The organism is Bradyrhizobium sp. NBAIM08 (assembly GCF_020193935.1).
Taxonomy (GTDB): domain Bacteria; phylum Pseudomonadota; class Alphaproteobacteria; order Rhizobiales; family Xanthobacteraceae; genus Bradyrhizobium; species Bradyrhizobium yuanmingense.
Genome location: NZ_JADYVR010000004.1, coordinates 55,704 through 168,466, shown reverse-complemented (window position 1 = coordinate 168,466; position 112,763 = coordinate 55,704). Strand labels below are relative to the sequence as shown.

Sequence of the window (112,763 nt, the reverse complement as noted above, 5' to 3'; positions counted from 1 at the left end):
GGTGAGATCCCCGATCTGTCGAAGGTCGATCCCAAGAGCGACGTCGTCTTCACCTGGAACGGCACCACGTCGGGCGTGCGCGTTCCGAACGCGGACTGGATCAGCGCGAGCCGCGAAGGCCTGACCATCTGCGATGCGACCTCCGCCGCATTTGCGCAGCCGCTCGACTGGGCCAAGCTCGACGTCGTCACCTTCTCCTGGCAGAAGGCGCTCGGCGGCGAGGCCGCGCATGGCATGCTGATCCTGTCGCCCCGCGCGGTGGAGCGGCTCGAGACCTACAAGCCGGCCTGGCCGCTGCCGAAGATCTTCCGCATGACCAAGGGCGGCAAGCTCAACGAAGGCATCTTCGTCGGCGAGACCATCAACACGCCGTCGATGCTCTGCGTCGAGGATTATCTCGATGCGCTGAACTGGGCCAAGTCGATCGGCGGTCTCAAGGCGCTGATCGCGCGCGCCGATGCCAACACCAAGGTGCTGGCGGACTGGAAGGCGAAGACGCCCTGGATCGACTTCCTCGCCAAGGACGCTTCGATCCGCTCCAACACCTCGGTGTGCCTGAAGTTCACCGATCCCGCGATCACCTCGCTCTCCGAGGACGCGCAGGCGGAGTTCAGCAAGAAGCTGGTGGCCCTCGTCGAGAAGGAAGGCGCGGGCTACGACTTCGCCTATTACCGCGACGCGCCGGCCGGCCTGCGCATCTGGTGCGGCGCCACGGTGGAAGCAAAGGACGTCGAGCTGCTGACGCAGTGGATCGACTGGGCCTTCGCCGAGACCAAGGCCACGCTCGCGAAGGCGGCGTAAGCAAACCTAATCCTCGTCATGGCCGGGCTTGACCCGGCCGTCCATCAATCAAGAGAGATGGATCCGCGGGTCAAGACCGCGGATGACGTGCCGTAAATGCAGCACGCACAACGGATCATCCCCATGACCAAACCCAAAGTTCTCATTTCCGACGCGCTCTCGCCCGCTGCCGTGCAGATCTTCAGGGATCGCGGCGTCGAGGTCGACTTCCAGCCCAATCTCGGCAAGGACAAGGACAAGCTGGCCGAGATCATCGGCAATTACGACGGCCTTGCGATCCGCTCCGCGACCAAGGCGACCGCCAAGATCCTCGAGAAGGCGGCCAGGCTGAAGGTGATCGGCCGCGCCGGCATCGGCGTCGACAATGTCGAGATCCCGGCCGCGACGGCCAAGGGCATCATCGTGATGAACACACCGTTCGGCAATTCGATCACGACCGCCGAGCACGCCATCACCCTGATGCTCGCGCTCGCCCGCGAGATCCCGCAGGCCGATGCCTCGACGCAGGCCGGCAAGTGGGAGAAGAACCGCTTCATGGGCGTGGAGATCACCGGCAAGGTGCTGGGCGTCGTCGGCTGCGGCAATATCGGCTCGATCGTCGCCGACCGCGCGCTCGGCCTGCGCATGAAGGTGATCGCGTTCGACCCGTTCCTGTCGCCGGAGCGCGCCAAGGACATCGGCGTCGAGAAGGTCGATCTCGACGATCTGCTCAGGCGCGCCGACTTCATCACGCTGCACACGCCGCTGACCGAGAAGACCAAGAACATCATCGACGCGGCCGCGATCGCCAAGATGAAGAAGGGCGTGCGCCTGATCAATTGCGCCCGCGGCGGTCTCGTCGACGAGCAGGCGGTGGTCGATGCGCTCAACGCCAAGCACATTGCCGGCGCCGCCTTCGACGTCTTCGTCGAGGAGCCCGCGACCAAGAGCGTGCTGTTCGGCCATCCCAACGTGATCTGCACGCCGCATCTCGGCGCCTCCACCACCGAGGCTCAGGAGAACGTCGCGCTGCAGGTTGCCGAGCAGATGTCGGATTACCTGCTCACCGGCGCGATCTCGAACGCGGTCAACTTCCCCTCGATCACGGCGGAAGAAGCGCCGAAGCTGAAACCGTTCATCGCGCTCGCCGAGAAGCTCGGCTCGTTCGCCGGCCAGCTCACCGAGAGCGGCATCCTCAAGGTCGAGATCACCTATGAGGGCCACGTCGCCGAGATGAAGATCAAGGCGATCACCTCCGCGGTGCTGTCGGGCCTGCTGCGGCCCATGCTGGGCGAGGTCAACGTCGTGTCCGCGCCGGTCGTCGCCAAGGAGCGCGGCATGGTGGTGGACGAGATCGTCCGCGCCGCGCAGAGCGATTATGAGAGCCTGATCACCGTCACGGTCACCACCGAGCGGCAGGAGCGGTCGGTCTCGGGCACCGTCTATGCAGACGGCAAGCCGCGCCTCGTCGACATCAAGGGCATCCGCGTCGACGCCGAGTTCGGCAAGTCGATGATCTACGTCACCAACGAGGACAAGCCGGGCTTCATCGGCAAGTTCGCGGGGCTTCTGGGCGACGCCAAGATCAACATCGCGACCTTCCATCTCGGCCGGGTCGCTCCGGGCAGCGATGCCATTGCGCTGGTCGAGGTCGACGGTGTGGTGCCGGCCGACGTGCTCGCCAAGGTGCAGGCCCTGCCGCAGGTCAAGCAGGCCAAGGCGCTGACGTTCTGAGCGGCTCCCACCGGCGTCATGGCCGGGCATAGCAGTCCGAAGGACGGCGTCGCTTCCGCTCGCCTATGTCCCGGCCATCCACGTCTTGCCGCTCGGCGCGAAGAACGTGGATGCCCGGGCCTTCGCCGCGCCGAAGCGGCTTCGGCCGCGCAGGCGGGACAAGCCCGGGCATGACGTGTGGATAGAGCGGGCGCGCACGCCCCGGAATGACGATCATCATATCATATATTCCGACACGCGGAACAACGCCGTCTCCATCGCCGGAGGCGGCGTTTTCATTTTCCCCACCCCCAATCTTTGTGTACCAATGGCGTCAGGACGCTCCGTTCCAAATCGTTCGACAAGGGAGAAAACAATGCGTGAAGCCGTCATCGTTTCCTATGCGCGCACGGGCCTGGCGAAATCCGGCCGCGGCGGGTTCAACATCACGCCGCCGATGTCGCTCGCGGCCCACGCCATTCATCACGCGGTGGACCGCGCCGGCGTCGAGAAGGACTATGTCGAGGACTGCTATCTCGGCAATTGCGCCCATGGCGCGCCGAACATCGGCCGCCAGGCCGCGCTGCTCGCGGGGCTGCCGAAGACCACCGCCGGCGTGTCGGTGAACCGCTTCTGCTCGTCGGGCCTGCAGACCATCGCGATGGCCGCCAACTCGATCCGCTCCGACGGCGCCGATTGCATCGTCGCCGGCGGCGTCGAGAGCATCTCGATTCCCGGCGGCGGCACGCCGAAGGAATCGGTCGATCCGGAACTGCTCAAGGTCGCCCCCGACATCTTCATGGCGATGATCGACACCGCCGACATCGTCGCCGAGCGCTACAAGCTCAGCCGTGAATATCAGGACGAGTTCTCGCTGGAATCGCAGCGCCGCATGGCCGCGGCCCAGCAGGCGAACAAGTTCAAGGACGAGATCGTCCCGATGAAGACCAAGATGAAGGTCGTCGACAAGCAGACCAAGGCCGAGTCGATCGTGGACTACACCGTCGATCGCGACGAATGCAATCGCCCCGAAACGACGATGGAAGGATTGGCAAAGCTCGAGCCGGTGAAGGGCCCGGGCAAGTTCGTCACCGCCGGCAATGCCAGCCAGCTCTCCGACGGCGCCGCCGCGGTGGTGCTGATGGAAGCCAAGGACGCCGAGAAGCGTGGCCTCAAACCGCTCGGCCGCTTCGTCGCCTGGGCCACCGCCGGCTGCGAGCCGGACGAGATGGGCATCGGCCCGGTGTTCGCGATTCCGAAGCTCCTCAAGCGCACCGGCCTCAAGATCGACGACATCGATCTGTGGGAGCTCAACGAGGCCTTCGCCAGCCAGTGCCTGTATTGCCGCGACCAGCTCGGCATCGATCCCGCCAAGTACAACGTCAACGGCGGCTCGATCGCGATCGGCCATCCCTTCGGCATGACCGGCGCCCGTCTCACCGGCCATCTCTTGCAGGAAGGCGCCCGCCGCAAGGCCAAGTGGGGCGTGGTGACGATGTGCATCGGCGGCGGCCAGGGCGGCGCCGGCCTGTTCGAGATCTATCACTAAAGGCCCAAGTCTCGCGCAGACAAGGAAGCACGGCGCTGGTGAAGCGCCGTGCTTCTTTTTTGGAACTGTGCCTGTGCACGTCACCGTGCACAACGGCGAGCATTGTAGTGAAATACACGTATTAATACGTGCCCGCAAATTAACGGAAGCTTTCACTGAATATCGCTTCATCAATGGCATCGCTCACCACCAGCTTGGTTCACGATGCGGCTCCTCTCCCTGCGACTCACTCACAAGATCACCGCGATCGGCGTCATTGGCGTCATCGGCGTCGTCCTGATCGGCGGCATTCACCTCTACGGCGAGCGGAGGATGGGCGTCTATCGCGACGCGGCCGAGGATGCGCGCACCGTGTTCGAGCTGAACAACAGGATCGCGGTCGAGCTGCTCGAGGCGCGCCGCGCCGAGAAGGATTTTCTGCTGCGCAGCGATCCGGCCAGGGCGCAGCGACAGGTCGAGATCGGCCGGCAGGTGGCGCTCGACATCGAGACGCTCCGCGGCAAGATCGCAGCGCTCGGCCAGCCCGAGCTGGCGCAGAAGATCGACGCGATGAATGCGTCGCTGAAGACCTATCAGGCCCGCTTCGCCGCGGTGGTGGAGGAACGGCAGCGGCTTGGCCTCGACGAGAAGTCCGGGCTCGAAGGCCGCCTGCGCGCTTCCGTCCACGGTATCGAGAGCCAGGTCGACCAGTTCCAGAATTCCGAGCTCAAGGTCATCATGCTGATGATGCGCCGGCATGAGAAGGATTTCATGCTGCGCCGGAACGCCAGATATGGCGAGGAGATGAAGAAGCGCGCGTCGGAGTTTGCCGCCGGGCTCGATGCGGCAGCCATTGCCGACGGCGCCAAGGCCGAGCTGCGCCAGAAGCTCGCCGACTATCAGCGCGACTTCTCCGCCTGGATGGAGACCGCGCTGAAGCTGGCGGCCGAATCGAAGGCGATGTCCGAGGCCTTCGCGTCGGTCGAGCCCGTGATCGAGCAGGTCTCGACATCGGTCGACCGCATCCGCGCCGATGCCGACCGTCTCAACGAGGCCGAGCGCACCAGCATCCAGTTCTGGATTGCGGTGGCGATCGCGCTGATTGCGACGAGCGTGCTCGGCCTCGGCATCTTCATCGGACGTTCGGTCTCGAGGCCTTTGACCGCGATGCGCGCGGCGATGATCGAGCTTGCCAACGGCAATTTCGCTATCGTTCTTCCCGGCCTCGGCCGGCCCGACGAGATCGGCGAGATCGCGCAAGCCGTCGAGACTTTCAAGATCAACGCCGAGCGGAAGGCGCAGGAGGAGGCCGAAGAGAAGATCAGGCAGGACAAGCTCGCCGCCGAGCGCCGCCGCGCCGACATGATCAGGATGGCCGACGATTTCGAAGGCGCGATCGGCGAGATCGTCGAGACCGTGTCGTCGGCGGCCAACGAGCTCGAGGCGTCGGCGACGTCGCTGACCACGACCGCCAGCCGCTCGACCGAGCTTGCCACGCTGGTCGAGGCGGCGTCCGAGGAAGCGGCGACCAACGTGCAGTCGGTGGCGTCCGCCGCCGAGGAGCTGACCGCCTCCGTCAACGAGATCAGCCGCCAGGTGCAGGCCTCCGCGCGCATGGCGGGCGAGGCCGTCACCCAGGCCGGGCAGACCAACGATCGCGTCAGCGAATTGTCCAAGGCGGCCGCGCGCATCGGCGACGTGGTCGAGCTCATCAACGCCATCGCCGGCCAGACCAATCTCTTGGCGCTGAACGCCACCATCGAGGCCGCGCGCGCGGGCGAAGCCGGACGCGGCTTTGCCGTGGTGGCCTCGGAAGTGAAGGCCCTGGCCGAGCAGACCGCGAAGGCGACCGGTGACATCGGTCAGCAGATCTCGAGCATCCAGGTCGCGACGCAAGATTCCGTCGGTGCGATCAAGACCATCGGCGGCACCATCGAGCGCCTGTCCGAAATCTCCTCCACCATCGCGGCTGCGGTGGAAGAGCAGGGCGCCGCGACGAGCGAGATCTCGCGCAACGTCCAAAGCGCCGCCGCCGGCACCACGCAGGTCAGCGCCAACATCTCCAGCGTGCGCCAGGGCGCGACCGAGACGGGATCCGCCTCCTCGCAGGTGCTGTCCGCGGCGCAATCGCTGTCGAACGACAGCAGCCGGCTGAAGATCGAGGTGAGCAGGTTTTTGGAGACGGTGCGGGCGGCGTGAGCCCCCGCCGTCATTCCGGGGCGTCGCGAAGCGACGAGCCCGGAATCCATTGCACCACCATTGATGCGGATCGATGGATTCCGGGCTCGCGCCAAGAGGCGCGCCCCGGAATGACGGCTTGAGCGTGGCGACGCCTACGCCCCCGCCAGCGCTGGCGCGAGCACCACCTCGATCAGCGTGCCGTGGCCGGCGCTCTTGATGTTGAACCGGGCGCGGTTGGCTTCGACCAGCGCTTTCGTCAGCGACAGGCTCAGCGCCGAGCTGTCGGCGGCATCGCCCGGCGGCGGCGTGCGGAACGGCTCCATCGCGGCGGCGACTTCGCGCTCGGAAAGGCCATGGCCGGTGTCGCGGATGCGCAGCGCGATCTCGCCGCGATCGGTCAGCGCGGTCGAGACGATGACCTGGCCGCCGGCGCTGGCGAGCCGGATCGAGTTCGAGATCAGGTTCATGGTGATCTGCCGCATCGCGCGCGCATCGACGCTCACCTGCGGCAGCGCATGGGCGAGCGAGGTGCGGATGATGATGCGCTCGCGGTTGGCCTGCGGCTGCATCACCGTCACGCAGGCCTCGACCAAATCGTTCAGGTTCAAATTCGCGAAATTCAGATCGAGCTTGCCGGTCTCGATCCGCGACAGCTCCAGGAGGTCGTCGATGATGGCGATGACGCGCTCGCCGGAAGCGCGGATGTCCTTCATGTATTCGCCGTAGCGCTCGTTGCCGAGCGCGCCGAAGCGCTCGGAGATCATCACCTCGGCAAAGCCGATGATGGCGTTGAGCGGCGTGCGGATCTCGTGGCTGATCCGCGCCAGCATGTCGGCCTTGGCGTTGGCCGCGCCGTCGACGAGGCGGCGGGCCTTCGTCAATTCGCTCTCGCCCTTCTTCGCGTGCGAGAGATCGCGGAACACGGCGAAGAAGTTCGGCCCGTCGGGGCGGGTGCGGCCCATGATCATCGCGAGCGGAATGACGCCGCCCTTCTTCTCGCGGCCCAGCACCTCGCGGCCGTGATCGAGCAGGCTCGCGATGTCCTGGCTCTTCAGGCTTTCCAGATAATCCGCGACGATCTGCTGGCTCTCGGGGGCGAACAGCGTCAGCAAATTCTGCTGCAGCAGCGCCTCGCCGTCATAGCCGAACAGCGCCTCCGCGCTGCGGTTGCAGGCGTGGATGTTGCCTTCGGCATCGAACATCACGATGCCCTCGGCTGTGGTGTCGAGGATGGCGGCGAGATCCTCGGCATCGGCATCGCCGGCCGCGGGCTCCGCGTCCGCGGCGTCAGGCTCTGCGGCCACCACGGTCTCTGCGACGGCAGCCGCCGCGATCGGCGCCGCCGGCGGCAGCGCGCAGATCAGCGCATGCGCGCTGTCGCCGTCCCACTCGATCGTGTGCAGATGCGCTTCCGTCGCGGGCGGCGGCGTTTCGCCGTTCGCGATTGTCGCGCTGATCGTCACAGGCGTGCCGCCTTGCGTGGTGCTGCTGGCCGCCGACACGCCCGGCTCGACATAGAGCGCATCCAGCCCGCCGGCATGCTCCAGCGCGTTCAGGCCGTCATAGCCGATGCGCGCGAGGAAGGCGGGATTGGCGTAGAGCAGGCGGTCGAGCCGGTAGATCAGGATGCCCGTCGGCAACAGGTCGAGCAGCGTGCGGTCGCGCGCGCTCATCCCGCGCGGCGGCGGTGCGGGCTCGGTCAGCCATTCGGCTGCGGCCTGCGGCGGCTCCGGCTCCGGTGCTTCGGCGCTGACCTCCGCCACTGGTCCGGCCGCGTCGGTCGTGATGGTCTCGCGCTCGCGTTCGAGCCGCTCGGACAATTGCCGCGCGAGCTCGTTGAACGCGCTGTTCTCGACCGGCGTCAACGTCGGCGGCCGCGTATCGCCGGCGACGCGGAACGGCACGACATTGGGAGGCGTTTCCACGGGCGTGTCCAGTTCGGTTGGGTGTGAAGTCTCGCTTGTGGGCTCTGGCAGGTCGGGTTCGGCTTGCGGTTCAGGCTCGGCTTGCGGCTCAGGCTCGGATGGCGCGATCGGCGGTGCCTCTGCTTCGCCCTCCGCCTCAGCTTCCGCCGCCGCTTCAGGCTCGGGCTCCGCATCGAACGCGACGGCCTCAGTGGAGCGATCCTGTGCCGGCGGCTCGACCAGCAGCTCGAAGCGCCTGAGCGCCTCGAGCCGGTTGAGCGCGTCGAGATCGCGGCAGACGCCGAAGCCGCGGAAGCCGGCGAATTCACGGTTGCGGTCGTAGACCGGCAGGCCCGCGAGCTCGACCGGAATGTGCTCGCCGCCGTCGGCCGGCCAGTTCACTGTGATGCCGGCCCAGGTATCCTTGCTTTCGAGCGCCTTCGCCACGCGCCCCTCGGGATCGAGCGAGAATTCCTCGGCGATCTCGCGCCAGGGGCGGCCGAAGCCGGCGGCCGTATGCGTGCCCATCAGGCGGATGAATTCATCGGAGCCGAGCACAAAGCGGCCCTCTTCATCCATCTGCCAGAGGAAGCGCAGCGGATGCTGACGCGGTGCGGGCGGCTCTTGGTGGCTAGAAGAGTCCTGGCCCGAAGTCGGCTCGACCATGCCTGCATTGATCGGCGCGGGCTGCGGCGACACAATGGCTTGCGGCTGGTTTTCAACCGGAGTTTTGGCCGCCGCGGGGACGACCGGCTCCGGCGTCGGCGCAATCGTCTCGGTGGGCGGTTCGGCCGGCTCAGTGAATGCGTCGAACAGCGCAATCGCAGACGGTGCCTCGTCTGGCGCAGGCTGTGCGTCCTCCGGCACCGCGGCCGGAGGCTGCGCGGGCGTGACGTCGGGCGCGGCCTCGTGCGCCGCCGTGGAGGCGGCCGGCTCGATCAGCGCGACCAAGCCGATATCGGCGCCGCTGCCGACCCGCTGCAGAACCATCTGGCCGATGCCGATCGGCGTCGCAGCGCGGCCGGTTGCCAGCGCATCGCTGCGGGCGCGGTCGAGCCCGGCCTCGAGCAGATCGCGGAAGCCGAGCAGGGGGCGCGCGGCCTCGCTCGCGCCGACGAACAGCCCGTCCGGCGCGAACGCCGCCATCGGCACCTTCGCGCCGGCGACCAGCCGATGCAGCCGCTCGACCAGCGGCATGGTGCGCAGCGTCGGGTCCATCGCGATGACCAGCACCGCATGGCCGCCGTCGGCAAAGTCGAGCCGCGCGCAAGCACAGGTCATCAGCGCCCCTAACCGGGCGCCGAAGCCGCGCAGCCGCTGCAGCCGCATTGCGCCGTTCGCCGGCAGCTGGGGGGCGAGCCTGACGATTTGGCGGCGATGGCTGTCGGCGGGGCCGAACACCTTGTCCGCAAGGCCGGCGCTGTTGGCCGCGCCGAACAGTTTTGCGCCGACCGGATTGGCCCACAGCACGCGCGCGCCGTCGGTCGACCATAGCCAGGCCGGCAGGGCAGAGGTCGCATGCACGGCCAGCCGCGGATCGCCCACCCCTCGCAACTGGAAATCCGAACGCGTCATCAGGCCGGCTGCATCTCACGCTTCACGAGTGGCGGCTGCCGGGAATGACAGCCTTAAGAAAGGGTTAGTATCGCCCGGAAGGCGCGACCAGGTCCACGGCCCAAAGCCCGCGATGGATCCCCAAGCGGCGATAACCTTAATCCCGTCAACCCCGCAAGCCGAGCCGACGTTGCATCCAAGGGATTCAAGGGGTGGGGCGCTTGCGAAGAGACGCACCCGCGCGGCATCTCAGGTGCCCATCCTCCCCTAGAGGGGTCCGGGACGAGCGAAGCTCGCCCGTAGATCGGTTCGCACGCAGCGAAGCGGAGAGCGAACCGAGGTGGGGTGACAGTCTCTCCCCACAGGCGGTCCCCGAGCGGAGAGATCACCCCACCCCGGCTCGCATCGCTGACGCGTTGCGAGCCGACCCTCCCCATCCAGGGGGAGGGTAAGAGCGCGTGTGTTGCCGGGCGCATCCCACTACCTCAACCCCCGGTTCCCCCATACCGGAACCTCATCCTCCCCGAGATTAAATTTCGCATCGCACCCCTCTGCCGCGTTGCGATGCACAATGTTGACATGATAGGCAGCCATAATTCTGGCGCTGGGCGAGCCATCACCTTTGTTTCGCGTTTCCAGTCTTCGTACCCGCTCAATGCGCAGGGCCCATGGTCGGGGCCGGCGGGCGCGCCAGAAAGGCTCACTCCATTTTTTCAATTAGCGTGAGGGACCAACATGACAGGTGCGACTGATCCGTTTTCTGCCTCGATCATCCCGTTCGAGGTTCCCGAGCAGATGCGTGCGTTCGCCGAGAAGGGCGCGGCGCAGGCCCGCGAGAGCTACGCCAAGTTCAAGGACGCCGCCGAGACCCACAACGGCACCGTCGAGGCCGTGTTCACCTCGGCCTCCAAGGGCGCAAGCGAGTACACCGCCAAGCTGGTCGAGTTCATGAAGGCCAATTCGAACGCCCAGCTCGACTTCGCCCAGCAGCTGTTCGGCGCCAAGTCGCCGACCGAAGCGATGGAGCTGTGGACCGGCCACGCCCGCAAGCAGCTCGAGACCTACCAGGCCCAGGCCAAGGAGCTGGTCGAGCTCACCCAGCGCGTCGCCAACGAGACCGCCGAGCCGATCAAGGCCAGCGCCTCCAAGTACTACCCTTCCGCCGCCTGAGTGGTGAGTTTGGTGTGACATGCGAAACCCGGGCCCGAAAGGCCCGGGTTTTTCTTTTGGAAATGGGTTCGCCCGGCTCGCGCCCAGCACTCCGTCCACCTCTCCCAAAGGGAGAGGTCGGACCGCCCCCGGCGATGCGAAGCATCGTCCGGCGCGGGCCGGGTGAGGGGCTCAGGTCTCACTGCCCGCCGCGGCCCCTCACCCGGATCGCTCCGGCGCGCATTCGCGCACCAAAGCAATCCGACCTCTCCCCGCCGGCTAGAGGTGATCCCGCCCGACCGATCGACCGGTTTTCCTCGTGCTGAAGAGGGGAAATATCGGGTTCTGCGGCCTTGCCAAACCGGGCCGTTGCACCTAGTTTCCGCCCCGTCCAGCCCCCTCAGGCATCAAGCCTTTTCAGGCAGCCCAAGGCGCGGCTCGCAAGGATGCAGTTGTAGCTCAGTTGGTTAGAGCGCCTGTCTGTGGAACAGGAGGTCGGTGGTTCGAGCCCACCCAACTGTACCAACGATCGCAGTGATTGGCGCGCGATGCAGCATTGCTCCGACCGCTGAATTTCGACGCATCGTTAGACCAGCCAAAATGTTGGCGGGGCATTGCTCACCGCTACTTGGTGATCGCCCGCGGATTGCGGTTTGAGCCCAAGTGCGACGACGCTTGAATCCATCACTGCATGTGCTTAGATGCCAATTGGCAAGATTATTTTGGCATTTGGCAAGAGGCTGCCGAGGCAGAAACTATGGGTAAGAACGAGCGTAGTGGCAAAGGCGTTGCTCGAGATTCTTCGCGGGGCGTTCGCGCCCCCGGCTCCCAGACTAGCAAGCAGATCAAGGCGATTGCAGCGTCGGCCCTTACTCAGCGGCCTGACCATAAGAGGGGGTCTCGTAAATCTCCTTCGGCAGGGCTTGAACGCCTCTCCGCCGCTGAGCCGGACCAGACCTATCAACCGCAACCCGGCGCTGTTGTCGTGCGAGGGCATTTCGATGCGGTCACGGGGCTCTCGACGATCACCGATGCGCCGTCGCTCGGGCTCGGCAGAACCGCGGATGAAGCGCACTCCTCGGCCGAGCTGTTCGACGTCGTGATCGACGGCAACAGATTGTTTCGCATCGAGCCCGCTGCGCTCAAACGCCTTGCCAATTACAGCGATGACGAAATCCACGCGCTCGTCGTGCCCAAGCGCACGCTCGCGCGGCGGCTGTCGGACGGCGAGCCGCTGACGGTCGAGGAGACCGACAAGGCCGTTCGGCTGGCGCGGGTCGACCGGCTCGCCGCAAATGTCTTCGGCGATGCGGCAAAGGCGCACCGCTGGCTGCGCAAGCCGAAGAAGGCGCTGGGCGGAGAGACGCCGCTCGCATACCTCGCGACGGAGGCTGGAGCGCGCGTGGTTGAGGAGATGTTGCATCGGATCGATCACGGCATCCTCGCTTGAGGATTCGGCGTGCGGATCTGGCGGATCTCCAATTTCGACGATCTTTCCGGTATCGGCGGCCTGAAGGCCGACGGCCGCTGGCACGATCGCGGCCGGCACGTGGTCTACGCCGCGGATCATCCGGCTTCGGCGCTGCTCGAAGTGATGGTGCATCTGGAAATTGATGTGGAGGACTTGCCGACCAGCTACCAACTGCTTCGTATTGACGTGCCTGATAACCTGGCTGTCGAAAAGGTGAGCTTGAGCGATATTGAGAGAGTATCGCCGAATTGGGCCGGGAATCCCAGGGTGACACGTGATGTGTTGAGGCCGTGGTTCGACGAGATGCGCACGGCCGTGGTGTCGGTGCCGTCGGTCATCGTACCGTTTGCGCAGAACTATCTCATCAATCCGAGACACGTGGGTGCGGCGCGCATCCGCGTGTCTCATGTCGGGCGCTATCCTCACGACGAGCGGCTGTTTGGGCTGCGAACGGGCAAAGTCTGAGGTTGATGGTTTCCTGCTTTGCGCACGTCTGGGGCAACGTCCCGAGATCAGCCAACATCGACAACCTTGGAGCCCTGAGAAAATGATCTCAGCCGAATACTGCCGCCTTATGGCCCGCTACAACACTTGGCAGAACGCCTCTTTGGTAGCTGCCGCCGACCGGCTGACCCACGAGGATCGCTGGAAGGATCGGGGGGCGTTCTTCCAGTCGATTGCAGCTACGTTGAACCATCTCTATTGGGCTGATGCCTTGATACTGGAGCGGCTGAAAGGGAACGCGCGTCCGGAGGAAACCATCAAGCACTCCCTCGCAAATCCCTCGGATTGGGAGGCCTTCAAGGCGCTCCGCTTGCAACGGAACGAGGAAATCGAAGCGTGGTCAGCGCGATTGCGCGACGCAGACCTGAACGGGATGCTTGTTTGGTATCCAGGAGACGGTTCAACTCGGATCGAGAAGCCAAAGACGCTGGTTGCTGTTCAACTCTTCAATCACCAAACCCACCACCGAGGTCAGGTCCACGCGATGTTGACGGCAGCGGGCGCAGACCCGGAGCCGACTGACATTCATCTTCTGGCCTAGCGCGAGGGCGCTTCAATCCATCTCAGCGTCCGTCAGGAAATCATCGCCTTGACCTGCGCCGTATCCGCGAACTCGATCAACTCGACGATCTTGCCGTCCTGAAATCTGAACAGGTCCAGGATCTCGGTGCTGACCGCCTTTCCGGTCGGACGATATCGAACGTCGACGCGGGAATGGATGGCGATCCTATCTCCGTCAACCAGCTCAGCCAGGATCTCGCGGCCTTCGAAACCGAAGTCTTCGATCAATTTGCTGAAGGCACCACGCAGGCTTGGGTGTCCCTCCACGCTTCCCGTCAATTCGAGTGCATTCTTGTCCCCCATCAAGGTGAACAGACCCTTGGGATCAAAAGCGGCGACCAGACCCTCGGCATCATCATTGTCGCGTGCGGCATAGGCGCGCCGGACCACTGCGAGCATTTCTTCGCGTTGTGCCATATTCCCCTCCCTGAACGTATCAGGAGAGACTAGCGACCTTCGCGTGCAAAGGCAAAATCATCTGGAAGTGGCACGCCCCCCGGCGCGGCGGAGCAGATGGTACATTTTCGTTCCCCGCGTCTGACAGGAAATGGCGAGATGTACCGGCGAACCTTTCAGGCTCCCGCCTGTTTGTAGCAGCGGCAGGACAGACAACGCTGAGGAGCTGAGCCATGAACGGTATCATCTATATCATCGGGCTGGTCGTCGTGATTGGTGCGGTGCTCTCGTTCCTGGGTCTGCGCTGATCGAGGCAATGCTATCCGAGGCCGCGCGGCGTCGCCCGCTTGCCTTGGTCGTGGCTTGGACGCGACCGCGCGAGAACCAGCAACGCCACCACGAGCGCCACCGCCGCGCGCGGCGTGCCCAGCGCCTCGCCCTTCGAGACGACAGCGGAGCCTGTCATCGGGCCACGCTTCGCGCGGACCCGGTGGCGGTCTCCTCAGGGTGAGGATCAGCGGCAGCGGTGCCCGCGAAACTGCTGCCACGCAGTCCGTCCTCATCCTGAGGGCCCGCGAAGCGGGCGTCTCGAAGGATGCGCCGCAGTCATCTCAGCCTCCGAGCGCTACGACCCCAACCCAATGATCCTCCGCGCCATGCGCACATTGGCATAGTCGATCATCTTGCCGTCCAGCGTCACCGCGCCCTGGCCCTGCGCTTCGGCCTGCTCCATGGCCTCGACCACCCGCCGCGCCTGGGCCAGCTCCTCGGCCGACGGCGTGAACGCCCGCAGCGTCGGCTCGATCTGGTCGGGGTGGATCACCTGCTTGCCGTCAAAGCCCATCGCCGCGGCCTTTTGCGCGCTGGCCTCGGTCAGCCCAGCATCGCGGAACGCGCCGCAGGGGCCGTCGATCGCGCGCAGGCCGCAGGCGCGGGCGGCGACCAGCAGGCGCATCATCGGATAGGCGAACAGGTCGAGCGGCGCTGAGGCGTAGCCGCTTTGCGCGGAGCCGACGTGGCGGTAGCCATCCGGCGAGATGCCGATGTCGGAGGTACGGGCGCCGAGCGAGGCCGCGAGGTCGCCGACGCCGAGATGCAGTGCGGCCACGCTGTCGTGGCAGGCGGCGAGGGCGTCGACATTGACGAGGCCGAGCGCGGTCTCGATCAGCAGCTCGAGCGCAACAGGCGCGGCGCGATCCGGCGCGGCTGCGCGGAAGCGATCGGCGATGGCAACGATGTCACTCACCCGCTCCGCCTTCGGAACGATCAAAGCATCCAGCCGGGGCAGGGCCGCCAGGCAGCGGATCTCCTCTGCGATGAACGGGCTGTCGACCGCATTGAGCCTGACCGCGACGTGCTTGCTGCCCCAGTCGAGCGAGGACAGCGCGCGGGCGGCTTCCGTCAGCGCAACGCCCTTCTCGGCGGGCGGCACGGCGTCTTCGAGATCCATGAACACCGCGTCCGCCGATGATGCCGCCGCCTTGGCGACGACACGAGCGCGATGCGCGGGAACGGCGAGATAGGCCCGCGTCGGGCGCTGCGAGGCCATTCTCACGTTCCCTTAACGAGGCCGAGTTCGCCGAGGATCTTCTCGTTGTGCTCGCCGACATCAGGCACCGGATCCATCCGCGGCGTCACGCCGGGAATGGTGAGCGCGGGCAGGAAGCTCATCACCGGCCCGCACGGCGATCCCACGCTTCTCACCCGCGCGCGGGCATGCAGCTGCTCATGAGCTAAGAAAGCCTCGACCGAGTTCAGGTGCGCGTTGGCAATCGCGGCTTCGTCCAGCAGCCGCAGCACTTCCTCGCTGGTCATCGATGCAAAGCGCTGCTCGATATGCGCCTGCAGCTCGTCACGGTTCTGCATGCGCAGCGGATTGGTGCGGAAGGGCGGGTCGTCGGCGAAGTCGGCATCATCAAGCACGATGCGGCACAGCGAGCGCCATTCCCGATCGTTCTGGATGCCGAGAAAGATCGTGTTGCCGTCGCCGACGCGGAACGGGCCGTAAGGCGCGATCGTCGCATGCTTGGCACCGGTGCGCGGCAGCGGCCGGCCCGTACTCTCGGTGTAGAAGGCGGGATAGCTCATCCAGTCCGTGATGGAATCGAATAGTGAGGCCTGGAACGCCGTGCCCTTGCCGGTGCGTTCGCGGCGATACAGTGCCATCAGCACCCCGTTCAGAATGTACATGCCAGTGGCGATATCGACGACTGATAGCCCGACCTTGGCCGGCTCCGCCTCGGTGCCGTTGATGGCGAGCACGCCGGCCTCGCACTGCACCAAGAGATCATAGGCCTTCTTGTCGCTGTAGGGGCCATCAGTGCCATAGCCGGAGACGTCGCAGGCGATCAGGCGCGGATATTTGCGCGTGAGCGATGCGGCATCGAGGCCGAGCCGCTCGGCCGCGCCGGGCGCGAGGTTCTGGATGAACACATCGGTGCGCGGCAGCAGGGCCTCGAGCACCTTGCGGCCCTCGGGGCTCTTGATGTCGATGGCAAGGCTCTCCTTGGAGCGGTTGGTCCAGACGAACTGGCTCGACATGCCGTTCATGACGTGATCGTAGTCGCGGCAGAAATCGCCGCTGCCCGGCCGCTCGATCTTGATCACCCGCGCGCCCCAATCGGCGAGGTGCCGGCTCGCCAGCGGCGCCGCGATCGCCTGCTCCAGCGAAACCACCGTCACTCCCGACAGCGGCAGCTCCGCTTCATTTCCCGTCATGTGATTGTCCTCCTCGTGTGCGCTTTTCCGACCAGCGCAGGAGACAGGCCGGCCACCCCACGCGCATCTTTTTGAGGGTGACATGATGCCCCTGTTTTGCCCGACAAGTCAAATTTGGCTTCGAAAAATCCTAAAATTCGGCGACGTGAGCGTTTGCAATGACTTGGCTACTGTGCATGGGGTTGTTTTCTCACTTTTGTGTTTTGGGGCCGACAGCGGCGCCTTCGTTTCCTTTCCCGGAACTGCCGAGGCCCCTGACCTGTTGCCGAGAGCGCACACGTGCCGGCTTTCGCACTTGCCCTCGGTTGCCAACGAACAGCCGTTCACCCACTATTCGCGCTGACTCGTGATGTGGGGGGATCGATGCCGGCGTTTCGCTTCAAGTCCTTTGCAAAGCCCTTGGCCGTTGCAAGCCTCGCGCTTGCCCTGGCCATCCTGGCGCTGCCGCGCGCCGGCTTCGCCTACACCCAGGAGGAGCAGCAGGCCTGCACGCCGGACGCGATGCGGCTGTGCGGCGAGTTCGTCCCGAACGTCGATGCCATCACCGCCTGCATGATCAAGAAGAAGGCGCAGCTCTCGCCGCAATGCGCGGTGTTCTTCCGCCGCGGACCGGCGCCGCGCGAGCAGCGCGCCGGCAAGCCGACCCAGATCGCGCCCAAGGCTGCGAAGAAGACCGCCAAGCCGGCGCCGAAGAAGAAATCCAGCCAAGGCTGAGCGCCCAGCGGCCAAAGGCTGAGCGCCCAGCGACCAAGGCTGAGCGCCCAGCAGCGCGTTCCGGTTTGAAACTCCGCCGAAGGCGCGCAATCGCGCGCTTTCCTCGTTCCGGCCCTGACATCGGCTTCGCGACAGATTGCGGACTCGTTTTGTTCGCACGACGCCGGAAGGCTTGCATCGATTGACGGGCGTGCGCCCCTGAAAAGAAAGCGCGCGGCAGGTTTGCGCGGCAAGGTTGCATTCCGCTTTTGTCCCGCGCATTGCTCAAAAAACGCACAGACGCCCCGCACGGGCGGCATTTCGATGCGGCCCGTGTCCGCCTCCTGCGAAGCAGTGTGACTCAAAAGCCAACACGTCTTGTTATTTCGTGGCTGTCGCGCAGCTCCCGACAAATTTTTCTTTCACGAATCAGCGCGCTGATTCATTTTCGCGGCCTGGGGTCAATCTGGAGGCGGAAGGTATGAACGTTATTGTTTTCGCATCACGTAAAGGCGGTTCGGGCAAGAGTACCCTCGCCGCGCATCTCGCCGCGCAGATCAAGGCGAGCAAGCAGGTCATGCTGGTTGACGCCGATCCGCAGGGCTCCCTGACGCTGTGGCACAAGCTCCGCGGCACCAACGAGCCCCCGATCAAGGCTGCCGTCAACTCCGTCAGCGGCATCGTCTCCGCGGCCAAGCGCGACGGTTATGAATGGGTGTTGATCGACACGCCGCCGAACCTGTCGGCCGTCGTCGACGACGCGATCAAGAACGCCACCATGGTGGTCATCCCGGCGCGTCCCGGCGTGTTCGACGTCAACGCCGTGCAGGAAACCATCCAGATGTGCCGCGCCGCGCGCAAGCCCTATGCGGTCGTGCTCAACGGTGCCCCGGCCAAGCGCGACGAAGCCGAAAGCCCGATCGTCACCATCGCCCGCGAAGCACTGGCGAAATTCCGCGCTCCGGTGTGGGGCGGCCAGATCACCAATCGTTCGGATTTGTTGATGGCGCTCAGCCACGGCGAAGGCGCGCGCGAATATCAGGCCGAGAGCCGTGCGGCTCAGGAAATCGCCAGGCTCTGGGCGGCGATCGAGCGTTCGGTCAAGGCTATCCGCGGCACCGCGTCGGCCTCCGGCGCAATGCACAAGCAGGCAGCTTAATTTTCATTGATCATGTCGAACGGCGAAAAACGCGCGGAAGTCCGCGCGTTTTGCGTTTCTGATTTCGCTCACGCCACCATCAGCATGTAGAACACGATGACCGGCGACAGAGTCAGGATCACCGACCAGATGCCGACGGCCCAGAGAATGTCCTCGGTGCTGAAGCCCTGCTGTTCGGCGTCGAAATGCGACGCCATTTCATTCTGACTATTCACAAACGCCCCCGCGATTTCTTCGCTTATGGACGTCAGTGATAGCAGCGATGTTTTAAGATCCGGATCGCATCTGCCCGTGCATTTTGAACACAGGTGCTACCACGGATTAACCATCCCGCGCGCGCAGCTTCAGCCGACCAGCCAGACGCGAAACAGCAGCACCGGCATCAGGCCGAGCATCACGGCCCAGAACCCGAACGACGAGACGACGAGAATTCCCTTCAAGAGATCGGCGGGCGCGAACTGGCTCGCGGCGGTAGGCCGGGTGCGATACCCCATGGTCATTTCCCCTTCGGTAACTTTGGACAGAACGATAGGCGCAGTCACGTAAACGAGACGTGGATACGGATTGCGGCAGCTGCGAAGGCCGTTGGGGCGCGGTTAACCAAACGGGCACGCTTTCACCCTCTCCCCTTGTGGGAGAGGGTGGCTCGCCGCGGAGCGGCGAGACGGGTGAGGGGTCTGTCTCCACACAAACAGTCTTTTGCGCTTGGAGAAAACCCCTCATCCGGCGCTTCGCGCCACCTTCTCCCACAAGGGGAGAAGGAAGAGCAGCGTGCACGGAGAGAAAACTACGCCGCGATCGTCACCCGTCGCTCGATCTCGCGATCGATCGTTGCCGCGAGCTCGCTGCTCACTTCCACCATCGGCAGGCGCACCTCCGGGCTGTCGATCAGGCCGGATCGCCACAGCCAATACTTCGCCGGCGCGGGGCTCGGCTCGGCGAACAACAGCCGCGTCAGCTCGGCGACCTCGTGCCAGCGCGCCAGCGCTGCATCGTGGTTGCCGCGCTTGTGCTCGCTATAGATTGCCGCAAACGTTGCGGTCTCGACATGGGCTGAGAGCACGATGCCGCCGTCGGCGCCGTCACTGAGTGCCTCGAAGAAATTGGCGTCCTCGCCGGTGAGCACGCGAAAGCCCTTCGGCCGGTCGCGCAAGAGCGCGATCGATTGCTCCCGGCTCGCGCCGCAATCCTTCAGGCCGACGATGTTCTTGTGCTCGGCAAGGCGCAGCATGGTCTGGTTGGTGATGTTGACGGCGCAGCGATAGGGAATGTTGTAGAGCGCGATCGGCCATGCGGCGTGGTCGGCGAGCGTCTCGAAATGCGCCAGCAGGCCGCGCTGCGACGGCCGCACATAATAGGGACTGGCGATCAGGTAACCGTCGATCGGCCAGTCCGCGGTCTCGTCGAGGCGCTCTTGCAGACGCGAGGTGTCCGCACCGGACAGTCCGAGGCAGATCGGCAAGTTGCGGCCGGCGGTCGCCATCTCCTCGCGCACCACGGCGACGAGACGTTCGAGCTCGGCCGCGCGCAGTGTCATGCCTTCACCGGAGGTCGCGCCCAGGATGAGGCCGTCGATGCCGTGCGCGCAATAGTGCCGGGTCAGCCGCCGCAGCGACCTCTCGTCCAGCGCGCCGTCCTGGAACGGCGTCACCAGCGGCAGCCACAGCCCGTGCAAGTGATCTCGTAGTGCGGTCATGTTTCCATCTCCTTCTCGGGAAAAATGCCTGAGACGGAGGGCACATGAAAAAACCCCGTCCAGGCGGCGGGGTTTTCGGGATTGGCTCGCGATGACGAAGTCAGCTTAGCGCGCGCAATATTCCGAGGCCCCGGGATGGGGGCCTTTTTTCGAAACGATTGCGCACGACTTCGTGATCATGGGCGAATGATGCGGGGTATGCGCGGAACTGTCAACACACGCGGAGAGCGAAGCACATTTTGACGAAAAAAAGCCGGACCCGAGGGCCCGGCTTAGGTATTGGCCACGTGAGGCCGACACAATCACCTTCCAAGAGGGATTACTGAACTCCCGCGCCACTGGAGGAGGGGGACAAATGCGCAACGCGAAGGCTCAGCGTGCAAACATTATGGGCTTGCCGAGTGCCTTGCAGCAACAGCCGAGGCCGCATGTCAGTCATGCGGAAATCAGGACGGCCAGCGTTGCGCCTTGCTCACCACGAAGTCACGGAACACCTGCACGCGCGCGACCGTCTTCAACTCCTCGGGATAGACGAAGTAGGTGTCGAGCTGGATCGAGTCCGACTCGCCGAACAGCTGCACGAGCTTGCTCTGCTCCTCGACCAGGTAATCGGGCAGGGCGGCGATGCCGAGGCCCTGCGCGCAGGCGCGCACGAGACCGAGGATGTTGTTGACCTTGAAGTAGGCTTCGCGCGGACCCGAGCCGTTGCGCCCGGCTTCGATCAGCCAGTTGCGGTTCTGCAGGTGCGGCGCGAAGTTGCCGTCCGAGAGCGTGATGATGCGGTGGGAGTCGAGCTCCTCCAGCGTGCGCGGCGTGCCGAAGCGCTTGATGTATTCCGGCGAGCAATAGGCGTGGAAGCCCATCGCGAACAGCTTGCGCTGGATCAGATCCGGCTGCGTCGGCTTGCGGGTGCGGATCGCGACATCAGCCTCGCGCATCGACAGATCGAGCTCCTCGTCGGTGACGATCAGCGAGATGCGGATCTCCGGATAGAGCGCGGTGAATTCGCCGAGCCGCGGGATCAGCCAGTTGATGCCGACGCCGGGCGTGGTGGTGATCTTGAGATCGCCGCTCGGCCGCTCGCGGCTGTCGGTCAGCTTGGCGCGCGCCGCCTGCAGCTGCATGAAAACGTCATGCGCCGTGCGGAACAACAGGTCGCCCTGCTCGGTAAGGATCAGGCCGCGGGCGTGGCGGTGGAACAGCGAGACCGAGAGCTCCTGCTCCAGCGCCGAGACCTGGCGCGACACCGCCGATTGCGACAGGCCGAGCTGCTCGCCCGCATGCGTGAAGCTGCCCGCTTCCGCCGCGGCGTGAAACACCTTCAGCTTGTCCCAGTCCATATCCGTAAATCCGTCGCGTGTTCGGGGCATGATTCTATTCCGCTGCCGCGCGCTCGCTGGCGCGAAGGGCCAAGAAACGTTCGGCTTCGAGTGCGGCCATGCAGCCGAGGCCGGCGGCCGTCACGGCCTGGCGGTAGGTTTCGTCGGCGACGTCGCCGGCGGCGAACAGGCCGGGCACCGAGGTCGCGGTCGAGTTCGGGGCGACCTCGATATAGCCGGAGGGTTTCAGCTTGACCTGATCCTTGACCAGCTCGGTCGCGGGCGCATGCCCGATGGCGATGAAGATGCCGTCGGCCTTCACGTCCGTGAGCGCGCCGGTCTTGACGTTCTTGAGCCGGACATGGGTGACCTTGTTGGGGTTCTCGGTGCCGCAGATCTCGTCGACCGCGGCATCCCAGATCACCTTGATCTTCGGATGCTTGAACAGGCGCTCCTGCAGGATGCGCTCGGCCCGGAAATGATCGCGACGATGCACGATCGTGACCTGCGAGGCATGGTTGGTGAGGTACAGTGCTTCCTCGACCGCGGTGTTACCGCCGCCGACCACGATCACCTCCTTGCCACGGTAGAAGAAGCCGTCGCAGGTGGCGCAGGCCGACACGCCGCCGCCCTGGAACTTGGCTTCCGACGGCAGCCCGAGCCAGCGCGCCTGCGCGCCGGTGGCCAGGATCACGGTCTCGGCGAGATAGACGTCGCCAGAATCGCAGGTGAGGCGGAACGGCCGCTGCGCCGTCTCCAGCTTGGTCACCAGGTCGGAGACGATCTTGGTGCCGACATGGACCGCCTGCTTCTCCATCTGCTCCATCAGCCAGGGGCCCTGGATCACGTCGGCGAAGCCTGGATAGTTCTCGACGTCGGTCGTGATGGTGAGCTGGCCGCCGGGCTGGATGCCCTGGATCAGGATCGGCTCAAGCATCGCGCGCGCGGCGTAGATCGCGGCGGTGTAGCCAGCGGGGCCGGAGCCGATGATGACGACCTTTGCATGAACAGGAGCGGACATTTCGATGGACGCCTTTCACGGGGGATTTGCAGCGCGGGCGCGGAATGTGCCGGGAGGCCTAGCGGAGGCGCTGAAATATCAGAGCTAATCTAAGCAATCTGGCGAGCCATGCAAGAATTGCATTCCCTATCGGCGGATTTTTCCAACAGGGAACAAAAGTCGATTGCGCTGCACGCGCAATAAAATTGCGCCGGCGGTGCGGATTGGGCTATGAGGATTTCGACAAGTCCACCCAATACCGCCGCAAAGGCCAGGAGTTCCAATCACGTGTCGCGGAACCTAGACGAGATCGACCTGAAAATTCTCACCGAGATTCAGGCCGACGGTCGAATCACCAATGTCGAACTGGCCAAGCGCGTCGGCATCTCGCCGCCCCCCTGTCTGCGCCGCGTCCGGGCGCTGGAGGAGGAGGGTTACATCCACGGCTATCGCGGCCTCCTGGACGCACGCAAGCTGGGCTTCGACGTGACCGTTTTCGCCGCCGTGCACCTGTCCAGCCAGGCCGAAGCGGATTTGCGCGCGTTCGAGGAGTTCGTCCGCGCCGAGCCCCTGGTGCGGGAATGCTGGATGCTGTCCGGCGAGGTCGATTTCATCCTGAAATGCGTCGCACCCGACATGGCCACTTTCCAGGATTTCGTCACGCATCTGACGGCGGCACCGCATGTCCGCAACGTGCGCACGTCATTGGTGCTGCACAATTCGAAGTACGAGGCGGCCGTGCCGCTCGAGGTGAAGGGACGACGGTAGGGTCTTTTCCCTCTCCCCGTTCTTACGGGGAGAGGTGAAGACCAGTCCACGGTCCTCTCCGTCATTGCGAGCGGAGCGAAGCAATCCAGTGTCTTTCCGCAGAGGCAGTCTGGATTGCTTCGCTCCGCTCGCAATGACGTGTGGTGAGAACGTGTGTCCGCCACAACTCCAGCAACACGCCAAAAAGGCCGCGCACTGCGCGGCCTTTTCGAAACGTCAGCAGACGCAGCGGCAAGTCCTTACCGCCACTCCACCTTGGTGATCTCGTACGCCTTGGCGCCGCCCGGCGTGTTGACCTCGACCGTGGCGCCCTTCTTCTTGCCGATCAATGCGCGTGCGAGCGGCGAGGTGATCGAGATCCGGCCCTTCTTGGCGTCCGCCTCAACCTCGCCGACGATCTGCCACACCGTCTTCTTCTCGGTGTCCTCATCGACCAGCGTCACGGTGGCGCCAAACTTGATGGTGTCGCCGGAGAGCTTGGAGATGTCGATGATGTCGGCGCGCGCGAGCTTGTCCTCGAGCTCGGCGATGCGACCCTCATTGTGCGACTGCTCTTCCTTCGCGGCATGATATTCCGCGTTCTCCGACAGGTCTCCGTGCGAGCGCGCCTCCGCGATATGCTCGATGATCCGCGGACGGTCCACGGACTGGCGCTGCTTCAATTCTTCCCCGAGCGCGACAAAGCCGGCCTGGGTCATCGGAACCTTTTCCATCGTCTCTCTCGTCCTTCGATCGTGCGCCCCAGAATGCGGATGGGCGCCGCAACCTTGATTCGTCAGTCCTCCAGAGCCCAAAGAGGGGCTGCCGGACCTTGACAGATATGGGCTTTAGCGCCGGAACAGAACTGCCACCTGGCCGGATCGGTTCCTCCGGCCATTGTGGCTTCATTGCCAATCACTTAGCGGAAGCTTCGCTGCCGCTAGCGATCAGGTTTCCGAAAAGTAGCTCTGCAGGGTACGAACCTCAAGGTCCCCACCCAAATAGGCGCGGATGCCCTGCGCGGCCGCCACGGCCCCGGAAAGAGTGGTGTAATATGGCACTTTATGCAAGAGGGCCGCGCGCCGCAGCGAGCGGCTGTCGGCCAGCGCCTGCGGGCCTTCGGTGGTGTTGAAGACGAGCTGGACGTCGCCATTGGTGATGGCATCGACGATGTGCGGCCGCCCTTCCAGCACCTTGTTCACCTTCTCGGTCGGGATGCCCTGGTCGGTCAGGAAGCGCGCCGTGCCCGAGGTTGCCAGCACCTTGAAGCCGAGCGAATGCAATTCGCGCACGGCATCCGCGATGCGCGTCTTGTCGCTTTCGCGCACCGAGACGAACACAGTGCCCTTACGCGGCACCCGCGTGCCGCCGCCGAGCTGACTCTTGGCGAAGGCGACCGCAAACGAGCGGTCGATTCCCATGACCTCGCCGGTCGAGCGCATCTCGGGGCCGAGCACAGTGTCGACGCCGGGGAAGCGTGCGAACGGGAAGACCGATTCCTTGACGCCGACGTGCTTGAGCGCCGCCTTCTTCAGCTTGAAATCGGCAAGCTTCTCGCCGGCCATGATGCGCGCGGCGATCTTGGCGACCGGCGTGCCGACCACCTTGGCGACGAACGGCACGGTGCGCGAGGCACGCGGATTGACCTCGAGCACGTAGATCTCGCCGTCCTTGATGGCGTATTGCACGTTCATCAGGCCAATGACGTCGAGGCCGAGCGCGAGCTCGCGGGTCTGCCGCTCCAGCTCCTCGATCATTTCCGCATCGAGCGAGTGCGGCGGCAGCGAGCAGGCGCTGTCGCCGGAATGGATGCCGGCTTCCTCGATGTGCTCCATGATGCCGACGATGAAAGTGTCCTTGCCGTCGCACAGGCAGTCGACGTCGATTTCCGTGGCATCCGACAGATAGCGGTCGAACAGCAGCGGGTTCTTGCCGAGCACGGTGTTGATCTGGCCGGTCTTGTCGTTCGGATAGCGCGCCTTGACGTCGGCCGGCACCAGCTCCGGCAGCGTGCCGAGCAGATAATCATTGAGCTGGTTCTCCTCGCGGATGATCTGCATCGCGCGGCCGCCGAGCACGTAGGACGGGCGCACCACCAGCGGCAGGCCGAGATCGGCGGAGACGAGGCGGGCCTGCTCGACCGAATAGGCGATGCCGTTCTTCGGTTGCTTGAGGCGCAGCTTGTCGAGCACGCGCTTGAAGCGGTCGCGGTCCTCGGCGAGGTCGATGGCGTCGGGCGAGGTGCCGAGGATCGGCACTTCGGCGGCTTCCAGCGCGCGCGCCAGCTTCAGCGGCGTCTGGCCGCCGAACTGCACGATCACGCCGTGCAGCGTGCCGTTGCTGCGCTCCTTGGCGATGATCTCCAGCACGTCCTCGGCGGTGAGCGGCTCGAAATAGAGCCGGTCGGCTGTGTCGTAGTCGGTCGACACCGTCTCCGGATTGCAGTTGACCATGATGGATTCGTAGCCGGCGTCATGCAGCGCGAAGCAGGCGTGACAGCAGCAATAGTCGAACTCGATGCCCTGGCCGATGCGGTTGGGACCGCCGCCGAGAATGATGACCTTCTTCTTGTCGGACGGCGCGCTCTCGTCCGCGGGCAGGCCGGCGAACGGCGCCTCATAGGTCGAGTACATGTAGGCGGTCGGCGAGGCGAACTCGGCCGCGCAGGTGTCGATGCGCTTGTACACCGGGTGGACGCCGAGCGCGTGGCGCTTGGCCTTGACTTCGGCCTCCGTCGTCTCGGCCAGCACGGCGAGCCGCGCGTCGGAGAAGCCCATGGCCTTCAGCGTGCGCATGCCGAAGGCGTTGCCAGGCAGGCCGTTCTTCCTGACCTTCTCCTCCATCTCGACGATGCCGCGCATCTCGGCGAGGAACCACGGATCGATCTTGCAGGAGTTAAAGATGTCCTCGTTCGACCAGCCGAGCCGCATGGCCTGGGCGACCTGGAGGATGCGGTTCGGCGTCGGAGTGCCGAGCGCGGCGCGGATCGCGTTCTTGTCGTCGTCGCGGCCGAGGCCCTCGATCTCGATCTCGTCGAGGCCGGTCAATCCCGTCTCGAGCCCGCGCAGCGCCTTTTGCAGGCTTTCCTGGAAGGTGCGGCCGATCGCCATGACCTCGCCGACCGATTTCATCGAGGTGGTCAGCGTGGTCGAGGCGCCCGGGAATTTCTCGAAGGCAAAACGCGGCACCTTGGTGACGACGTAGTCGATGGTCGGCTCGAACGAGGCCGGCGTCGCGCCGCCGGTAATGTCGTTGGCGATCTCGTCGAGCGTGTAGCCGACCGCGAGCTTGGCGGCGACCTTGGCGATCGGAAAACCGGTGGCTTTCGAGGCCAGCGCGGAGGAGCGTGACACGCGCGGATTCATCTCGATGACGACCATGCGGCCGTCTTCGGGATTGACGCCGAACTGAACGTTGGAGCCGCCGGTCTCGACCCCGATCTCGCGCAGCACCGCCAGCGAGGCGTCGCGCATGATCTGATATTCCTTGTCGGTCAGCGTCAGCGCCGGCGCCACCGTGATGGAATCGCCGGTGTGCACGCCCATCGGATCGAGGTTCTCGATCGAGCAGACGATGATGCAATTGTCTTTCTTGTCGCGCACCACCTCCATCTCGTACTCTTTCCAGCCGAGCACGGATTCCTCGATCAGCACTTCGTTGGTGGGAGACGCGTCAAGGCCGCGCTCGATGATGTCGAGGAACTCTTCCTTGTTGTAGGCGATGCCGCCGCCCGTGCCGCCCATCGTGAAGGAGGGGCGGATGATCGCGGGCAGGCCGATCTCGGACAGCGCCATCATGGCCTGGCCGAAGGCGTATTCCTGGTAGCGCTTGCGACGCTCGCTCTCGCCGAGCGTCCACTGCCGGTCGAGCTCTTCGAGCGCGGCGCCCGACAGCTTTGCGCGTTCGGCCTGGTATTTCTCGCGGAACGACTTCTTCAGCTCGGAGGCGTTGGCGAGCCGAGACTTCGGCGTCTCGAGCCCGATCTTGGTCATGGCCTCGCGGAACAGCTGGCGGTCTTCGGCCTTGTCGATGGCGTCGGCGGTGGCGCCGATCATCTCGACGTCGAACTTCTCCAGCGTGCCCTGGCGGCGCAGCGACAGCGCGCAGTTCAGCGCGGTCTGGCCGCCCATGGTCGGCAGCAGCGCGAAGCCGCCGGGGACGACGTGACGTTCCTTCTCGATGATCTTGGCGACGATCTCGGGCGTGATCGGCTCGATATAGGTCGCATCGGCCAATTCCGGGTCGGTCATGATGGTGGCCGGGTTGGAATTGACGAGGACGATGCGATAGCCCTCTTCCTTCAGCGTCTTCACCGCCTGCGTGCCCGAATAGTCGAACTCGCAGGCCTGGCCGATCACGATGGGACCGGCGCCGATGATCAGGATGGTCGAGATGTCGGTTCGTTTGGGCATCACCGCTCACGGGCTGGGATCTGGGCACAAAAAAAGGGCGCGCTTGCCGCGCGTCCCCATTTGGCGAGAGCGCGGGGTCTCCCTCGCGCGCGGGTGGGTCTTAAACCAGTTTTTGGAGCGGCGAAACCCCGAAAAACGCCCATCAACCGCCAATTTTCAGGGGTTTGACGGTGCGTTGCCGGCATCGTCGGGGCGGGCGGGCAGTCCGTCTCCGCTTCCGCTATGCTCCAGCTACGCCGGACACGCTTCGCCCCTTCGGGTCTTGCGTGGCTGCGCCACGCGTAGCCCCGCAGGGGCGAAGCGTGGAGACCCGGCCTGGATTTGAACCAGGATGAAGAGCGATGCACCGCCCCCGCGTAGACATTTCCGCCACCGGGCCATCAGGATTATTCCCGATCGGCGTGCGCCAGGCCACCTCAGCTGATCGTTATGCTTAACGGACCAGAGGCGGCCTCGCGATGAAGGTCATGCGCCAGCGGTTGTGCCCGATATTGCTGTGGGCGCGCTGGACCGCGAAGCCCGCCGCCTTCAGCTTGGCCGTGATCTCGTCCTCGCTGTAGCGCTGCAGTCCGATCTTCGAGCGCAGCTGGCGATAATCCGACAGCGCGGTGCTGATCAGCCCGATCAGCGCGTCCTTCAGAAATCCGTGACGCAGGCCGAACCCGAGCAGCGCCATCACATCCCTGACCATGCCGACATTGGGCTGTAGAATGTCGCCCAGCACCAGCTTGCCGGAGGGTTTCAGGATGCGGCGGGTGTTCAATAGCGCCGCATCGAGCTCGTCCGGCGTCATGTATTGTGCGACCGAGTTCATCACGACGAGATCGATCGACTGATCCTGCATCTTGCGGACGTCCTCGAGCGAGCGGACGCGGATCTTGGTGTTTGGGGCAAACCGCGCGATCAGCCGGCCGCGCACGCCCGGCGCGGGCTCGGCCAGGATCAGCATGCCGCAGGCGGCCGCCACCTGGCTCGCCGACAGCGCTTCGCCGCAGGCATAGTCCAGCACCGTCGCATCGGGCGAGGGGATGTAGCCGATGATGTCCCGCGCAATGATCTGGAAGTGCAAGTCGCGATGCAGCTTGCTGACATAGATCGTATGCGTCGAGTCGTAATAATCGATCCAATCGTCCATTGGTATCCCGCCCAGGGGTTCCTATCTAGGAACCGCGCTGCCCACCTTGCGTTAGGGGTGCGGCGGCGCGCCGTCAATGTCCGCGTCCTAACAGGAAGGTCTCCCGTGAGCAAAACCAACAACAAGGTCTCGCCCGAACTCGATACCCCCACGGATCTGTCGCCCGACGGGGTCAAGAAAGTCTCTGAGGCGCTCAACGTGCTTCTGGCCGACGCGTTCGCGCTTTATCTGAAGACCAAGAATTTCCACTGGCACATCAGCGGGCGCCACTTCCGCGATTACCATCTGCTGCTCGACGAGCAGTCCGACCAGATCTTCGCCACCACCGACCAGCTCGCCGAGCGCGTCCGCAAGATCGGCGGCACCACGCTGAAGTCGATCGGCCAGGTCGCAAAGCTCCAGACCATCAAGGACAACAACGAGGACTACGTCCCGCCGCGCGAGATGCTGCGCGAGCTGATGCAGGACAACAAGCACGTCGCTGCCGCGATGCGCAAGGCGCACGACGTCTGCGACGAGGCCGGCGACGTCGCCAGCGCCAGCATTTTGGAGAACTTCATCGACGAGACCGAGCGCCGCACCTGGTTCCTGTTTGAAGCGACGAGGCAGGAGGGCGGCAACGAGGCGTAACGGGATGCGTAGGGTGGGTTAGCCTCGCAGAAGCGCGAAGCGCATCTGCAAGGCGTAACCCACCACTGTCTCTGTCCGCGGAAACAGAAGAGGTGGGTTACGCCTTTGGCTAACCCACCCTACTGCACCACGCGTGTGGCTACCGCCACAGCCGCATCAGCGCGCCGTCCTTCCCCGTTACGGGATCAGCGGGCGGCAACGCCACTTGTGGAATCGTCTTCAGCGCTTTCGCATGGTTCTCCGGCGTTGCGCGCGTGATCTCCATTTTTGCGCCTGGCGGATAGGCGCCGATCACGCAAAAATCATCGCTCGCCTTGATGCATTGATGTCCGGTGCCGGCGGGCAGGATCGCAACGTCGCCGGCCTTGATCTGAAGCTCCTGGCCGTGATCGCCGCCGAAACGCACGCGGGCGCTGCCGCGCGCGACGCCGAGCACCTCATGCACCGTCGCATGATAATGCAGATAATCGTAGACGCCGTTGCGCCACGTCCCGCCCCAGCCGTTCGCTTCGAACAGATTCTCGATGGTCTCTTCCGGGCGCTTTGGGTCGAGCTTCACCGCGCCCTGGTAGACCAGGAACGGAAGGATGTTGTTCGGCACGAGCCCGTCATCCTCGAAAACAATGGCGAGCGGCTCGGCCTTGTCGCGGACGACGGACATGACGGGCTCCTGCGCAAGAATAGCAGGGATCAACCAAACGCGTGCGGCGACGTTCCTCGTTCCACCGTCATTCCGGGGCGACGCGCAGCGTCGAGCTATGATGCGCAATTGCGCATCAGAGAATCCATGGCGCTGCAGAGTCTGTTGCCAGATGAATTTCCGGGCTCGCGCTACGCGCGCCCCGGAATGACGAAAAAGTCCGGGCGAGCCCGGACTTTTGGTGAAGTATTCGGGGAGAACGCGCCTTACGCCCTCTTCCTCTGCCGCATCAGGTCGGCGAAGCGCTGGAACAGGTAATGCGAGTCGCGCGGGCCGGGTGAGGCCTCGGGATGATATTGCACGGAGAATACCGGCTTGCCGTCGAGCTGGATGCCGCAATTGGATCCATCAAACAAGGAAATGTGGGTCTGCGTCGCGCCCTTCGGCAGCGTCGTCTCGTCCACGGCAAAGCCGTGGTTCATCGAGGTGATCTCGACCTTGCCGGTGGTCTCGTCCTTCACCGGGTGATTGGCCCCGTGATGGCCCTGATGCATCTTCTTGGTCTTGGCGCCGACGGCAAGGCCCAGCATCTGGTGGCCAAGGCAGATGCCGAAGGTCGGCGTGCCCGACTTGATCACGTCGCGGATCACGGGCACGGCATATTTGCCGGTCGCGGCCGGATCGCCCGGACCGTTGGACAGGAACACGCCGTCCGGCTTCAACCCCAGGATGTCTTCGGCGGGGGTCGTCGCCGGCACCACCGTCACCTTGCAGCCGACACCGGCGAGCAGGCGCAGGATGTTGCGCTTGATGCCGTAGTCGATGGCGACGACGTTGAACTCGGGCTTGTCCTGGCGGCCGAAGCCCTTGTCCCAGGCCCAGGGCATCTCGTCCCAGGTGAAGCGCTGGCCGCTCGTCACCATCGGCACGAGGTCCATGCCCTCGAGGCCCGGCCATTCGCGCGCCTCTTCCTTGAGTCCGTGCAAATCGAACTCGCCAGACTTCGAGTGCGCGATCACGGCGTTCGGCATGCCCTTGGAGCGGATCAGCGCGGTCAGCGCGCGGGTGTCGATGCCGGAGAGGCCGATGATGCCGCGGGCCTTGAGCCAGGCATCGAGATGCTTGGTGGCGCGGTAGTTCGAGGGATTGGTGATCGCGGTGCGCAGGATCACGCCGCGCGCGCCGGGCGTCGCGGCCATGTTCACCGTCTCGATGTCGTCCTCATTGGTGCCGACATTGCCGATATGCGGGAAGGTGAAGGTGATGAGCTGGCCGGCATAGGAGGGATCGGTCAGGATCTCCTCATAGCCGGTCATTGCGGTGTTGAAGCAGACCTCGCCGACGGCGTGGCCCTCGGCGCCGAGACCAAAGCCCTCCAGCACCGTGCCGTCGGCAAGCACGAGGAGCGCGGTCGGTTTGTGGTCCGGCCAGGCGGGATCGTTGTCATGTTGTGTCATGAGCCCGCTTCATAAGCCCCCCGCGTGTGCACGTCAAAGCGAGAGAGGGCCGATTCACATGCGTTTTTGCATATTTGACAGGCCTCCTCCCACCCTTAAGCTCGGACGCACAATTTCCGGCAATTTCCTGGGCTTGCGAGGCAATAATGGACCAGACCACCCCCATTGTGCTGGTTCCGGGGCTGGCGTCCTCGGCCCGGATCTATGCGCCCGTGATCCCTGCGCTCTGGCGTTTCGGGCCGGTGACGGTCGCCAACCACATCCGCGACGACAGCATGGTTGCGACCGCCCGCCGCATCCTCGCCGAGGCGCCGCCGCGCTTCGCCCTCGCCGGCCATTCCATGGGTGGCTACATCGCCTTCGAGATCATGCGCCAGGCCAGCGAGCGCGTGACAAAACTCGCGCTGATCAACACGCAGGCGCGGCCCGACTCGCCGGAGGCCACCGCGCGCCGCCGCGCTCAGATGGAGCGCGCCAGACGCGGCGAGCTGCGCGCCGTGCGCGAGGAGAGTTTTCCGGAGCTCGTGCATCCGTCGCGGCGCGACGATGCCGAGATTCTCAGGCTCGTGCATGCGCAGGACGAGGACGTCGGCGTCGAAGGCTATCTGCGGCAGCAGACCGCGATCATCGCACGGGTGGATTCGCGCTCCTTGCTGGCGACGATCACATGCCCGACGCTGGTGCTGACGGGCGATGCCGACAACACCATCCCCAACGCCTTCTCCAAGGAGATGGCCGAAGGCATCGCCGGCGCCAGGCTCGTGATTCTCGATCGCTGCGGGCACCTGCCGCAAGCCGAACAGCCGGAGGCGACGGTTCAGGCGCTGACCGAATGGCTGGGGAGCTAGGTTGTGCGACGGCCGCAAAGGGCCTAGATCAGGCGTTTATATCGAAGGGATCACGATCATGCTGCGCGACGACATCAACAATGCGGTCAAGGAGGCCATGAAGGCCAAGGACGAGCGCAAGCTGTCCACGCTGCGCATGGTCAACTCGACCATCAAGAACGCCGACATCGACGCGCGCGGCAGCGGCAAGCCGCCGTTGTCGGACGCTGACATCCTCGCGGTGCTGCAGAAGATGATCAAGCAGCGTCAGGAGGCGGTCGAGCTCTACGACAAGGGCGGCCGCGCCGAGCTTGCCGCGCAGGAGCGCGAGGAGATCGCGGTGATCTCGGCGTATCTGCCGAAGCAGATGTCCGATGACGACGTGAAGAAGGCGATCGCGGATGCGATTGCCGAGACCGGCGCTGCCGGCATGAAGGACATGGGCAAGGTGATCGCCGTGCTGCGCGCGAAATACGCGGGCCAGATGGATTTTGGCAAGGCGTCTGGTCTCGTGAAGGCAGCGCTGTCGGGCTAGCTTCTTCCCCTCTCCCCTTGTGGGAGAGGGTGGCTCGCCGCGTAGCGGCGAGACGGGTGAGGGGTCTTTCTCCGCGAGCGATCCTCTCCCAGTAGTTCACGCGGATAGAGACCCCTCATCCGGCGCTTCGCGCCACCTTCTCCCACAAGGGGAGAAGGGGCACCTTTGATGCCGCATAGGTTCGGTCTACTCTCCCGGCAGAAACAAATCGGGAGCAACCGATGACCGCCATCAAGCCATTTCGCATCGCCATCGGCGACGACATCCTCGCCGACCTGAAGTCACGCCTTGCCCGCACGCGCTGGCCGGAGGCTGAGCTGGTCGACGACTGGAGCCAGGGCGCGCCGCTGAAATGGATCCAGGAGATCTGTACCTATTGGGCCAACGAGTATGACTGGCGCTCGCGCGAGGCAAAGCTCAATCGCTTTGCGCAGTTCACCACGGAGATCGACGGCCTCGACATCCACTTCATTCATGCGCGCGCGAAGGAGCCGTCGGCGCTTCCGTTGATCATCACCCACGGCTGGCCCGGCTCCATCGTCGAGTTCCAGAAGGTGATCGCGCCGCTCACCGATCCCGCCGCGCATGGCGGCAATCCCGCCGATGCCTTTCACGTGATCTGCCCCTCGCTGCCTGGCTTCGGCTTCTCGGGCAAGCCGGGGACCACCGGCTGGGGCGTCGATCGCATTGCCGCGACCTGGGCCAAGCTGATGGACGGCCTGGGCTACGCGCGTTATGGCGCGCAAGGCGGCGACTGGGGCTCGGCGGTGACGACCTCGCTCGGAGCGCAGGACCCCACTCATTGCGCCGGCATCCACATCACGCTCGCCTTCAACGCGGCACCGAAGGTCGAGGGCGAGCCGACGCCAGAGGAGAAGCGGGCGCTGGCCGGCCTCAAGCACTACGCCGATCTCGACTCCGGCTATTCCAAGCAGCAGTCGACGCGGCCGCAGACGCTCGGCTATGGCCTGACGGATTCGCCGAGCGGCCAGGCGGCCTGGATCCTGGAAAAATTCTGGGCCTGGACCGATTGCAATGGCCACCCCGAAAACATCTTCAGCAAGGACGAGCTGCTCGACAACGTCATGCTCTATTGGGCGACGCAGACGGCGACCTCGTCGGCGCGGCTCTATTGGGAGAGCTTTGGCAAGCGCCGCACCACGCCGGTGGTGAAGGTGCCGACGGGTGTCGCGGTGTTCCCCAAGGAGATCGTCACGCCGGTGCGGCGCTGGATGGAGCCGAACTTCCATGACATCACGCATTGGAGTGAGATGGAGAAGGGCGGTCACTTCGCCGCCTTCGAGCAGCCGGAGCTGTTCGTGCGCGATGTCCGGAAGTTTTTTGCGACGGTGCGGTGAGTCTCCGCCGTCATTCCGGGGCGACGCGTCAGCGTCGAACCCGGAATCCATCAAGCGGCATTTCCTGTGGCCCGATGGATTCCGGGCTCGCCCTTCGGGCGCCCCGGAATGACGGCGAGGGACTTGTCCCGTGCGCCCGCGGCCCTAGACTGAACGATAATAACAAGACACCGGAAACGACCATACCATGCTCACCGAAGCCGCAAGCTACGACGAACTCGTCCGCAACTTCCGTTGGGATATCCCCGCGCGCTTCAACATCGCGGAGGCGTGCTGCGATCGCCATGCCGACGGCACCGGCCGGCTTGCGCTGATCTATGTCGACGACACCGGCGCCACCAGCCGCACCACCTTCGACGAGATCGCGGAGATGTCGCGCCGCTTCGCCAGTGTGCTGAAGGCGGACGGGCTAGTCCGCGGCGACCGCGTCGCGGTGTTCCTGCCGCAGTCGCTGGAATTGCCGATCGTGCACATGGCGGCGTTTCGCTCGGCCCTGATCTCGATCCCGCTGTTCGCCCTGTTCGGCGAGGACGCGCTGGAATTCCGTCTGTCGAACTCCGAGGCCAAGGCGATCGTCACCGACGAAGCTGGCTGGGAAAAGCTGTCCAAGATCCGCGACCGCCTGCCGGAGCTGAGGAGCGTCTACATCGTCGGCGCGCGCGTGCCCGCCGGCACGACATCGTTCTGGGATGCGGTGAAGGCCGCTTCGCCCGACTTTACGCGCGCGGACACCTCGGCCGACGATCCCGCCCTGATCATCTACACATCGGGCACGACGGGTAACCCGAAGGGCGCGCTGCATGCGCATCGTGTCGTGCTCGGCCATCTGCCGAACGTGGAGATGTGCCACAACTTCTTGCCCAAGCCCGGCGATCTCATGTGGACGCCGGCGGATTGGGCCTGGATCGGCGGGCTCATCAACGGCCTGCTCGCGTTCTGGTACCACGGCATTCCCTTGGTCGGCCATCGCGCGCGGAAATTCGAGCCGCAAGCGGCGATGCAGATGATGGCCGATCTTGCCGTCCGCAACGTCTTCCTGCCGCCGACGGCGCTGAAGCTGATGCGGCAGGCCGGCGTCAAGCATTCCGGCGTCAAGCTGCGCAGCATCTTCACCGGCGGCGAATCGCTCGGGGGTGAATTGCTCGGCTGGGTGCGCGAGACGTTTGGTGTCGACGCGCATGAGGTGTTCGGCCAGACCGAGTGCAACCTCGTGATCGGCAGCAACGCGAACCTGTTTCCGATCCGCCCGGGTTCGATGGGCAAGGCGACGCCGGGCTTCGATGTCCGCATCGTCAACGACAAGGGCGAGGAATTGCCGCGGGGGCAGCGCGGCATCATCGGCGTGCGCCAGCCGTGCCCCGTCACCATGCTCGAATATTGGCGCAATCCGGAGGCGACCGCGAAGAAATATGCCGGCGACTTCCTGCTCACAGGCGATCTCGGCGTGCAGGACGAGGACGGCTATTTCTGGTACGTCAGCCGCGAGGACGACGTCATCACCACCGCCGGCTACCGCGTCGGCCCCTCCGAGATCGAGCACACGCTGATGAAACATCCGTCGGTGGCAATGGCTGCGGTGGTCGGCATTCCCGATCCGATCCGCACCGAATCGATCAAGGCCTGGATCGTGCTGCGTCCGGGCTTTTCCGGCAGCGACGCGCTGGCGCGCGAGATTCAGGACTTCGTCAAGGTGCAGCTCGCCGCGCACGAATATCCGCGCTTCGTCGAGTTCACGGAGACGCTGCCGATGACGGCGACCGGCAAGGTGCTGCGCCGCGAGCTGCGGGCCAAAGGCTGACTTCATACAAGGGCTGGCTTCCGACCATGGCAAAGACGTCTCAAGCCGCGGGGCTTCACCGCGCCTCGCTCGCAAAGCTGCACGAGCTCGATGCGGCGCTGGAGCTCATGTACTATGGCTGGCGCGGCATGACGCTGCAGGCCGACGTATATCTGGCCAAGCAGGGCCTGTCGCGTCCGCACCATCGCATCCTCTACGTGGTGGCGCGCCGGCCCGACATCGCCATCGGCGCGCTGATCGAGATCCTCGGCATTTCCAAACAGGCCCTCAACCGGCCGCTCAATCTGCTGCTGGAGCGCAAGCTCCTGACCTCGAAGCGCTCGCCGGAGCAGCACCGCTCGAAATTGCTGCGCCTGACGGAAGCGGGGCGGCGCATCGAGCAGCGGGCCTCGGACCACGAGCGCCAGGTCCTGCGCGAAGCGTTCGCGCGCGCCGGGGCGAGCGGTGCGGCCGGATGGATCGGCGTGATGGAGGCGATCGCCGACAACAACTGACCGAAATCTCAAGTCAACATAGTTGACATGAGGCGCGCGCTTTGCCACCTTCCGGGCCACAAGCCGAAGGGAGGATCCGTGTCGTGAGCGGACAGGCAATGGACCGCGCGGCCGCTGCAAGCTTCGTCGCGGCATGGTGCGCGAACTGGTGCAAAGTGGACATCGACGCGGTCGTCGCCCATTTCGCCGACGATGCGCAGATGCGCAGCCCTCTCGCGCTCACCCTGACGGGGTCTCCGACCGTCACCGGCGCCGAGAACATTCGCGCCTACTGGCGGAAAGCCTACGGCCACATCGAAAGTGCCGACCTGAAGATCCTGGATTGGAGCTGGGACGAGGCGATCGCGCGACTGACGGTGTGGTGGCAATTGGGCGATACGCGCGCCAGCGAGTTCATGGATTTCGACGATGCGGGCCGTGTGGTGCGCAGCGAAGCCTTCTACGGAAAATGACCATGCGATTTTCGGATATCGTCCTGCTTCTCAACACGCTCTGGTTCGTGGGCGCGTTCATCCAGTTCAGCATCGCGCAAACCAACACGTTGAAGATCCTGCTGCCGCGAGAGGAGCGCAGCAATCCGATCGCGCCGACCCTTGCAGCGAGCGTCGCGTTTCTCGGCGGCATGAATCTGCCGATCGGGCTCTTGTCGCTCTATCTTCTGGCCGCCCGTCCGTCCTTCTTCCAGCCGGTCGAAGCGCAGCTCGCGCTGTTCCTGTTCTTTGCCGCCTGCCATTTCAGCCAGTTCGCCTATAACGTCCCGGTGCTGATGCGCGGCGGCCGCGTCGGGGTGGCCTATTGGCCGGTGTTGAAGGGCCCGATGCTCCGGATCTTCGTCATCGACGCGGCTCTGTTCGCGGCCAATATCGCAGTGGCGCTGCAGCTCACCATCGCGTCCTGATCTAGCGCGGCGGCTCCGCAAGGGCCGCGCGCAGCATCGCGGCGAGCTCCTTGCGCCGGAACGGCTTGGTCAGAATGCGCGCGTCGATCCCGTCGGGCGTCTTGACCGGATCCTGGCTGTAGCCGGACGTGAAGAGCACCTTGAGGCCAGGCCGCAGTTGAACGGCCTGCCTCGCCAGCTCCGGCCCGAACATGCCGCCGGGCATCACGACGTCGGTGAACAGCAGCTGGATGTCCGCGGACTGGCGCAGCACGTCCAGCGCCGCGGGTCCGTTTGCCGTCGTGATGACGCGGTAGCCGAGCGCCTTCAGCTCGTTCTCGACATAGGCGCGCACCATGTCGTCGTCCTCGACGACGAGGATCGTCTCGTATCCCTCGGGTGCGGCGACACGCGCTGCCGGTGACGGCTCCTCGCTCGACGACGTCGGCAGGCGAGGAAAGAACAGCCTGACCACGCTGCCTTGACCCGGTTCGGACTGCATCTGCACGAGTCCGCCGGATTGTTGCGCAAATCCGTAGACCATGCTGAGGCCAAGGCCGGTGCCCTTGCCGACCTCCTTGGTGGTGAAGAACGGCTCGAACGCGCGCTGCAACACCTCGCTGCTCATGCCGGACCCGGTATCCTTCACGGCCAGCATGACGTAGTCGCCGGGCCGCGGCTCGCCGTTGACGTCGAGGTCGGATTCACCGAGCGATGCATTCCGCACCTCGACCATCAGCTTGCCGCCGTCAGGCATCGCGTCGCGCGCGTTGAGCACGAGGTTGAGCACGGCCGTCGCCAATTGGCCGGGATCGACGCTGGCGAGCCAGAGATCCGGCGCGAACGTGAAGCTGGATTCGATGTGCTCGCCCAGGGTCCGCTGCAGAAGCTGCTTCATGCCGGTCACCTGCTCGGCGATGTCGATCTCGCGCGGCCGCAGCGGCTGCTTGCGCGCGAAGGCGAGCAGGCTCCGCGTCAGGTCGGAACCCCGCTCGGCGGCGGTCGCAATGTCGTCGGCGATCCGGTGCAATTCCTTGTTACCTGCAAGCCTGTCGGCGAGGTGCTCGGAATTGCCGAGAATGACGGTCAGGAGATTGTTGAAATCGTGCGCCACGCCGCCCGTGAGCTGGCCCATGGCTTCCATCTTCTGCGACTGGCTGAGCTTGTGGCTGAGATCGGCGATGGCGGCGCGCTGCTGCTCGAGCGATTCGGCCGTGCTGTTGAGCAGCGTCATCAACCCGCCGAGCTCGCCCCCCGGGTGGGGCTCCGGAATGCGCGCGCTGAGATCGCCGTGCCCCAGGCTCTTCGCCATGGCAGCGAGCCGCCCGACCTGCCGTCCGATGCTCACCGTCGTGAGGATCCAGAGACCGGCGAGGAGCAGCAGCGAGGCCACCGCCAGGATCGCCATGTCCTCGTAAAGCCGGCGGTTCGCTGCCGCGATCAGTCCGTCCTTGGACCGCCCCACCAAGATATAGAGTCCGGCCTTGCGGATCGCGGGCGAGCGGGCAACGCCCCAGATCTGCGTGCGGCCGTCGCGATCGGCGATCTCCCGGAATGGTTCGCCGTCGGGGTCTGCCGCGAAGCGGAACAGGTCGGAGCCCGCAATGGAGCCGCCGATGGGTATGCTCCAGCCGCCGCGCTTGGGGGCGGCCAGGACCGTGCCCTTGGCGTCGACGAGCAGGATGTCCTTCTCGCCGAGCAGCCGCTTGTCGTGAAACTCCGCGAATTTGTTCAGGTTGAAGGAGGCCAGCAGCACGAATTTCAGCGCGCCTGTATCCGATCGCACCGGATAGGCGATCTGCAGCACCGACAGTCCGGTGAGGCGGCCGAACACCGGTTCCACCGCGACGAGGCCGTGAAGAGTCTTGACCTCTTTGAAATAGCCGCGGTCGTTCAGGTCGAGCGTGCGGTTGGTCCGCAGCGAGTCGCAGAACAGCCTGCCGTCGGGATCGATGGTCAGGATACCCGTGAACTGCGGATATTCCTCGCGGACATCCGACAGAAACGCCGAGCATGCCGCCTTGTCGCGCGTGTCGAGGTCGCGGGCACGGGCGAGCCCGTAATGAAGCTGGGCAGTCCCCTGGATCTTCTCGCCGAGATCGCTGGCGATGTCGTCGGCGGATGCGGCGAGATTGGCCAGCGCCGCGTCGATCTCGCTCGTCCGGTTCTGCACGAAGCGCAGCCCGACCAGAATCGCCGGCACGAGCATGGCCGCGATGACGAGGATAAGTAACCGGGTACGCAGGCTCATCGGTGGGCGATCGGCTCTCGGGCGACGGTATTCGGAGGTGCAATTTGCGGCACGATCATCTGCCCCGTCCATAGCGGTCGGTGCAAAAATCGCGCGAAAGGCTAACGATTTCGCCGTGCGAGCATCGTCCTTTCGCTGCTACCCTTCGCGCCGGCCGGCATCAAGTTGCGCCGCCGCGCGGCGGCGCTAATATCGCGGCATGCGCGCGACGAAGATCGCGCCGATGTGCGGAGGAAGCTGATGTCCATCTCGGGCAAGGTCGATCCGGTGGTGCGTCCCGTGGCGGCGGTCGACATCGCCGAGGCGCTGGTCGAGGGGCTGCGCGATTTCCAGGCGCTGCCGCTCTACGGTCTCTGCTTCGGCGCGCTCTATGCCGCCGGCGGCATCGTCATCATGCTCTGTCTCACTGCCTTCGGCATGGTCTACCTGGTCTATCCCCTCGCTGCCGGCTTCGCGCTGATCGGACCGTTCGTTGCGATCGGCCTCTACGAAGTCAGCCGGCGCCGCGAGCGCGGCGAGCCGGTCTCGTTCGCTGCGATCTGGTCCGCGATCCGCTCGCGCAGCGAGATCGGTTGGATGGCCTTCGTGACGTTGTTCGTCTTCGTGGTCTGGATGTACCAGGTGCGGCTCCTGATCGCGCTGCTGCTCGGCCTCAACGCCTCGTTCTCGAGCTTGCAGGAATTCATGACGGTGGTGCTGACGACCAGCGAGGGCCTGCTGTTCCTGGCCATCGGCAATGCGGTCGGGGCCGTGCTGTCGCTGATCCTGTTCTCGCTGACCGTGGTGTCGTTCCCGCTGCTGCTCGATCGCGAGGTCGATTTCGTCACGGCCATGGTGACGAGCGTGCGCGCGGTGGTGACGAGCCCGCTGCCGATGATCGGTTGGGCCGCATTGATCGTGATGCTGCTGATCGTCTCGGCGCTGCCCTATTTTCTCGGGCTGGTGGTCACACTGCCGGTGCTCGGGCATGCGACATGGCACCTGTACCGCCGGTTGGTGGCGCCGGTGGCTTAGTGTCGGCGCTCTTCCTTCTCCCCTTGTGGGAGAAGGTGGCGCGAAGCGCCGGATGAGGGGTCTCTCTCCGCGGACTCATTGAGAGAAGTGTGCGCGGAGAGAGACCCCTCACCCGTCTCGCCGCTTTCGCGGCGAGCCACCCTCTCCCACAAGGGGAGAGGGGAAGAAGCGACCTACGCTTGTCCTTCTTCAATTACGGCACCTTGATCCCCATCGCCTTCAGCGCCTCCAGCAACCGCACCGGCGGGGACATCTCGATATGCGGCGCCTTGCCGGTCTCCAGCAGGCTCTTCAATCCGGAGAGGATCGCGGGCCAGCCGGTGCGGCCGCCGGAAAGGATGTCGTCGCTGAGCTCGCGGTCGTGGCGTTGGCTCAGGGTGAGGCGGACGGCTTCGCCGGCCTGCTCGATCTCGTAGGTGACAATGGTGGTGCCGAGCTTTTCCACGAGATCCGGCCAATTGACGTTCCAGCTCACCGTGAGCCTCCTCGGCGGATCGTATTCGAACACTTCGCCGCGGATGTGCTCGGAGCCGTCGGGCGCGTGCACGACGAAACTGCCGCCGAGCTTCGGCTCCATCTCCACCGCAAAGCCGGAAAAATATTTGCGGCTGAACTCGGCGGACGTCAGCGCCTCCCACACCTTCTCGGGCGTCGAGGCGATGTAGATGGTGTAGACGGTCAGCGGCTTGAATTGATCGAGGTTCATCGTGCATCAAATCCTTCGTTGAGCGGACTCACTCGTCGCCGTTCTCCAACTGACGTTTCAGCTCGTTGAGCGCGGCGAGCTTGCTGCGCTCGAACTTCCTGATCCAGCGTTCGCCGATCTGATGGATCGGCACCGGGTTGAGGTAGTGCAGCTTCTCGCGTCCATGCCTGATGGTGGTGATGAGGTTCGCTTCCTCCAGGATGGCAAGGTGCTTGGTGACGGCCTGTCGCGTCATCGCAAGCCCCTCGCAGAGCTCGTTCAGTGTCTGGCCGTTTCTGGCGTGAAGCCTGTCGAGCAGCGAACGTCGCGAGCTATCCGCGAGCGCCTTGAAGACCTCATCCATGGCGGCGATAATAGGCAACTAAATGGTTGCATGTCAAGGGATCGGCTTGGAGCGACTGACGCGTCTTCCGTTCCAGCGCTCGCCATGCATTAATGCGTCCGAACCGCAGCGAGTCCCTCCCATGATGTCCATGCAAGCCTATCTCGCCTTCGTCGCCGCCTGCATTGCGCTGGCGCTGCTGCCGGGGCCGATCGTCACCCTCGTCATCGCCAATGGCTTGCGCCACGGCACGCGCGCGGCGCTCATCAACGTGGCCGGCGCGCAGGCCGGGCTTGCCATCGTCATCGGCATCGTCGCGATCGGCCTGACCTCGCTGATGGCGACCATGGGCTATTGGTTCGATTGGGTGCGCTTTGCCGGCGCCGCATATCTGATCTGGCTCGGCATCAAGCTGATCTGGGAGCCGGTCGAAGGCGTCGACGTCGACGCGCCGCCTCCGCCGCCGCGCGGCGGCTTCTTCCTGCAGGGATTCCTGGTGCTGCTGTCGAACCCCAAGGTGCTGGTGTTCTTCGGCGCTTTCATCCCGCAGTTCATGGACATGAGCCAGCCGCATTTCCCGCAGGTCGCGCTGCTGGGCGCCACCTTCATGGTGACGGCGGTGATGACCGACGCGCTCTACGCGATTGCCGCGGGGCGCGCCCGAAAATTCTTCTCGGCGCGGCGCACGCGGATGGTGTCGCGCATCTCAGGCGGCTTCATGATCGGCGGCGGCATCTGGCTGGCGCTGACGCGGGCGAAGTGACCGCTTAATTCATTCCCTGCTCGCGCAGCGTGGCCTCGATCTCGCGCAGGATCCGCGCCAGCCGCTCGGCCCATTGCTGCTGGCCGCTCTCCTCAGTGATCAGGTCCTGGCGGATCTCGATGCCGGTGTTGACGAGCCCGCGCGCCTCGCCGTGGATTGGAATCGTGTAGTCGGTGATGTCGCTCACCGCATAAGGCTGGTTGTCGCCGACGACGAGCGCGCTCTCGGCCCGCAAATGCTGCAGCATCAGCCGCGGCAGCACGGTGTCGCGGTGATAGAGCGTGCCGATGTGCCAGGGCCGCGGCTCGCCGTAAAAGACCGGCGTGAAGCTGTGCAGCGCCACCAGCACTGTCGGCCTGCCCGCCCTGATGCGCGCATCGATCGCAGCGCTAATCCGGCGGTGATAGGGATCGAAGATCTCGCGCCGGCGCATCTCCTTGGCCGCGGCCGACAGGTCCTCGTTGCCGGGGATGGCGGTCGCCTCGGATATCATGGGAATCGAGCTTGCGACGCCGGGCGGGCGGTTGCAGTCGATCACCAGGCGCGAATAACGCTGCGCGATCAGATGCGCATCGAGCATCGCGGCGAGCCGCTCGGCGACGCCGGCGATGCCGATATCCCAGGCGATGTGCCTGGCGAGATCGGTGTCCGCGACGCCGAGATCGCCGAGCGCGCGCGGCAGCACCCGTCCGTAATGGTCCGCGGTGAGCAGGAACGGCGATGTCCCCGCCGCATTCACCTCATGCACGGGCGGAATGTCGCCCTCGCCGAGCAGCTGGTCGGTTGCGTCGGCTATATCCAAAGCCATCCTGATTTGCCTATGGAATGACAAACTGTGTAAACGGAGTAGCGGTATCGCACCGATGCCGCAACGTTGGAACGGCATGAGCTCGGATCGACTTTTCGTTTACGGCACCCTGATGCGCGGCTTCGACCACCCGATGGCGCGGCTGCTCGCCGGCCATGCGGAATTCATCAGTGAAGCCACCTGCCGCGGCCGGCTCGTTCTGGTGAAGCACTATCCGGGATTGCTGCTCTCCGAGAGGGCGTCGGACATCGTCCATGGTGAGTTGTTTCACCTGCGCGTGCCGGACGAGCTCCTGCGCGAGCTCGACATGTACGAGGCCTGCGGCGAGGGCTATCCGGAGCCGACGGAATATCTGCGGCAGATGATCGAGGTGACGTTGCCGGGCGGCACCAGGGAAACGGCCTGGACCTACGTCTACAACTGGCCGGTCGCCGATCTCCCGCGCATCGAGTCCGGGCGCTTCCTGCGGCTCTAAGCCGACAGCACTTCCTTGACCACGCGCACGTCGACCTCGCGCTCGACATAGGTCCACTCCTCGGTCCGCCGCAGCATCGCCACCAGCTCCTCGAACAGCGAGGCGTTCGCGGGCGCGAATTCGAACCAGGTCAGGAAATCGAAGGGGCCGCCGAGATCGCGGCAATGATAGAGCTGGCGCGCGATCGCGGGCAGGAAACGAAGACTGCTCGCGATGTGGTGCGACTTGTCCTCGAAGATCTTGCGGCGCTCTTCCTGGGTCAGCTCCCACCAGGCCTGCGACTTGCGGATCGGGATCAGCGCCGCGCTGGTGGCCTCCAGCCGGCCGAGGCCGGCCTGCACGGCGACGAGCTGCTGCTTCTCGGCCCGCTCGGTGTAGCGCAGGCTGCTGGCGACGCCGACCAGCCGCCAGGCATTGCGCGAGGGCACCAGCGGCAACGAGACGGCCTCGCTGTCGGTCACCGACAGCGCCGGCACGAAGGGCAGGGACTCGCCAGTCACAGGCGAGAGCGAGGTTACCCGCCAACCCCCGGTCTGGCCGCCCCGAAAGGTCCTGAACATGGCGGTATGGAAGCGTGGAACCGGGCGCGGTTCAAGTGGCTCGTCATTCCGGGGCGCGCGAAGCGCGAGCTATGGGGCGCAATTGCGCACCTGAGAATCCATTTCTCCCAGCATTCGGGCGGCGCAATGGATTCTCAGGTGCGCAATTGCGCACCATAGCTCGCGCCTTGCGGGGCGCCCCGGAATGACGGCCCTGTGCATAGGTCGAATAAGCCGGATAAGCCCGACAAACCTGGCCTTTGACCGGGCCGTCCCTATATCCCTGATCCTTCGCCCGACTCAAACGCTCGGCTAAACTCGCCCCATGCGCTTCACGCCCCAGTTCCTCGACGAGCTTCGTGCCCGGCTTTCGGTCTCCGAGGTCGTGGGCAAGCGCGTCAAGCTGAAGAAGGCCGGGCGCGAGTGGAAGGGGCTGTCGCCGTTCCAGCAGGAGAAGACGCCGTCCTTCTACGTCAACGACCAGAAGGGTTTTTATCACGACTTCTCCTCGGGCAAGCACGGCGACATCATCACCTTCGTGATGGAGACCGACGGCCTGCCGTTCGCGGAAGCCGTGGAGCGGCTCGCCAATATGGCGGGCCTGCCGCTGCCGGCGGTGACGCCCAACGCCGCGCGCGAGGAGCAGCGGCGGCGCTCGCTGCATGACGTGATGGATCTCGCGGCGAAATTCTTCGCCGAGACGCTGGCCTCGCGCGTGGGCGCGAAAGCGCGCGGCTATCTCGCCGATCGCGCCATTTCGCCGGCGACGCAATTGCAGTTCCGTCTCGGCTATGCCCCGCCCGATCGCTTCGCGCTGAAGGAGCATCTCGGCAAGCTCGGAATCTCCGTCGAGGACATGATCGAGACCGGTCTGCTGATCGGCGGCGACGACATCCCCGTTCCTTACGATCGCTTCCGCGATCGCGTGATGTTTCCGATCACCGATCTGCGCGGCCGCGTCATCGCCTTCGGCGGGCGGGCGCTGGAGAAGGACGTTCCGGCCAAATACCTGAATTCGCCGGAGACGCCGCTCTTCCACAAGGGCGACAATCTCTACAACCACCAGACCGCGCGCAAAGCCACCCATGACGGCAGCCCGCTCATCGTGGTCGAGGGCTATGTCGACGTCATCGCCATGGTCACCGCGGGCTTTGCCGGCAGCGTCGCGCCGCTCGGCACCGCGCTCACCGAAAGCCAGCTCGCGCTGCTGTGGAAGATGGCGGACGAGCCGATCCTCTGCTTCGACGGCGACCGCGCGGGGCAGAAGGCGGCCTATCGCGCCGCCGATCTCGCGCTGCCCTTCCTCGCACCGGGCAAGAGTCTTCGCTTCGCGCTGCTGCCGGAAGGGCAGGATCCCGACGATCTCGTGCGCTCGGGCGGGCGCGGCGCGATCGAGGAGGTCATCGGCGCTGCCCGTCCGCTCGCCGACATGATCTGGTCGCGCGAGCTCGAGGGCGGCAATTTCGCCACGCCCGAACGACGCGCCGCGCTGGAGGCGCGCATCAGGGAGCTCACGAACGGCATCCGCGACGAGGTGGTGCGGCGCTATTATCGCGACGACTTCGTCGAGCGGCTGCAGCGCACCTTCGCGCCCGAAGGCGGGCGCGGCTTTGGCGGCCGGGGCAATTTCCGCCCCGGTGGCGGCCGGCCGTTCCAGCCGCGGGGCGGGGCGAATCGATTCGGTGGACAAGGGTTCGGCGGCCGCCGCGGCGCCCCGGGTCCGACCCCGCTGCCCTCCGGCCCCTACCAGGCGGCGAGCCCGCAGCTGGCGGCAAGCCCGATCCTGCGGGGCCAGCGCAGCGCCATCTCCCGCCGGGAGGCGCTTATCTTGCAATGCCTGATCAACCACCCCTGGCTGCTGCACGAGCATCTGGAGGAGGTCGCCGCCCTGGAGCTGGCCCATCCGGAGGCCCACAAGCTCCGGGCCGGCATCATCGCCGCCTTCGCCAACGACCATCACCATTCGCCGGACCCGGGCGAGCAGGCCGAAAAGATGCGCGGCGACCTCGCAAAGGGCGGATTTTCTCAAACTCTTCAAAGGGTTGAGAATGTCATCACGACCCAGGCGGTGTGGGCCGCCCGCGAGGGCGCGGCGAGGGACGACGTTCTTGCCACCTGGCACCAGCTCGTTGCCTTGCATCGGCAATGGCATTCACTACTTAGAGAGCTGAAAGACGCCGAGCTGGCCTTAGGGGAGGATCCCAGCGAGGCCAATTTGGCGTGGCTGCGTGACGTCAAGGCTCGGATAGGGGAAGTCGACGGTACCGAGGCCCTGATCGAGGGTTTTGGCGAGCTGTCGGGCCGGCTCCAGAAGAGCATGTGATGAAAGAAACATGCGGACGGCCACGGCTGGAACCGCTAAAAGACTCGCCAAATCCTAGGTTTGGCGGCAAAAACAGGGTTAATCGAGGCTTAACGGTCTTGTAGCACTTTGGCCCAGAGGCGGCCGCAGGCATAACAGACGCGTCAGGAATGAATCCGCGCAATCGCTGTTGGCACTACACCTGCATCCGCCGCGACAAAGAGGCTGACGAAGCGTTAGGCAATTCCGGCGAGAGAGAGTTGGGGGTGGCGAGAGGTTTGTGCGCCGCCCTTTCCGTGTCGAGAGCTGCCGAAGCGAGAGCGTCGAGCAACAGGTTCATGTGAATTCACGCGAAGGCGCGGCGCGTCTCGCATGAAGCGCGTTTAGGAGCAATGGATGGCCACCAAGGCAAAGACGCTGCAGGCGAAGGACAAGGAAAAAGACGACAAGGCAGCGGATGCGCCGGAGAAGGATTCCCAGGACGCGCCCTCGCCCTTGCTCGACCTGTCCGACGCCGCCGTGAAGAAGATGATCAAGCAGGCCAAGAAGCGCGGCTTCGTGACCTTCGATCAGCTCAACGAAGTCTTGCCGTCCGACCAGACCTCGCCCGAACAGATCGAGGACATCATGTCGATGCTCTCGGACATGGGCATCAACGTCACCGAAGCCGACGACACCGAAGGCGAGGAAGAGAAGGACGAGGGCGACGACGAGACCGATAACGAGCTCGTCGAGGTCACCCAGAAGGCCGTCACCGAGGTCAAGAAGAGCGAGCCGGGCGAGCGCACCGACGATCCCGTGCGCATGTATCTGCGCGAGATGGGCACGGTCGAGCTGCTCTCCCGCGAAGGCGAAATCGCGATCGCCAAGCGCATCGAGGCCGGCCGCGAGGCGATGATCGCGGGTCTCTGCGAAAGCCCGCTGACCTTCCAGGCCATCATCATCTGGCGCGACGAGCTCAACGAAGGCAAGATCTTCCTCCGCGACATCATCGATCTCGAAGCCACCTATGCCGGCCCGGATGCCAAGGGCGGCATGAACGCCGCGATGATCGCAGGACCCAATGGCGAGGGCGGCGAAGCCTCGGCCGAGGGCGGCGAAACCACCGCGTCCGCCGCTGCGCCCGCGCATGTCGCGCCGCCTGCCGCGCCCCCGTCGCCGACGCCGTTCCGCGCCGCGCCTGCGGCCGCCCCCGAGGGCGAGGAGAAGGATCCGGGCGAGGCCGCCGCCGAGTCCGACATGGACGACGACGAGTTCGAGAACCAGATGTCGCTCGCGGCGATCGAGGCCGAGCTCAAGCCGAAGGTGGTCGAGATCTTCGATCGCATCGCCGATAGCTACAAGAAGCTGCGCAAGCTTCAGGAGCAGGACATCCAGAACCAGCTCCAGAACGAGTCGCTCTCGCCGCACCAGGAGCGCAAGTACAAGAAGCTGAAGGACGAGATCATCGTCGAGGTGAAGTCGCTGCGCCTCAACCAGGCCCGCATCGACAGCCTTGTCGAGCAGCTCTACGACATCAACAAGCGCCTCGTCTCGCATGAGGGCCGCCTGATGCGCCTTGCCGACAGCCACGGCGTCGCGCGCGAGGATTTCCTGCGCAACTATACCGGCTCGGAGCTCGATCCGCGCTGGCTCAACCGCGTCTCGAAGCTCTCGGCCAAGGGCTGGAAGAACTTCGTCCACCACGAGAAGGACCGCATCAAGGACCTCCGCCACGAGGTGCATCAGCTCGCCGCGCTGACCGGCCTCGAGATCGTCGAGTTCCGCAAGATCGTGCATTCCGTGCAGAAGGGCGAGCGCGAGGCCCGCCAGGCCAAGAAGGAGATGGTGGAAGCCAACCTCCGTCTCGTGATCTCGATCGCCAAGAAGTACACCAACCGCGGCCTGCAGTTCCTCGACCTGATCCAGGAAGGCAACATCGGCCTGATGAAGGCGGTCGACAAGTTCGAGTACCGCCGCGGCTACAAGTTCTCGACCTACGCCACCTGGTGGATCCGGCAGGCGATCACCCGCTCGATCGCCGACCAGGCCCGCACCATCCGCATCCCCGTGCACATGATCGAGACCATCAACAAGATCGTGCGCACGTCCCGCCAGATGCTCAACGAGATCGGCCGCGAGCCGACCCCGGAGGAGCTCGCCGAAAAGCTCGGCATGCCCTTGGAGAAGGTGCGCAAGGTCCTCAAGATCGCCAAGGAGCCGCTCTCGCTGGAGACGCCGGTCGGTGACGAGGAGGATTCGCATCTCGGCGATTTCATCGAGGACAAGAACGCGATCCTGCCCATCGACGCCGCGATCCAGTCCAACCTGCGCGAGACCACCACGCGCGTCCTGGCATCGCTCACCCCGCGCGAAGAACGCGTGCTCCGCATGCGTTTCGGCATCGGCATGAACACCGACCACACGCTGGAGGAAGTCGGACAGCAGTTCAGCGTGACGCGCGAGCGTATCCGCCAGATCGAAGCGAAGGCGCTGCGGAAGCTGAAGCATCCGTCGAGGAGCCGGAAGCTGCGGAGCTTTTTGGATAATTGATCCGATTTCAATCCAAACGAAAACGGCGGGCCAACAGCCCGCCGTTTTTCTTTGACCCGGCTCTCGCCCCGTCATTGCGAGGAGTGCTTGCGACGAAGCAATCCACCAGGCGATTGCCCTACCCATGTCCGATTCCATTCCAACAGCAACAAAAGTGCGGACGGTGCCCGACTTCCGAGATGGGCCGAAAGCGGAAGTGCCGGTCCGGGGGGCGACTTTCCTTCTTCAAAGTGCGGGATTTCGATGCAGGTAGATCTTCTCGACTACCTTCACGCCAGCTTTGTTCAGCAGGTGGAAGGGTCGAGGCTACGCAGATAACCAGCTCAGTTCGATATGTTCACGTGAGACGTTCGACCGACCCATGGTGTGTCGGTGAGATCGGCTAAGCGGCCACGCTGCTATTTTGTGATCCGCCGGGTTGATGCGACAGTTCTGGTCGGCGCTATCGGCGATATTGAGAACGTCAGCCAAGTGTTCCAGCCAGCCGGCCGATTCTCCGCAGCGAACTCGCCATATCCCTTCAGATTCAAATACCCCTGCATATCGCCTACCGGAAATAGAAAGCCAATCTGCGGACCAACTGCGAAGACTCGGGACCGAAAGCCGCCTAGGGCGGGATGCTGGCCAAAGTCATCAGTTATCTGCTGATAGGCATAACCAACGAGGCCGACGAAAGTTTGCTTTGACAGAAACTGCGAGGCTCCCCAGTCAACGTGAAGATCGATGCCGTTCTGGTACTGCGTATCCGGATTCTTGAAATTGTAGGTGAGGCCCGCCACCGCGGAAAACTCGTGGCCAGTTTGCGGATTGAAGTAGGTGTAGCCGGCGCCGCCGTCGATGGCGCCATGCCCGATGCCGAGATTGGCGAGACGGGACGAACTGTAAGCGCCGACGGGAACATCTCCGGTTACGTAGGTCATGAAGTTATGGACGCCTGCATTCCACTTGAGCGTCGCCTGCGGGTAGAGATCCCCGACTGACGTGATCGAGTCGCCGAAGCTGCCCGTGCGCGTCACGGCCAGGGGGCCGACAGTTGCGGTGAGCGTTCCTGCTAGATCAGCGCTCGATCGTCCGAACAGTCCTGTCACTCCGATGGCCAGTTGCCCGCCCAGCACGGGGGTTGCGAACGTGTATGTAGGATTGAGCAGGACGAGATCCCCCCGCCCATTCAGACGCAAGTTCAGATCGACGTTTACTGTTGCGGGGATTCTGCCGACGTGAATTTCCCTTGCGGCAGCCGCGGTGCCGAATGCACTTACGCTGGTGTGGTAGTAGACCGCTGCCATTGACCAGCCGGGGGCTTGAGGGGTGGCGGCAAGGCTGCTGAAGCGGCCAGGGAGCCAGTAGGAAACGCCACCTTCGTCGGCGTAAGCCGTGGCAGCAGGCACCGACAGCGTCATGACTGCCGAGGCAATGGCTGCATTCCTGAACGCAGAAGAGAGAGACGGCTTTGTCGCGCTCCGTCCAACGCGCTGTTTTCCTTTTCCAAGGTGAAGTGCCGACATCATGGCCTCCTGCATCGCGAATGCCGTGTCATTCGCCCCAGAAAACCCAAAGCGAGTACAGCGTGCTGTGGGGCATCTGGGAGCGGCCTAGCAATCATGCCGGCGCATGCGCGCCGGCATGATTGCCTGCTCTAGGCTCCGACTTTTCTGACGGCCGGGACCGTCCATGTGCCGTTGATGATCGAGGGGTCCGTCTCCTGGGGCCAGTACATACGCAACATGAGGATGAAATCTCCCTCAGGCGCAGGTAGCCAGTTCGACTCCTTCTCTTTGCCGGGAGAGTCCTTCTGGATGTACAGATCAGTTGATCCGTCCGGATTCTCCTTCAAGTCTTCCCGAGCGCTGACGGAGTACCTGTTGAGCGGGTTCTTCACGAAGAAATAGTTGCTGTCGTACATCGTAAGCGACCAGAATCCCTCCGCTGGAGGCAAGTGACCTTTCGGAAATCGCATCACGTACTTGTTCGCGCCGCTGTACTTGTGACCGTCGGCGTCTTTTTGCGAAGTCGGATAGACGGCATCCTGCGGCCGGTTGGCACCAAGCCCGATCGCGGTTACCAAAGCCCGCATCAAATAGTCGGTGCCGTAAATGCCGGTCTTGGTCGTGAACGCGAACCCATTCTCGTCTTTGATGGCCTTGTTGATTTTGAACTGAAGCATGATGCGGTCGAACGACACCTCCGGCAGGCGTCTCAGAAAGTCTGCCTTCAGCTTACTCTCATTAAAATCCTGCCCTGGGACGATGCCGATGCGGGCAAACTTCGCAAGTTGAGGCGCGTCCGCGGCGTAGGGCGGATTAGTCTTCATGAGTTCGCAAAGCAGCTTGAAATACGACACCGCGTCCATGCGATTGACCTGCTCGCGGACCGCCGTCTTCATATCGATCGTTGGATCCACCTTCCCGGGGGCGGGCGTGTAAGCTTTGCCATAAGCACTGAGCGGAACGAGCTTGCATTCGTCTTGCAACTTGTGCACCGCAGCGTAATCGTCCGGCGTGCCGGTGCAATAGATGCGCCCGAGCAGCCACACGATATTGGTGGCAGACTTGTACTCCTTGACACCCGCCGGCAGCGTGCCCTTCCAACCCGGCCCCGTGATCGCGTAGGTCTGCGCCCCGGTGCCGGTGGTGCGCTTGCCCGGCACGTGAAACACGGTGGTCCAGCCGTCCAGCATCGGCATCAGGAAATAGCGGCCCTTCATGTCCGGAATGCTGAGTATCCACGGCTCCTTTCCGACGTCGAAGAAGGATGTCGTGTACAAGGTGTCGGCATTCGGTGCCGTCACATCCCTGAAGGAGGCATCGGGATACTGGCGCAGCTTGATGATGTGTCCCATCGGACCGCGCGTGCCGACGGGCTCGGCGACATTCGTGATGATCCGCCGGGTCATCTCCATCGTCACCAGCGGGTAGCCAAAGATGTAGGCGTCGCTGGCCAGCCAGAAATCCTCCAGGCCTTGTCCCACTCCGAAAAATGAATCCTGGGCAAGAGCCGGTCGTGTGGCGGCGGCTCCCGCGAGCAGCCCCATTCCGCCAAATGCAAGGGATCGACGGGTGATGTTCATCGCTAATCTCCTTCCTATAGAAAACCAGTCACGTGGATTCGCAGTTCACGCCTTTGTAACGGAGCCACTCGGGCGAACGGTTCAATAGCAGGGCGGATAGGGGTAGTAGCCGCAGCGCGGTGAGTAATAGGGATACGCCGCAGCCCCGGCCACAGCAGCGGCTCCTGCCACGGCAGCGCCGCGGTAGAACGCTCCGCGCCAGGCGGTGCGGCGAGCGACGCCGGCGAAAGACAACGGCGTCAACGGACGGCCAATGATATCGATAAAGACAGATGCCGGCCCGTCCGCCCCGGCGAGATCACCTTCGAGGAGATCGACGTCGAAAGTCAGCTTATCACCCTCAAGCTTGGGGGATTTCAACACGACGACGGCATCCAACACCGACGATCCGTCTTTCTTGAATCCTGACACCGTGGCGTTGGGCGGGTCTTTAGCGAAGTTGTCGCTGCCATTGCCCCAGTCCTCGATAATCCGGGAGGTCAGATCATGCCCGGCGGCACGAACCGGTCGGTCGGCAAACACGATCGCATTCGGAGAAATCGCACTCAGCACCAGCTTACCCTCCTTCAGGCTCACCCCGCGCGAGTTGAGGACAAACAGCGATGGGACCACTTCCGGCTTGGCCTGACCAATCGATTTCTCGAGCGGAATGTGCGGCTTGGGTTCGGCCGGAGATTGAGCAAGGAGCTTGTGCGGAATTACCACTAAGCCAGCGGCGCAGACCGCGATCAAGGCCAGGCGGATTGTCATAGCGGTCTTCTCCTTTGCAGGCTGGTTGTTTTCCTCGAGCAGCACGTGAGCAATTCGGAAGCGATAAACCGTCGCTAGTGCCGGCGGCATCTCTGCATTTCGCGCCAAATCACGCGGCGCGTCTTGCCATTTCGCGCCAATCGTCAGGAATCATTCAGCGGCTAGTAGTGCGAGAACGTCGGCGGACAAGCGACCGATCATGCTCGCGGCCACGTTGCTGTCGCCGATAAACGATAGGTTGAATTTTCATCAAACGCACGAAAGCGCGGCTGAAGCTGCTCGCGTTCGTGTATCCGAGAAATTCTGCAATATCCGACAAGCGCTTACTCGTATCGGCCAGCAGGCGGCACGCAATCTCTAGTCGGACTTCGTCGAGCATCTTGCTGTGGCTCGTGCCCATGCGTTCGAGATGACGCTGCAATGTGCGCCCACTAATTCTGAGCGCATGCGCTGTGCTATCAAGGGTTGCGTCACCGTGCCGCAGTGATGCAACGATGGCGGCGCGGACCGCAGTGGATGAAGGCAAGCGGACGGCTCTCATCGTTTGGCGGCAGGCCTGAAGCCCATGCTCCCACAGTGAAAAATCAGTCCATGGGACTAGGGGAAGCTGAAAGGCCCATCTGGCCATCGGGCGCCAAAACTTTCGTCGAATGGAATGAGGTGGGACTGAGATCCTCTGGAGGCATTGCCAGACGACAAAAACAAGCAAAGAGCCTTGCAGTCCTGATAATCTAAGCGCGTGACAGGCGTCAGCTCTCCCGGGGTAGGGAGCTGTCGCCCTGCGACGCCGCTCGTGCGCTGAATTTTAGTGATCGAGACGCACCAATGCCAAAGATTCATTTGACGCGTTGTCAGCACCTCAGTCCATTCGCTGACATTTTGAATAATCTCGGCGCGCCAACCGCTTCGTTGTTGGAAAAATATCGGTTGCCCGCTTCTCTGGAGGAAAAAGCCGATCATTACGTGCCGATCTTACCTGCGATCGAATTTGCGGAGTTTGCCAGCCGGTCGCAAGGTATCGAGGATTTCGGATTCCACGCTGCTAGGTCGCTCGATTTCGGGCACCTGAGTGAGAAGACCAGGTATCTAATCAGTCATTCTCCGACTTTGCTCGTCGCGCTGCACCAGGCATGTAGATTGGCTTCGCTCGAAGATTCAAACTTGACCAACTGGGTCGAGCGCCACGGCGACCATGTTCGCTATTGCAGCAAGCTAGCCGGCACTGCCGGACTTCAGCATCTCGAGCATTCACAATGGCTTCAGAACGTTTTCCCGATTTACATCGTCCGGCAATTCGCCGGGCCGGACTGGGCACCGGCAACTATCGCCTTTGAGGCGCGGTACACGCCGGGTCCGGCATGTCGGTCTTTCTGGCCGACGTCCCGCTTCCTGTCTGGTCAAGAAGCTTCGTGGATCGACGTACCTGTTTCATTGCTGGGCCTTCCTAACAGATTGAAGCAAGCTCCTTCTCATCCGAAGAGCGACTTTGTCGAACATTCGAACTTTGACTTTATCCACGCACTTAAGCTGATGCTGCCATCCTACATGGACGAGCGGCCTCCGGCGCTGGCGGAAGTCGCGGAGATGGCGGGGGTCAGCGCACGCAGCCTTCAACGCAAGCTATCTCGCGCCGGGATGACATATTCGCGGCTGTTGGATACCGTGAGGTTTGAAAATGCCAGAACGCTTTTGCGAGATACGGATTCCAAGATCATCGAGATTGCGTTTGCTTCGGGCTACGCAGATCCCGCCCATTTTACCCGTGCATTCCGCCGGGTTGCAGGCGTGACGCCCGGGCAATTCCGCGAGCAATGGAGGGCTCGATAGTAGAGTTGTCATTCGCTGCATCATGTCCGCTTCGGGGGCACAATGCGAAGAACTCAAGTTGAGCAAATCAGGTCTGCTCTGCCGCCCATCCCCACAGACGCATCTCTGGATTGCTTCGCTGCGCTCGCAATGACGGGGATAGGGCCGAACCCTACTTCTTCTTCGCCTCCTTTCAATCCGCTCGATCTCCAGCGCCGACCTCCCGCTCTTTTACGCGACTCTCGATCCTGCTCCCAATGAGGTTGCGCGCGGCTCGCCGCCGTCGAGGCTGCCGCGCAATTCGGCGGGCCGAGGTCGGGTCGTCCTTCTTTGTGCCTTTGTATCGGCAGCTTCAGCCGAAGGCGTTTATCTGGCTTTCTCTCGGACTATAATTCCGACGAGAAAGGCTCATTGATGCCACCCCACCTCACCGTCTACTACAACACCCGCTGCCCCGTCTGCGACGCCGGCATTGACTGGCAGCGCAACAAGCTGCTGGCGCTGGTGCGCGCGGGCACCGTTGAGTTTAGGGACATCAACGAGCAGCCTGATGCACTGGCGCACTTTGGCGCTTCGCTCGACGACATCAGGCGGCGCCTATACGCGACGGATGAGGCCGGGCGGCTCGTCGTCGGCGCTGATGTCGCGATTGCGCTGTGGCGGTTGACGCCGGGGCAGGGGTGGCTTGCGGTGCTATCAGGCAATCGCGTGGCGCTGCCGGTCACGCGGTTTGCCTATGACCGGTTTGCCGATCTGCTATTTGCCTGGAATAAATGGAGCGGGCGCTGGTGAACGCCCCGCTGTGCCCGCCTACTTCTTCTTCGCTCCCACCCGCTCGATCCGCTTGATCTCCAGCGCCGGGCGGCCGCTCTTTTCCGCGATCTCGCGGTCCTGTTCCATGATGAAGTTGCGGGCGGGTTCGTCGCCGTCGAGGCCGCCGAGCAGTTCGGAAGGGACGCGGCGGTTGGAGCGTTGGGAATCGTCTTCGTAGACGACGTTGAAGAAGGCGAATTCGCCTTTGGGGTTGGTTCCGGGTTTTTTGGCCATGGCGGCTTGTCCTCGATCAGGACGCCGCAGTCAAATGACTTCCGGGATTGTGACCTTCGCGATCGTCGCCACGCCCTTCAATAAACGGCGGGCCGAAGCCCGCCGTTTATCTTTTCAGCGTCGCCCGGGGCTGGCAGGGCGACAACCTAAAATAGAAGGCTATAGAAGGCGCGCCGCGATGGCAAGGTAAATCGTCGCGCGACGATGTCGCAGCAGGCGCATCAGATATGCAGCTGATGGATATCGCGATTTCCCACAATTTCGAAAATCAGATGCTTTGGATCCTCGAAGTACTTTGTTCATCTTGCTGCGCTCTCGGAAGGCAACGAGAGCGCGCGGGCGTCAGCGTCTGGAGTCTTGCGATGTTGGCACCATACCACTGTTTTGCCCGACGGTCAACGTCGATTCGGAAAAATCGCAAAGATCACATCAAGACTTCTACTGTGCATGGGGTTGTTTTTGCGGTTTTGTTTCGGCGCCGACGCGCACGCTTCGCGCTGCGCGCCTCAATCCCGCCGGCGGTGCACCACCTCCTGCACGGCGAGCCGCGATCCCCGTCCGCCGCCTTTGTTGCTACGCTCCTTGCGTCCCTGCGCCATGATCGCGCTGCCCATCGCGGCCGAGCCGAAGGTGATGAGGAAGGAAGCGAGCAGCAGCACGAGCGCAATGGCAGGTGCGCGGTCGGCGAAGATCAGCTCCCGCAGATGCCCGGGATTGAGCCAGAGCAGGCCGCCGACCAAGAGCACGGCGGCGCAGGCGCCGATCGCGAGATTGATGGCGAGCAGGCGAAATAGCGGGATGCGGAGGAGCGAGCGGGTTGATGGAGGCTGCTGGCGATTGGGCATGGCGATGACGTTCCCCTCACGCCGCCGGCGCGGCGCGCGCGGCCTGCTGTCGCTCCATCATGGTCTGCCACAACGTCGCGATGCTCTGTTGCGTCTGCGGCGCGATCAGGCAATGGCCCTCATTGTCGAAGCCGCAGAACCGCACGGAAGCGTCCTTCTTCACCTCGGTCAGCGCCTGGTTGATCATCTCGAGACACGTCATGACCTCGCTGACGTCCGAAAGGCGCGTGTGATGCAGGAGGTCCATCAGGCGGAACGTCATCACCGCGGGGCGGCCGAAGCTGATACCGGGGCGGCCGAGCTCGAACAGCACGTTCACGGCCGGAAGCACGCCGCGGATGTGCTCGAGCACGCCGGCCATGTCTTCCACGCTGCAGGCGACGAGATGGGAGACTTGCGGCGGCGTGGCCGCCGGCGTCCGTGGCGCAAGGCCGAGCGCGGCGATCACCTCCTGCTCGATCCATTGCCGCACCGGGGCGGGCGCATTGCGGATCTGCTCGGCGGTCAAGGTAATTCCGGTCATGTGCGGTTCTCCTGCTCGGTCCAGTCTAGAAAGCATGGCGTGAGACGGTTTGATGCGGATCAAGCCTTGCTTCGAGCCTTGTCCTTCGAGCCTTGCGCTTTGACGCTCGTGGCGTTCCCGGGCATGATCCTCAGCGCTGCTTCGCGCTGGGATTCTTGGGGATTGCTCCACATGCTGAGACTGCTTCTCGCTGCCGCCTTTGTCGTGTCTCTGGCCGGCGGGTCGGCGCAGGCCGCCCGCTGCGGCGGCGACTTCAACAGTTTTGTCGCCAGCATGGCGCAGGAGGCTCAGGCCGCCGGCGTCTCGGCTGGCGTGACCAATGCGGCGCTCGGCGGCGTGACGCCCGACCCTGCGGTTCTCGCCTTCGACCGGCGCCAGCGCTACACCTTCAACAAGACCTTCGAGCAGTACGTCTCGACCCGGGTCGGCCCCGGCCGCGTCAATGGCGGGCGCGCGATGCTGCAGCGGCATGCCGCGCTGCTGTCGCGCATCGAGCAGAAGTTCGGCGTGCCCCGCTATATCCTGGTCGCGATCTGGGGGCTGGAGAGCGATTTCGGCAAGGGCGACACCGGCAAGCTGCCGGTGGTCCGCACGCTGGCGACGCTCGCGCATGATTGCCGCCGCACCGATCTGTTCCAGGGCGAGCTGCTCGCGGCGCTCAAGATCGTGCAGCGCGGCGACCTGCAGCTGCGCGACATGATCGGCGCCTATGCCGGCGAGATCGGCCAGACCCAGTTCCTGCCATCGTCCTACATCAAGTACGGCGTCGATTTCGACGGCGACGGCCATGTCGACCTCCGCCACAGCATCCCCGACGTGCTCGCCTCGACCGCGAACCTCCTGCACACCAGCGGCTTCAAGATGGGCCAGCCCTATGGCGAGGGTACGCCGAACTTCGAGGCGATGCGCGAGTGGAACAGGGCGGTGGTGTACCGCAAGACCATCGGCTATTTCGCCGATCGGCTGATGGGGCAGTGACCACATCATCGGTGTCATCACCCGCGAAGGCGGGTGATCCAGTATTCCAGAGACGGCGCGGCTAGAGCCGAGAAGCCACGGCGTACTGGATTCCCCGCCTTCGCGGGGAATGACAGCGGTGGGTGTGGAGGCCGTTGCGCTCCTGGCTACTTTTCTATCCCCTTCGCCATCTTCTCCAGCCGCCGCTGCAGCGGCGCCCAATAGGTTCCCGGACGGAAGCGCTGCAGCAGGTCCATGAAGCGGGCGTCGTTGCCGATCAGGATGCGCGGCTCGTTCCGCTCGATGCCCCTGATGATGCGCAGTGCCGCGTCCTTCGGCGAGGTCTTCGCCGCGTTCTCGAACCGCTCGATCGATTGCGCGCGGCGGGCATTGTCGGTGACGCCGACGCCGGTGCGGGCGTTGCGCGCGATCGCGGTGGCGATGCCGCCGGGATGCACGACCGACAGCTTCACCGGGCTGCCCGCGACGCTGAGCTCGTGCCGGACGCTCTCCGAGAAGCCGCGCACCGCGAACTTCGCCGCGGCATAGGCCGATTGGCCCGGCGGGGCGATGATGCCGAAGATCGAGGAGAGGTTGACGATGTGGGCCTCGCTCATCGTCTTCAGGTGCGGCAGGAAGGCGCGTGTGCCGTGCACCACGCCCCAAAAATTGATGTCGAACAGCCAGTCCATCTGGGCCTGGTCGATCTCCTCGAACGCGCCCATCAGCGCAACGCCGGCATTGTTGACGACGATGCCGAGGGAAGGATGCGCGGCGACCGCCTCGCTTGCGAACTGCGCGATGTCGCTCGGCTGGCCGACGTCGACGCGATGCAGGCTGACCTTGCGCGCTGTTCCGATCTCCGCCGCGAGTGCCTTCAATCCGCCCTCGTCGCGATCGGCCAGCGCGAGGTCGCAGCCGCGCTGGGCGAACTCGATCGCCAGCGCCCGGCCGATGCCGCTCGCGGCTCCCGTGATGGCGGCAGCGCCGCGAATCGTCGTCATGATTTTCCCCGTCAAGCCCCTGATGCGGGAACTATGCTTTACATTTTTTCAGAATGGAACCGAACCGTAGCCGGCCTCGGTTTTTAACATTCGTTATGGAGAGCATGCATTGGGAGCCGCCGATGGGACAAGCGACGCCATTACGCGCGACAGCGCTGATCGTTGAAGATGACGCCATGCAGCGGGAGATGCTTTGCGTCCTGCTGGAAGAGAGCGGCTACCAGGTCATCCAGTGCGAAAGCGCGGAGGCCGCCGAGCGCGTCCTCGACAAGAACGCCGGCGCGCTCTGTCTGATGCTGACCGACGTCCAGCTGGCGGGCCGCATGAACGGCGTCGAGCTCGCCCATGTCGCCAAGGACCGCAATCCCAAGCTCGACGTCGTCGTCACTTCGGGCCGTCCCTTGAAGCAGGCCCTGCCCGACGGCGCCAAGTTCTGGGCCAAGCCCTGGGCGCCGCTCGACGTGCTGCGCGAGGCCGAGATCGCTCAGCTGTCCTGACGCGCCCGCTTTCTCGCAGCGCGCTGCGGTGATAAGGTCGGACCCATGACTTGGTCCTTCCTTCTCACCTCGCTCATCGTGGTCGCTTCCCCCGGCACCGGCGTGCTCTACACGCTGGCCGCCGCGCTGACCCGCGGCTCGCGCGCCAGCGTGGCGGCCGCCTTCGGCTGCACGCTCGGCATCGTGCCGCACATGGCGGCGGCGATGCTCGGTCTTGCCGCCGTGCTCCACACCAGCGCGCTCGCCTTCGCCGCGCTGAAATGGTGCGGCGTCGCCTATCTGCTCTACATGTCCTGGCAGGCACTGCGCGAAACCGGGGCGCTGGCGGTTGGGGGCGAGATCAGGGAAAGATCGAGCAGCCGCGTCATCGTCACCGGCTTCCTGATCAACATCCTCAACCCAAAACTGTCGATCTTCTTTCTCGCCTTCCTGCCGCAATTCATCGCGGCGGACGAGGCCCATGTGCTGGCGCGCATGCTGGAATTGAGCGGCGCCTTCATGGCGATGACGTTCGCGGTGTTCGTCCTCTACGGCTTCTGCGCCGCCGCGGTGCGCGAGCGCGTCATCTCCCGCCCGGCCGTCATGGCCTGGCTGCGCCGCTCCTTTGCCGCCGGCTTCGCCGCGCTCGGCGCCAAGCTGGCGTTGTCGGAGCGGTAGCTTCTTCGTCACCTCTCGAAAGGTCTCGTCATGCCCGGGCTTGTCCCGGGCATCCACGCTCTTGGGACTGTGCGGCAAGGCGTGGATGGCCGGGACAAGCCCGGCCATGCCGCTGTTAGAGCGGGTACACTTCGAACTCTCGCACAATAAAAAAGCGGGCCTTGCGCCCGCCACCTTCGATCGACCCGACGCCCGGGCGGAGCTCACTCCACCCGGGCAAAGAAACAGAAGCCTCGTTACTTCTTCTTCGCCTTCTTGGCCTTTTTCGCCTTCTTCTTCGCCGCCTTCTTCGCTTTCTTAGCCATAGTATCCTCTCAAGGGTTAATGGTGGAACGCGACACGAGGGTGCTCGGCGGAGGGCCAGCCTCGCAACATCCTCGACGACAAACTCAGCAGATTCGGAGCCGGCTGCCCCGCGTCGTCACATCCGTGTCATCCTGTTATCCACAGCTCAGATGCACTTTCGGGTGATTTTTGGCGCGAATCCGCTCTACGCGTCAGCACGGCCATCGGCCGCGGCAGCCTTAACGATCCGGCAATAGCCGCGTGCCGTTCATGAATCCAAAACCAAGGGCGCGTTTTCGCGAGCCGCAGTGAGACTCCATTAAGCGCAACCATCGCATTGTCTTCCGCAAGAAAACGGGGATGGGTCATGGACGGACGGCTGCCGGGATCGGGGGGCGGGACGCTGCGCGTGCTGTACGCGTCATGCTGAACGTACCGACATTGTGGACGGTCTTCGTCGTCAACTTCCTGGCGCTCGGCGTGATCTGGGCCTACGTGACGCGTTCCTATCCGAATTTCGCGGCTGCGCGGTTCTGGATGGCATCGGCCTTCGTCGGTGCCGCCGGCGCGATGACGGCCTTGATCCGTCTGTTCGTCGCCTCTCCCCTGCCGCTGCTGCTCGGCGCCGGCGGTGTCATCGCTGCGAGCTGCCTTGCCGCCATGGGAATTCAGCGCTTCTACGACCGGCCGGTCTCGTGGCGCCTGATGACCGCGACGGGGTGCTTGAGCCTTGTCGGCGTCGTGCTCTTCATGGTCGGATTCGAGCACATGCAGCTGCGCATGCTCAGCTACACGTTCGGTCAGGCCCTGCCGCTGATGCTGGCGCTGCGTCTGTTGTTGTCGCCGGAAGGCCGCGTCAGTCCGGGCGCCAAGCTGTCCGGCATCGTCATCCTCAGCATCATTGCGATTCTGCTCTCGCGCACCGCGGGCAATCTGCTTGGCTATGATCTCTCGGCGCGCGCCGGCGGCCAGGCCCATGCGATCATGGTGCTCGGGCTGCTGTTCCTGTCGATGACCCTTAATTTCGGCTTCCTGCTGATGGCGATGGACAGCTTGCGAGGCGAGGTCGCCGACCTCGCGTTGCTCGACGATCTCACCGGCGTTGCCAACCGGCGGCATCTCTTGCAGCGCCTGACCGAGGAATGCGCCCGTTCGGAGCGCAGCGGTGAGCCGTTCTCGCTGCTGGTGATCGACCTCGACGGCTTCAAGACCATCAACGATACCCATGGCCACGCCGCCGGCGATGCCTGCCTCAAGCACTTCACCTTGATGGCGCAGACGCGCTTGCGGCCCGGTGACATGCTCGCCCGCACCGGCGGCGACGAGTTCTGCATCGTGCTGCCGTCCTCGTCCCTGCGCGAGGCGGCCGCGATCGCCCGCCGCGTGCTCGAGGTCTGCCGTCGGGATGCCGCCAGCTGCAGCGGCCGCGACATTCCGATCGCGATCTCGATCGGGGTTGCCGAGTGGGACCGCGGCATCGGGCAATTCCCGGACCGCCTGATGGCCAATGCCGACCACGCCCTCTATGCCGCCAAGAAGAACGGCAAGAACGATTTTGCGGTCTATGACCCCGCCCCGCCGCTATCGCCCGAGTCTGTCGGGACGGTGAGGACATTCGCGTAAAGCCTGTTAGGCTTGGGTCGCATTGGACCCTGCATGATGATATTTCGCCTGCTCGCGGCCGTGTTGGCCGCTCTCCTTCCGATCTTCCCCGCCGCTGCTGCGGATGCCGAGCTCGCCAGGCTCGCGCGCGCCTCCGGCACGCCCGTCATTCCCGGCCTGAAGATCGTCTGGCTGGCGCCTTGGGGCGAGGTCCGCAACGCAAGACCCTGGCACAACATCATCGTGCACCAGACCGAGGGACCTGCGGGCTCTGCCCGCGGCGGCGCGCAGGCCCAGGCGAAGAACCCGACGCGGCGCGGCGTCACGGTCTGGGTCGAGACCGACGGCACGGTCTATTGGGCGGTCGCCGAGAACCTCGTGCCGACCCACGGCGACGGCGCCAACCGCAACGACAACAAGTACATCGACAACCGTCAGACCTACCGCCAGGTGGTGCGCGACAATTCGATCGGCGTCGAGTTCGCCGGCAATTATCCCGACGTGACGGCGGGGCCGACCGAGGCACAGGTCGCGGCGTGGAAGATCCTCGTGAAAGTGCTGCGCGCGCGCTACGACATCCCGCTCGAGCGGGTCTACGCGCACAACTGGATCGACTACAAGGACGCCCGCTATTGCGAAGGCTGCACGCTCGCGACGATGGCAAGGCAATGGGGGGAGTAGGCGGTGTGCCCACACGCACCGCTATCGGGCGCAGTTCGCATCACACCAACAAAAAAGCCGGCGTTGCCGCCGGCTTTTCGTCTCTTTCGATCCGCCAATCTCTGGCGCTGAGCCGCCGCGCTTAATGCGCGGCTTCCAGCGCGGCCTGTTCGGCCTTTGCGATCGTGCCCTTGACCGCGGACTGCACCTTCTCGAAGGCGCGGACCTCGATCTGGCGGACGCGCTCGCGCGACACGCCGAACTCGGCAGCAAGGTCTTCCAGCGTCATCGGCTCATCGGCGAGGCGGCGGGCCTCGAAGATGCGGCGTTCGCGCGGGTTGAGCACGCCCATGGCGCCGTTCAGCGCGTCACGGCGGTGATCATACTCCTCGTGCTCCGCCATCATGGCTTCCTGGTTGGGCGTGTTGTCGACCAGCCAGTCCTGCCATTCGCCGGCTTCGCCATCGTCGCGGATCGGTGCGTTGAGTGACGCATCGCCGCCGAGGCGGCGGTTCATGTCGATCACGTCCTGATCGGTGACGCCGAGGCGCTTGGCGATCAACTTGACTTGGTCGGGGCGGAGATCGCCTTCGTCCAGCGCGTTGATCTTGCTCTTCGCCTTGCGCAGGTTGAAGAACAGCTTCTTCTGGTTCGCGGTGGTGCCCATCTTCACGAGCGACCACGAACGGAGGATGTACTCTTGAATCGACGCCTTGATCCACCACATGGCGTAGGTGGCGAGACGGAACCCCTTCTCGGGTTCGAATCGCTTCACCGCCTGCATCAGGCCGACATTGCCTTCCGAGACGACCTCGGAGATCGGCAGGCCGTAGCCGCGATAGCCCATGGCGATCTTGGCCACGAGGCGGAGATGGCTGGTGACGAGTTGGTGTGCCGCGTCGCGATCGTCATGCTCACGCCAACGCTTGGCGAGCATGTACTCCTCCTGCGGTTCCAGCATCGGGAATTTGCGGATCTCGGCGAGGTAGCGAGAAAGGCCGGATTCTCCATTGAGGACCGGCAAAGCAGCGGTACGGGCCATAGTGCGCCCTCCAAAAGGTTCAGGCCCCCGATAGCGGCGGGCCAGGCAGACGACCGCTGTGTTAAAGCCGGCCGTAGCTGCGATGTTCCGCGTTGGTCATTTCAACGCAGACGCAATATACCCCATCGGGGGTCAAAAAGGGAAGGATTGCTGACGTCACGTCCCCGTGTGGCAGCTATAACTTTTTGTAATGTAAAGGCTTTCTGAAGCGGCCTGCGTCATAGCGCCGCCTTGAGCGCACGTTCCAGGAGAAGCAAATCCTCCGGCAAAGGCGCCTCCCAGTGCAGTAATTCTCCCGTCCTCGGGTGCTCCAATACCAGCAGGTAAGCATGTAAGGCCTGCCGCCCCAGCGCCGCCAAAGCTGCCTGCGACTCGGGGCCGAGCTGGTTGGCCTTGGTCTTGAAATGCGGGCCATAGACGGCATCGCCCATCAGCGGGTGGCCGATATGGGCGAGATGGACGCGGATCTGATGGGTGCGGCCGGTCTCGAGCTCGCAGGCGAGCAGGGCGGCGACGCCCTTGCCGTCGCGTCCATGAAAGCTCTCCAGGATTTCCCAATGCGTCACCGCCTCGCGGCCACCCTGGCGTACGGCCATCTTCTCGCGTGCATGCGGATGCCGGTCGATCGGCGCATCGACGGTGCCGCGGTGCCGGTTCGGCACGCCCCAGGCGAATGCCATGTAGCCGCGCCGCATCGCGCCGGTGCGGCCGTGATCGGCGAATTGCGCCGTCAATGAAGCGTGGGCGAGATCGTTCTTGGCAACCACCATCAGCCCCGTCGTGTCCTTGTCGAGCCGGTGCACGATCCCGGGCCGGCGCACTCCGCCGATGCCGGAGAGCGAGGCGCCGCAATGGGCGATCAGCGCATTCACCAAGGTGCCGGTCTCGTGGCCGGCCGCGGGGTGCACGACGAGGCCCTTGGGCTTGTTGAGGACGACGATGTCGTCGTCCTCGAACACGATATCGACGGCGATGTCCTCCCCCTTGGGCTCGGCGGGCGCCGCTTCCGGCACGTCGATTATGATCGTATCGCCGGATGCGACGTGATAAGCGGGGTCGCGGACCGCGGAGGCCTTCAGGTGCACTGCGCCCGCCAGGATCAGGGCTTTCAGCCTCGATCGCGACAGCTCCGGCAGGCGCGCCGCCAGCACGCGGTCGAGCCGGGCCGAGCCCTCGGAGCCTTCGACCACAACCTCCAACCTTTGCGCTGACCCAGGGCTTTCCATGACGACGTCTGATACCGCTGTTCCCGAACCGACCCCCGAGCAGGCCGCGCTGTTCGCGCGGGTGCGGCGGATGATGCTGATCGCGGGGTTGACCACGGCGCTGGCGTTCTGCGCCGTGCTGATCGCGGTGGGCTACCGCCTTTTCAAGTCTGAGGGAAGGGCGGTCGAAGCGGCAAGCGATGTCACTGCCACCCTGCCCAAGGGCGCCAGAATCGTCTCGACCGGGGTCGCCGGCGACCGCCTCGTAGTGACGCTGGATCTCGGCGGAATCATCGAGATCCGCACCTTCGATGCCCATACCCTGAAGTCGACCGGACGGCTGAAATTCGCCAATGAGCCGTAAAACGCCCCTCGGGGGGGGCCTTGCGGCGGACAAATTTCGAGGCTATTGGCTAGCCCTCACGCTCCCTTCGTCTAGCGGTTAGGACGCGGCCCTCTCAAGGCTGAAACAGGGGTTCGATTCCCCTAGGGAGCGCCAGCTGATCCTAAGCCATTGAAAACCTGCACACTCTAGGCGACCATGTCAGCCTGGAGATACCGCCCTGTTGCACTTTGCCTCACAAGGTGGTCCGCAAATGGTGCTCGCGGTCGTGACATGGCTATCCTGATCCCGAGTCTCGGCTTCGCGCGCTTCGACAGCCGTGGTGAGCTACGACTGGCGGAACGATTGAAGGACTTCCTCGAGGAGAACGCCGTCGTTTGGCACAACCTGCCTGTCGGGCCTCGCAACCGGCATCCGGACTTCATCATCATTCATCCCGCGAACGGCCTGCTCGTGCTCGAGGTGAAGGACTGGCGCCTGGAGACGATCGTGTCGGCCGACAAGACGAAGGTCGAGCTGCTGACAAGTTGTGGTGTGGTGCGGGAAAGCAATCCGCTGCAGCAGGCTCGCAAATATACATTCGAGGTCGTGCGCACGCTTGAGCGCGACGGGCAATTGTTGTTTCCGCCGGGACATCGCCTCGCGGGCCAGTCCATCGTTCCGTTCGGCTTCGGGGCCGTGTTCACTAACATCACCCGCAAGCAGTTCGATCAGACCGATCTCAAGGAGGTGTTCTCCGGGCATCTCTGCCTGTTCAAGGACGAGATGACCGAGGGCGCGGACCCCGAGGAATTCCGGTCGAAATTGTGGCGCATGGTTCATCCGCGTCTCGAAGAGCCGCTGTCCATGCCGCAATTCGACCGCCTGCGCGCGCTGCTGTTTCCGGAGGTTCGGATACGACAGATTGCCCTGCCTTTGGACGATGCGCCTCGCGCCGATTCTTCGGATCGGACGCTCGCGGTCATGGACCTTCATCAGGAGCAGTTCGCGCGCAGCCTGGGCGAGGGGCATCGCATCATTCGCGGCGTCGCCGGATCGGGCAAGACCCTGATCCTCGCTTTTCGCGCCGAGTATCTGGCACGTGCGGCGGCAAAGCCGGTGCTGATCCTGTGTTACGCCAACGGCATCGCCGGCCGGCTTGAAGATGCCATGCAGAGCAGGGGCGTCGAGGACCGCGTTCAGGTTCTCACCTTCCACTCGTGGTGCTACCGGATGCTGCGGACGTACGGGATTACCGCCCCATCCGAGCGAGACTATCCGGACTACGCGGAGCGCCTGGCTGGGAGCGTTTCAGAGGTCGTGAAGGCGGTCGATCACGGCCATATCCCGGCGGAGCAGTACGACGCGGTCCTGATCGACGAGGCGCACGACTTCGAACCGCAATGGCTCGCGCTTGCGGCCAAGATGGTGAACCCGCGCACCAAGGCGCTGATGGTCGTCTACGACGATATCCAGGCTATCTATAAGGGGCGTGAACGGCCGGTCTGGAGCCAGCTCGGCATTGAAGCAAAGGGCAGAACGACCGTACTGAAGGTGAACTATCGCAACACCGCCCAAATCGTTGCCTTCGCGAGACGCTTCGCCGCGGACGTCATCGGCGCTCCCGGCATCACGGCCGACGACGAGCACGCCATCCTGCTGCCCGAAGATGCGGGTCGGCAGGGACTGGAGCCGGATGTGCGGCGGTGCGTGAGCATCGAGGCGGAAGCTCACTGCGTTGCCGAGTGGTTTCTCGACCGTAAGAAAGCCGGCTACGAGTGGTCGCAGATGGCGTGTCTCTACCCGGAGCACTGGATCGGCGGACGGGTTGCGCAGATTCTCGCCGGGCATGGTGCGCCGATCGACATCGCCAAGGACAATCGCAACCGGGTTTCGGTCAAGCGGGTCGCCGTGCGATTCCTGAGCATGCACAGCGCGAAAGGGCTGGAGTTTCCCTGCGTCGCCATCGCCGGCTTGGGCCTGCTCGGCCGCCACGGCGAGACCGTCGAGGAATGTGTCCGGCTGACCTATGTCGGGGTGACCCGGGCAACTCACGAGGCGCTCCTGACGTATTCGAGCGAGTCGGCATTGGTGCAGCGCTTGATCGCGTAGCCCGACGCCGCGCAGGCGCTCTTTCACGCGGTGGTGCAGTCGATCGAGCGGAGGATCGCCCGCTGCACGTCCGCATTCGAAAGAAACACATCGTGGTAGGTTGCGCGTCGCAGCGTCATCGATGATGACGTGATCGAGTGAACGGGCCTTGCATCCATTCCGGCGCAACTTGCATTCACTCCGGCGCAAAATGAGCCGCATCGCGTCGTCGCTTCTGCGCCGCGCGATAGTTGCACCACGAGCGCATGACTCGGGCTCCCACTCAACCCTATTCGGGGGGATCGCGAGAGGAGCCGTGGCCATACGTTTTGGCGGTAACTTCAGTGATGCGCCGAAACGCTTCTGACGGTCTCGGTGAGCATGTCACCCGATGAGGAATGGCTGACGTCACCCAGGCTGATGATGCCGACCATCCGCTTGCTCTTGTTGATCACCGGCAGCCTGCGGACCTGCAGCTTCTCCATATGATGCATCGCCTTGGCGAGGTCATCGTCCTCGCGGCAGCAATGGATGCCCTCGGTCATCACGTCACGTGCCGTCGCGCGGCCGGCATCGAAGCTGTGGCTCGCGAGTCCTTTGCAGACGATGTCGCGGTCGGTCACCATTCCGACCAGCTTGTCATCCTCGCCAATCGGAATGCAGCCGATGTCATGTGCCCGCATCAGTTTGGCAATCTCGGTGATTGGGGTGTCGGGGCTGACCCAGTCGACACCCTTGTGCATCACGTCTTTGACTTTCATGGCGAGCCTCCGTTCGTGGGTTTCAAGTGCGTTGATGCAATGCAGCGGCACCCCCATCTTCCGAACTCCGACCAGACAAAGCGCAGACACTTTCGCCGCCACCCTGCGGAACGGTATGACGGCGAACTTGCGGCTAGAGTTCCCGCCCAGGGCCGCAAGGACAATGGGCGGTGCACAGGTCCTCAGTCATGCGCGCTGAAGCGGCCGTGCGGTGCGTTGGCCGTCAAGCGCGCAAACTGCGCGTGACCCATGTGAAGCAGCGTCTCATGATCGCCGGCTTCCATATAGATGTCCGGCTGTGCCTCGAGGCTGTCGTCGACGATGATATCCAATCCGTAGCATTTGCCGACGGCAGGAACTGCACCGTGTGCACAGTCGCTGAACAGCCGATTGATCTCGGTTTCATTGGCCATGTGGACATTGTCGCCGAGGCTTGTCCTCAGGTCGGACAGGCGGAGGTGATGCGATGCGGGCAAGACGGCCAGCATGTATCCGCCGTCGCGCCGCAACACGATGCCCTTGGCGAGGCGATCGCCGGAGATATGGCATGCCTGCGCCGTTCGGGCGGACGTCATGCTGAGTTCGTGCGGGATCACCTCGTACTGGATGTTCTCAGCGGCGAGGTATTTCTGGAGGGTGGGAGCAATGGCCATGGCATCACCTCCGATGCGGAATGGAAACCATCCACCGTGAGGCGATCCTGCAGACTCTCGCCATTCGATGGGCGGCTGCCTGACTAGCTACCCAACATAGGTCTTCCATCCGCAAGCTGCAATGCAATTCCCCTCGGAGCCGCAACGGGTGTGGGCAGGAGCAGGCTTTTCGTGTGGCTCCGCGCTCTCCTACGCCGTCGTGCCGTCGATCGAGCGGCGGATCACCCGCTGCACTTCCGTATTCGACAGGAACAAATCGTGGTTGATGATGCCCCAGCCTTCCTGGGAGGCATCGACCACGCGCACACCGAGCGCTGCGATAGCGGCCTTCTCGGCCGCGCCGACGCGGGTCATGCCGCCGGCGAGCTGCCCCGACAGCGCCAGTGCACGATCGTTGGTCGAGGCGATCACCGTGATCTTGCCGGCGAGAGGGCCGATGCGCTGGATCGCCGACGAGAACACGTCCATGTCGATGTCGGGCGCGGCAAACACCACCGCGCCAATCTTGCTCGTCACCGTGTCGCCGTATCTCCCATGGAGCTGGCGCAGGCTTTCGAGGGTCAGCATGGTTCCCATGCTGTGGGCGACGATGTGCACGCGCCCCGCCCCCGGCGCCGACACCAGCGCAGAGAGCACGCGCTCGAAATTGTCGCGCGACCACATCGCGCTGTCGCGGTCATAGGCGTAGTCGAACAGTCCTGCCTTGGAAGGCCAGGAGAACGCCATGGTCCGGCCGCGGAACTTGATCCCATCGGAAAGGTGGGCTGCATCCAGCACCGCCGTCTCGAATGTCTGCTTGAAACCGTGCACATAGATCAGCACGTCCCCGCCGCCGGCCTGCGCAGCGAGATCGCCGGCGTCGGCCGGGACCGGCTCGATCCGGTCGAGACGCCAGTTCTCGAGTCCGACCGAGGCGAGGGAAAGCCGGCTCTCGTCCGGCGCCGTCAGCTTCGCCCGCGCGACCGTCATGCTCGTCGCACGCTCCGGCCCGAACCAGGGTTTTGCGCGGCCGCCGTTCACGGGCTTGCGTGTGGTGACGACAAGCAACGTCGGATCGACGGAGAGCGAGGAGGCGTCGAAGCGCGCGCCGGTCGCACCGAGGCCAGCGCATCCGCCAAGCGCCAGCGCGCTACCCGTCGACAGGAGACCGCCGATGAGAGCGCGGCGCGACATGGAATGATTTGTTTGGAGAAGACGTCGACCTATCACTGGGAACCCATGGGAACTTTGCCCCGACAGCCGCCCCATCTGCTCTCTGAATGACAATGGGGGCGAGATCGCGGCGGAGCCGCCTCGCGCATGTCGTGGCCTTCAAGTGAATGGCGGGTCAGTCGACGATCTCGATTGCCTGAATCTCGCACCAATCGCGCAATGCCCGCTCCCTCGCCTTGTTGCGGTAGTCATGCCAAGCATCGATCGCTCCCCGTCGGGAGAGCAGGCCCTTGAACTTCTGATAGGCGCCGCGTTTGCTGAAATATAGCGAACGTCGTCCAGATCGTTCGGCAGGAACTCGCGGACGAAGGCAATCACGAGAGGCTTGCCGAGGTCGAGGTCTCGTGAGTTCGGGATCTGCAAGTATTTGGTCTCGTCCTCGATATCGTCAGGCAGTTCGTCGTCCTCGAGCTCCTGGAGGTCGTCCTGATCGAACTGGTAGTAGATCTTTCCTGTCTGCCTGCAGACGAAGGTGCGGCACTCCACAATGCCGCTGATATCGGCGAACTCAAAAGCCTGGAGGATGTCTCCGAATTTCACGCGCATTGGACACCTTGCCAACGGACCGATGCCGCGCTGTCTGCAATCGGCCCGGACAGTATAAGCGGATCGTCCTTCGAGGCAATGAACCCTCGCCGTGTCCGGAAGGCAACTGCCCCGGCGTCGACGGCAAAACACCCCGATCCGCTGTCAACCCCTCCCGCCAAAAATATTCCACTTTACCGAAATTCGGATTTGTCGTATGTGTCGGCCATTCCAGCCCACCAAGGGGCGGTCGTACGTCGTTTCGAGCGCGGGCTGGAAGTTGCGGTGGACGCGGGCGGCGTTGAAGGCGGAGCTTGCGCGTGCAGGGCGAGATGAACCTCGTGAGCATGCGGGACCCGCGAAGACGAACGGCGCCCCTGCGTACGGCGAAACCGTGTGGTCCTGGCCGTCGTTGCTACGGTCAAGCCTTGGCGAAGACGTCATCGCGTCAACCGGCGCGAGAGGCGTGACTTTCGCGGAGGCGAGGGAGGCCAGAAGGAACTCGGCTCCCGGGAGAGCGCGGCATAGGCCGTCAAACCATCGCGCAGGGAAGGCCTGGTTTCGGCTGCCCTGTGTCTCCCCTGTGCACTGCGTGTGCATTCGTTCAGCGCAGGGGTCTTATGGGTGCCAGCTGGCGCCCGGTCTTCCCTGCGCCCTTTCCTTGAGGGGGTGTGTGAAGCGGAGCATAGCTCGGGCGGATCACGCCGCGAGAACGCGAGCGTATGCCGATTGGATCGGCGGACTGACGCAGCGGCATTGTTGGGCTCCGGTCCGATACACTTCCTGCGTTCACCGGCCTCACTTGCAAGCATGCTGCATCGGCATCAGTGGTGGTGGTCGTTCTCACGAGAATATGCACTATGCGCGCCGATGCGCCTCCGAAGCTGCTGCCGGGCCTTCGGAGATTCTGGCAATTTGCTTTTCGGAGTGACGAGATGAGCGGTTTGGTGGTCTCTGGCGGCCGGGTGGTGGATCCCGCGAGCGGGATGGACGCCGTTGGGGATGTGGCGGTGGTGGACGGCAAGATCGCCGCCGTCGGCACGGGCCTCGGCGGCGCCGAGCGGGTGATCGACGCTACCGGCCTCGTGGTGGCGCCCGGCTTCATCGATCTGCATGCCCATGGCCAGTCGATCCCGGCCGATCGCATGCAGGCGTTCGACGGCGTCACGACCACCCTCGATCTCGAGGCCGGCGTGCTGCCGGTCGGGTCCTGGTATGAGCGCCAGGCCCGAAAGGGGCGCGTGCTGAATTATGGCGCGGCCACCAACTGGGCCTTTGCCCGCATCGGCGCGATGACGGGGTCCAACGCGGAGAGCTCGCTGGAAGCGTTCGGCAACGCCATGCGCGACCGCCGTTGGATGGACAACGTCGCAACCGATGCGGAGGTCTCGGGCATTCTCGAGCGTCTGGCCCGCGGCCTCAACGAAGGCGGTATCGGCATCGGCATCCTCAACGCCTATGCGCCCGGCGCCGGCGTGCAGGAGCTGACCGCAGTGTGCCAGCTGGCCGCGAACCAGGACGTCCCCACCTTCACCCATGTCGCCTTCATGTCGCGCATCGATCCCGAGAGCGCAGTGGAAGCCTATATCCGCCTGATCGGCTATGCCGGCGCCACCGGCGCGCACATGCACATCTGCCATTTCAACTCGTCGAGCAAGACCGACGTCGAGCGTTGCCGCGTGCTGATCGAGAAGGCGCAAGGACAGGGCCTGCCGATCACGGTCGAGGCTTATCCTTACGGCACCGGCTCGACCGTGCTGGCCGCGGCCTTCTTCAGTGATCCCCAGTTCGTCGAGCGCAACGGCACCGGTTACGATTCCGTGCAGCGCGTCACCGACGGCTACCGCTTCCACGACCGCGAGGAGCTCTTGAAGGCGCAGGCGGAGGAGCCGTCCTCGCTGGTGCTCTGGCACATTCTCGACACCGAGAACAACGCGCACCACCGCGACCTGCTCGATATGTCGGTGCTGTATCCCGGCGGCGCGATCGCCTCCGACGCGATGCCGTGGACGCTGTCGGACGGCTCAACCTACACCGGCGATGCCTGGCCGCTGCCGGATGACGCCACCTCGCATCCGCGTTCGGCCGGCTGCTTCACGAAGTTCATCCGTGAATGGGTGCGCGAGCGCAAGGCCGTGTCGCTGCTGGAAGGCGTGCGCAAATGCGCGCTGATCCCGGCGGAGATCCTCTCGCAGAGCACGCCGGCGATGCGCAGCAAGGGCCGGCTCGCCAAGGACGCGGATGCCGACATCGTCGTGTTCGACTACGAGAAGCTCTCGGACCGTGCGACCTTCACCGCGATGAACCGGCCCTCTGAGGGCGTCCGGCATCTGGTCGTCAGCGGCCAGGTGCTGATCAGCGACGGCATGCTCGATGTGACCGCGCGGCCGGGCAGGCCCGTGCGCCGCCCAATCGTCGAGGGCTGATCCATGGCGGTCCCCATTCTCCTGGTGACGGGCTTCTTGGGGGCCGGCAAGACCACGGTCGTCAACCATCTGCTGGCGCATGCGGAGGGGCGGCGGATCGCTGCCGTCGTCAACGATTTCGGCGCCATCAACATCGATGCGGAGCTGATCGCGGGCGCGAGCGACGGCGTGGTCAGCCTTGCCAATGGCTGTATCTGCTGCTCGCTCGAGGGCGATCTGCTCCGCACGCTTTGGACGCTGCTGCGGCGTGATCCCAAGCCCGATTGTATCGTCATCGAGACCAGCGGCGTCGCCGATCCCGCTGACATCGTGCGCAATCTGATGGACCCGGTGATCCTGCGCGAGGCACAGCTGGAGTCGGTGCTTTGCGTGTTGGACGCAGGGGCACCGCTCGCTGCCCTCGACGAGGCGTTGCAGCGGTCGCAGCTGCGCGTCGCCGACATCGTGGCATTGAGCAAGCTCGATCTTGCAGACCCGGGCGCAGGGGCGCGGATGCGTGAAGCCATCCGCGCCCAGCGCGTGCCCGCGGTGGTGGTCGAGGCACACCACGGCGAGATTCCGCCTGCGCTGCTGTTTCCCGCCGGCGCCGACCGCGCTCCGGCGTCGCGCGAGGTGGGACCGAAACGGCCGGCGGAGGAGCGCTTCGAGGCACTGAGCTGGACCTCGGATAAGCCGGTCTCGTTGCCGCGCCTGCAGCAGGCCATCAGCCGCCTTGCACCGAAGCTGGCGCGCGCCAAGGGCCTGTTCGAGACGCTCGAGCAGCCCGGCCGCACGATGGTGTTTCAGTTCGCCGCCGGCCGCGCGACCCTGGCGCCTGGCGATGCGCCGACACCGGGCGCGGCGCGGACGCGCATCGTCTTCATTGCCGAGCTTGGCATGCTCTCGAAGGCGGAGCTCGATGAAGTCATGGAGGCGTGCGTTGCCGGCGGCTGAGGTGAGGGGGTAGGGTCAACCGCTTCCGCCATTAGCCACCACCTCTCCTCTTGCCGAGTCGATCCGAGGCCGAACTATGCCGCCAAATATGCCACTCGCCCCCGCTGATGCCGCCTCGCGCCGCGCTGCCAAGCCGGCCATCGTCTATCCGGCCGGGACGATGCCCGGGCCGGATATGGCTACGCTCGAAGCAGCCCGCCGTGCTGCGGTCAAGACGCACGAGCTTGTCGTGCCGCCACGCGATGCCCGTGCCTTTCGCGTGGCGCGCGGCCAGTTCTTCCGCATCGTGAGCATCGAAGGCCCTCAGGTCGGTGACCTCAATCTCTGGAATGCAGACGATCTCTCCGAGCGCTTCTTCAGCGGCAAGACGCGGGCGCTCCATGGCACGCATGTCGGCATCGGTGACCGGCTCTGGAGTAATATGCCCTATCTTCGGCCGATGGCGACCATCAGCCACGATACGCTTGGCTGGTACGGCTTCGACGCGGACGGTGCCGGCATTCACGATGTGATCGGCACGCGCTGCGATCCCTACACAAATCTCCTGCTGAACGGCACGGCTTACGATTTTTGCTGTCACTCCAACCTGTCCCGCGCCCTCGCCACCGAATTGAAGGCGGATCCGGCCGCAGTGGAGCATCATGTCCACGACGTGCTCAACGTCTTCATGTGCACCGGCTTCACTGGGGATACGCACCAATATTTCATGAAGGCAAGTCCGGTCCGCCCCGGCGACTTCCTCGAGCTCTTCGCGGAGATCGACCTGCTCGGCGCGCTGTCGGCCTGTCCAGGTGGAGACTGCAGCGCAACCCATTCCAGCGATGCCGCGGCATGCCATCCGCTCAAGATCGAAATCTTCGAGCCGGATCGAACGGCCCTGAAAGGCTGGACCTGGCCCACGCCGAGCGCGTATCACCGTCACCACGGTGCGCATGCAGGACGCTGAATCTCAGTCCTCGACCGGCAATCCGTCGCCGTGCACCTCACGCGAACTGCGCGATGCCGTGACCGACGGACCAGTTCTCCTTGGGCGCGTCGAGCACGTTGACGAACACGTCCTCGGGCCTGATCCCCGGGTTCTCGCCGAGCAGGTCGGCGATCCGGCGATACAGCGCTTTCTTCTGCTCGGCCGTGCGCGAGGCGAACACGGTGATCTGGATCAGCAGGGCGTCTTCGCTGCGCTCGACGCCGTAAGCATTGCCGCAGCGGAAGTTGGCCGGCTCATGCTCGGTGATGGCCATGAACGCATCGCCTTCGGGCACGTTCAGGGCCTCGCGCATCGCGCGGTAAAGTCCGTCCAGAATCGCCTGCCGGTAGCTTTGCGGCTTACCGGCGCGCATCGAAATGTGGAGGAGAGGCATCACGCGGCCCTTTGCATGCGGTCCCGGCCGACACGGCGATGTGAACGCCGCCGGCTCGGCCAATTGAGAAAAACGGACTATCAATCTCGATCAGTTTTTGACACGATGTCGAGAAAGCATGTTCTTGACGACATGTCAAATACGTTGCGGAGCCAAGCTTGAGACCGCGCGAGTTCGATCATGACGAGGTTCTGCGCATCGCGTTCGACCAGTTCTGGCGCAAGGGCGTGCGCGGCACCTCGCTGTCCGACATTGCGCGCGATGCGGCGGTCCAGCGCGGGAGTCTCTACAATGCCTTCGGCAGCAAGGAGGCGCTATTCCTGCAGGCCTATGAACGCTACGCGGGGGATTATCTCGCCAAGCTGCAAAAGGCGCTCGGGGCAGGTTCCTTGCGCAAGCGCCTCACCGCGTTCTTCGATCTGACCATCACCAATTTCCGCTCGGGCACACCGCCGCGCGGCTGTCCGACGACGCGCGGGCTGATGGAGCTCGGCGGCGCCGAAGGCGAGGGGCTCGACGACAACGCGCGCCAGGTTTTTGCGAACCTGATCTCGCGCATCACCGCACTGCTTCAGGACACATTGGCCGCTGGCGCGGCGCGGGGCGAGTTCGACGGCAATCCCGCGGCTGCGGCGCTGCACATCGTCACCGTGACGCGCGGCCTCGCCGTGCTCGAGCGTGCCTTCGGGGACGAGCCCCAATTGCGCAAGATCGCCGCGCACACGATCGATCTCGTGCTCGGCAGGAATGGCGGATAGGTGTCAGCACAGCGCGAGCGCGTTGACCGCGCGTGTCGCAGCATCCTCCTTGCCGGAGCCAACGAGCTGGCCAACGGTGGATTCGAGCTCGCCCGGGGGCTTGCGGCGCGCGACCGCCAGCAGTCGCATCAATTCCGCCTCGTCCTTGGAAAGCCGCCTGCAGGACGGCGGCATGAAGCACAGCTCGCAGGACCGCTCCCTGCGCAGAATCCTGACGAGCGCGGCCGCGCGCGCGACCAGCAGCGGGCTGTCGGCAATGCCGGGCGCTTCCTCGGCAAAGCGATAGGCCGCTTCCCAGCAATCCGATGCGCCGGTCGCATAGGCCGCTCCGATGAAGCGGAGCAGCGCCAGCGCGAGGCGGGAAAAATCATCGTAGCTGTCGATGTCCGGCCGGGTCGCAAGCGCGGCCTGGAGTGGACAGAGCAGCGGCTCACCAGCGTCCGACGTCGGCGCAGAATCGCAACTGGCCCGCATCGTGAACGATCTCGTCAATGCAACGTCGCGCTGCCCACGAACCAGCTCTTCATCGCCAAAATCCTGTCATGCTCGACAGGCTGCACGTGCCGGTCGGGCAGGACGAGGCCGGCCATGCGGAAGATCGTCGCAAGCCCCAGGACCGGCGCGAGCGCCCAATCGGCGCCGATCGGCGGCAGCCAGCGCTCGAACTGCTCGCGCGCGACATCGACGCGGTCCTGCTGGGCCGCGGCAATCGCGCGCAAGATTCCGCGCTCGCTGTCGGACATGCGCGGACAGGTGGGGCAGTGCACTTCGATCGCGGTATGCGCGGTGCAGGCAAAGATCTCGATGATGGAATCCAGCGACAGCACGGCATCGCCGACGCGAAAATGGTCGTACACCTGCTGGATATCGGCCGCCGTCGGGACGGCGCTTCCGCTACGCGCCTTCGCCCGAAATCCCCAGATGAAGAGACGCTCCGCTGCGCTCAGCGCAGGAAGGTCGACGGGCCTGGTGTATGTCGATCGATGCATTGTGCTTTCGGCCTCCGGCTGCGCTCACGCCAGCGCTGGCGCGGATGATCTGCGCCGATCGTTCTGCCAGAGAGCTCTCCAAGTCAACGCGCGGAGAGGCGATGTCGAGGTGTTCTAGATTGGAAGAATTCGTATCTCGGGTGAGGTCGGTCTTGCTTGTCTCGTGGCCATACGAGCGTGCCGGTAACCCGCAAAATTTCGGAGTGTCGGGAACCCGAATGCTTAAAGCTTTGCTAAGAGACGCGGGATAATCTGGCATATCAGCCCTTCCAATTCCTGTGAGCACCGATGATTTTCTCCCGCATCAGTTTCAAGCTGGTCCTGATTGTCGGCATCAGCCTCCTCGGCATGATCGCGTTGGCGCCGGTCGCCCTCTCGACCCTGCGCACGCAGATGGTCGCCGACCGTCAGGCCAAGACGCAGCAGATGGTCGATGTTGGCTACGGCATCCTGGCGCACTACCAGAAGCTCGAGGGCGAAGGAAAGCTCTCGCGCGAGCAGGCGCAGGGCGGCGCGATGGCCGAGATCAAGAGTCTGCGCTACGACAAGGTCGAGTATTTCTGGATCAACGACATGACCCCCAAGATGGTCATGCATCCGATCAGGCCCGAGCTTGACGGCAAGGATCTGTCCGGGATGAAGGATCCCGCCGGCAATGCGCTGTTCATGGGCTTCGTTGACGTCGTCAACAAGCAGGGTGCGGGCTTCTACGGCTACCTCTGGCCGAAGCCCGGCTTCGACCAGCCGGTCGGGAAAATCTCCTATGTGAAGGGCTTTGCGCCCTGGGGCTGGATCATCGGCACCGGCATCTATCTGGACGATGTCGATGCCGCCTTCCGCCAGAACGCGATGACCTTCGCCTATATTTGTCTCGCTGTGCTGGTCGTGGTGCTCGGCGCCTCCTTCCTGATCGGCCGCAGCGTCACCCGGCCGCTGGCCCGGATCACCGCGCTGACCGAGCGCCTTGCCGCCGGCGACAGCGCCTTCGACGTGCCCTACACCGACCGCCGCGACGAGGTCGGCGGCCTCGCCAAGGCGCTCGCCGTGTTCAAGGACAATGCATCGGCGGTGAGCCGGATGCATGCCGAGCAGCAGGAGCTGAAGCAGACGGCCGACGAGGAGAAGCGCAAGACCATGACCGATCTCGCCGGCAAGTTCGAGGCGAGCGTCCAGGCCGTCGTTCGAGACGTCTTCGACGAGGCCCGCGCGATGCAGCAGGCCGCGCAGGGCATGTCGGAAACCGCGAACAAGGCGAGTGACCGTGCGAGCTTCGTCGCCACCGCGTGTCAACAGGCCTCGAGCAACGTGCAGACGGTGGCCTCGGCCGCGGGCGAATTATCGGCCTCGATCGCCGAGATCAGCCAGCGCGTCGCGCAGGCCGCGACAGTGGCCGACAAGGCCGCCGCCGACGGCCAGCGCACCAACGACACCGTGCAGGGCCTTGCCGCCGCCGCGCACAAGATCGGCGAGGTCATCGACCTCATCAACCAGATCGCCTCGCAGACCAATCTGCTCGCGCTCAACGCCACCATCGAGGCGGCGCGCGCGGGCGAGGCCGGCAAGGGCTTTGCGGTGGTCGCGAGCGAAGTGAAGTCGCTGGCGAGTCAGACCGCGAAGGCGACCGACGAGATCGGCGCGCAGATCACCGCGATCCAGGCCGAGACCAATCAGGTCGTCGGCAACATCGAGAGCATCCGCGCCACCATCATGGAGGTCAACGAGATCTCCTCGTCGATCGCCGCCGCGGTCGAGGAGCAGGGCGCCGCGACGAAGGCGATCGCGCACAGCGTGCAGGAGGCGGCCTCCGGCACCGACCAGGTCTCGCACAACATCTCCGGCGTCACCGACGCGACGGCCGAGACCGGACAGGCCGCCGGCCTCGTACTGCAATCGAGCGGCCGGCTGACGCACAAGCTGCAATCGCTGCAGGACGAGGTCAGCGCCTTCGTTGCGGGCGTGCGGGCGGCTTAGTATAACGGGAGGATGGGCCAAAACTCCGATCGACGCGCGCGCATCCTCCTGATCAATCCGAACAGCAACGAGGCGACCACCACGATGATGGTGGCGATCGCAAGGTCCGCTGCCACCGATGGTTTCGACATCGTCGGCGCCACGGCAACGCGTGCGCCCACGATGATCGTCTCGGCGGACGCGCTGGAGGCGGCTGCGCTGGAGGCCGAGGAGATCGCGCGTCTCCGTGACGGCGAGTGCGACGGCGTCATCGTGTCGGCTTTCGGTGATCCTGGCCTCGCCGGGATCAAGGCGGCGATGAAGCTGCCCGCCGTCGGCATCGGCGAATCCGCGATGCTGGAAGCCGCCGGGAACGGTCGCCGGTTCGGCGTGGCGACCACGACGCCGTTGCTGAAAGCGAAGATCGATGCATTGCCTGATACGCTGGGCTTGCGCGCGAGCTACACCGGCACGCGCTTCGCCGATGGTGATCCGCAACAGCTGATGCGCGATCCGGCGCAGCTGCGCGCAGCGCTCGCCGGCGCGGTTGAGGCCTGCATTGTGCGAGACAGAGCGGAAGCGGTCATCATCGGCGGCGGGCCGCTGGGTGAAGCGGCGCGCGAGCTTCAGCCGATGTTCGCGGCGCCAATCATCGCCCCGATCCCATCTGCCGTGCGACGGATCATTCGTCTCGTCGCGGCGTAACCTCTGGTTTTTCCGCGCCGCGGCATCGGCCGTGCTGCGGAAAACTGTTTTCCTTGACATCAACTCTGCGGTGCTCGACGTGTAACGAGGTCGAGCGATGCTGCCTTGCGTCCCTCGCGAAAAGAAAAGCAACACGGGAAGGACGTCATGAACACGGGCCTCGACGAGAATGACTACCTCGCCACCTTGCGCGGCCTGTGGGACAAGGCCTGGCCGAAGGGCCTGCCGCGCTCGCCGAACTATCTGCACGGCGAAGTTCCCCTGACGGAATATCTGCGCACCTGGGCAAAGCGGAGTCCGGAGCGGCCCGCGGTGATCTTCTACGGGCATGTGACCACCTATGCCGATCTCGATCAGAAGAGCGATCGCTTTGCGGCGCTGTTGCAGGCAAAGGGCGTGCGCAAGGGCGATCGCGTCGCCGTCTTCCTGCCGAACTGCCCGCAATTCCACGTCGTGTTCTTCGGCATCCTGAAGCTCGGCGCGATCCACGTTCCCATCAGCCCGCTGTCGCGCGCGTTCGAATTGTCCTACCAGCTCAACGACACCGAGGCCGAGGTGATCGTCGCGCTCGACCAGCTCATTCCTATCGTTGATCAGGTCCGCGGCGAGGTGCGCCTGCGCGAGATCATCGTCACCAGCTTCGCCGATGTCGTGCCGGCGGCGCCTGCGTTTCCCGCGCCGGACTCGATCCGCACGCCGCGCGTTGCGGTCTCCGGCGCAACTGATCTCCTGCCGGCGCTCGCGGCACTGCCCGCACCGACCCCGCTGCCGCCGCCCCACCTCGATGATGTCGCTGCGCTCAATTACACCGGCGGCACCACCGGCATGCCCAAGGGCTGCGTGCATACCCATCGCGATATGGTCTACACGGCCGCCGCCAATTACGGCATCTCGTTTCCCTCGGATGAGAGCAGCGTGTTCCTGTCGTTCTTTCCGGAGTTCTGGATTGCGGGCGAGAATTCCGGTCTGATCTTCCCGCTGTTCTCGGGCGGCACGCTGGTTCTGCTCGCGCGCTGGGACGCTGTCGGCGCGATGGCGGCGATCGACAAGTACAAGGTCACGATGACGGCGATGCCGGTCGACAGCGCGGTCGAGATGATGGACCATCCGCGCTGGAGCGAGTTCGACCTGTCGTCGCTGCAACAGGTGCGCGTGGTCTCCTTCGTCAAGAAGCTCAACGCCGGCTATCGCAGGCGCTGGAAGGATCTCACCGGCACGATCCTGATGGAGGCGGCCTGGGGCATGACCGAGACCCACACCTCCAATACTTTCACCGCTGGCTTTCAGGACGGGGATTTCGACCTCAACAGCCAGCCGATCTTCGTCGGCCTGCCGGTCCCCGGCGCCGAGTTCAAGATCACCGATTTCGAGACCGGTGCGCTGCTGCCGCTGGGAGCCGAAGGCGAGATCCGCGTGCGTACGCCGTCGCTGCTCAAGAGCTACTGGAACAAGCCCGAGGCGACGGCGGAATCGCTCGTCGACGGCTGGTTGCGCACCGGCGATATCGGCACCATCGACAAGGACGGCTTTCTGCACTTCCTCGGCCGGCGCAAGGAGATGCTGAAGGTCAAGGGCATGAGCGTGTTTCCGCCGGAGATCGAGGCGTTGCTGGGGCAGCATCCGAAGGTGCTGGGCTCGGGCGTGGTCGGCCGTGATGATCCGGACAAGGGCCAGGTGCCGGTCGCTTATATCCAGCTCAAGCCGGAAGCGATCGGCACGGTGTCAGAACAGGAACTGCGCGCCTGGTGCGCCGAGCGCATGGCCGTCTACAAGGTTCCGGAAGTCCGCGTTATCGATGCGCTGCCGTTGACGGCAACGGGCAAGGTCAGGAAGCAGGACCTCATTCCAAATCCTCCTGCCGTCCAGTGAGAGAGACGATGTCGTTCAAGAAGCTCCTGATCGCCAATCGCGGCGAGATCGCCATCCGCATCGCACGGGCGGCGGCCGATGCCGGCATTGCGACGGTCGCGATCCATCCCGCCGACGATGCGCTGTCGCTGCACGGGCGCGTTGCGGACGAGGCGATCGAGATCCCCGGCCGCGGCGCACGGGCCTATCTCGACATCGAGGCCGTGGTGATGGCGGCCAAGAGCGCAGCTTGCGATGCCGTGCATCCCGGCTATGGCTTCCTCAGTGAGAACGCGGCATTCGCGAAAGCCTGCGCCGACGCCGGAATCACCTTCGTCGGGCCGAAACCGGCTGCGCTCGAGCTGTTCGGCGACAAGGTTGCGGCACGTCAGCTGGCCAAACGCTGCGGCGTGCCGATCATTGCCGGCACCAGCGGGCCGTCGAGTCTCGAGGAGATCACGGCATTCTTCACCTCGCTCGGCAGCAATGCTGCGATCGTGATCAAGGCGATGGCGGGCGGTGGCGGCCGCGGCATGCGCGTGGTGGAGAACGCGTCCGACCTTTCGGAGGCCTATGCGCGCTGCCAGTCCGAGGCCAAGGCGGCGTTCGGCTTCGAGGGCGTCTATGCCGAACGGCTGATCCGGCAGGCGCGCCACATCGAGGTCCAGATCATCGGCGACCGCCATGGTGCGATCTCCCATCTCTGGGAACGCGAATGCACCATCCAGCGCCGGCACCAGAAGCTGATCGAGGTGGCGCCGAGCCCGTCATTGAGCGATGCCCTGCGCGGCCGCATCATCGAAGCGGCAAAGCAGCTGGCGGGCGCCGCGTCTTACGACAATCTCGGCACGTTCGAGTTTCTGGTCGACGGAACCGCCGAGGACAGCTTCGCCTTCATCGAGGCCAACCCGCGTCTCCAGGTCGAACACACCGTGACCGAAGAGGTGCTCGGCGTCGATCTCGTCCGCGCCCAGCTCGCGGTCGCCGCAGGCAGCACATTGAGCTCGCTCGGTCTTGCGCAGGCATCGATCCGGAAGCCGCGCGGCCATGCCATGCAGCTGCGCGTCAACATGGAGACGCTGGACGTGTCAGGCGCCACCCATCCGACCGGCGGTGTGCTCGCGGTATTCGAGCCGCCGTCGGGCCCCGGCGTGCGCGTCGATAGTTTCGGCTATGCCGGCTACAAGACCAGCGCCGCGTTCGACTCGCTGCTTGCCAAGGTGATCGTGCACACGCCGAGCGAGGCCTGGCATGACGTCGTCGCGAAAGCCTCGCGTGCGCTACGCGAGTTCCGGATCGATGGCGTCGTCACCAACATCGCGTTTCTTCAGGCGGTGCTCGCACATCCCGATTTCAGGACCAACCGCATCGCGACTGATTTCATCGACCGCAACATTGCCAGGCTCGTGGAAGCATCGGATGGTGCCGCCAAGCCGCTTTACTTCGCCGCGGCCGAGCGTGGCGCCGGTCACAGCGCGGAGGTGCATGTCGCGCCAGCCGTACCCGAAGGCACGGTGATGGTCGCGGCGCCCTTGCAGGGAACCATCGTCACCATCCAGGTGAAGAAAGGCGAGATCGTCCGCCCCGGCCAGCAACTCGCCGTGATCGAGTCCATGAAGATGGAGCACCTCGTCATGGCCGAGCAGGGCGGGCGGGTGACAAAACTCGTCGCAGGTGACGGCGTCACGCTGCTGCATGGCGAGCCGATCCTCTATCTCGAGCCGCTCGACGTCGCCGCCGACAGCGCGGCGGCGGAAGCCGACATCGATCTCGACCATATCCGTCCCGATCTTGCCGAGCTGATCGCCCGCCAGGCCAACACGCTCGACGAGAACCGCCCCGCTGCGGTCGAGCGCCGCCGCAACACCAACCAGCGCACCGCTCGCGAGAACGTCGCCCAGCTCGTCGACGACGGCTCGTTCATGGAGTACGGCAGCCTTGCGATCGCGGCGCAGCGCCGCCGGCGCAAGCTCGACGATCTCATCAAGAACACGCCGGCGGACGGCCTCGTCATGGGCGTCGCCACTGTCAATGCCGAGAAGTTCGGGCCAGAAGGCGCGCGCTGCATCGTCGTGGCCTACGACTACACCGTGCTCGCGGGCACGCAGGGCCACATGAACCACAAGAAGATCGATCGCATGCTGACGCTGGCGGAAGACTGGCGCGTGCCGCTGGTGTTCTATGCCGAAGGCGGCGGCGGCCGGCCCGGCGACACCGACCGGCTCGGCATGACCGGCCTCGACGGGCCGTCCTTCGTGCAGTTCGCGCGGCTCTCGGGCCTTGTGCCTGTCGTCGGCGTTGTTTCCGGCTATTGCTTCGCCGGCAACGCCGCGATGCTCGGTTGCTGCGATGTCATCATCGCCACCAAGAACGCTTCGATCGGCATGGGCGGTCCCGCCATGATCGAGGGCGGCGGCCTCGGTGTCTATCATCCGGCCGAGGTCGGCCCCGTATCATTCCAGTCGCCGAACGGCGTCATCGACATCCTGGTCGAGGACGAGGAGGAAGCGACCCGCGTCGCGCAAAAATATCTGTCCTATTTCCAGGGTGCGGTGGCGGACTGGGAGGCTGCTGACCAGCGCCTGCTCCGCCGCGCCATCCCCGAGAACCGCCTGCGCGTCTATGACATCCGCAGCGTGATCGACCTCGTCGCTGACAAGGATTCCGTGCTGGAGCTGCGCCGCGACTACGGCGTCGGCATGATCACCGCACTGATCCGAATCGAAGGCAAGCCGTTCGGCCTGATTGCCAACAATCCGCGCCATCTCGGCGGCGCAATCGATGCCGATGCCGGTGACAAGGCTGCGCGTTTCCTCCAGCTCTGCGACGCCTTCGATCTGCCTGTTGTCTCGCTGTGCGACACGCCCGGCTTCATGGTCGGCCCCGAGGCGGAGAAGACCGCGATCGTGCGCCACGTCTCACGCATGTTCGTGACCGGCGCCAGCCTCACCGTGCCGCTGTTCGGCATCGTGCTGCGCAAGGGCTATGGTCTCGGCGCACAATCGATGATCGGCGGCGGCTTCCACGCCTCGTTCTTCACCGCGGCCTGGCCGACCGGGGAGTTCGGCGGCATGGGCCTGGAGGGCTACGTCCGCCTCGGCTTCCGCAAGGAGATGGAGGCGATCGCCGATCCCGAGGAGCGCGAGACCTATTACCGCAACAAGGTCGCCGAGCTCTATGCCAACGGCAAGGCGGTCTCGATCGCCTCCGTGTTCGAGATCGACAACGTCATCGACCCGGCCGAGACGCGGCGCTGGATCATGGCCGGTCTGCGCACGGTGCCGAAGCCCGAGCCGAGGACGGCGAAGAAGCGGCCGTGCATCGACACGTGGTGAGGGCGGTGCAGCAATAGCTGCTTTCCCGGTTCCCGATTGACATCCCCGCCCTTGCTGCCAGACTTTGCACAATAATACAGGGTGGAGACGTCCGCGATGGCCAGCCTCTCGGCCTCGAACCATGTCGCCCGTGTCTTGTCCGTCGCCAATCATGTGGCCGACGTCGATGCCTCCTCGCGGATTGCGAGTTCCTGGCGGCGCTGCCTCGTCAACCACAAGCTCGATCCCGCCCGCCAGGGCCCACCGCAGACGCTCACCGAAGCCGAAATCCGCCATGTCGCCGAGCCGATGGAGGAGACGATCCGGCTCGTCACGCCCGAACTCGACGATCTCGCCCGTGTGCTGCACGACGCCGGCTACTGCGTCAATCTCGCCGATGTCAACGCGACCATGCTGTTCAGCCGTCTGCCGGGCGAAGCCGATGCAAGGATGTTTCTGGATTGGAAGATCTACACCGGCTCGAACTTCGCCGAGGCTTGCGAGGGCACCAATGGGCTCGGCACCGCGCTGGCCGAGCAGAAGCCGATCCTGGTGCATCGCGACGAGCATTTTCGGGCGCAATGGCACATGTTCTCCTGCGCGGTGGCGCCGCTGTTCGATCCGGTCGGCCGGCTCGCCGGCGCCGTCAACATCACCTCCTGCCGTGAGGATCTGGAGCGCGCCGCGCATCAGCTTGCACTTGCGGTGACGATGGAGGCGACGCGGCGGATGGAGGGTGCGATCTTCCGCGGGCATTTCCGCAATGCCTGGATCGCCACCGTGCCCGGTGACGGCGGCAGCGGCCTCGTCGCCTATGATGACGACCGCCGCATCGTCGGTGCCTGCCGCTCGGCGCGTGCGTTGCTCGGCCTCACCGACGGCATGATCGCCTCCGGCATCGACCTGTCGTGCTACCTCAAGTTCGACCATCACGCTGCGCGTGGCAGCGGCGAGATCGTCGAGCTGCGCCATGGCGACGGCCGTCCGTTGGGGCAGGGGCATGTTGCTCCGCCCCTGCGTGCGAGATCGCATGCGCCGCGCCGCGATGCGCAACTCGATCGCTTTGATGCGTTGCACCGGCTCGCCGGCCGCGACCCCGGCCTGATCCGAAGCGTCAAACGGCTGCGGAGCATCGGCGACCACAATCTGCCGGTGCTGCTGCATGGCGAGACCGGCGTCGGCAAGGACGTGTTCGCGCGGGCCATTCACGGTGCGAGCAACCGCGCGCGCAACGATTATGTCGCGCTCAATTGCGCGGCGATGCCGGAAAGCCTGATCGACGCCGAGCTGTTCGGCTACGAGGCGGGCGCCTTCACCGGCGCGCGGCGCGAGGGCTCGAAGGGCCTGATCGTGCAGGCCGACGGCGGCACGCTGTTCCTCGACGAGATCGGCGACATGCCGATCGGCTTGCAGACGCGCCTGTTGCGCGTTCTGGAAAACCGCGAGGTCTGGCCGCTCGGCGCGCTAAAGCCCGTCACCGTCGATATTCGCCTGATCAGCGCCACGCATCGCGATCTCGGCCGCATGGCGGAAGCGGGGGCCTTCCGCGCCGACCTCTATTTTCGCCTGCGCGGCATCGAAGTGCGCCTGCCCGCCTTGCGCGAGCGCGCCGACCGCGACGACATCATCCGCCAGATCGCGCGCGAGGAGGCGCCGAGCTGCCGGCTCTCGGAGGAGGCATGGTCGCAGCTCGCGGCCTACCCGTTTCCCGGCAACATGCGCCAGCTCCGCCACGTGCTGCGGCTCGCCGGCTGCACGGCGGAAGATGGCGTCATCACCGATGCCGATCTCGATCTGCCGCCGTTTGGCGGACGGACGGAGCCTGATCTCGAAGCAGCCGAGCGTGCGACGATTGTCGCGGCGCTACGTAAGCATGATGGCCGCGTGACGGAAGCCGCGCGCGCACTGAAGCTCAGCCGCGCGACGCTGTATCGCAAGATCAAGCAGTTGAAGATCGAGACGGCGCAGTAGCTCTTTCTTCCCCTCTCCCCTTGTGGGAGAGGGTGGCTCGCCGCGCCGCGGCGAGACGGGTGAGGGGTCTCTCTCCGCGTATGACTCTGGTGAGTTTGCAGAGAGATACCCCTCATCCGGCGCTTCGCGCCACCTTCTCCCACAAGGGGAGAAGGAAGAAAGCGAGCACTCGTCCTACGAAAAATCCGTCCAGCTCAGATGCCGTGCGTCGAGATCGCCGATCGTCACGTTCTCGCGGAGTTCTCGTGGCGTGTGGAAATTGCTGCGCAAGTACACCAGCGGCGTGACGGCAGCGGAATGCGAGGCGCTGCGGACCTCGCCGACGAAGATCGAATGCGTCGTTGTCTCGAACTCCTGCGCCAGCACGCAGTCGAACGCGGCCACCGCGTCCGCCAGCACCGGTGCGCCGGTCACGCCACGCGTCCATTGCCCGAAGGCGAAGCGATCGTCGCCGTCGACGCCCTTCTGGCCGCTGAAGGTGAGGGCGAGCAGCGCGTGATCCTCATGCAAGAAGTTGATGGCGAAAGCACCTTCCTCCCGGATGCGGGCATGGGCGCTGGCGTTGCGGTTGACGCAGACGATCAGCGAGGGCGGCTTGTCCGACAACGAGCAGGCCGAGGTCACCGTCAGCCCCGTGCGCCTGCCGTGCTCGGCGCCCACCGTGACCAGCGCTACCGCACCGGCACATTGGCGCATCGCCTGCTTGAAGTCCTTCGCGTCCACCGTCACGCGGAAATCTCCCAGAATAGAAGCGGGTGCGGCACGATCGCGCCGCACCCGGCGCCAAGAGTCTAGCATGATCTCTTCGGAAAACCGCTATGCACTTTTCCGGATCATGCTTGCGTCAAGCCGCCTTCTTCGCGGAGCCGAGATGCCCAAGGCGGGGCATCACCTCGTTCTTCAGCAGCGAGAGCGAGTGGTGCCAGGCCTCGGCCTTGTGCTTGTAGTCGAAGCCGAACACGAGCAGCACGCCGAAGCCGCCGACCTCGTCGTAGATCTTCTCGATCTTCTCGGCGACCGTCGCGGGCGAGCCGACGATCCAGTTCCGCTTGGCGCAATATTCGACCGTGACGTCGCTGTCTGGCACATCGGGCGCGTGCTTCAGATAATCCTTGAAGCCGAAATGCCCGAGCAACGGCAGGAAGTACTCGCTCATCATCCGGCCCATCATGTCGCCGGTCGAGAGCTTCCAGGCCTCTTCGTCGGTGTCGGCGACGAATACCTCGCGCACCAGGCGCCAGTCCTGGCGGTTCGGCTTGCGGCCGGTCTTGGCGGCCCCGATCTCGACCGAGTCCCAATGGCTCGAGACATAGGCCGGGTTGAGGTTGAGGCTCATCGGGATGAAGCCGCGCTCGCCGGCGAGCTTGAGCGTGTCCGAGTTCTTGGACAGACCGGCAACGCCGATCGGCGGATGCGGCGCCTGCAGCGGCTTGATATGGGGCTTGAGGAAGTCGAACATCGTGTCTGGCTTGGTCACCGTCCAGTACTTCCCCTTGTGGGTGAAGGGCGCCGGCTCGGTCCACAGCTTCAGGATGATCTCCAGCGCCTCGCGCGTCATGTCGCGGTTCTGCCCGCTCATGCCGTCGACGTTGAACATCGCCCAGTCGCTCGGCAGCCCGCTCGCCGCCACGCCGAAATTGAGCCGGCCTTCGGAGAGATGGTCGAGCATGGCGACGCGGTTGGCGAGCTCGGCCGGGTGATGATAGGGCAGCAGGAAGCCGCCCGGCCCGATGCGCAGGCGCTTGGTCTGCATCAAGGCCTGCGCGATCAGGAGGTCCGGCGTGGGATTGGGTTCCCAGGGCGCGGTGTGGTGCTCGCCGACCCAGGCCTCCTGATAGCCGAGCTCGTCGAGCCAGCGCATGACCTGCAGGTCCCAGTCGTTGCCTTCCTTGAGGCCGCACTCCGGCGGATGCGAAGGCATCGTGAAATAGCCGATCTCCATGGGTTTCCTCATCTGATGTTGACGCGTCTTGTCGCGCGTTGACGGAGTTGAGTGATGAACCTTGTCGAGTGATGAACCTTGAGCAAGCGGTGTGCCAGCGCGGCGGAGCCTCAAAATGAAGAGAAAGGGCTGGTTTGCCCGCGCAATAGCCGATATCTCGACGGGAGCCTGCTGGACATCGTCTCATGTGTCGCGAGACGGCGTCTTGGCCATGAGACGAGGACGAGACCTGACATGACCGAACCCGCCTATGTCGCGGTGGATTGGGGCACCAGCAGCTTCCGGCTCTGGCTGGTCGATCGCGCCGGTCAGGTGCTGGCCGAGCGCCGCAGCGGTGAGGGCATGCTGGCGGCGGCTAGGACCGGTTTTCCCGCCGTGCTGCAAGCGCATCTGGCCGTAGTCGAAGCGCCCGCGCATCTGCCGGTTCTGGTCTGCGGCATGGCCGGTGCCAAGACCGGCTGGGTCGAGGCCGGCTACGTCGACACGCCGGCAAAGCTCTCAGCCGTCCTGAAACAGGCCGTGCGCGTGCCGGGGGAGGCGCGCGACATTCGCATCCTGCCGGGCATCGCCCAGCGCGATGCCAAGGCACCGGACGTCATGCGCGGCGAGGAGACGCAATTGCTCGGCGCGCTCGGCCTCGATGCCGCGGCCGAGGCGCTGGTCTGCATGCCCGGCACGCATTCGAAATGGGTGCGGGTGAAAGACGGCACGGTCGAGCGCTTCTCCACCTTCATGACCGGCGAGCTGTTCAGCGCCGTCTCGCGCGAGACGATCCTGTCGCTCGCGGTCGCCGGCGCTGATGACGCCGAAGATTTCGCGAGCTTCAAGGCAGCCGTAAAGGCCGCATTCGATGCTCCGGCCTTCGCCGCCAACCTGCTGTTCACTGCACGGTCGCGACAGCTCTTGTTCGGCGGCACGCCGGCAGCGGCGCGTGAGACGCTGTCGGGCACGTTGATCGGTGTGGAGCTCGCGGCAGGGCTCTCCGGCACCGTGCCGCAAGCGGGCGTCCAGCTGATTGCCGCGGGGCGGCTTGCGGTGCTGTATCGGCTGGCATTCGAGGCGCTCTCGGTAACAGCAAATCCGGTCGATGCGGATGAAGCCGTCCGCCGCGGCCTTTCGATGGCGGCAGCCGCGATCTGGACGAAGTAGAAGGACTGCGAGAGATGAGCGTTCCCTTTCCGCCGATGCAGCGGCCGCTGGTCGCGATCCTGCGCGGCATCAAGCCTGAGGAGACCGAAGCGATCGTCGGCGTCTTGGTCGAGGCCGGCATGACCGCGATCGAGATCCCCCTGAATTCACCCGATCCGTTCCGCTCGATCGCGCTTGCCGTGAAGCTCGCGCCATCAGGCGTGTTGATCGGCGCCGGCACGGTGCTGACGACGGCAGATGTCGATCGTCTCAACGATGTCGGCGGCAGGCTGATGGTCTCGCCCAATGTCGACACCGAAGTGCTGGCGCGCGCGCACCAGCATCGCATGGTGACCATGCCCGGCGTGTTCTCGCCGACCGAGGCGCTGCTGGCGGCGCGCGCGGGCGCGTCGAGCCTGAAATTCTTTCCGGCGAGCGTGCTCGGCGCTGCCGGCATCGCCGCGATCCGTGCCGTGCTGCCGGCAGGCGTGATGATCGCCGCCGTCGGCGGCGTCTCCGACCAGAATTTTGTTGAGTACATCAAGGGCGGGGTGACCGCCTTCGGGCTCGGCTCCAGCCTCTACAAGCCAGGCATGACGGCAACAGATGTCGCAGCCCGCGCAGAGGTGACAATTGCCGCTTACGATCGGGCAATTGAGAAAGATTGAGCCGACAATAAACTAGCCGTAATCCTGACTTGGTCTATTCTGCCATATGGTGGCGCGATGCCGACATGCGCGCATCGTGTTATGCGACTGGCTGAATCAGGAGACCGACATGGCGATCAACAACGTGGCCGATCTGTTCGTGGCAACGCTCGAACAGGCCGGGGTCAAGCGCATCTACGGCATCGTCGGCGACAGCCTGAACGCGCTCACCGAGGCGCTGCGTCGCCGCGGCACGATCGAATGGATCCATGTCCGCCACGAGGAGGTCGCGGCCTTCGCAGCGGCCGGCGAAGCCGAGATGACCGGGAGCCTCGCGGTCTGCGCGGGCTCCTGCGGCCCCGGCAATCTGCATCTGATCAACGGCCTGTTCGATGCGCATCGCAGCCGCGTTCCCGTGCTGGCGATCGCGGCGCAGATCCCGACCGCCGAGATCGGCGGCGGCTATTTCCAGGAGACGCATCCGCAAAACCTGTTCCGCGAATGCAGCCATTATTGCGAGCTGGTGTCGGACCCGAGCCAGCTGCCTTTCGTGCTGGAGAATGCAATTCGCGCGGCGGTCGGCTTGCGCGGCGTTGCCGTCGTCGCGATGCCCGGCGATGTCGCGTTCCGGAGTCCTCCGAAGCGCGCGCTGTCGACGACGCGTGGCCTTGCACTGGCTCCGCCGAAGGTCGTGCCGCAAGCGGATGAGCTGAAGGCGCTCGCGGATCTCCTCAACGGCGCCGAACGCATCACGCTGTTCTGCGGCCGCGGCTGCGCCGGCGCACACGCGCCTTTGATGCAGCTCGCCGAGACCTTGAAAAGCCCGATCGTGCACGCGCTCGGCGGCAAGGAGCATGTCGAATACGACAACCCCTACGACGTCGGCATGACCGGCTTCATCGGCTTCTCCTCAGGCTACGCCGCGATGCACGCCTGCGATGCGCTGGTGATGCTCGGCACCGACTTCCCCTACAAGCAGTTCTTTCCTGATGATGCGAAGATCGCGCAGATCGACATCCGTCCGGAAAATCTGGGACGGCGCTGCAGGATCGACCTCGGTCTCGTCGGCGACGTCAAGCTCACCATCGAGGCGCTGCTGCCGCTGCTCAAGACGAAGACGCAGCGCAAGCATCTCGACGACGCCGTCGCGCATTACAAGAGAGCCCGCGAGGGCCTCGATTCGCTCGCCAAGGGCACGCCCGGAGCCAAGCCGATCCATCCGCAATATCTCGCCAAGGTCATCAGCGACCATGCCTCCGACGATGCCGTCTTCACCGCCGATGTCGGCACCCCGACGGTGTGGGCGGCGCGCTATCTCGACATGAACGGCCGCCGCCGGCTGATCGGCTCCTTCGTTCACGGCTCGATGGCCAATGCCATGCCGCAGGCGATCGGGGCGCAAGCGGCGCAGCCCGGACGCCAGGTCATCTCGCTCTCCGGCGACGGCGGCTTCACCATGCTGATGGGCGACCTGATCACGCTGACGCAGGAGAAGCTGCCGGTGAAGGTGGTCGTCTTCAACAACGGCGTGCTCGGCTTCGTCGCGCTGGAGATGAAGGCGGCGGGCTTCGTCGACACAAATGTCGACCTGGAGAACCCGGATTTCGCCGCGATGGCGCGCGCGATGGGCATCTCTGCCAAGCGCGTCGAGGATCCCGGCGAGCTTCCGGGCGCGATGAAAGAGATGCTGGCGCACAATGGGCCGGCGCTGCTCGATGTTGTCACCGCCAAGCAGGAGCTGTCGATGCCCCCGACCATCACGGCCGAGCAGGTGAAGGGCTTCAGCCTCTGGGTGTTGCGTGCGGTGATGAACGGCCGCGGCGACGAGGTGCTGGACCTCGCGAAGACGAATCTCTTGCCGCGGTGATATCAGCCGGCGCGGTGGTTCACCTCTCCCCGCCGAGGAGAGGTGAACGTCTGCCAGTGCAGCACGATGCCGATCAGCATCGCCGGCAGAAAGCCGAGCGCGATCAGGAAATGCGGCAGCTGCTTCGGCGAGATGAGGGCGATGGCGATATCGGAGATCAGCCACAGCGCTGCGAACATCACCGCAAAATCCGTTCGCGGGCACCGCAGGTAATAGAACACGGCGGTGATGACGATGGCCGGGCCGATCGCGATGCCGATCATGATCGCGGTCAGCTCCTTCGGCGTCAGCGTGTCGAGCACCATCGATGCCAGCAGCCAGAGTGCGGCGAACATGGCAACGATGTCGAGCGGATGCCGCAATCCAATTCCTCTGGCGAAAGGCGCGCTATCGTTGGGGCCGGAGCTGCGGCCGTCAAGTCAAAATGGGCTTATTCCTCGTCACTTCCAGGCGTCGGACGCAGCATGAAGTGACCGAAAGCGGTGGCGATCGGCCTCGTCGCATCGTCCTGCCAGGCCCGCGCCTCGAAGGCGACGATACGTCGGCCCTGCTTCACGATCGAGACGTCGGCAAACGTGTCGAGCGCGCGTCCGGAGCGCAAGTAGTTGACGGTGAGGCCGATCGGCTTGGGCGGTGCGCTAGCGCCGAGCTCCCGCGCCACGCCGATGATGGCGGTGGTCTCGAGGAAGGCGCCCGTCATGCCGCCATGGATCGCCGGCAGGATCGGATTGCCGATGATCTGCGGCGAGAACGGCATCGTCAGCGTGCCGTCATCGTTGACGCGGATGCCGAGCGCGCGCGCGAACGGGCTGCGCGCAAAGGGCCCGTCCGGATCCTCCGGCGCCTCCAGCGTCGGGATGCTGCGCGCATCCATCCGGCGGTCGGCGAGCATGTTGGTGCGGTTGGCGCCGATCATGAAGCAGGCGGTCGCGGTCGCGACCGGATCGTCCTCGGACTCCTGATAGGCGGTGGAGCGCACGAAGGCGATCGAGCGCGTGGTGCGGTAGCAGACCGAATGCGCTTTGATGTCGAGGCCGGGCGTTGCCGGCTTCTGGTAGTCGATGCGCAGATCCAGGGTCGCGATCGCGCGGGTGCCGTCGAGCGCAAGTTGCACCGCCATGCCGCAGCTCTCGTCCAGCATCGCGGTGACGACGCCGCCATGCAGCACGCCGGTCGCGGTGTCGCCGACGAAGACCGGTCGATAGGGCAGGCTGGACCAAGCCTCGCCAGGTGCGAACCGGTCGAGCTGGAGCCCGCTGATATGGCCGTAATCGGAGCGGCGGCCCTTGATGGCCTCGGCGAGTTCCTCGAAGGCAAGCGTGGTCGGCGTGGTGCTCATGGGGACCTTCTAGACCAGTGTCGGGCCTCGCGCAAAATCCCGAATGAGCCCCGCATGGGACGGTTTGGTCTCGACAGGGCGCGCCGAAGCGTCGATGGTGGGCGCTTCGTTCGTCGATGAACTGCAAGGAGCGCCCATGGCCGACCCCGAAACGCCCTCGACCGCCCAGGGGCCCGTCACCATTTCCACCTCCAGCGCCGAGCGGGCGCCGATCATCTATTTCGACGGCGCATCCTGCTTCGGTCACCACAACGGCGCGATCCAGATCGAGCTTGCCGCAAACCTGTTGATGCCGGTCGGCGCTGCCGTCAGGGTCGACGTGGTCCAGACCGCGCATCTGCGTTGCAGTGTCGCCGCAGCACTGGCACTGCGCGAAGCCCTCGAAAAGGCGCTCGCGATGTATCAGCAGGGTCAGAAGCAGCCGGTGGCGGAGGAGATACCGGCGGTCAAGAACTGAGGCTGTTGCGATCGCGTATCGATGCGATCGCACACTTGCTAAAGCGAGATCCATGCCACGGGCTCGCTGCAACCTCTCCCGCTTGCGGGAGAGGTCGCGCCGAAGGCGCGGGTGAGGGCTTTCTCCTCTAGGGGATTGTCCCATCGCGGAAACACCCTCTCCCCAGCCCTCTCCCGCAAGCGGGAGAGGGAGTGCACCTCCGCCGTAGCGATCGAACTGATCTCATCACGCTCTAGTTAGCCTACATGCACCTTCGGTTTCTTGCCGCCGTTCCACTTGCCGTCGAGCGTGCGCTCGATCTGGGCGGCGAGCTGCAGCAGGAGGCCGTCATTGGCCTGCTTGGCGATGGCCTGGATGCCGAGCGGCAGGCCGTGGTCTTGCGATGCCATCGGCATCGAGATCGCCGGCATGCCGCAGAGATTGGCGAGCGGCGTGAAGGCGAAGAAGCGCCAGAGATTCTCGAACCAGTCGCGCACATCAGGATTGTCCGAGATGGTGAGATATTCCCTGGTGCCGACCTTCGGCGTCGGCAGCGCCGTGATCGGCGTCAGGATCACGTCCCATTGCTCGAAGAAGCTGCCGAAGCCGCGCGAGGTCGTGTTGAACACGGCCTGCATCTTCGCCCGCTCGGCAAAGCTGGTGTGGCGCCCGACTTCCCAGATGCGGATGTTCATGGGCTCGATCAGATCCTCCGGCGGCTTTTCCAGTCCGCGCGCGGCGAGCATGTTGGAGATCACCACCGCAAAGTTCGAGATGTAGCAGGTGGTCTGCGCCTCGAAGGCGGCCGGGAGGTCGATCTCCGGCAGCGCATAGTCGACGTGGTGGCCGAGGCCTTCGAGGAAGCGTCCGGCCTTCTCCAGCTCGGCAGCGAGCTCGGGCGCCGCGGTGTAATTGCCCCATGTGTGCGACAGCGCGATGCGAAGCTTGCCGGGATCGCGCTTGATCATCTCGCAATAAGGCTGCGCCGTGGTCCAGAACGGCATGAACTCGCCGGGCGCAGGCCCGCGCGCATGATCGACGAAGGCGGCAGTGTCGCGCACCGAGCGCGACTGGCAGCCCTGGATCGAGACGAGGCCGGTCAGGTCCGACATGTGCGGCGCGAGCGAAAACACGCCGCGCGAGACCTTCAGGCCGATATTGCCGTTGACGCCGGCGGGAATGCGGATCGAGCCGCCGCCGTCGGTCGCATGCGCGATCGGCACCACGCCCGCGGCCACCATCGCGGCGCTGCCTGCCGATGAGCCGCAGGTGGTGTAGTCCGTATTCCAGGGATTGCGCGTGACGTAGACGGCAGGATTGTCGGCCGACGAGCACACGCCGAATTCTGGCGTCGTGGTGCGACCGATCAGGTTGAGCCCCGCCTGACGGAATTTGCCGGTAAGGAACGTATCGGCGCTGGCGCGATTGCCGCGCATCAAGAGCGAGCCCATCTCCTGCAGCCGGCCCTTCATGGTCGGCCCGAGGTCCTTCATCAGGAAGGGCAGGCCGGCGAACGGACCTGCGAGATTGGCGCCGTCCTTGGCGGGATCGGCGATCACGTCCTCGAACAGCTCGACCACGCCGGACAGCGCTGGATTGACTTTGGCAACGCCCGCGGCGGCCTGGCGCGCCAGCTCCTTCGCCGTCAGCTCGCCCTTGCGAACGCGCCCCGCCAGCGCGACGCCATCGTGCTGTGCCCATTCATTCCAGCTCATCGGCAAAGTCATGAAGTCAAATCCCCTTAAGGTCGCGGCGTCACCTTTTTCGCAACGGCCCGCGTGAATCAACCGAGGCGCCACGAGGGGCAGGGTTGCGCCCGGCGGAGAGGTCGGGCTGCCGGCTATCAATCCGACAGTCGTGCGATCGCTGCAACCGGGCCGCCGCCGGCCGGCCCCTGATGCTCGGCGCCGCCGGACACGTAGACCGCGCCGGTGCCAGCAAGGCCCGCGATCAGGCCGCCGACCGCTGCGCGGGCGTGGCGTGTCGAGCTGATGTCAGTGTCTTCAAGCATGGTGTGGCGGAAGCCGCGCACGGTGCCGTCCGGCGAGGCCTCAGCCTTGGCGAAGATGTTGACGAGCGTGCGGCCCGCGGTGGTTTGCGGCGCCGCGCCGAGCCCGACACTGTTCAACGCCGATAGCACCGCCGCAGCGTCGATCGCATCCTCCATCACGCCATGCCCGACCACATAGTCACTTACCGATGACGCCGAATTGCCGAGCACGATGACGACGTTATGCATCAGCTCGATCCCCGACGAGGTCGAGGCCACCTTGGAGAACAGATCATAGCGCCGCAGCACGTCCTCGTCGCCGACGTTGGAACTGATCTCGCCGAGCGCGACCGCAACGCCCAACGCGGACGCACCGCGCGAATAGGCCATCGAGCCGTAAGCGTTTGTCGTTGCCGTTGTGTTGCCGCGGGCGTTTGCCGCCGCAACGCGCTCGCTGGTCAGCAGCGGGCATTTGATCTGCACGAAATGAACGTCCGCGGGATCGTTGATGCCGGCATCGGCCATGGCGGCTTGCACGGCCTTCGCTGTCTCGGCGATCTGCGCGGCGCGGCCGAGCTCCTCGGGCAAGAAGTCCCGCGTGTGCGCCATGCCGATGCTGAGGCGCTTGCCGGACAGGCCTGCCGGGCGCTCGGCCTCGCTCCGTGTGAACACCGTAAGATGCGGACTGAGTACGCCCTCGGTGCCGCCGGACATCACGAAGGCGATACGCTGCTCGACGGCCTCCGCCGACAGGCCGAGCTTGGGCGCCAGCGCCGTGCAGAGCGCGGCCACCGCGTATTCCCGGGTAAAATCGTTGACGCCGCCATTGCCCTCGGTCTTGCCGAGAACGGCAAGGATCGAGTCGGGATCGATCGCGCCGGAGCCGATCAAGTCCATCAGGCCGGAGACGTCGCCGGGTCCCGTGGTGGCGATCCTGAAGACGCCGACCGATGTGGTACGCATGATTGGTCCTCGTGCGGAGAGTTCATTGGCCCGGCGGGAGCAAGCAGGCGCGGAACGCGGGGCCGATGTCAAGTCGCCGCGCCCCCACGAATGTGGCGAGATCGCATCGGTCGGGCAAAAATCCTCTGTCGACGGTTGCGCACCGCACCTTGATGAATCAACCTTGGTTGGTCCATAAGCGGCGTCCCGCGGCCGGTGGTTCGCCCCTGCGCCCGCGTGCTTGGATTGTAGGGAATCTCGCGTGGCAAACATCAACCAGAAAATTGCGCAGGAGCTTGGGGTTCGCGCCGAGCAGGTCGAGGCGGCGGTGACGCTGCTCGACGGCGGCGCCACGGTTCCCTTCATCGCCCGCTACCGCAAGGAAGCGACCGGTGCGCTCGACGACGCGCAATTGCGCACTCTGGAGGAGCGCCTGGTTTACCTGCGCGAGCTCGAGGACCGCCGCAAGGCCATCCTCGAATCGGTTCGCGAGCAGGGCAAGCTCGACGCCGCGCTGGAAGCCACCATCATGGCCGCTGACAGCAAGGCCCGCCTGGAGGACATCTATCTGCCGTTCAAGCCGAAGCGCCGCACCAAGGCGGAGATCGCCAAGGAAGCCGGCCTCGAGCCGCTCGCCAATCAGCTTATGGCTGAGCCCGGCAATGATCCGAAGGTGGTCGCCGAAGGCTTCATCAACGCCGAGAAGGGCGTCGCTGACGCCGCTGCCGCGCTCGACGGCGCCCGCGCCATCCTGGTCGAGCGCTTCGACGAGGACGCCGATCTGATCGGCGCCCTGCGCGAGGAGATGTGGACCAATGCGCGCATGGCCTCCAAGGTGCGCGACGGCAAGAAGACCGAGGGCGAGAAGTTCGCCGACTATTTCGATTTCTCCGAGCCGCTGACAAAACTGCCCTCGCACCGCATCCTCGCGATGTTCCGCGGCGAGAAAGAAGAAATTCTCGACCTGCAAATTCAGCCCGAGGCCGAGGCGCCGCCGCCGGGCGTGCCGAGCGCCTATGAGTTGAAGATCATGAAGCGGTTCGGCATTGCCGATCTCAAGCGTCCCGGCGACCGCTGGCTGATCGATACCGTGCGCTGGGCCTGGCGCACCAAGATCCAGGTGCATCTCAATATCGATCTGCGCATGCGGCTGTGGAATTCGGCCGAGACCGAGGCCGTGCGCGTGTTCGCCTCGAACCTGCGTGACCTCCTGCTGGCCGCGCCCGCCGGCACCCGCGTCACCATGGGGCTCGATCCCGGCTACCGCACCGGCGTGAAGGTCGCCGTCGTCGATGCCACCGGCAAGGTGGTCGACACCACCGCGATCTATCCGCACGAGCCGCAGCGGCAATGGAACGAGTCGCTGGCGACGCTCGGCCGGCTCGCAATCAAGCACCGCGTCGAGCTGATCGCGATCGGCAACGGCACCGCCTCGCGCGAGACCGACAAGCTCGCCACCGAGCTGGTCAAGGGTCTGCCTGAGCTGAAGATGAACAAGATCGTGGTGTCGGAAGCCGGCGCGTCCGTCTATTCGGCCTCGGCCTTCGCCTCGGAGGAGCTGCCCGGCCTCGACGTCACCCTGCGCGGCGCGGTGTCGATCGCGCGGCGCCTGCAGGACCCGCTCGCCGAGCTCGTCAAGATCGAGCCGAAGGCGATCGGCGTCGGCCAGTATCAGCACGACCTCGGCCAGGCCAAGCTCGCCAAATCGCTCGACGCCGTGGTCGAGGATTGCGTGAACGCGGTCGGCGTCGACGTCAACACCGCCTCCGCGCCGCTGCTGGCGCGCGTGTCGGGCGTCGGCTCCGGCCTTGCCCAGAGCATCGTGGCGCATCGCGACGCCAACGGCCCGTTCAAGTCGCGCAAGGCGCTCAAGGACGTGCCGCGGCTCGGGCCGAAGGCGTTCGAGCAGTGCGCGGGCTTCCTGCGTATCCTCGGCGGCGAGGATCCGCTCGATGCCTCCGGCGTGCATCCAGAAGCCTATCCCGTGGTGCGCCGGATTCTCGAAGCGACCAGGAGCGACATCAAGGCGCTGATCGGCAACAGCGACGTCGTGCGCACGCTGAAGCCGAAGGATTTCGTCGACGAGACCTTCGGTCTGCCGACCGTCACCGACATCCTTCGCGAGTTGGAAAAGCCCGGTCGCGACCCGCGCCCTGCGTTCAAGGCGGCGGTGTTCAAGGAAGGCGTCGAGGAGATCAAGGATCTCAAGAAGGGCATGATCCTCGAGGGCACCGTGACAAACGTCGCCGCCTTCGGCGCCTTCGTCGACATCGGCGTGCACCAGGATGGCCTCGTGCACATCTCGGCGATGTCGAAGACCTACATCAAGGACCCGCGCGAGGTGGTGAAGCCCGGCGACATCGTCAAGGTGAAGGTGCTGGACTTCGAGGTGGCCCGCAAGCGCATCTCGCTGACGCTACGCCTCGACGACGAGGTCGGGCCTAAGAAGGACGCCCCCGGCATGCAGCGCGACAACAATCAGCGCAACGCAAGCCGCATGACGTCGTCTGCGCCGCGCAAGCAGGAATCTTCGGGCGGCGGCGCGCTCGCCGAAGCGCTGCGCCGCGCGGCGGAGAAGAACAACGGCAAGCGGGTGTAGCGGCTGAGCGGCGCCGTTAGGGCTGTCAAAGCTCGATCACGCCGCGGCGCGCCGCATGCGCCACCGCATCGGTGCGGCCGGTGGCGTCGAGCTTGTCGAGCAACGAGCCGACATGGAATTTCACGGTGTGCACGGAGATGCCGAGCTGCCGGGCGATCATCTTGTTGGAGGCGCCTTCGGCCATCAGCGCCAGCACGTCGAGCTCGCGCTGCGTCAGCGCGATGTCCGCAGGGCTGATGCGCGGATCGCGGGCTATGATTGTCGCGGCGGCCTGCTCGCCGGGCGCGGCGAGGCGAAGCCCGGCGACATTGCCGAGCAGGGCCGCGAGGCGATCGGCGAGTGTGGGGTCGTCGATCTCCAGCGACAATACGATCTCGGCCGTCTTGTCCTCGCTCACGCCTCCGGCCTTTCGCCGACCGTGACCTTGAAGCTGACCGGCTCGCCGCCACGGTGCACGGCGACGTCGACCTCCGCGCCGACGCTTGCAGGTCCCAGCGTTCGCGACAGCTCGCGCACGCCCGACAACTTCTGGCCGTTGACCGCCACGATCACGTCGCCCTGGCGGATGCCGGCCGCGGCCGAAGGCCCGGCCTTGTCGACGTTCATCACCATTGCGCCGATGCCCTCGTCGAGCCGCACCGGCTGCAGTCCGAGGCCGAGATATCCGCGCGCGATGCGGCCGCGCGCCTCGAGCTGCGGCGCGACACGCTCGATCGTCGCCGTCGGGATCACCAGCACCCGCCGCGGTCCGAGCACGGCCATGCCGAAGGCTTCGCCCGACGCGTCGAGCGCGAGCCCGCCCTGCTGGCTGCCACGCAGGCGGACATCGAGCTCAATCCGCGAGTCGATGTCGCCGCCGCGCAAGGAACGCCAGCTCTTTCCGGACGCCGACACCAGCCCGAGCGCCGCGCTCGGTGTCTCCCGGTTGGTCGCGACCACGATCGACAATGCGCCCAGTGGCGGGACGGTTGCGGCGAGCTTGACCGGTGCGATGGCGGCCTCCGTGCGCAACAGCGCGATATCGGTCGTATGGTCGCGGCCGACGATCGTGGCGGACGCGGTGCCGCCGTCCGCAAGGGCGATCTCGACTGCCCCCTCGTCGGCCAGCGCCTCGTCGGCGGTGACGATCAGGCCGGGCTTCCAGGCAAAGCCGGTCGCGCGAGAGCGATGCGAATGCACGGAGACGACGGACGGCGCGGTGCGCGCCACAATGTCCGCGAGCGCGGAGGACAGTGAGGACAGGGGACTAAGATCAGTCATGGCGGGCTCCCGTAAGTTGTCCTCAATCTGGGATGCCGCGGGCGATTGCGAAACTGGCCGGGTGGCCAGGACAAGGACGGCCTCCGCAAGACCGCGACCGACGAACATGTGATTGGGAGCGCCTCACGGGAACGTGTAGCAATCCCAAAATTGGGCCATTTGGCCTCGAGGATTTCCAGCGAGCCCGACCGATGACCATCGACTTGACCCGCCGCACCCTGCTGCAGCTCGCCGGCGCCACCTCGCTCGCCATGGCCGCCGCAGCCGCGGCCCGTGCCGAGGGCACAGCGCAGGGCGGCGGCCCCACCTTTGCCAGCCGTACGCCGATGCGGGTCGGCATGGTGACGCTGCGGGTGAAGAGCCTCGACAAAGTCGCAGATTATTACCGCGATGTGATCGGGCTCACCGTGATGGAGCGCTCGGCGGCCACAGCCAAGCTCGGCACATCAGGCCTCACGCTGCTGGTGCTGGAGGCCCGTCCCGAAGCCGCGATTGAATCGCGCAGCGCCGCAGGCCTCTACCATACCGCCTTCCTGATGCCGACCCGCAAGGATCTGGCGCGCTGGCTGGTTCATGCCGCCTCGCACCGCGTGCCGTTGTCGGGCTTTGCCGATCATCTCGTCTCCGAATCCGTCTATCTCGACGACCCCGAAGGCAACGGCATCGAGGTCTATGCCGACCGCGACCCCTCGCAATGGCAATGGAGCGAGGGTAGCGTGAAGATGGCGACCGACGAGCTCAACATTCCCGACCTGTTGTCGCTCACCAATACGCGCGTTCCCGATTATGCCAAGGCGCCGGACGGAATGCGCATCGGCCACATGCATCTGCGCGTCGGCGATCTCGCCCAGGCCGAGAGCTTCTATCACGGCACCGTCGGCCTCGACCCGACTCGTCGCCGCAGCGGCGCCGCGTTCCTGGCGTCGGGCCGCTATCACCATCACCTCGGCATGAATGTCTGGCAGAGCCAGGGCGCCGGCCAGCGCGACGAGTCCACGACCGGTCTTGCCTGGTTCTCGCTGGTGATGGCGAAGCCGGAGCTGCTCGCCGCGCAGGAAGAACGGCTGCGCAAAGGCGGTGTGAAGGTCACGGCGCTTGCGGACGGGGTGGAGGCGATCGATCCCTGGGGCACGCGGGTGCGTCTGCTCAGGGTTTGATCGCCGGCGCCGGCATTGGTAATAGCCGTCAGCCGCAAACCAATCGACCGGGATCCGCGCCGCATGTCCGAATTCCACGGTGTCTTTCCGTATCTCGTCTCGCCCATCGATGCCGACGGCACGGTGCGAACCAACGTGCTGGCAAAACTCTGCGACGACCTGATCGGCGCCGGCGTGCACGGGCTGACGCCGTTGGGCTCGACCGGCGAATTCGCTTACCTGAACGCCGCGCAACGCATGGCGGTCGTGCAGACCACGATTGAGGCCGCGCAGGGGCGCGTGCCTGTTATCGCCGGCGTCGCCTCGACCGCAACGGCGGATGCGGTGGCGCAGGCGAAAGCCTGCCAGAAGTGTGGGGCCGACGGCATCCTTGCGATTTTGGAGGCGTATTTCCCCCTGGCCGATGCGCAGGTCGAATCCTATTTCCGCGCCATTGCCGATGCCGTCGACATTCCCGTCGTCATCTACACCAATCCGCAATTCCAGCGCTCCGATCTCACGCTCGACGTCATCGCGCGCCTCGCCGAGCATCCGCGCATCGGCTACATCAAGGATGCCTCGACCAACACCGGTCGGCTGCTCTCGATCATGAACCGCTGCGGGGACTCCTTGCGCGTGTTCTCCGCCTCCGCCCACATTCCGGCGGCGGTGATGCTGATCGGCGGCCGCGGCTGGATGGCGGGACCTGCCTGCATCATCCCGCGCCAGAGCGTGATGCTCTACGATCTATGCACGGCCGGCCGCTGGGACGAGGCCATGGCGCTGCAGCGGCGGCTGTGGCGGATCAACGAAGCCTTCGCCCGTTTCAATCTCGCGGCGTGCATCAAGGCCGGCCTTGCGATCCAGGGCTATGACGTCGGCGGCCCCGTCCCGCCGCAGGCGCCACTGACGGCGGATGCGCGCAAAATCGTGGAAACGGCGCTGCGCGAGCTGGAATAGCTCGCCACGCGGCAATATGCCCCGGCATCCGTGCCGGGCGCAAAATGGTCCATACCTGACCGAGAAACTTCCGCGCGTTTGCGACGTTGCTGCGTAAGCGAGATCCTGCCACTTCATGCATGTGCATCTCACAGCCCGCATTCAGCACAAGACACGGTGATCACCCAATGAATCGTCGCTATGCGATTGCCGCGGCAGCCTTCGCCGCCCTGCTGGTCGCGGTCACGGCCGCGAAGATCCTGCATGTCCCCGTCTCGTATGTCCCATGGGCCGCGCCCTCCGCACGTGCCGTCGAGCAGCGCGGGCCGCTGTGGGACGGCGAGAAGGCAACCATCGACATCTTCGAGCGCGTATCGCCGTCGGTCGTTCAGGTTGCGGCCAAGTCGGCGGCAAGTCCCCTCATGGGCGAGGAGAGCCAGGCCGGCGGCGGTGCTTCCGGCACGGGATTTGTCTGGGACCGCGACGGCCACCTGGTGACGAACAATCATGTTGTCGCCAATGGCGGCGAGATCGCCGTGCGCTTTGCCTCGGGTGAGGTGGCCCAGGTCGACCTGGTCGGCACGGCGCCCAATTACGATCTCGCGGTGTTGCGCATCCGCAGCGTGCGCCAGCTTCCAGCGCCGATCGCTCTCGGCAGTTCGAGCGACCTGAAAGTCGGACAATCCGCTTTCGCGATCGGCAATCCCTTCGGGCTGGATCAGTCGATGACTTCCGGCATCATCAGCGCGCTCAAGCGCCGGCTCCCGACCCATGGCGGCCGGGAGATCGCGAACGTCATCCAGACCGATGCCGCGATCAATCCCGGCAATTCGGGCGGGCCGCTATTGGATTCCGCCGGCCGGCTGATCGGCGTCACGACTGCGATCATCTCGCCCTCCGGATCGAACGCCGGCATCGGCTTCGCGGTGCCGGTCGATGTCGTGAACCGGATCGTGCCCGAGCTGATCCGCAACGGCCGCGTGCCGACGCCGGGCATCGGCATCGTGGCCGCCGGCGAGGATGTGTCGACCCGGCTTGCTGTCGAAGGGGTGATCGTGGTGCGGACGGCCCCCGGCAGTCCTGCCGAGCGGGCGGGGATTCGCGGCGTCAACTTTTCCACGGGAGCGGTCGGAGACATCATCACCGCGGTGGAAGGCAAGCCGGTGCGGCGCCTTGCCGACCTGACCGATGCGCTCGAGCAGGCCGGGGCCGGAAAGACCGTTCGGCTCACGGTCAAGCGCGGCTCGGACACCCGTGACGTGAATGTGAGCATTGTCGATATCGACAGGTCCTAGCCGCCCAATCCGCCCCTGCAAGGGGCTCTGACGCGCATCGCAGATGTGCCGGGGCTCGGTTGTCTGGCGCGCAAAATCGGTTAAAACCGCCGCCGTCGTTTTTCCCGATCTCGAGGATACAGCGGAATGAACATTCTTCCCGGCAATTTGCGTTTCGGAGCGGGGCAGCCCGTCAAGCGTTTGGAAGACCAGAGGCTGCTCACCGGGAAGGGACAGTTCATCGACGATAAGCCGGCCGACGGCGCGCTGTGGTTGCACGTGCTGCGCTCGCCGCACGCCCACGCCAAGATCGTCTCGATCGACACCAGCGCCGCGGCTTCGATGCCGGGCGTTGCCGCGATCTACACCGGCGCGGACTTGGTCAAGGACGACATCGGCACCATCCCGACGCTGAACATCTTCAAGCGCCCGGACGGCAAGCCGATGACCGTGCCGCCGCGCCGGCTGCTCGCCCATGAGGTCGTCCGCTATGCCGGCGAGGCCGTGGCCGCGGTGGTGGCCTCCTCGCGCGTGGAGGCGCAGAGCGCGGCCGAGGCGATCGCGGTCGAATACGATGTGCAGCCCGCGGTGGTCGATCCCGTCGAGGCGGTGAAATCAGGCGCGCCCGTGGTGTGGCCGGAGGCGCCCGACAACATCGTCGGCGCCATGAGCTACGGCGATGCCGCCAAGGTCGACGAGGCCTTTGCCAAGGCGGCGCACACCGTCGAGCTCGATATCGTCAGCCAGCGTCTCGTTCCGTCCGCGATGGAGCCGCGCTCGACCATTGCCGAGATCGACAAGAAGTCCGGCCGTCTCCTGCTGCACGTGCAGTCGCAGACGCCGGCCTCGACCCGCGACGTGCTGGCGGAAGCCGTGCTGAAGCGTCCCAAGGACAGTGTCCGCGTGCTGGTCGGCGACATCGGCGGCGGCTTCGGCCAGAAGACCAATCTCTATCCCGAGGACGGCATCGTCGCCTATGCCGCGACCAAGCTGAACAAGAAGATCCGCTGGCGCGGCGACCGCACCGACGAGTTCGTCGGCGGTACCCACGGCCGTGATCTCACGTCCACGGCGTCCTTCGCGCTGGATGACAAGGGCAAGGTGCTGGCCTATCGCGTCAAGTCGATCGGCTGCACCGGGGCCTATTCCTCGGGCGCGGCCAACATCATCCCGCTGGTGCTCGGGCCATTCGTGCAGACCGGCGTCTACGATCTGCCGCTGGTGCATTTCGAGGTGAAGTCGGTGATGACCCACACCGCGCCGGTCGGGGCCTATCGTGGCGCCGGCCGCCCCGAGGCGGTGTTCATCGTCGAGCGCCTGTTCGACGCCGCTGCGCGAAAAATCGGCATGGACCCGCGCGCGATCCGCAAGGCCAATTACATCAAGCCGGCGCAGCTGCCCTACACCAATGCGGCCGGCCAGGTCTACGATTCCGGCGCCTTCGCGCACATGCTCGACCGCGCCGTGAAGCTCGCCGACTGGGACGGCTTTGCAGCGCGCAAGAAGGCGGCGAAGAAGAAGGGCCTGCTCTACGGCCGCGGACTCACCTCCTACATCGAGTGGACCGGCGGCCGCGCTCACACCGAGAAGGTCAGCCTGCACGCGACCTCGCAAGGGCGCGTCGTGCTGCATTCCGGCACCATGGCGATGGGGCAGGGGCTGCAGACCACCTACACCCAGATGATCTCCGACACGCTTGGCATTGCCATGGACAAGATCGACGTGGTCCAGGGCGACACCGATCTCGCCATGGGCTTCGGCAGCGTCGGCTCGCGCTCGCTGTTCGTCGGCGGCACCGCGGTTGCGGTCTCCTCGAATGACTTGATCCAGAAGGCGCGCGAGAAGGCCGCGAACGTGCTGGAGACTTCGGTCGAGGATATCGAATATCAGGGCGGCATGCTCACCGTGGTCGGCACCGACCGCCGCATCAGCCTGTTCGATCTCGCCGAGAAGGAGAGCGGCGCCAGGCTCAGCGTCGATTCCGAAGGCGAGGTCGATGGTCCCAGCTGGCCGAACGGCACGCATATCTGCGAGGTCGAGATCGACCCCGAGACCGGCGTCTCCAAGGTCGTGCGCTACACCACGGTCGACGACGTCGGCGTCGCCGTGAACCCGATGCTGGTCACCGGCCAGATCCATGGCGGCGTCGCGCAAGGCATCGGCCAGGCGCTGTATGAAGGCGTGTCGTATGATGCCGACGGCCAGCTGCTGACGGCGAGCTACCAGGATTACTGCATCCCGCGCGCGGACGACGTGCCGCCGATCGTAGTGACGCTGGATGATTCCGCGCCCTGCCGCACCAATCCGCTCGGCGCCAAGGGCTGCGGCGAATCCGGCGCCATCGGCGGCCCGCCCTGCGTCACCAACGGCGTGATGGACGCGCTCGCCGAGCTCGGCATCACCCAGCTGAACACGCCCCTGACGCCGCAGAAGATCTGGCAGGCGATCCGGGACGCGAAGGCGGCGGGATAGGTGCGCTAGCTGTTGCGCAGGCTATTGCACCAAACTCAGCTCGTCGTCCCGGGGCGCGCAAAGCGCGAGCCCGGGACCCATAACCACAGGAAGTGGTTGTCGTGCGAAGCTGGCAACTCCGAGTCCCCATAACCACATCTTCCTGTGGTTATGGGTCCCCGCCTTCGCGGGGACGACACCGAGCGAGTGGCTCTATCCACGCCAGCCCGCCCGTCAAATCCCCAGCATCATCTTCGCGATGATGTCGCGCTGGATCTCCGAGGTGCCGCCGAAGATGGTGTAGGCGCGGCCGTTGAGATATTCCGGCATCACCGTCAGCATCTCCTCAGGGGTCGCCGGCTCGTGGTTGAGCTTGTAGAGCGGGCGCATCGGCTCGACGGCGAGGGCGTCATGGCCGATCACGTCGGCCCCTAACCGCGTCACGGCCTGGCGGATCTCGCTGTTGCGCAGCTTCAGGATCGACGACACCGCGCCGGGATTCTGGCCGGTCTGGAGTGCCGAGAGCACGCGCAGCTCCGTCATCTCGAGCGCGTCGATGTCGACCTCGACCTCGGCAATCCGCGTCGCGATGTCGGGGCTGTCGATGGCGCGGCCCGTGAGGTCGGACTCGGCAAGATCGGCAACCGCCTTCAATCCTTCGCGCAGCTTGGCCGAGGCGATGCCCGCGCCGCGCTCGAACTCGAGCAGATATTTGCCGTAGGTCCAGCCCTTGCCTTCCTCGCCGACGCGGTTGGCGACGGGCACGCGGACGTCGTCGAAGAACACCTGGTTGACCTCGTGGTCGCCGCCGATGGTGAGGATGGGACGGATGGTGATGCCCGGCGTCTTCATGTCGATCAGGATGAAGCTGATGCCGTCCTGCTGCCGCGGCCCATCGCTGGTGCGCACCAGCGCGAACATGCGGTTGGCGTGATGGGCGTGCGTGGTCCAGATCTTGGTGCCGTTGATGATGTAGTCGTCGCCGTCGCGCACCGCGCGCGTCTTGAGGGACGACAGATCTGAGCCGGAGCCCGGCTCGGAATAGCCCTGGCACCAATAATCCTCGCCGGAGAGAATCCGCGGCAGGTAGAAATTCTTCTGCTCGGGGCTGCCGAAGCCGATGATGACGGGCCCGACCATCTTCACGCCCATCACGTTGACGTTGGGCACGCCGGCGCGGGCGCATTCAGTCTCGAAGATCCAGCGCTGCGCCGGCGTCCAGTCGGGGCCGCCATATTCGACCGGCCAGCCCGGCGCGCCCCAGCCTTGGGCGTGCAGCGCGCGCTGCCAGGCCATGCCGATGTCGGGATCGGAGAACACCGATGGCGTCAGCGCGGTCGCGCGCTTCATTTCCTCGGTGAGATTCTTGGCGATGAAGCCGCGCACCTCGCTCTGGAAGGCGCGCTCCTCGGCATTGAACGACAGGTCCATGATGCGCTCCTTGTTAAGCAGAGATGGCCCTGCGGCTCAGCTCGGCGTGGCGGGCATAGTGATGCGCGCTGCCGCCGAACAGCGTGTCGAACGCGACGAGGCGCTTGAAATAGGCGCCGACCTCAAGCTCCTCGGTGACGCCCATGCCGCCATGGAGCTGGATCGACTGCTCGCCGACGAAGCGCGCGCATTTGCCGATCTTCGCCTTCGCGCCCGAGGCTGCCCGGGCACGCTCGATCGGCGCGCTATCGGCCTTCAACGCCGCGCGCAGCGCCATCGAGCGGGCCTCGTCCACCTGCATCGCCATGTCGGCGAGGCGGTGGCGGATCACCTGGTTGGCGGAGAGCGGCCGGCCGAATTGTTTTCGGATCTTGGTGTAGTCGAGCGTGGTGTCGAGCAGCGTCTGCATGATGCCGACAGCTTCCGCACCGAGCGCGGCCATGGCGCGATCGATCGCCCATTCGATCGCGGGCACGGCGTCGCTGCCGTCGCCGAGCAGGGCGTCTTCCGGCAGATGCGCGTCGAACAGCTCGATGTTGCAGGCGCGTCCGCCGCCGAGACGCGGATAATCACTGATGACGAGGCCTGACGTCGTCGCCTGCACGAGGAACAGGCCGATCCGGCCCGAGGGGCCCCGATGATCGTGGATATGGGCGGAGACGATGATCTCGTCGGCGGCATGTCCGTCGAGCACGGCGATCTTGCTGCCGGAAAGGCGCCAGCCTTGTCCGGTCTTGTTGGCGCTGGTCGTGACCTTGGCAAGATCGAACCGGGCGGCGCGCTCCGAATGCGCCAGGGCAAGCTTCAGTGATCCGTCCGCCACCTTGGGCAGGCTCGCCTGCTTCTGCTCGCTGGTGCCGCATCTGGCGATCAGCGCGGCCCCGAGCACGACTGTTGCGACATAAGGTTCAGAAACCAGGCCCCGGCCGAAGGCCTCCATCAAGATGCCGATGTCGACCGCGCCGCCGCCGAGCCCGCCGAACTCTTCCGGAAGCGGCAGCGCCAGCCAGCCAAGCTCGGCGAACTGCTTCCAAACGGCCGGGCTGAAGCCGAGCGGATCATTCGCGATTCTGCGGCGGTGCTCGGCATCGTAGCTCTCGGCCACGAAACGTTCCGCGCTTTCGCGCAGCAACTTTTGCTCGTCACTGAGATTGAGATCCATCGCGTCTACTCCGCGGCGGCCGGCGGCTTGCGCACGGAGGGATGCAGGCCGGATGGATCGACGATCATGCCGAACTCCTGGAGATTGTGCGCGTGGCAGAGCTGATGCAGCGCGAAGGCCTGGTCGATCGCAGCCGGCTGGCCCATGACGTCGACCGAGCGGTTGACCGCCTCCTTGGTCAGCTTCAGCGCGAAGGACGGTTTTGTTGCGATCCTTCGCGCCAGCTCCAGCACGCGCGACGACAGCTCGGCGCGCGGCACGATTTGGTTGACCATGCCGAGCTGGTGCGCCTCCTGCGCGCTCCAGCTGTCGGCGGTGAACAGGAACTCCTTGGCCTTGCGTGGTCCCAGCTCCCAGGGATGCACGAACCATTCGACGCCGCACACGCCCATGGTGACGACGGGATCGCAGAACTGCGCATCGTCGCTGGCGACGATGAGGTCGCAGGCCCAGGCCAGCATCAAGCCGCCGGCGATGCACTTGCCATGCACCTCGGCAATGGTCGGCTTTGCCAGATTGCGCCAGCGCCGGGTGATCTGGAGATAAATTTCCTGCTCGCGGGCGAACCGGCCATGGGCGTTCGGCTCGGCAAAGCCACCCCAATTTCCGATCGGCGGGAAATCGACCCCAGCGGTATTCTTGTCTCCGGGGCGCAGGTCGTGGCCGGAGGAGAAGTGCGGCCCGTTGCCTGCGAGAATGATCACCTTGACCGCATCGTCCAGCACCGCCGCGTCGAAGGCGGCGTTGAGGTCGTAGGTCATTTGCAGGTTCTGCGCGTTGCGCGCCTCGGGCCGGTTCATCACGACACGGACGATCGCCGGCTCAGGCCGTTCCACGAGGATGGTCTCGAACGAGGACATCGCGTTCCCCCTGGTGTTTCCGCTCTTGTTTTGCCGGAGTTGACTATGTCGGCCGGTGCGAGGCAAGAGGCTTGCGTCAGCCTGCTGCTTTTCTCAGGCGCGCAATCTGATAGTTTGCGCCGGATTCCACCGGGAGAAATTTAATGCGCAAGATCCTGACCGTGCTGGCCGCCCTGGCCTCGCTGAGCCTGACCAATTGCGGCTACAACGCGATCCAGAGCGAGGACGAGCAGATCAAGGGCAATTGGTCCGAGGTCGTGAACCAGTATCAGCGGCGCGCCGATCTCGTGCCCAATCTCGTCAACTCGGTGAAGGGCTTTGCCCAGCAGGAGAAGGACGTGCTGCTCGGCGTCACCAATGCACGCGCCAAGGTCGGCAGCATTCAGGCGACGCCGGAGGTGCTGAACGATCCCGCCGCGTTCCAGAAATTCCAGGCCGCGCAGAGCGAGCTCTCCAGCGCGCTGTCGCGCCTCCTGGTCGTCACCGAGAACTATCCGCAGCTGAAGTCCGATGCCCTGTTCAAGGACCTGATGTCGCAGCTCGAGGGCACCGAGAACCGCATCACGGTGGCGCGCAACCGCTACATCAAGGCGGTGCAGGATTATAACGTCACCGTCCGCTCGTTCCCGACCAATCTCACCGCGATGGCGTTCGGCTACAAGGAGAAGCCGAACTTCTCTGTCGAGAACGAGAAGGCGATCTCGACCGCGCCGAAGGTGGACTTTAACGCGGCGCCGGCGCCGTCGAAGTAAGCGCGTCGTTTCGAATGCGCGCCCCACACTCCGCTGTCATTCCCCGCGAAGGCGGGGAATCCAGTACGCCGCAGCCTCTCCGCATCCCACGGGCGTCTCTGGAATACTGGATCGCCCGGTCAAGCCGGGCGATGACAGCGAGGATTTGGTGGGCGCATCGAGCGATCGCCTCTTTTGTGTTCGCCATCGCCCTCCTCCTCACCTTTGCCTTCCCCTCCCATGCCGACGTCGCCGTCCCCCAGCTCACCGGCCGTGTCGTCGATCAGACCGGCACGCTCTCCAGCAGCGACATCGCCACGCTCACGCAAAAGCTGCGCGACTTCGAAAACCGCAAGGGCAGCCAGATCGCTGTCCTGATCGTCGCGACCACGCAGCCGGAGACGATCGAGCAATTCTCGATTCGCGTCGCGGAGGCCTGGAAGATCGGTCGCAAGAAGGTCGACGACGGCGCGATTCTCGTCGTCGCCAAGAACGACCGGCATTTGCGCATCGAGGTCGGCTACGGTCTCGAAGGCGTGCTCACCGACGTCACCTCTCGGCGCATCATCGACGAGGCGATCACCCCCAAGTTCAGGAGTGGCGATTTCGCCGCGGGCATCAGCGCAGGCGTGGACCGCATGTTGCGGGTGATCGACGGCGAGCCGCTGCCGTCACCCTCGCGCAGCGTCAACTTCGCCCACAATAGTCTGGATGATCTGGCGCCGGTGTTTGCGGTGGCGCTGTTTGCCTCGATCGGCGTCGGCGGGTTCTTCCGCGCCATCCTGGGGCGGCTGCTCGGATCATTGGTGACCGGGGGCATCATCGCAGCGGTAACCTGGCTCATTCTCGGCTCCGCGGCGCTCGCGGCGGCTGTCGGCATCCTCGGCTTCATCGTCGGATTCATCGCCGATCTGTTTTCGGCGATCACGCCGGGCACGGGCCGCTCGCGCGGCGGCTCGTGGTCGAGCGGCTCCTCCGGCGGATGGAGTAGCGGATCGTCGAGTAGCGGCGGCTTCAGCGGCGGCGGCGGCAGTTTTGGCGGCGGCGGCGCCTCGGGGAGCTGGTAGCGATCATGAGCATCAAGCGCATTGCCCGACATCTCGTGCAGCATCACTGGCGGGCGAAGCAGATCTTTCCGCAAGCGGTGCTCGACCGCATCGAGCAGGCGATCAAGCGCGGCGAAGCCACCCATTCCGGCCAGGTCCGCTTCGTCGTCGAAGGGGCGCTCGACGGCGGCCCGCTGTTCCGCAACCAGCCGGCCCGCGAGCGCGCGCTCGACGTGTTCTCGCATCTGCGTGTCTGGGACACCGCCCACAACAATGGCGTTCTAATCTATCTCCTGCTCGCGGACCGCGACGTCGAGATCATCGCCGATCGCGGCATCGACGCGAAGGTCGGCGCGGAGGGTTGGGAGACGATCTGTCGCGCGATAGAGGCCGAGTTCAGATCGGGCCGGTTCGAACGCGGCGTGATCAGTGGCATCGAGGCCGTCTCGCGCGAAATGGCAAAGCATTTTCCTAAGCAAGGGCCGCATGCGAACGAGCTGCCGGATGCTCCCGTCGTGATGTGACGGATAGTGATTTGATCGGAGCGCGCGCGGCGCGCTCCGTCATTGCGAGGAGCCCTTGCGACGAAGCAATCCAGACTGCCTCCGCGGAGAGACTCTGGATCGCTTCCGCCCTCGCCAAGGCTTCGGCGGACCAGTCCTGCGCTCGCAATGACGCCATGGGGAGCCATTCCGCCCCCGTTCATCTTCCCCCGATTACGAACTGTTTCACGCCCGCCACACCGGTTCCACTTTCCCGGCCCAATTCGGCCCCGGATGAATTCCTAAAATTTCGGTAAGCGGGTCCCGAGGTAAGGATTTCGCAAGCAATGAAAGTTACCAAAAGGTCAACCGAGACTGGAGTATTTG

102 protein-coding genes and 2 tRNA genes (1 of these 104 only partly in view) are annotated in these 112,763 nt (G+C 64.9%); 56 read left to right on the top strand and 48 right to left on the bottom strand.

The features are described 5' to 3' along the window. The 4 genes from I6F37_RS15375 to I6F37_RS15360 form a co-directional block, all read left to right on the top strand. Nucleotides 1–801, top strand: the 3' portion of a protein-coding gene (locus tag I6F37_RS15375) for a phosphoserine transaminase (RefSeq protein WP_036009516.1). It extends 372 nt beyond the left edge of the window; the window shows 801 of its 1,173 coding nt (coding positions 373–1,173); its start codon lies off the left edge, out of view; it ends in the stop codon at nt 799–801. Nucleotides 802–924: 123 nt separating this feature from the next. Continuing rightward, nucleotides 925–2,514 (top strand): phosphoglycerate dehydrogenase, encoded by a 1,590-nt coding sequence (serA, locus tag I6F37_RS15370; protein WP_036030940.1) that lies wholly within the window; start codon nt 925–927, stop codon nt 2,512–2,514. 355 nt (nt 2,515–2,869) lie between these two features. Further along, the gene (locus tag I6F37_RS15365; protein ID WP_036030944.1) at nt 2,870–4,042 is read left to right on the top strand and encodes an acetyl-CoA C-acyltransferase; all 1,173 of its coding nucleotides are present in this window, start codon (nt 2,870–2,872) and stop codon (nt 4,040–4,042) included. A gap of 204 nt (nt 4,043–4,246) precedes the next feature. After that, nucleotides 4,247–6,220: a methyl-accepting chemotaxis protein gene (locus I6F37_RS15360; RefSeq protein WP_225148074.1), complete on the top strand. Its 1,974-nt coding sequence runs from the start codon at nt 4,247–4,249 to the stop codon at nt 6,218–6,220. A 134-nt stretch (nt 6,221–6,354) separates the two neighbouring features. Here the strand turns inward: I6F37_RS15360 and I6F37_RS15355 are convergent, their stop codons facing one another. Continuing rightward, nucleotides 6,355–9,681: a PAS domain S-box protein gene (locus I6F37_RS15355; RefSeq protein WP_225151840.1), complete on the bottom strand. Its 3,327-nt coding sequence runs from the start codon at nt 9,679–9,681 to the stop codon at nt 6,355–6,357. Between the two features lie 714 nt (nt 9,682–10,395). On the opposite strand from I6F37_RS15355, the gene I6F37_RS15350 reads away from it, so the two are divergent. The 5 genes from I6F37_RS15350 to I6F37_RS15330 all read left to right on the top strand — a co-directional run bounded on the left by I6F37_RS15350 (nt 10,396) and on the right by I6F37_RS15330 (nt 13,325). Further along, complete coding sequence (locus tag I6F37_RS15350) at nt 10,396–10,830, top strand: phasin (protein ID WP_036009522.1); 435 nt, start codon at nt 10,396–10,398, stop codon at nt 10,828–10,830. Nucleotides 10,831–11,257: 427 nt separating this feature from the next. Beyond that, nucleotides 11,258–11,334: transfer RNA gene (locus I6F37_RS15345), tRNA-His, on the top strand. Between the two features lie 460 nt (nt 11,335–11,794). After that, nucleotides 11,795–12,259, top strand: a complete 465-nt coding sequence (locus I6F37_RS45915; protein ID WP_036009524.1) for an antitoxin Xre/MbcA/ParS toxin-binding domain-containing protein — start codon at nt 11,795–11,797, stop codon at nt 12,257–12,259. A 9-nt stretch (nt 12,260–12,268) separates the two neighbouring features. After that, nucleotides 12,269–12,745, top strand: coding sequence for an RES family NAD+ phosphorylase (locus I6F37_RS15335; protein ID WP_036009526.1), 477 nt, complete (start codon nt 12,269–12,271; stop codon nt 12,743–12,745). An 82-nt stretch (nt 12,746–12,827) separates the two neighbouring features. After that, nucleotides 12,828–13,325 (top strand): DinB family protein, encoded by a 498-nt coding sequence (locus I6F37_RS15330; RefSeq protein WP_036009528.1) that lies wholly within the window; start codon nt 12,828–12,830, stop codon nt 13,323–13,325. 32 nt (nt 13,326–13,357) lie between these two features. On the opposite strand, the gene I6F37_RS15325 is transcribed toward I6F37_RS15330, so the two are convergent. The 4 genes from I6F37_RS15325 to I6F37_RS15310 form a co-directional block, all read right to left on the bottom strand. Next, nucleotides 13,358–13,762 carry a nuclear transport factor 2 family protein gene (locus I6F37_RS15325; protein WP_036009529.1) on the bottom strand — a complete coding sequence of 135 codons (405 nt, stop codon included), beginning with the start codon at nt 13,760–13,762 and terminating at the stop codon, nt 13,358–13,360. A gap of 298 nt (nt 13,763–14,060) precedes the next feature. Continuing rightward, nucleotides 14,061–14,207: a hypothetical protein gene (locus I6F37_RS15320; RefSeq protein WP_157784037.1), complete on the bottom strand. Its 147-nt coding sequence runs from the start codon at nt 14,205–14,207 to the stop codon at nt 14,061–14,063. A 159-nt stretch (nt 14,208–14,366) separates the two neighbouring features. Continuing rightward, nucleotides 14,367–15,290, bottom strand: a complete 924-nt coding sequence (locus I6F37_RS15315) for a CoA ester lyase (RefSeq protein WP_036009531.1) — start codon at nt 15,288–15,290, stop codon at nt 14,367–14,369. A gap of 2 nt (nt 15,291–15,292) precedes the next feature. Beyond that, entirely contained in the window at nt 15,293–16,459 is a 1,167-nt protein-coding gene (locus I6F37_RS15310) for a CaiB/BaiF CoA-transferase family protein (RefSeq protein WP_225151837.1), read from the bottom strand. A gap of 363 nt (nt 16,460–16,822) precedes the next feature. Here I6F37_RS15310 and I6F37_RS15305 point away from each other — a divergent pair, with 363 nt between their 5' ends. Both I6F37_RS15305 and I6F37_RS15300 read left to right on the top strand, forming a co-directional pair. After that, nucleotides 16,823–17,173: a hypothetical protein gene (locus tag I6F37_RS15305; RefSeq protein ID WP_036009533.1), complete on the top strand. Its 351-nt coding sequence runs from the start codon at nt 16,823–16,825 to the stop codon at nt 17,171–17,173. A 460-nt stretch (nt 17,174–17,633) separates the two neighbouring features. Next, the gene (locus tag I6F37_RS15300) at nt 17,634–18,311 is read left to right on the top strand and encodes a ParA family protein (protein ID WP_025032179.1); all 678 of its coding nucleotides are present in this window, start codon (nt 17,634–17,636) and stop codon (nt 18,309–18,311) included. Between the two features lie 68 nt (nt 18,312–18,379). On the opposite strand, the gene I6F37_RS45545 is transcribed toward I6F37_RS15300, so the two are convergent. The 5 genes from I6F37_RS45545 to trxB form a co-directional block, all read right to left on the bottom strand. Beyond that, a complete protein-coding gene (locus tag I6F37_RS45545; protein ID WP_260345777.1) occupies nt 18,380–18,508 on the bottom strand; it encodes a hypothetical protein in 129 nt (42 codons plus the stop codon). Nucleotides 18,509–18,655: 147 nt separating this feature from the next. Next, on the bottom strand, nt 18,656–18,805 hold the full coding sequence (locus I6F37_RS15295; protein WP_167361666.1) for a hypothetical protein: 150 nt from the start codon (nt 18,803–18,805) through the stop codon (nt 18,656–18,658). 293 nt (nt 18,806–19,098) lie between these two features. Further along, nucleotides 19,099–20,007, bottom strand: a complete 909-nt coding sequence (locus I6F37_RS15290) for a 4-hydroxy-tetrahydrodipicolinate synthase (protein WP_036009534.1) — start codon at nt 20,005–20,007, stop codon at nt 19,099–19,101. Nucleotides 20,008–20,453: 446 nt separating this feature from the next. Continuing rightward, nucleotides 20,454–21,377, bottom strand: a complete 924-nt coding sequence (locus I6F37_RS15285; RefSeq protein WP_025032176.1) for a LysR family transcriptional regulator — start codon at nt 21,375–21,377, stop codon at nt 20,454–20,456. Nucleotides 21,378–21,381: 4 nt separating this feature from the next. Further along, nucleotides 21,382–22,347 (bottom strand): thioredoxin-disulfide reductase, encoded by a 966-nt coding sequence (gene trxB, locus I6F37_RS15280; protein ID WP_036009535.1) that lies wholly within the window; start codon nt 22,345–22,347, stop codon nt 21,382–21,384. Nucleotides 22,348–22,614: 267 nt separating this feature from the next. Between trxB and I6F37_RS15275 the strand changes: the two genes are divergently transcribed. Continuing rightward, nucleotides 22,615–23,094 carry an Lrp/AsnC family transcriptional regulator gene (locus I6F37_RS15275; protein ID WP_008135853.1) on the top strand — a complete coding sequence of 160 codons (480 nt, stop codon included), beginning with the start codon at nt 22,615–22,617 and terminating at the stop codon, nt 23,092–23,094. Between the two features lie 239 nt (nt 23,095–23,333). On the opposite strand, the gene greA is transcribed toward I6F37_RS15275, so the two are convergent. The 3 genes from greA to I6F37_RS15260 form a co-directional block, all read right to left on the bottom strand. Beyond that, nucleotides 23,334–23,807 (bottom strand): transcription elongation factor GreA, encoded by a 474-nt coding sequence (gene greA / locus I6F37_RS15270; RefSeq protein WP_036009537.1) that lies wholly within the window; start codon nt 23,805–23,807, stop codon nt 23,334–23,336. A gap of 213 nt (nt 23,808–24,020) precedes the next feature. After that, complete coding sequence (gene carB / locus I6F37_RS15265) at nt 24,021–27,485, bottom strand: carbamoyl-phosphate synthase large subunit (protein WP_225151835.1); 3,465 nt, start codon at nt 27,483–27,485, stop codon at nt 24,021–24,023. Nucleotides 27,486–27,918: 433 nt separating this feature from the next. After that, complete coding sequence (locus I6F37_RS15260; RefSeq protein WP_036009540.1) at nt 27,919–28,620, bottom strand: class I SAM-dependent methyltransferase; 702 nt, start codon at nt 28,618–28,620, stop codon at nt 27,919–27,921. Nucleotides 28,621–28,725: 105 nt separating this feature from the next. Between I6F37_RS15260 and I6F37_RS15255 the strand changes: the two genes are divergently transcribed. Then, complete coding sequence (locus I6F37_RS15255) at nt 28,726–29,250, top strand: Dps family protein (protein ID WP_036009542.1); 525 nt, start codon at nt 28,726–28,728, stop codon at nt 29,248–29,250. Nucleotides 29,251–29,389: 139 nt separating this feature from the next. Here I6F37_RS15255 and I6F37_RS15250 read toward each other — a convergent pair whose 3' ends face one another. Next, complete coding sequence (locus I6F37_RS15250) at nt 29,390–29,911, bottom strand: cupin domain-containing protein (protein ID WP_225114077.1); 522 nt, start codon at nt 29,909–29,911, stop codon at nt 29,390–29,392. A 245-nt stretch (nt 29,912–30,156) separates the two neighbouring features. Continuing rightward, on the bottom strand, nt 30,157–31,347 hold the full coding sequence (carA, locus tag I6F37_RS15245) for a glutamine-hydrolyzing carbamoyl-phosphate synthase small subunit (protein ID WP_036009545.1): 1,191 nt from the start codon (nt 31,345–31,347) through the stop codon (nt 30,157–30,159). Between the two features lie 146 nt (nt 31,348–31,493). Between carA and I6F37_RS15240 the strand changes: the two genes are divergently transcribed. From I6F37_RS15240 to I6F37_RS15210, 7 genes are all read left to right on the top strand, one after another. Continuing rightward, the gene (locus I6F37_RS15240) at nt 31,494–32,195 is read left to right on the top strand and encodes an alpha/beta fold hydrolase (RefSeq protein WP_036009548.1); all 702 of its coding nucleotides are present in this window, start codon (nt 31,494–31,496) and stop codon (nt 32,193–32,195) included. A gap of 58 nt (nt 32,196–32,253) precedes the next feature. Continuing rightward, nucleotides 32,254–32,709: a GatB/YqeY domain-containing protein gene (locus I6F37_RS15235; RefSeq protein WP_036009550.1), complete on the top strand. Its 456-nt coding sequence runs from the start codon at nt 32,254–32,256 to the stop codon at nt 32,707–32,709. A gap of 221 nt (nt 32,710–32,930) precedes the next feature. After that, nucleotides 32,931–34,067: an epoxide hydrolase family protein gene (locus tag I6F37_RS15230; RefSeq protein ID WP_036009551.1), complete on the top strand. Its 1,137-nt coding sequence runs from the start codon at nt 32,931–32,933 to the stop codon at nt 34,065–34,067. 187 nt (nt 34,068–34,254) lie between these two features. Next, nucleotides 34,255–35,865, top strand: coding sequence for an acyl-CoA synthetase (locus I6F37_RS15225; RefSeq protein ID WP_036009553.1), 1,611 nt, complete (start codon nt 34,255–34,257; stop codon nt 35,863–35,865). Between the two features lie 26 nt (nt 35,866–35,891). Further along, complete coding sequence (locus I6F37_RS15220; protein ID WP_036009555.1) at nt 35,892–36,359, top strand: MarR family transcriptional regulator; 468 nt, start codon at nt 35,892–35,894, stop codon at nt 36,357–36,359. A 98-nt stretch (nt 36,360–36,457) separates the two neighbouring features. Further along, entirely contained in the window at nt 36,458–36,811 is a 354-nt protein-coding gene (locus I6F37_RS15215) for a nuclear transport factor 2 family protein (RefSeq protein ID WP_036009556.1), read from the top strand. Nucleotides 36,812–36,813: 2 nt separating this feature from the next. Then, nucleotides 36,814–37,257 carry a hypothetical protein gene (locus I6F37_RS15210; protein WP_036009558.1) on the top strand — a complete coding sequence of 148 codons (444 nt, stop codon included), beginning with the start codon at nt 36,814–36,816 and terminating at the stop codon, nt 37,255–37,257. A gap of 1 nt (nt 37,258) precedes the next feature. Here the strand turns inward: I6F37_RS15210 and I6F37_RS15205 are convergent, their stop codons facing one another. Next, nucleotides 37,259–39,487 (bottom strand): ATP-binding protein, encoded by a 2,229-nt coding sequence (locus tag I6F37_RS15205; protein WP_036009560.1) that lies wholly within the window; start codon nt 39,485–39,487, stop codon nt 37,259–37,261. Nucleotides 39,488–39,727: 240 nt separating this feature from the next. Between I6F37_RS15205 and I6F37_RS15200 the strand changes: the two genes are divergently transcribed. Next, a complete protein-coding gene (locus tag I6F37_RS15200) occupies nt 39,728–40,501 on the top strand; it encodes a DUF2189 domain-containing protein (protein WP_036009562.1) in 774 nt (257 codons plus the stop codon). A gap of 193 nt (nt 40,502–40,694) precedes the next feature. On the opposite strand, the gene I6F37_RS15195 is transcribed toward I6F37_RS15200, so the two are convergent. After that, entirely contained in the window at nt 40,695–41,207 is a 513-nt protein-coding gene (locus tag I6F37_RS15195; protein ID WP_036009564.1) for an SRPBCC family protein, read from the bottom strand. Nucleotides 41,208–41,235: 28 nt separating this feature from the next. Then, a complete protein-coding gene (locus I6F37_RS15190; protein WP_036009566.1) occupies nt 41,236–41,550 on the bottom strand; it encodes a helix-turn-helix transcriptional regulator in 315 nt (104 codons plus the stop codon). A 121-nt stretch (nt 41,551–41,671) separates the two neighbouring features. On the opposite strand from I6F37_RS15190, the gene I6F37_RS15185 reads away from it, so the two are divergent. Further along, a complete protein-coding gene (locus tag I6F37_RS15185; protein ID WP_081494564.1) occupies nt 41,672–42,292 on the top strand; it encodes a LysE family translocator in 621 nt (206 codons plus the stop codon). 4 nt (nt 42,293–42,296) lie between these two features. On the opposite strand, the gene I6F37_RS15180 is transcribed toward I6F37_RS15185, so the two are convergent. Next, the gene (locus I6F37_RS15180; protein WP_036009567.1) at nt 42,297–43,100 is read right to left on the bottom strand and encodes an N-formylglutamate amidohydrolase; all 804 of its coding nucleotides are present in this window, start codon (nt 43,098–43,100) and stop codon (nt 42,297–42,299) included. A gap of 76 nt (nt 43,101–43,176) precedes the next feature. Here I6F37_RS15180 and I6F37_RS15175 point away from each other — a divergent pair, with 76 nt between their 5' ends. Further along, nucleotides 43,177–43,575 carry a gamma-glutamylcyclotransferase gene (locus I6F37_RS15175; protein WP_036009575.1) on the top strand — a complete coding sequence of 133 codons (399 nt, stop codon included), beginning with the start codon at nt 43,177–43,179 and terminating at the stop codon, nt 43,573–43,575. On the opposite strand, the gene I6F37_RS15170 is transcribed toward I6F37_RS15175, so the two are convergent. Further along, on the bottom strand, nt 43,572–44,135 hold the full coding sequence (locus tag I6F37_RS15170; RefSeq protein WP_036009569.1) for a chlorite dismutase family protein: 564 nt from the start codon (nt 44,133–44,135) through the stop codon (nt 43,572–43,574). The genes I6F37_RS15175 and I6F37_RS15170 overlap by 4 nt on opposite strands. 304 nt (nt 44,136–44,439) lie before the next feature. On the opposite strand from I6F37_RS15170, the gene dnaG reads away from it, so the two are divergent. Both dnaG and rpoD read left to right on the top strand, forming a co-directional pair. Then, on the top strand, nt 44,440–46,437 hold the full coding sequence (dnaG, locus tag I6F37_RS15165; protein WP_225151833.1) for a DNA primase: 1,998 nt from the start codon (nt 44,440–44,442) through the stop codon (nt 46,435–46,437). 375 nt (nt 46,438–46,812) lie between these two features. Continuing rightward, a complete protein-coding gene (gene rpoD / locus I6F37_RS15160; RefSeq protein WP_225151831.1) occupies nt 46,813–48,948 on the top strand; it encodes an RNA polymerase sigma factor RpoD in 2,136 nt (711 codons plus the stop codon). A 398-nt stretch (nt 48,949–49,346) separates the two neighbouring features. On the opposite strand, the gene I6F37_RS15155 is transcribed toward rpoD, so the two are convergent. From I6F37_RS15155 to I6F37_RS45540, 4 genes are all read right to left on the bottom strand, one after another. Further along, a complete protein-coding gene (locus I6F37_RS15155) occupies nt 49,347–50,348 on the bottom strand; it encodes a transporter (protein ID WP_225134899.1) in 1,002 nt (333 codons plus the stop codon). A gap of 236 nt (nt 50,349–50,584) precedes the next feature. Beyond that, on the bottom strand, nt 50,585–52,015 hold the full coding sequence (locus tag I6F37_RS15150) for a DUF1254 domain-containing protein (RefSeq protein WP_225151829.1): 1,431 nt from the start codon (nt 52,013–52,015) through the stop codon (nt 50,585–50,587). Nucleotides 52,016–52,096: 81 nt separating this feature from the next. Beyond that, nucleotides 52,097–52,810 carry a hypothetical protein gene (locus I6F37_RS15145; RefSeq protein ID WP_225151827.1) on the bottom strand — a complete coding sequence of 238 codons (714 nt, stop codon included), beginning with the start codon at nt 52,808–52,810 and terminating at the stop codon, nt 52,097–52,099. A gap of 109 nt (nt 52,811–52,919) precedes the next feature. Next, a complete protein-coding gene (locus tag I6F37_RS45540; protein ID WP_225151826.1) occupies nt 52,920–53,306 on the bottom strand; it encodes an AraC family transcriptional regulator in 387 nt (128 codons plus the stop codon). A gap of 284 nt (nt 53,307–53,590) precedes the next feature. On the opposite strand from I6F37_RS45540, the gene I6F37_RS15135 reads away from it, so the two are divergent. After that, nucleotides 53,591–54,592 carry an AraC family transcriptional regulator gene (locus tag I6F37_RS15135; RefSeq protein ID WP_225151824.1) on the top strand — a complete coding sequence of 334 codons (1,002 nt, stop codon included), beginning with the start codon at nt 53,591–53,593 and terminating at the stop codon, nt 54,590–54,592. 393 nt (nt 54,593–54,985) lie between these two features. After that, nucleotides 54,986–55,363: a thiol-disulfide oxidoreductase DCC family protein gene (locus I6F37_RS15130; protein WP_225151822.1), complete on the top strand. Its 378-nt coding sequence runs from the start codon at nt 54,986–54,988 to the stop codon at nt 55,361–55,363. Nucleotides 55,364–55,381: 18 nt separating this feature from the next. On the opposite strand, the gene I6F37_RS15125 is transcribed toward I6F37_RS15130, so the two are convergent. The 3 genes from I6F37_RS15125 to I6F37_RS15115 all read right to left on the bottom strand — a co-directional run bounded on the left by I6F37_RS15125 (nt 55,382) and on the right by I6F37_RS15115 (nt 56,986). Next, a complete protein-coding gene (locus I6F37_RS15125; protein WP_036009587.1) occupies nt 55,382–55,618 on the bottom strand; it encodes a hypothetical protein in 237 nt (78 codons plus the stop codon). A 506-nt stretch (nt 55,619–56,124) separates the two neighbouring features. Further along, a complete protein-coding gene (locus tag I6F37_RS15120) occupies nt 56,125–56,463 on the bottom strand; it encodes a hypothetical protein (RefSeq protein WP_225134850.1) in 339 nt (112 codons plus the stop codon). A gap of 16 nt (nt 56,464–56,479) precedes the next feature. Continuing rightward, nucleotides 56,480–56,986 carry a hypothetical protein gene (locus tag I6F37_RS15115; RefSeq protein ID WP_225151821.1) on the bottom strand — a complete coding sequence of 169 codons (507 nt, stop codon included), beginning with the start codon at nt 56,984–56,986 and terminating at the stop codon, nt 56,480–56,482. A gap of 171 nt (nt 56,987–57,157) precedes the next feature. Here I6F37_RS15115 and I6F37_RS15110 point away from each other — a divergent pair, with 171 nt between their 5' ends. Beyond that, nucleotides 57,158–57,964, top strand: coding sequence for a lytic transglycosylase domain-containing protein (locus I6F37_RS15110; RefSeq protein WP_036030385.1), 807 nt, complete (start codon nt 57,158–57,160; stop codon nt 57,962–57,964). A 146-nt stretch (nt 57,965–58,110) separates the two neighbouring features. Here the strand turns inward: I6F37_RS15110 and I6F37_RS15105 are convergent, their stop codons facing one another. Continuing rightward, nucleotides 58,111–58,947 (bottom strand): SDR family oxidoreductase, encoded by an 837-nt coding sequence (locus I6F37_RS15105; RefSeq protein WP_225151818.1) that lies wholly within the window; start codon nt 58,945–58,947, stop codon nt 58,111–58,113. 122 nt (nt 58,948–59,069) lie between these two features. Between I6F37_RS15105 and I6F37_RS15100 the strand changes: the two genes are divergently transcribed. The 4 genes from I6F37_RS15100 (at nt 59,070) to I6F37_RS15085 (ending at nt 62,669) form a co-directional block, all read left to right on the top strand. Beyond that, complete coding sequence (locus I6F37_RS15100) at nt 59,070–59,444, top strand: response regulator (protein ID WP_036009616.1); 375 nt, start codon at nt 59,070–59,072, stop codon at nt 59,442–59,444. A gap of 45 nt (nt 59,445–59,489) precedes the next feature. After that, the gene (locus I6F37_RS15095; protein ID WP_025032144.1) at nt 59,490–60,101 is read left to right on the top strand and encodes a LysE family translocator; all 612 of its coding nucleotides are present in this window, start codon (nt 59,490–59,492) and stop codon (nt 60,099–60,101) included. A gap of 708 nt (nt 60,102–60,809) precedes the next feature. Further along, entirely contained in the window at nt 60,810–62,009 is a 1,200-nt protein-coding gene (locus I6F37_RS15090) for a GGDEF domain-containing protein (RefSeq protein WP_225151817.1), read from the top strand. 33 nt (nt 62,010–62,042) lie between these two features. Then, complete coding sequence (locus I6F37_RS15085; RefSeq protein ID WP_225151815.1) at nt 62,043–62,669, top strand: N-acetylmuramoyl-L-alanine amidase; 627 nt, start codon at nt 62,043–62,045, stop codon at nt 62,667–62,669. A 121-nt stretch (nt 62,670–62,790) separates the two neighbouring features. Here I6F37_RS15085 and rpoH read toward each other — a convergent pair whose 3' ends face one another. Both rpoH and I6F37_RS15075 read right to left on the bottom strand, forming a co-directional pair. Beyond that, nucleotides 62,791–63,690, bottom strand: coding sequence for an RNA polymerase sigma factor RpoH (rpoH, locus tag I6F37_RS15080; RefSeq protein ID WP_036009602.1), 900 nt, complete (start codon nt 63,688–63,690; stop codon nt 62,791–62,793). Between the two features lie 218 nt (nt 63,691–63,908). Beyond that, on the bottom strand, nt 63,909–64,916 hold the full coding sequence (locus tag I6F37_RS15075; RefSeq protein ID WP_109145262.1) for an RluA family pseudouridine synthase: 1,008 nt from the start codon (nt 64,914–64,916) through the stop codon (nt 63,909–63,911). Here I6F37_RS15075 and I6F37_RS15070 point away from each other — a divergent pair. The 3 genes from I6F37_RS15070 (at nt 64,915) to I6F37_RS15060 (ending at nt 67,329) form a co-directional block, all read left to right on the top strand. Beyond that, nucleotides 64,915–65,259 (top strand): hypothetical protein, encoded by a 345-nt coding sequence (locus I6F37_RS15070; protein WP_225142161.1) that lies wholly within the window; start codon nt 64,915–64,917, stop codon nt 65,257–65,259. The genes I6F37_RS15075 and I6F37_RS15070 overlap by 2 nt on opposite strands. A 60-nt stretch (nt 65,260–65,319) precedes the next feature. After that, nucleotides 65,320–65,394 (top strand) — tRNA-Glu (locus tag I6F37_RS15065). Between the two features lie 117 nt (nt 65,395–65,511). Next, nucleotides 65,512–67,329, top strand: coding sequence for a DEAD/DEAH box helicase (locus I6F37_RS15060; protein WP_225151813.1), 1,818 nt, complete (start codon nt 65,512–65,514; stop codon nt 67,327–67,329). 320 nt (nt 67,330–67,649) lie between these two features. On the opposite strand, the gene I6F37_RS15055 is transcribed toward I6F37_RS15060, so the two are convergent. The 4 genes from I6F37_RS15055 to I6F37_RS15040 all read right to left on the bottom strand — a co-directional run bounded on the left by I6F37_RS15055 (nt 67,650) and on the right by I6F37_RS15040 (nt 70,480). After that, a complete protein-coding gene (locus I6F37_RS15055) occupies nt 67,650–68,069 on the bottom strand; it encodes a CBS domain-containing protein (RefSeq protein WP_036009620.1) in 420 nt (139 codons plus the stop codon). 182 nt (nt 68,070–68,251) lie between these two features. Continuing rightward, nucleotides 68,252–68,722 carry an aminoacyl-tRNA deacylase gene (locus tag I6F37_RS15050; RefSeq protein ID WP_036009608.1) on the bottom strand — a complete coding sequence of 157 codons (471 nt, stop codon included), beginning with the start codon at nt 68,720–68,722 and terminating at the stop codon, nt 68,252–68,254. 189 nt (nt 68,723–68,911) lie between these two features. After that, entirely contained in the window at nt 68,912–69,895 is a 984-nt protein-coding gene (locus I6F37_RS15045; protein ID WP_225151811.1) for an alpha/beta hydrolase, read from the bottom strand. A gap of 138 nt (nt 69,896–70,033) precedes the next feature. Beyond that, entirely contained in the window at nt 70,034–70,480 is a 447-nt protein-coding gene (locus tag I6F37_RS15040) for a hypothetical protein (protein WP_225151809.1), read from the bottom strand. Between the two features lie 839 nt (nt 70,481–71,319). On the opposite strand from I6F37_RS15040, the gene I6F37_RS15035 reads away from it, so the two are divergent. From I6F37_RS15035 to I6F37_RS15025, 3 genes are all read left to right on the top strand, one after another. Beyond that, a complete protein-coding gene (locus tag I6F37_RS15035) occupies nt 71,320–72,885 on the top strand; it encodes an amidohydrolase family protein (RefSeq protein WP_276573741.1) in 1,566 nt (521 codons plus the stop codon). 3 nt (nt 72,886–72,888) lie between these two features. Then, nucleotides 72,889–73,818 (top strand): GTP-binding protein, encoded by a 930-nt coding sequence (locus I6F37_RS15030; protein WP_225151805.1) that lies wholly within the window; start codon nt 72,889–72,891, stop codon nt 73,816–73,818. A 76-nt stretch (nt 73,819–73,894) separates the two neighbouring features. Continuing rightward, nucleotides 73,895–74,764, top strand: a complete 870-nt coding sequence (locus tag I6F37_RS15025) for a DUF1989 domain-containing protein (RefSeq protein ID WP_225151803.1) — start codon at nt 73,895–73,897, stop codon at nt 74,762–74,764. A 37-nt stretch (nt 74,765–74,801) separates the two neighbouring features. Here the strand turns inward: I6F37_RS15025 and I6F37_RS15020 are convergent, their stop codons facing one another. Further along, nucleotides 74,802–75,179: a tautomerase family protein gene (locus tag I6F37_RS15020; RefSeq protein WP_109145972.1), complete on the bottom strand. Its 378-nt coding sequence runs from the start codon at nt 75,177–75,179 to the stop codon at nt 74,802–74,804. A gap of 158 nt (nt 75,180–75,337) precedes the next feature. On the opposite strand from I6F37_RS15020, the gene I6F37_RS15015 reads away from it, so the two are divergent. Next, nucleotides 75,338–75,937, top strand: a complete 600-nt coding sequence (locus I6F37_RS15015) for a TetR/AcrR family transcriptional regulator (RefSeq protein ID WP_225151082.1) — start codon at nt 75,338–75,340, stop codon at nt 75,935–75,937. Nucleotides 75,938–75,940: 3 nt separating this feature from the next. Here I6F37_RS15015 and I6F37_RS15010 read toward each other — a convergent pair whose 3' ends face one another. After that, complete coding sequence (locus I6F37_RS15010; RefSeq protein WP_225113886.1) at nt 75,941–76,411, bottom strand: hypothetical protein; 471 nt, start codon at nt 76,409–76,411, stop codon at nt 75,941–75,943. A gap of 14 nt (nt 76,412–76,425) precedes the next feature. Continuing rightward, nucleotides 76,426–76,926: a hypothetical protein gene (locus I6F37_RS15005; protein WP_225113887.1), complete on the bottom strand. Its 501-nt coding sequence runs from the start codon at nt 76,924–76,926 to the stop codon at nt 76,426–76,428. A 288-nt stretch (nt 76,927–77,214) separates the two neighbouring features. Here I6F37_RS15005 and I6F37_RS15000 point away from each other — a divergent pair, with 288 nt between their 5' ends. The 5 genes from I6F37_RS15000 to I6F37_RS14980 all read left to right on the top strand — a co-directional run bounded on the left by I6F37_RS15000 (nt 77,215) and on the right by I6F37_RS14980 (nt 86,714). After that, a complete protein-coding gene (locus tag I6F37_RS15000; protein WP_225151801.1) occupies nt 77,215–78,897 on the top strand; it encodes a methyl-accepting chemotaxis protein in 1,683 nt (560 codons plus the stop codon). Between the two features lie 12 nt (nt 78,898–78,909). After that, nucleotides 78,910–79,581 carry an aspartate/glutamate racemase family protein gene (locus I6F37_RS14995; RefSeq protein WP_225113889.1) on the top strand — a complete coding sequence of 224 codons (672 nt, stop codon included), beginning with the start codon at nt 78,910–78,912 and terminating at the stop codon, nt 79,579–79,581. A gap of 147 nt (nt 79,582–79,728) precedes the next feature. Beyond that, entirely contained in the window at nt 79,729–81,450 is a 1,722-nt protein-coding gene (locus tag I6F37_RS14990) for an AMP-binding protein (RefSeq protein ID WP_225151799.1), read from the top strand. Between the two features lie 8 nt (nt 81,451–81,458). Then, nucleotides 81,459–84,764, top strand: coding sequence for a carboxyl transferase domain-containing protein (locus tag I6F37_RS14985; RefSeq protein WP_225151797.1), 3,306 nt, complete (start codon nt 81,459–81,461; stop codon nt 84,762–84,764). Between the two features lie 96 nt (nt 84,765–84,860). After that, on the top strand, nt 84,861–86,714 hold the full coding sequence (locus tag I6F37_RS14980) for a sigma-54-dependent Fis family transcriptional regulator (RefSeq protein WP_036009646.1): 1,854 nt from the start codon (nt 84,861–84,863) through the stop codon (nt 86,712–86,714). Between the two features lie 174 nt (nt 86,715–86,888). On the opposite strand, the gene I6F37_RS14975 is transcribed toward I6F37_RS14980, so the two are convergent. Continuing rightward, the gene (locus tag I6F37_RS14975; protein WP_036009648.1) at nt 86,889–87,443 is read right to left on the bottom strand and encodes a flavin reductase family protein; all 555 of its coding nucleotides are present in this window, start codon (nt 87,441–87,443) and stop codon (nt 86,889–86,891) included. 115 nt (nt 87,444–87,558) lie between these two features. Continuing rightward, nucleotides 87,559–88,656, bottom strand: coding sequence for an LLM class flavin-dependent oxidoreductase (locus I6F37_RS14970; protein WP_036009650.1), 1,098 nt, complete (start codon nt 88,654–88,656; stop codon nt 87,559–87,561). 234 nt (nt 88,657–88,890) lie between these two features. Between I6F37_RS14970 and I6F37_RS14965 the strand changes: the two genes are divergently transcribed. The 3 genes from I6F37_RS14965 to poxB all read left to right on the top strand — a co-directional run bounded on the left by I6F37_RS14965 (nt 88,891) and on the right by poxB (nt 92,298). Then, on the top strand, nt 88,891–89,805 hold the full coding sequence (locus I6F37_RS14965) for a 2-dehydro-3-deoxygalactonokinase (RefSeq protein ID WP_036009652.1): 915 nt from the start codon (nt 88,891–88,893) through the stop codon (nt 89,803–89,805). Nucleotides 89,806–89,819: 14 nt separating this feature from the next. Beyond that, nucleotides 89,820–90,452, top strand: a complete 633-nt coding sequence (locus I6F37_RS14960) for a 2-dehydro-3-deoxy-6-phosphogalactonate aldolase (RefSeq protein WP_225151795.1) — start codon at nt 89,820–89,822, stop codon at nt 90,450–90,452. Between the two features lie 109 nt (nt 90,453–90,561). Continuing rightward, nucleotides 90,562–92,298: a ubiquinone-dependent pyruvate dehydrogenase gene (poxB, locus tag I6F37_RS14955; protein WP_225151793.1), complete on the top strand. Its 1,737-nt coding sequence runs from the start codon at nt 90,562–90,564 to the stop codon at nt 92,296–92,298. Nucleotides 92,299–92,300: 2 nt separating this feature from the next. Here the strand turns inward: poxB and I6F37_RS14950 are convergent, their stop codons facing one another. Together I6F37_RS14950 and I6F37_RS14945 are read right to left on the bottom strand one after the other, a co-directional pair. Continuing rightward, the gene (locus I6F37_RS14950; RefSeq protein WP_036009657.1) at nt 92,301–92,660 is read right to left on the bottom strand and encodes a hypothetical protein; all 360 of its coding nucleotides are present in this window, start codon (nt 92,658–92,660) and stop codon (nt 92,301–92,303) included. A 68-nt stretch (nt 92,661–92,728) separates the two neighbouring features. Further along, nucleotides 92,729–93,637, bottom strand: coding sequence for a PaaI family thioesterase (locus I6F37_RS14945; RefSeq protein WP_225126717.1), 909 nt, complete (start codon nt 93,635–93,637; stop codon nt 92,729–92,731). 136 nt (nt 93,638–93,773) lie between these two features. Here I6F37_RS14945 and I6F37_RS14940 point away from each other — a divergent pair, with 136 nt between their 5' ends. Next, nucleotides 93,774–94,094 carry a hypothetical protein gene (locus I6F37_RS14940; RefSeq protein WP_036009675.1) on the top strand — a complete coding sequence of 107 codons (321 nt, stop codon included), beginning with the start codon at nt 93,774–93,776 and terminating at the stop codon, nt 94,092–94,094. 236 nt (nt 94,095–94,330) lie between these two features. Here the strand turns inward: I6F37_RS14940 and I6F37_RS14935 are convergent, their stop codons facing one another. Then, nucleotides 94,331–95,800 carry an amidase gene (locus tag I6F37_RS14935; protein WP_225151792.1) on the bottom strand — a complete coding sequence of 490 codons (1,470 nt, stop codon included), beginning with the start codon at nt 95,798–95,800 and terminating at the stop codon, nt 94,331–94,333. A 116-nt stretch (nt 95,801–95,916) separates the two neighbouring features. Further along, nucleotides 95,917–97,026, bottom strand: coding sequence for a ring-opening amidohydrolase (locus I6F37_RS14930; RefSeq protein WP_225151789.1), 1,110 nt, complete (start codon nt 97,024–97,026; stop codon nt 95,917–95,919). Nucleotides 97,027–97,267: 241 nt separating this feature from the next. Here I6F37_RS14930 and I6F37_RS14925 point away from each other — a divergent pair, with 241 nt between their 5' ends. Then, the gene (locus tag I6F37_RS14925; RefSeq protein ID WP_225151788.1) at nt 97,268–99,604 is read left to right on the top strand and encodes a Tex family protein; all 2,337 of its coding nucleotides are present in this window, start codon (nt 97,268–97,270) and stop codon (nt 99,602–99,604) included. Between the two features lie 25 nt (nt 99,605–99,629). On the opposite strand, the gene I6F37_RS14920 is transcribed toward I6F37_RS14925, so the two are convergent. Together I6F37_RS14920 and I6F37_RS14915 are read right to left on the bottom strand one after the other, a co-directional pair. Beyond that, a complete protein-coding gene (locus tag I6F37_RS14920) occupies nt 99,630–100,001 on the bottom strand; it encodes a response regulator transcription factor (protein ID WP_036028685.1) in 372 nt (123 codons plus the stop codon). Next, nucleotides 99,998–100,864, bottom strand: a complete 867-nt coding sequence (locus I6F37_RS14915; protein WP_225151786.1) for a S1C family serine protease — start codon at nt 100,862–100,864, stop codon at nt 99,998–100,000. Before I6F37_RS14915 ends, I6F37_RS14920 begins: the two co-directional genes overlap by 4 nt. 191 nt (nt 100,865–101,055) lie before the next feature. On the opposite strand from I6F37_RS14915, the gene I6F37_RS14910 reads away from it, so the two are divergent. From I6F37_RS14910 to I6F37_RS14895, 4 genes are all read left to right on the top strand, one after another. After that, on the top strand, nt 101,056–102,021 hold the full coding sequence (locus tag I6F37_RS14910; RefSeq protein ID WP_036009665.1) for a VOC family protein: 966 nt from the start codon (nt 101,056–101,058) through the stop codon (nt 102,019–102,021). Nucleotides 102,022–102,084: 63 nt separating this feature from the next. Continuing rightward, the gene (locus I6F37_RS14905; RefSeq protein WP_036009666.1) at nt 102,085–102,960 is read left to right on the top strand and encodes a dihydrodipicolinate synthase family protein; all 876 of its coding nucleotides are present in this window, start codon (nt 102,085–102,087) and stop codon (nt 102,958–102,960) included. Between the two features lie 167 nt (nt 102,961–103,127). Continuing rightward, nucleotides 103,128–104,234: a S1C family serine protease gene (locus I6F37_RS14900; RefSeq protein ID WP_036009668.1), complete on the top strand. Its 1,107-nt coding sequence runs from the start codon at nt 103,128–103,130 to the stop codon at nt 104,232–104,234. Between the two features lie 126 nt (nt 104,235–104,360). Continuing rightward, a complete protein-coding gene (locus I6F37_RS14895; protein WP_225142137.1) occupies nt 104,361–106,685 on the top strand; it encodes a xanthine dehydrogenase family protein molybdopterin-binding subunit in 2,325 nt (774 codons plus the stop codon). Nucleotides 106,686–106,898: 213 nt separating this feature from the next. Here the strand turns inward: I6F37_RS14895 and I6F37_RS14890 are convergent, their stop codons facing one another. From I6F37_RS14890 to I6F37_RS14880, 3 genes are read right to left on the bottom strand one after another with little or no spacing between them, the layout of a single operon-like run. Then, complete coding sequence (locus I6F37_RS14890) at nt 106,899–108,095, bottom strand: acyl-CoA dehydrogenase family protein (protein ID WP_225142135.1); 1,197 nt, start codon at nt 108,093–108,095, stop codon at nt 106,899–106,901. 13 nt (nt 108,096–108,108) lie between these two features. Beyond that, the gene (locus I6F37_RS14885; RefSeq protein ID WP_036009678.1) at nt 108,109–109,257 is read right to left on the bottom strand and encodes an acyl-CoA dehydrogenase family protein; all 1,149 of its coding nucleotides are present in this window, start codon (nt 109,255–109,257) and stop codon (nt 108,109–108,111) included. A 5-nt stretch (nt 109,258–109,262) separates the two neighbouring features. Beyond that, nucleotides 109,263–110,117: an enoyl-CoA hydratase gene (locus I6F37_RS14880; RefSeq protein ID WP_036009680.1), complete on the bottom strand. Its 855-nt coding sequence runs from the start codon at nt 110,115–110,117 to the stop codon at nt 109,263–109,265. Between the two features lie 143 nt (nt 110,118–110,260). On the opposite strand from I6F37_RS14880, the gene I6F37_RS14875 reads away from it, so the two are divergent. From I6F37_RS14875 to I6F37_RS14865, 3 genes are all read left to right on the top strand, one after another. Then, on the top strand, nt 110,261–110,869 hold the full coding sequence (locus I6F37_RS14875; protein WP_036009681.1) for a LemA family protein: 609 nt from the start codon (nt 110,261–110,263) through the stop codon (nt 110,867–110,869). 131 nt (nt 110,870–111,000) lie between these two features. Further along, nucleotides 111,001–111,915 carry a YgcG family protein gene (locus I6F37_RS14870; RefSeq protein WP_036009682.1) on the top strand — a complete coding sequence of 305 codons (915 nt, stop codon included), beginning with the start codon at nt 111,001–111,003 and terminating at the stop codon, nt 111,913–111,915. 5 nt (nt 111,916–111,920) lie between these two features. Further along, nucleotides 111,921–112,418: a TPM domain-containing protein gene (locus tag I6F37_RS14865; protein ID WP_036009684.1), complete on the top strand. Its 498-nt coding sequence runs from the start codon at nt 111,921–111,923 to the stop codon at nt 112,416–112,418. The last annotated feature ends 345 nt before the right edge of the window (nt 112,419–112,763 follow it).

Coding starts and splice junctions, on each gene's coding strand:
- I6F37_RS14915 (WP_225151786.1), bottom strand. CDS start 100,864: ATGACTGATCTTAGTCCCCTGTCCTCACTGTCCTCCGCGCTCGCGGAC.
- I6F37_RS15315 (WP_036009531.1), bottom strand. CDS start 15,290: ATGGCCTCGCAGCGCCCGACGCGGGCCTATCTCGCCGTTCCCGCGCAT.
- trxB (WP_036009535.1), bottom strand. CDS start 22,347: ATGTCCGCTCCTGTTCATGCAAAGGTCGTCATCATCGGCTCCGGCCCC.
- I6F37_RS15220 (WP_036009555.1), top strand. CDS start 35,892: ATGGCAAAGACGTCTCAAGCCGCGGGGCTTCACCGCGCCTCGCTCGCA.
- I6F37_RS14970 (WP_036009650.1), bottom strand. CDS start 88,656: ATGGAGATCGGCTATTTCACGATGCCTTCGCATCCGCCGGAGTGCGGC.
- I6F37_RS15230 (WP_036009551.1), top strand. CDS start 32,931: ATGACCGCCATCAAGCCATTTCGCATCGCCATCGGCGACGACATCCTC.
- I6F37_RS15200 (WP_036009562.1), top strand. CDS start 39,728: ATGTCCATCTCGGGCAAGGTCGATCCGGTGGTGCGTCCCGTGGCGGCG.
- I6F37_RS14980 (WP_036009646.1), top strand. CDS start 84,861: ATGGCCAGCCTCTCGGCCTCGAACCATGTCGCCCGTGTCTTGTCCGTC.
- I6F37_RS15120 (WP_225134850.1), bottom strand. CDS start 56,463: ATGCCCAATCGCCAGCAGCCTCCATCAACCCGCTCGCTCCTCCGCATC.
- I6F37_RS15045 (WP_225151811.1), bottom strand. CDS start 69,895: ATGTCGCGCCGCGCTCTCATCGGCGGTCTCCTGTCGACGGGTAGCGCG.
- I6F37_RS14945 (WP_225126717.1), bottom strand. CDS start 93,637: ATGAGCACCACGCCGACCACGCTTGCCTTCGAGGAACTCGCCGAGGCC.
- I6F37_RS15125 (WP_036009587.1), bottom strand. CDS start 55,618: ATGGCCAAAAAACCCGGAACCAACCCCAAAGGCGAATTCGCCTTCTTC.
- I6F37_RS15310 (WP_225151837.1), bottom strand. CDS start 16,459: ATGACGGGAAATGAAGCGGAGCTGCCGCTGTCGGGAGTGACGGTGGTT.
- I6F37_RS14965 (WP_036009652.1), top strand. CDS start 88,891: ATGACCGAACCCGCCTATGTCGCGGTGGATTGGGGCACCAGCAGCTTC.
- I6F37_RS15240 (WP_036009548.1), top strand. CDS start 31,494: ATGGACCAGACCACCCCCATTGTGCTGGTTCCGGGGCTGGCGTCCTCG.
- I6F37_RS15010 (WP_225113886.1), bottom strand. CDS start 76,411: ATGCGGGCCAGTTGCGATTCTGCGCCGACGTCGGACGCTGGTGAGCCG.
- I6F37_RS15115 (WP_225151821.1), bottom strand. CDS start 56,986: ATGACCGGAATTACCTTGACCGCCGAGCAGATCCGCAATGCGCCCGCC.
- I6F37_RS15180 (WP_036009567.1), bottom strand. CDS start 43,100: ATGGCTTTGGATATAGCCGACGCAACCGACCAGCTGCTCGGCGAGGGC.
- rpoD (WP_225151831.1), top strand. CDS start 46,813: ATGGCCACCAAGGCAAAGACGCTGCAGGCGAAGGACAAGGAAAAAGAC.
- serA (WP_036030940.1), top strand. CDS start 925: ATGACCAAACCCAAAGTTCTCATTTCCGACGCGCTCTCGCCCGCTGCC.
- I6F37_RS15320 (WP_157784037.1), bottom strand. CDS start 14,207: ATGACAGGCTCCGCTGTCGTCTCGAAGGGCGAGGCGCTGGGCACGCCG.
- I6F37_RS15055 (WP_036009620.1), bottom strand. CDS start 68,069: ATGAAAGTCAAAGACGTGATGCACAAGGGTGTCGACTGGGTCAGCCCC.
- I6F37_RS14865 (WP_036009684.1), top strand. CDS start 111,921: ATGAGCATCAAGCGCATTGCCCGACATCTCGTGCAGCATCACTGGCGG.
- I6F37_RS45540 (WP_225151826.1), bottom strand. CDS start 53,306: ATGAGAGCCGTCCGCTTGCCTTCATCCACTGCGGTCCGCGCCGCCATC.
- I6F37_RS14910 (WP_036009665.1), top strand. CDS start 101,056: ATGACCATCGACTTGACCCGCCGCACCCTGCTGCAGCTCGCCGGCGCC.
- I6F37_RS14880 (WP_036009680.1), bottom strand. CDS start 110,117: ATGTCCTCGTTCGAGACCATCCTCGTGGAACGGCCTGAGCCGGCGATC.
- I6F37_RS14890 (WP_225142135.1), bottom strand. CDS start 108,095: ATGGACCTGTCGTTCAATGCCGAGGAGCGCGCCTTCCAGAGCGAGGTG.
- I6F37_RS15105 (WP_225151818.1), bottom strand. CDS start 58,947: ATGACGACGATTCGCGGCGCTGCCGCCATCACGGGAGCCGCGAGCGGC.
- I6F37_RS15050 (WP_036009608.1), bottom strand. CDS start 68,722: ATGGCCATTGCTCCCACCCTCCAGAAATACCTCGCCGCTGAGAACATC.
- I6F37_RS45545 (WP_260345777.1), bottom strand. CDS start 18,508: ATGGCGTCGCATTTCGACGCCGAACAGCAGGGCTTCAGCACCGAGGAC.
- I6F37_RS15360 (WP_225148074.1), top strand. CDS start 4,247: ATGCGGCTCCTCTCCCTGCGACTCACTCACAAGATCACCGCGATCGGC.
- I6F37_RS15025 (WP_225151803.1), top strand. CDS start 73,895: ATGCCGCCAAATATGCCACTCGCCCCCGCTGATGCCGCCTCGCGCCGC.
- I6F37_RS15005 (WP_225113887.1), bottom strand. CDS start 76,926: ATGCATCGATCGACATACACCAGGCCCGTCGACCTTCCTGCGCTGAGC.
- I6F37_RS15225 (WP_036009553.1), top strand. CDS start 34,255: ATGCTCACCGAAGCCGCAAGCTACGACGAACTCGTCCGCAACTTCCGT.
- I6F37_RS15095 (WP_025032144.1), top strand. CDS start 59,490: ATGACTTGGTCCTTCCTTCTCACCTCGCTCATCGTGGTCGCTTCCCCC.
- I6F37_RS15040 (WP_225151809.1), bottom strand. CDS start 70,480: ATGCGCGTGAAATTCGGAGACATCCTCCAGGCTTTTGAGTTCGCCGAT.
- I6F37_RS15305 (WP_036009533.1), top strand. CDS start 16,823: ATGCCGGCGTTTCGCTTCAAGTCCTTTGCAAAGCCCTTGGCCGTTGCA.
- I6F37_RS15290 (WP_036009534.1), bottom strand. CDS start 20,007: ATGACCGCACTACGAGATCACTTGCACGGGCTGTGGCTGCCGCTGGTG.
- I6F37_RS15330 (WP_036009528.1), top strand. CDS start 12,828: ATGATCTCAGCCGAATACTGCCGCCTTATGGCCCGCTACAACACTTGG.
- I6F37_RS15300 (WP_025032179.1), top strand. CDS start 17,634: ATGAACGTTATTGTTTTCGCATCACGTAAAGGCGGTTCGGGCAAGAGT.
- carA (WP_036009545.1), bottom strand. CDS start 31,347: ATGACACAACATGACAACGATCCCGCCTGGCCGGACCACAAACCGACC.
- I6F37_RS15260 (WP_036009540.1), bottom strand. CDS start 28,620: ATGGACGATTGGATCGATTATTACGACTCGACGCATACGATCTATGTC.
- I6F37_RS15020 (WP_109145972.1), bottom strand. CDS start 75,179: ATGCCTCTCCTCCACATTTCGATGCGCGCCGGTAAGCCGCAAAGCTAC.
- I6F37_RS15000 (WP_225151801.1), top strand. CDS start 77,215: ATGATTTTCTCCCGCATCAGTTTCAAGCTGGTCCTGATTGTCGGCATC.
- I6F37_RS15110 (WP_036030385.1), top strand. CDS start 57,158: ATGCTGAGACTGCTTCTCGCTGCCGCCTTTGTCGTGTCTCTGGCCGGC.
- I6F37_RS15175 (WP_036009575.1), top strand. CDS start 43,177: ATGAGCTCGGATCGACTTTTCGTTTACGGCACCCTGATGCGCGGCTTC.
- I6F37_RS14935 (WP_225151792.1), bottom strand. CDS start 95,800: ATGACTTTGCCGATGAGCTGGAATGAATGGGCACAGCACGATGGCGTC.
- greA (WP_036009537.1), bottom strand. CDS start 23,807: ATGGAAAAGGTTCCGATGACCCAGGCCGGCTTTGTCGCGCTCGGGGAA.
- dnaG (WP_225151833.1), top strand. CDS start 44,440: ATGCGCTTCACGCCCCAGTTCCTCGACGAGCTTCGTGCCCGGCTTTCG.
- I6F37_RS14905 (WP_036009666.1), top strand. CDS start 102,085: ATGTCCGAATTCCACGGTGTCTTTCCGTATCTCGTCTCGCCCATCGAT.
- I6F37_RS14870 (WP_036009682.1), top strand. CDS start 111,001: ATGACAGCGAGGATTTGGTGGGCGCATCGAGCGATCGCCTCTTTTGTG.
- I6F37_RS15195 (WP_036009564.1), bottom strand. CDS start 41,207: ATGAACCTCGATCAATTCAAGCCGCTGACCGTCTACACCATCTACATC.
- I6F37_RS15210 (WP_036009558.1), top strand. CDS start 36,814: ATGCGATTTTCGGATATCGTCCTGCTTCTCAACACGCTCTGGTTCGTG.
- I6F37_RS15295 (WP_167361666.1), bottom strand. CDS start 18,805: ATGGGGTATCGCACCCGGCCTACCGCCGCGAGCCAGTTCGCGCCCGCC.
- I6F37_RS15100 (WP_036009616.1), top strand. CDS start 59,070: ATGGGACAAGCGACGCCATTACGCGCGACAGCGCTGATCGTTGAAGAT.
- I6F37_RS14990 (WP_225151799.1), top strand. CDS start 79,729: ATGAACACGGGCCTCGACGAGAATGACTACCTCGCCACCTTGCGCGGC.
- I6F37_RS14895 (WP_225142137.1), top strand. CDS start 104,361: ATGAACATTCTTCCCGGCAATTTGCGTTTCGGAGCGGGGCAGCCCGTC.
- I6F37_RS14875 (WP_036009681.1), top strand. CDS start 110,261: ATGCGCAAGATCCTGACCGTGCTGGCCGCCCTGGCCTCGCTGAGCCTG.
- I6F37_RS14995 (WP_225113889.1), top strand. CDS start 78,910: ATGGGCCAAAACTCCGATCGACGCGCGCGCATCCTCCTGATCAATCCG.
- I6F37_RS15070 (WP_225142161.1), top strand. CDS start 64,915: ATGACGACGTCTGATACCGCTGTTCCCGAACCGACCCCCGAGCAGGCC.
- I6F37_RS14960 (WP_225151795.1), top strand. CDS start 89,820: ATGAGCGTTCCCTTTCCGCCGATGCAGCGGCCGCTGGTCGCGATCCTG.
- carB (WP_225151835.1), bottom strand. CDS start 27,485: ATGCCCAAACGAACCGACATCTCGACCATCCTGATCATCGGCGCCGGT.
- I6F37_RS15075 (WP_109145262.1), bottom strand. CDS start 64,916: ATGGAAAGCCCTGGGTCAGCGCAAAGGTTGGAGGTTGTGGTCGAAGGC.
- I6F37_RS15150 (WP_225151829.1), bottom strand. CDS start 52,015: ATGAACATCACCCGTCGATCCCTTGCATTTGGCGGAATGGGGCTGCTC.
- I6F37_RS15135 (WP_225151824.1), top strand. CDS start 53,591: ATGCCAAAGATTCATTTGACGCGTTGTCAGCACCTCAGTCCATTCGCT.
- I6F37_RS15090 (WP_225151817.1), top strand. CDS start 60,810: ATGCTGAACGTACCGACATTGTGGACGGTCTTCGTCGTCAACTTCCTG.
- I6F37_RS15325 (WP_036009529.1), bottom strand. CDS start 13,762: ATGGCACAACGCGAAGAAATGCTCGCAGTGGTCCGGCGCGCCTATGCC.
- I6F37_RS15185 (WP_081494564.1), top strand. CDS start 41,672: ATGATGTCCATGCAAGCCTATCTCGCCTTCGTCGCCGCCTGCATTGCG.
- I6F37_RS15170 (WP_036009569.1), bottom strand. CDS start 44,135: ATGTTCAGGACCTTTCGGGGCGGCCAGACCGGGGGTTGGCGGGTAACC.
- I6F37_RS15250 (WP_225114077.1), bottom strand. CDS start 29,911: ATGTCCGTCGTCCGCGACAAGGCCGAGCCGCTCGCCATTGTTTTCGAG.
- I6F37_RS15155 (WP_225134899.1), bottom strand. CDS start 50,348: ATGACGCTGTCGGTGCCTGCTGCCACGGCTTACGCCGACGAAGGTGGC.
- I6F37_RS15355 (WP_225151840.1), bottom strand. CDS start 9,681: ATGACGCGTTCGGATTTCCAGTTGCGAGGGGTGGGCGATCCGCGGCTG.
- I6F37_RS14985 (WP_225151797.1), top strand. CDS start 81,459: ATGTCGTTCAAGAAGCTCCTGATCGCCAATCGCGGCGAGATCGCCATC.
- rpoH (WP_036009602.1), bottom strand. CDS start 63,690: ATGGCCCGTACCGCTGCTTTGCCGGTCCTCAATGGAGAATCCGGCCTT.
- I6F37_RS15350 (WP_036009522.1), top strand. CDS start 10,396: ATGACAGGTGCGACTGATCCGTTTTCTGCCTCGATCATCCCGTTCGAG.
- I6F37_RS15215 (WP_036009556.1), top strand. CDS start 36,458: ATGGACCGCGCGGCCGCTGCAAGCTTCGTCGCGGCATGGTGCGCGAAC.
- I6F37_RS15190 (WP_036009566.1), bottom strand. CDS start 41,550: ATGGATGAGGTCTTCAAGGCGCTCGCGGATAGCTCGCGACGTTCGCTG.
- I6F37_RS15235 (WP_036009550.1), top strand. CDS start 32,254: ATGCTGCGCGACGACATCAACAATGCGGTCAAGGAGGCCATGAAGGCC.
- I6F37_RS14940 (WP_036009675.1), top strand. CDS start 93,774: ATGGCCGACCCCGAAACGCCCTCGACCGCCCAGGGGCCCGTCACCATT.
- I6F37_RS15030 (WP_225151805.1), top strand. CDS start 72,889: ATGGCGGTCCCCATTCTCCTGGTGACGGGCTTCTTGGGGGCCGGCAAG.
- I6F37_RS14900 (WP_036009668.1), top strand. CDS start 103,128: ATGAATCGTCGCTATGCGATTGCCGCGGCAGCCTTCGCCGCCCTGCTG.
- I6F37_RS15060 (WP_225151813.1), top strand. CDS start 65,512: ATGGCTATCCTGATCCCGAGTCTCGGCTTCGCGCGCTTCGACAGCCGT.
- I6F37_RS15205 (WP_036009560.1), bottom strand. CDS start 39,487: ATGAGCCTGCGTACCCGGTTACTTATCCTCGTCATCGCGGCCATGCTC.
- I6F37_RS15285 (WP_025032176.1), bottom strand. CDS start 21,377: ATGCCCCGAACACGCGACGGATTTACGGATATGGACTGGGACAAGCTG.
- I6F37_RS15085 (WP_225151815.1), top strand. CDS start 62,043: ATGATGATATTTCGCCTGCTCGCGGCCGTGTTGGCCGCTCTCCTTCCG.
- I6F37_RS14885 (WP_036009678.1), bottom strand. CDS start 109,257: ATGGATCTCAATCTCAGTGACGAGCAAAAGTTGCTGCGCGAAAGCGCG.
- poxB (WP_225151793.1), top strand. CDS start 90,562: ATGGCGATCAACAACGTGGCCGATCTGTTCGTGGCAACGCTCGAACAG.
- I6F37_RS15365 (WP_036030944.1), top strand. CDS start 2,870: ATGCGTGAAGCCGTCATCGTTTCCTATGCGCGCACGGGCCTGGCGAAA.
- I6F37_RS14930 (WP_225151789.1), bottom strand. CDS start 97,026: ATGCGTACCACATCGGTCGGCGTCTTCAGGATCGCCACCACGGGACCC.
- I6F37_RS15130 (WP_225151822.1), top strand. CDS start 54,986: ATGCCACCCCACCTCACCGTCTACTACAACACCCGCTGCCCCGTCTGC.
- I6F37_RS15035 (WP_276573741.1), top strand. CDS start 71,320: ATGCGCGCCGATGCGCCTCCGAAGCTGCTGCCGGGCCTTCGGAGATTC.